This window comes from uncultured Aquimarina sp. (assembly GCF_947492405.1).
Lineage (GTDB): Bacteria > Bacteroidota > Bacteroidia > Flavobacteriales > Flavobacteriaceae > Aquimarina.
Genome location: NZ_CANLMP010000001.1, coordinates 576714 through 692056, shown reverse-complemented (window position 1 = coordinate 692056; position 115343 = coordinate 576714). Strand labels below are relative to the sequence as shown.

Here is a 115343-nt window from a genome sequence, read left to right as displayed (position 1 = left end):
GTAAAAAACAGAATGGTTAATCGAAAGATGATACCACATCTGTTGAAATAATCGTATTTTTATTTTTTAAGCCCTAATAGTTTAGTAAATAAACTGTTGGGGTTTCTTAATTGACTAATAAATATATCCTAAGACCATGTCAACCAAAGCTATATATTTAAAAAAAACACTACTATCACCTCTGTTTTTTGTATTCATTATTTTCCAAATTCTAGGTAATCAAAGTCAAGGAACCCTCCCTAATAAAAACGCTTCACAAAAACTAAATAATATAGACTCTCTATATATTTTAGAAAAACAATCTAAAATTACTTATGAGGAAATAGAACAACTCATTTACACTGAGATTAACAGAAAAAATTATCCTCGTGCCTTGTCCTATTCTAAAATGTATTTATATATAGGAAATAAAAAAAATGACGAAAAAATCCAATACAGTTCTAATTATTATTTAGCATATCTGTATTTTTTAATTGGGAGTACGGATGACGTAATATATGCAGTAAATAACGCATTGAAGTTTGTCGGAGAAGAAACACCGAACAATAAAGCTTTCAGGGTTATATTATTAAAAGGTTCTGCATATATGAGAAATAGTGATTATGAAAATGCTATTAACACTTATATAGAAGCAGACTCCTATCTAAGCAATTCTGAGGTTAGTGAGGAGAGACTCTCTTTAATATTAAACATTGCTCAATGCAAAATAAGAATCCAAAGATATACAGATGCATTAAATGACTTGAAATTTGTAAAGAAATCAATTGATAGTATTCCTGTCTTAAATAACATTAGCGAAATAAATAAAATAATGATGCCATTGTCAACTTATAATGCCATTGGTATTTGCTATAGAGAAATAGGAAATCTAGAAAAATCCCTAAGCATTCTAGAAAAAAACCTTGAAAGAGCAAAAAAATTAGAAAAAGAAAAACAGATGGCAATATGTTATCTTAATATTGGGAAGACTCTTCATAGAATGGAAAATTATATAGAGACCGAACAAAATTTAAGATTAGCGCGAAACCTATTCATAAAAAATGGATTACAAAAAGAAAATTTTGTCTTAACAAATTATTATTTAGCTGATTGCCTATTTAGAAATAAAAATTATAACGAATCTAATCAATATTTAGCGGAGAATATTACTTATTTAGAAGAAAATAAAAAAACTGAAAAAGCAGTAGAAATGATGGAACTTGCTATCAAAAATGCTGAAAAGAAAGGTGATAATGAAGCGATATTAATATACAGAAAACTTCTTACTGATATTCAAAAAGAATTATATCAAGATAGAAATAGAACCAAAGATTTATTATTTGATAAGGAGATTGTAGATTTAAAAGATGACAATGAAAAATTACAATTCAGTAATACGCGTAATAGGGCTTATATTCGATTTACTATTATTGGTGTCGCTTTGGTGAGTTTTTTATTGTTTTTATATGTTAAAAAACAGAAAACAAAAAATAAAATTTTGTTTAAAAGAATTTTAGAAGAATCTAAAAAATCATCACAAACAACTCAAAAACAAGAAAACAAAGAAGTTAAAAAACTAGAAATAAATGATGAAAAAGCTGATTATATTCTAAAACAATTGGAAGAATTAGAGAAATCTCTTTTCTATCTTAATAAGGATTGTACCCTTCATAGTACTGCTCAACTTCTCAAAACCAATACCACCTACTTATCTAAAATAATTAATGAATATAAGAACAAGTCTTTTAATAATTATCTTAATGATCTTAGAATATCCTATGCGATAAAACAACTTAACAAAGATCACAAATACAAATCTTACTCTGTCAAAGGAATTTCAGAAGATTTGGGTTATAAAAGTGTAAATACTTTTAACAATGCTTTCAAAAAGGTTACGAATTTAAGCCCTAGTTATTACTTAAAACAGATTAAGCAACAAGAACTTACGAATAATTAAGTACAACAAAAAAGTATCATTTTTATAAAATTGATTATATAGTTATGTTTAATTTCTATAAGAACATTTATTTTTAGCTTTTACAAATTTTCATTCAAATCTTATATTAAAATTATTATTTCTCCACTATGAAAAAAATATTCCAACTACTACTATTTCTACTATTTTATTCTGGTGCTATTTTCTCTTATCCATCTAATACTATTAAATCAACAATCTCTACTTTACAAGATGAAACTTTGTATATAGAAGTTATTATTGAAGATACAGAAATCAGTATGAGATATATTTCTCCATTTCCAGAGAATATTGATTTCCCATATCTTTACGTTAGGGTTATTACTCAAAACAATTCATCACAACTTAAGACTGGGTTAGAAGTTGATTTTGAAATGAACCCCATTGTGCCCTATACATCTGGAGGTTTAGATCCGATAGTCATCCCTCCGATAGGCCCAGGAAATAGGTTCATTAATGATTTCCCCGCTGTAATAATAAGTGAATATCTAGAACAAAACACTCGTTATGATTTAACAACAAGATTAATGGATACCAATCCTTCATCTGGATCAAACTCTAATGACCAGGAAATCCAAAGAATAATCACTTCATTTACAGTATCTAATCAAAATCTCAGTGAACTTTCCTTTAATAGAGTTGATGTTAACTATGCAGCTGATACATTGAATTTAAATTTAATTATAACCAATTCTGGAAAAAACATAGCTCCTGCTGCTCCGTGCGATATATTTTCTCCTAATTTTAATACCTCTGTTTATTTTTCTAGAGATAGTATTTTTGATCTTGAAACAGATGAAAAAGTTTATGGAAAAGAGACTTCACTTTTATTAACAGGAGAAACAGAGTCTATACCTTTTTTAATACAAGGGCCGCCACGAGGATATTCGTTTTCAGATGATTATGTTATCGCAGTTGTTGACGATCTTAATACAATTCATGAAAACGATGAAACAAACAACTTCTATCCTATTAAAGTATTACCAGAGCTACAAATCTCGGATATCAGAGTATATAAAACACCTGATAATAATGTAATCTTGTCTACTACTATTACCAATAAAGGCAACATTACATCAGAGTTATCAAAACTGGATTTCTATGTAGAAAAGCATCCAAGAAAATTTGTTGCTAGAGGAACTGTACCTGCTCTAAAACCTAATGAATCTTATAACGTAAATTCGTTAGTTACCTGGCAATATTTTTCCCTAGTATTACATGGTCGAGATTTAATTATCATTGCAGATGCGGATAATGACGTACAAGAAATTGACGAAACCAACAATGAAAAACGGTTTAGGATTCCTCGAAACTTAAACGATTCTGATCAAAATCCAACATTAGTTACGGTATCGCCAAATCCTTTTTCTGCATATGTAGAATTTAATTATCAGGTAAAATATAGAAATACAGATATTAAATTAAGTATCTATGATCAACGTGGTATTTTGAGGTTTCAAACCAATAAATTCCATAGCGAAACAGGTGATTTTAAATTTAAAATATATTCAAGTCAAATTAATGGAGGGGCAAATGGAATATATCATTATTCCTTTTTACTAGGAAGAAATAACACCTTGTATTACCCTTCTACGGGAACTATTATTAAACAATAACTTTATTTCAAATTATTCATCTTAAAACCTATACTTATATGAAAAATCGAATTTCAAATTTAAGTGACGCAAAAATTCTATCAAAAAAAGATCAAAAATCCATTAATGGAGGATTTTTTGATCGTCAACCATCATTATTCTAATGTCGTTCGGATAGCGATTGTCATTGTTCTACGTGTGGAGTCACAATTACTTTTAATGGACAAAATATTTTAGTTGGTATATGTGCTTATTAATTGGTTAAAAAAAACATTCTACCTGAAAAAACACCAAACTTATTATTGATAAGTTTGGTATTTTTATTTGCTCAAAAATTGATCTTACACCATAAAAAAACAGCATCTAAAACACATTCTAATTGCTTCAAGCTTTTATAGCATATTCGTAACACAAACCATTCTCAAAAAAACTCAAAATACAATCTATTTATAGTGTCAATTTTATAAAACTGACACTTCTTCCCTTTTGTTATCAGGCTTTTACTTATAGTTTTACAATTGTTTTCTGACCGGCAGAATCTTAAATCATTTTATTAAACAATCTTTTTTTAATTAGAATAATGACTTATTAAAAACTATCAAAAAGTCATTAGAAGTTTAAATTTTAATACAAATCAAACAATGAAAAAAATATTAATTTTATTATTTATCGCTATTACAACAATCTTCTTTTCCTGTGAACAAGAAAGTATTGAGAATTTGGATGAACAACTCATTGTAAAAGAAGAATTAGATACAGAAACTAATGCAAAATGGTTTGGATACTGTAATAGTTTTAAAGGCAGAGTTAGATTTCAATTTGTACTAAATCTAACAGAGGCTAATCCAGCTTCACGAACCGGAACTTTTATTTTAGATTACTGTCCAAATGGTGATGGATCTTGCTTTCAGGCAATGCAAAGAACCGTGCGTCACGATAAACCTTTCAGTTTTTACGTATTAGGTGCAGAATTTAGCGATCCTGATAAATTTAGAGTTCGAATACTCCCAAATAATGATGGCGATTTTTATACCAATTCTGTGTTTATGTTTCTTGGTCCGCAATATGGTATTGAAAGAAATTTAGGTGCCAGAAACATAGTTTCGGGGCAAGCGAACTTTAACAACCTAAGTTTTGATTTCCCTGCTCAATGTAATAATAACATAGGGAACACGAATTATTAAAATTCATAATTCATTATAAATACAAAAAATCATACTCATGAAAAAATGTTTTAATCTATGGTGTTTATTGCTAATGTTTTTTATAGTAATAAGTTGCCAACCTAAAGAAGATATCTTTATAGAAAATGAACAATCTATAGAAGAAATCACCGAACTAAACTCTGAAAAAAGTGGAGATGAATTTTCAATCGTATGCTCTATCCAAGGAATTCCTCCAGGTTTTGAACTTGTACAGTATTTAAATGTTAATGGATGTCCTAATTACAATTTATTTCCTGGCGGGTTTAATGCTGCGTTAGTTCAAAAAAATGGAACTCCAAAAATCTTTAGAGTTGGTGCTGGATGTGATGACAATTACTGTATTTGGATTGTTGGGGATAATTTTGAACCGAATGCTTATATAGATATTCGAACTACGACTGGCCAAAGTATTATTGGTACCTATAGAGGATCTGATAGACAAATAAACATATCTCCTAATGGAGATGATACGATGTCCATACGCTTACGATCGTCATTTGAAAGACAACAGTTTGCACAAAATGGTTTAAGAATATGGGTTGTAAATCCTGAAGCTAGAAAATGGGCTGATGGCAGAACCGTAAGAAGACCTAGAGATATTGTCGACATAGATGAGCCTCCTTGTGATCCTATTTGTCCATAAGTTTTATCGAAAAGAGCATACAAATTAAATTTATTTCTGAGGAGGTTGAGCTACAGGCAAAGTAGAAAACTGTAGCTCTTCTCCTGACTATTCCGTTATTAATTTGCTACTAATAAAATTAAAAATAGATCAAACATTATGAAAAAAGCACTTAACTTAGTATTCATTCTGACTATTATAATATTCTATTCGTGTAAAAAAGAACCTTTAGAAGAAGCATCCTTTTCAAAATTCGAAAACTCTAAACCCTACTTTTGAAGACAACGATCCTATTGATAAGCATTGTTAAACGCTAAATGCAACGTTCATCAAGAGCTTTTACGATTTAACACAAAGCAAGATAAAACCTAGAGTAACTGTCTATTTTGGAGGTTTTGGTCCTGATTATATTTAGGAGAATACATCATCAATGATAATCAGACAAGACAAATGAAAATTCCCAAAATTCATAGAGACGACTACCTTTTATCATTTAATAATCGTTTTAGATTTGAAATTGATAAAATCAGCTCTTATAGAAATCTGTTCGATAGAGATGAGATACGTATATAACAAATAACAAAACTAGCTATCTACTAGCTTATGAACAAGGAACTGTAGTTTTCCCTTATGAAAGTTTAAACATTACTTCTTGTCAATTATAAAAACACATCTCGGGCATTAATAATCTAATAACGAACATCATTACACTAAGGGGTTTATAAGAGAATAGTAGAGTCTTTTTAGTGGTTTGATATCATAAAATAATAATGGTTTATATACTAAAATAAAACTTATTTAGTTACATAATTAGAACTAATAAAAGCAAAACAATGAACAAACCATTTTTTAAAATTAAAGTATTAAGCATTGCTATAATGGCCTCACTATTTATAGTGAGTTGTAGCGACGATGATAGTAATAACAATGTATCTTCTGAGATTACTCAGGAAGATGTAATGAAAAGTTTAGAAGTAGAAGAAATTTCTAATTTTATCGATGATCTGACATTAGATAACATCTCAATGAACAGATCAAGTGCTGAAATTTCTTCAAAATTTAACAGACCCGGTTGTGCAGATTTTAGTGTTACTGATACAGGATATACACTTACTTTTACAGATTGCACCACTGAAGACGGTGAAACGATTAGTGGTTCTATGAATGTAGCTATAGTTATAGAAAATAACACTGTTTCTACGTCTATTACTTTTGATAATTTAACCTACGCAGGTAATTCCATTAATGGTAGTAAGAGTACATCGTACTCTCTAGATACAACTGATGGAGGAAGTTTTACGTACACAGTTACTTCTGATTTATCAATTACTTTAGCAGATGGAACTACTGCTTCAGAACAAGGAACTAAAACCTATACAATTACTGGTCTTGGTACTTCTGATGCAGCATATACTCTAAGTGGAAACTGGACCGTAACTCTAAATGCAGATACGTATTCATTATCAACTGATCCAGCTCTAGAAGGTACTCTAAGCTGTGGATATATTACTACTGGAACTTTAGTAATGACTAAGAATGCCTTAAGTGCTTCTATCAATTATGGAGATGGTACTTGTGATAATAAGGCAACAGTAACCTATCCTGATGGAACTACGGAAGAGATTGATCTATAGACATAAATCTGGAAATCTTAATAAAGCATCCGTAAAAGCATATTTTACGGATGTTTTTTTTACCTACAATTTTATTAAAAAAATGATAAAAACACAGAAAACAGATGTGGGGAATTTATTTTATTTAATTTAGAGATTATTGACATAATTATTTTGATATAATGTCAATGTGTAAATGGAAAAATAGTATCCTTTTTAATATACTTTAAAATTAAAAGGACAACAAGTTACTAATAACTTATTGATTGAAATGCAATATTTTTTGTCTTGTAATTATTAACCTTAAATATATATACAAATGAAAAAAAGCATTTTAAATTTAGAAGGAGTTTCGATCATTAACAAAACAGAACAACAGGAAATTAATGGAGGGTTCTCTCCAATATGTCCTATTTTTCAAGAATGTTTTTCCGATAATGACTGTCCTTGCGGTCCCTGTGGAGTGGTAATTAATGGTTTTGTTATTGATGATTTATGTGCTTTCTAATAAGAAAGTGAATACTTGTTTTACTAAGGAATCTTTTAAGGTTTAGCTAGTAAGATTCCTTAGTAAAACAATAATTTTCAGATCTATTTTCTTTTTGGAATAGTAATTAATTCGGTTTGTCTTTTATTTACATATTTAAAACCGTCTTTCCCCCAGAAACCTGCTTCTTCCAACATAATTCTAATATCCTTATTCCATTCTGGCAATGTTACTGTTGTATTCAATTCTATCGCATACACTGTGTTTTCATATAGTGGATAATCGCCATTAACAGGAACACCTCCTTGAGAATCCCACATACCTAAAGTTGTACCAGAAGAATGTCCATACAAGCCTAAAGGGTGTGTGTATATTGCTGGCTTTAATCCTTCTGCTCTGCCCTCTTCTAATGATTTTAATAAAATCTGATTTCCAGTTTTTCCGGTTTCAAAATTTGCAGTAAAAATATCCTGAACACGATTTCCGTCAGAAAAAGCCTTAGTAAGAAATTCTGGAGGAACCATTTCTTCATTATTAAGGATATATGCGTGCTGCTGACAATCTGTATTCAAACGTAAATATGTAATTCCGAAATCGCAATGAATTAAATCTCCTTTGCGAATAATCTTCTTATCTGGTCTATTGGAAAAGGAAGTGATATGGCTTTCTAATTTCTCCCCAGCTCTTTGAATATCTACTGTTGGGTGAAACCAGGTTTTCAACCCTAAATCGGTAACTTTCTGACGTAACCACCAAACGACATCGTCAGTAGTAGTAGTTCCTGGCTTAATAACCTTTGTACTAAATGCCTCTGCTATAATATCATGTGTAGTTTGAACCAATTCTTTATATAATTCCATTTCTTGTTCGGTTCTAGTCTCTATCCAGGCAATTGCCAATTTCTCTGCAGAAGTAACTCTAGACTGGTAATTCTCTGGAAGTTCTTTCATGAACTCTTCATAATCAGTTTTTACAATACCATCTACAATACCAAAATGTTTAGAATAATTAACAGCAATTTTTTTAGGATCTCTTTTTGTAATTATATCCATAAGTGCTTTCCATTGATCTGGTTGTTTCTCTTTATCCCAAGCAGAATCAATATTCTTACCTACATTATACCTTGCTACAGCTAAATGCTCGATAGTATTTTTTTCTTTATCCCTATAGAAAACAAGAATGGTTCTCCTTCTGGCATTAAGCCACTTGGCAGGAAGCATGGTTCTAAGAACCGGATCTTCATTATATTCCCTCGAAATCAATATCCACATATCGAAATCCGTTCGATCCATAAGCTGAGGTAACAGGTTATTAAACCTATCAGAAAGGATTTGATCAATTACATCAGCACGATCCCGTTCCGGAAGGATTTGCGCATTGGATATGCTTGTAATAATAAGTAAGGTAAGAACAAGTAATTTTTTCATTTGTGTGATTCATTAAGTTCGAATAAAAGTATCACAAAAAAGAGACACCTGCAATGCTTTGCTAATGTCTCTTTACTAATCAAACTCAACAAACTATATTATAATGTCTGATAACTATTCATTAATCTGACAAACTCTGCTCTATATCCCTGATTATCTACTGCTCTATTTTCTTCTGCCAAAGTGACGATATCTTTTATTTGGTCATTATTTATATATTTTGATTTTCTAATTTTCATTCCAAACCAAGCTACCGAAGCTGCAAAACTAAAATCCTTAGAAACTTTGTTTTCTCCTGTTTTTAGTATGTGTATCATTTCAATACTTTTACTTTCTTGTGGTCTTTTGTATCTAAATTTTACCGTTAGCAATTCATCTCCAAAATTTTTATTGATTTCAGAGTTAGTATATTTTAGATCTGGAATTTCGTTAATATAATCACTTCTAACACCTACAGGAATTACTTCGTACAAGGCAGTAACTGTATGCCCGCTACCTAATTCGCCAGCATCTTTTGTATCATCTACAAAATCTTCATCAGCCAATAACCTGTTTTCATATCCTATAAGGCGATATGCCTGTACTTTTGCCGGATTAAATTCTACCTGAATCTTAACATCTTTTGCTATTGTGTACAGTGTTCCTCCAAATTCTTTTCCTAATACTCTTTGTGCTTCCTGCATCGTGTCAATATATGCATGATTCCCATTACCTTTATCTGCCAAGGTTTCTAATTTGCTATCTTTATAATTATTCATACCAAAGCCTAGACAGGTTAGAAATACTCCAGATTTACGCTTTTCTTCTATCAACGTTTTCATATCCTTATCACTACTCATACCTACATTAAAATCACCATCGGTAGCAAGAATTACTCGGTTATTTCCGTTTTTTATAAAGTTTTTCTGAGCAATTTTATAAGCAAGTTCGATACCTGCTCCTCCAGCAGTAGAGCCTCCTGCATCGAGATTATCTAACGCCTGATTAATTTCATTTTTATTTATTCCAGAAGTAGGTTTTAATACCATTCCGGCAGCTCCTGCATAAACTACAATAGAAACCTTATCTTTTTCTCTTAATTGATTTACTAATAATTTAAAAGCTCTTTTTAACAATGGTAATTTATTAGCTTGATCCATAGAACCAGATACATCAAGCAGAAATACAAGATTGGACGCAGGAATTTCATCTTGCGGAATCTCCTTCCCTTTTAAACCAATTTTTACTAATTGACTTCCCTTGTTCCAAGGAGTTCTACCATATTCTGTGTGGATTGCAAAAGGATGATCTCCTTTTGGTTGTTTATAATCATACTCGAAATAGTTTATCATTTCTTCAATCTTTACCGCATCTGCAGGAATTTGTTGTCCATTATTAATCATTCTACGCACATTACTATAGGATGCTTTATCAACATCAATAGAGAATGTAGACAATGGAGAGGTCCGGACTTTTTCAAAACTATTTTCTACAATCTCTTCATAGGATTCATTGTTTTTTATTTCGTAGTTCCCCTTATGTGTAGTAATAATAATACATCCATGAATTGCTCTAGATCCATATAACGAAGTAGCTTTTTTATCTTTTAAAACTTTTACATCAGAAATCTTAGTAGGATCGATGTGCTGAATTTTTGCTATATCTTTTTTATTCACAGGAATACCATCTATAATGTATAATGGTTGTTGTGCTCCAGAAACGCTATTCGCTCCTCTGATTTTTACTGAACTATTAGAATTGGTATAGCCAACACCATTGCTTATAGCTAGTCCGGCTGCTTTTCCACTAAGTGCTTTATTTAATGATTTGTTTGATTTTTTACTTGCTCTCCTAGCTTTTCTTCTTTCTGATCTGGACATACTTATAGATTCACTAGAAACAGCAGAAACTACATAGCCTAATGATTTTTTAGCTTTTCTAGCACCATAAGCCGTTACTACAACTTCTTCTAATGTACCTGGCGCTATGCTCATTGTTACATTTATAACCGAATCATTTTTTTTAACCTTTATTTCTTCTGATTCATATCCTACATAAGAGAACGATAAAGTATCTCCAAGATTAACTTTTATGCTATAATTACCATCAAAATCTGTATTAGTTGTATTAGATGTTCTTTTAACAGTAACATTTACATATGGTAATGGGGTTCCGGTACCATCTTCTGTTACCATTCCTGTAATTGTAAGTTCTTGTGCATACGATATTCCAGTGATCAGGAATACGATCATAAAGTAGTGTAGTCGTTTCATCTGTTTATTTTTAAGTTGTTTTTAATCGTCAGATGGAATTCGCCAATAATTGTTATGAGTTGGTATCAACTTATAGTAATGGCTCATTTCATAATTGATAGTGTTTTAATTATGAAATAAAACTACTTCTATGAATACCCAATCACAATCGCTATTGAGGGAAGTGGGTATTTGATTTAGGGAAATTAGAAATTAAGTTATTATTCGAATAGTGTATGAAAATTCAAGATAGTTATCGAAGTTATGATATTACTCCTCATTATTATAAGCAAATCAAATTATCCAATAGACAATTTGATTTGCCATTTATTCTACCAAAGCTTTATGGACCTTGAGATTACGTTGCACATCCTTTTATAGTATCTTCAATTCCACTCCATATTTCACTTTTTGGTGCTAACACAGGTTTTTTTATAATCGTATAAGCAACACGCTCCTTAGTTGGATCAAAATCAAAACTTAGAACAACATCACCCACAATTGTACTTGTTTTTGCTGTCCCTTTATTAGCTCCTGGAGGAGCATAAATTGTTCCATGTTCTTTTAAACTAGTTTCTTTTACACATTCCCAAGTTGAAGTACTTACTCCATTAAAAGTTTTTGAATCAGACATAATTGATATGTTTTAGTTAATTATTCGTTCATAAAAAATCATACTAATACGTATTTTTATTCTTAAAAAAAGAACTGTAATTAGTTATGATTTACATTACAAGTTAAGTCGAATATTAGTCTTATGATTACGTATAAACACTTGTTTTATATGCTATAAACCCTGAATTTAACATTGATTACTTACCTTGCATGGGATCGATGTGAATTGTTTTGTGAGCCATTCTTTATATACTTTGTGTATGGAGAATAAAGCGGGGAAATCTGCAGTTGTTAATGAAGCCATGTATTGTCTTTTATCCTTGTCCGAAACAAATGTGTTTTTTTTATAGAAATACTTTAAGTTTTCTCCGTTTACCTTCTGAATTAAAGGCATTATGTCCGAAAAACTCATGACTTTAGTTTTCCATTCTTCGATAACATTTTCTGGAATTAAACAATATCCAAACAATATTTTTATTAATTCAGGTTGATCGTTTAATAATATAACCGTACTCATACCATTAAAATGCTTATAAGGCATTACAACCTTATCAATTTTCCATCCTTTTTTTATCATTTGATATGAAAAATCTACATCTTCAATACCTGCAAAGTAAAACTCGTCGTGCCCTCCTATCGTTTTATAATGATCCGCTGTCATTACTAATGGTGTTCCTTTTAAAAAATGAAAATCAAACATCTCATTATACATAACTTCCGTACTTACAGCCAAAGTATCTTTTTGAAGTTTACGTAGCATTACATCATGCCACTGATAATTAGTTATTAAACAATCATCATGAAATATGGCTATATACTTTCCGCTTGCTTTTTCTACACCGATATTGTACGCTTTTGATACACATCCTGTTTCGGATTCTATAATAGTAAAGTCTTCAAACAACTCTAAATTGACATTACTGCCGTTATATACAATAATGATTTCATAAGGAATAGTGGTATTATTGACAATAGAAGGAATTAAAAAATTGTATACAAATCTATCATTAAAAGTCAATAGGATAATACACGAAACTATAGGTTCATCGTTCTGTACATAGTATATATCTGGGCTATGGTCAGGAATATCTTGAATATAACATCCTGCCAGACAAAAACCATGCTCAGGGATTTTAGTAAATGAACGGATTTCTAACTTTTGCACTTCATTAGTCTTAGTGATTTTTAAATAAAAATCCTTTGTTCTATGATTTACATCTTTCTCATAAATAGGTTCTATAAATGTATATTCTATATGATTTGGTTTATCTATAGTGGCATTTATCATACTATTCTCTTTTGGATTTAATATTCTAGTTCATAAAAACATTCATATGTTCTATCATTATCATGTAGAATTTATTAGATTAAAACTATTTTACTTTTATTATTTATTTAATAGGAAAACAAAATTCGTTAAATAGATTGCTGTAATTAAACAAAACACTAAAGTCTAATAATACCATCATCCGGAATTTGATTTTGTGGAGCTCGTGCTCCCATAAAATTAAGTTCGCTTGTTGTTTTCTCTTTAGCATATGACTTTGTTCCTAAGGATCCTATGCTTCCGCTTACAAATCCTTTAATTACAGTATTCATTAATCCAGTATCTAGGTTTTTACCTTGTACAGCATTAGATCCTAATTGAATAGAAACTCCTATTCCTTCGGATTTAACAACACCTGCCGAGATTCTTTTAAAAAGATTTCCCCATCCTGCTTTATAATCTATTCCAGGAATAGCCCAGGATAAAGTAGAACTTAAAACACCTTTAACCAATACTTCATCAAGACCAGTGGTTAAGCTATTACCATGTGCTCCATTATTAATCAATGTGGACGAAACACCAGCGATTTCGGCTCCGGTAATTGCAAATCCAGCTTTTATACCTGCATTGGCTACTTTAGCTAACGTACTCACAGCTTGTCCTGCTTCTGCAGCAGCTTTAACTCCTGTTGCAGCTTCTGCAGCAATCGCTCCTGCTGCTCCAAAACCACCTGTTATTGCTCCCGCTACAAATCCAATAGCTGTATTTATTCCATATTCTTTCCAACTAAATTCATTGGTTATCAAACTTACCGCAGAATAAGATACTGCACTAACTCCTGATCCAATAAAACCACCTGCTAATGCAGCAAGACCAATACTTACTGGAGTTGATAAACCACCAGTAACGACTTCGAGTACACCTGCAACTGCATCAATAGCAACACCAATTAAAATTTCGAAAGCTCCTATGATAGCTCCTCCGATAGCAGAAAAGAAATTACCAATAGAAAAATTTCCTGATGGATCTATATAGACTACAGGACTATTGCCTGCATAGATATATGGGCTAAAAAATTGATTATAATTATCTACAACCCCAAAACGACCTATTCTACTAAAATAAAACCTTGCTTTGTAATTGTATATCCCTAACTCTAAATCATATTCCTGACTCGTATACAAATAAGGGAAGAAACCTTGCTCCGGTTCTGTTAATATTTCTACATTTCCATATATATCATAATCATAAGCAGCAGCCACATTTGCTTTATCATCTAGAATAACTCTTACAGAACCTAAATGATCTTTTAGTGTAGTAAATTCTTTATTATTTTTAATAAAAGATATAATCCCAATTGGACCGTACACTATATACAAACTATCCTCTTTATTTTGTTCTCTTGTTATTTGAACTAAAGGATTACCTGATAAACTTTTAACATATAATGTGGTTTTTTCGATCGTTGTTCCAGATATTTCTTGCTTCAGCACTCTATCATTAGAACTATTATAATAAAAATTGAAATCTACAGAACTAGCTAAATTTTCTATCTTAGAAGTCATCCTATTCCCTGCATCATACTTAAAAGAAAGATTTTGTGGTACATGTCCATCTGCTCCTGATGCAGTATAAAGATGTACGGATCCATTCTGATTATAGGAAAGATTGAATAAAGACTCATTAGTAACACTATTATCTACTTTCTGAAGACGATCTCCTTTATCAGGCTCTGATATGAACTTATATGTATTTGCATCTATAGCTATTGTATCAAAATTACCATTATTATCAAAATCATACAGTCTTATTTTAGGAGATACGTGATCACTTATTTCGTCTACTTTTTCTAAAGCATTAAGGCTATTATACCAATTAGTATATGTAGCTCCTGCTTTTACATCTTTTGGATATTGAAAAGCAATTTCGGCTGGTTGTCCGTTGAAATATTTTGGTCCGCTATTACTACTAGCATCTGTTTTTAATGTTTCTTTAAAAATTTGATCCGTATTATTTCCAACATCTTTCATAGCATCTAACCAAACAGGAGAATTATAACCATAATTTCTTGTCACAGGATTACTACCATTAGGGTACAAAATCTCTTGTTCCGGTTTCCCAGCAGGATTATATGTATATGAAGCAATCGTATTTTTAGATGTTGGAGAATTACTTATCCCTTCTATTTGTCCTATGCTATTATAGGCATAGTAAACACTATATGCCGTTTTACTTTTCTGTACCGGATAATCAATTCGCAGTATTCCTCCTAGATTGTTGTATTCGAAATTTGTTGTAAAATACTCGTCTTCAAATTCCAGTACTTTTTGACTTCTGGAGATCACATTTCCATATACATCATATAAGAAATTTTCTTCTACATCAGCAATTCCGTTGTCTGAATGATTATTTACTGTCTGTACTAGCTGGCCAATTTGAAAAGGACTATCTGTACCATTATAATCGTACAACGTCTTTAATCTCCACGTATTCAAATTAGCAGGATAGTCTGGGTTGTTATTTGCTTTATCTTGTAAATCATTGCGATTCCATATGCCTGTTACATAACCTGTTTCGATAATTCTACCAGAGCTATCATATTTGTAATATTGATAATTCCCTTCTTTTTTAGCTTCCTCATCTTGTCTAAATCGTAATCTATTAGCCCGATCGTAAATCAATTCAGTTGTGCCACTTGTATTAGATTTTGTAGTAATTAATTGACCGATAAAGTTATAAGTACTATAATTTATCCAGTTTTCGCTATTATTTTGTTCGATCATAGCATTTGGCGTATGCATTGCTATTGGATTACCTAATTCATCATAATACACTGCAGAGATAATCTCTTCACTAGCATCTTTTTGGCTTACTCTTCGAACCTCTTGTTGTCGTTTATTTGTTATCGAATAGGATTCATTTCCATTTTGATCGATAGTAGTTGTTTTGAAATACTCCCCAATAGGTAATCCTAATTCTCCTGTATTAGCTTCATACTTGAATTTTTGAGTATTTGTACCCAACTTATATGATACTCCTGGCATCGATTTTTCTACTATTCTATTTAATGGAGAGCGTTCATAATTGTATCCAAAATATGGATATCCCTTATCATCAGGATAAAAGTCAGAAACGAGTCCGCTTATAATTCCATTTTGTGGATTATACATTGCGAAATCATTGGAATATGCGAATATTTGATTCTTTTGATTCGCTTTTACGAATGCAGGTTTTGTATTAGCTATTATCAATCCTAGATTATTATAGATGTTCTCTACAACTGTCATTCTAGTATTATCTAATAGTTGTGATTGAATATCGTTACCCGTTGCATTAACAAAAGTTAACGTAGATAAATTATCAAATGAGGTTAATAAACTATGTATTCCTATTGTATTATTTGCGAATAATGATGCTTTACCTGAAATTTCTGTATCGCTTACATAATTAAATATAAGAGCCCCATCAGCGAAAAATAAAATACTATTTTTATTAACCAATAAAAACCATTGATTCTCTAAATTATTAACGCTCGTGCCATCAGATGAGGAGTCAACTGCATAATACCTATTATATTTTTCATCATATATCCCATTGTTTTCTTCATCAATTGCATTCACTTCTGGGTTTAAATGTAAACCTGATCTTAATAGTTTCGATTTTAAGATAGAAGTATTATTTGTTTTTTTTGAAGAAGCAGTTGTATTTATAGCAATTGTATTACTATTTTTTTGTTGTAAAATTTGATTATTCCCATCTAGTAATTGCCAATCACCTGCAGATGGATTCCATTTCACCGTATACTGATTTCCAATTTTTATTCCCAGAGATTCATTAATTGCTTCTAATGGAGATAGGTTTAACATAACTCCATAATTATTGGTCATTTCTTCTTTATATGTTAATGTACCTTCTGATGATGAATGAGTAAATTTCAGCATTGAATTTTCTACTTGCCAATCAGATTCATTATTTGGTGTCCAAAATTCTTTCCACTGATTTCCTTTTGTAAAAGAAAGTGCTGGACCTCCTCCAGCTGATAATACTTTAAGTTTATTGTTTGGGTCTATAGCTGCATATTTATTATAATTACCTATTCTAGAAAAATAATTTGTAGCCATTGAAGTTGTTTCATCAGAAAAACTAGTTGTAGCCATGACTCTCTGATAATTATCAAAAAACTTACTTCTTACCTCTCCATTAGAGCCTAAACTTTCATTTATCAAATTAACTTTTGTGTCTATTGAAACAGCAGAAAAAAGACTTTGTAATGGCGAAAATCGTAAACAATCTATTAGTATTGCGTTATCTGAATTATCATTTTGTGCTTTTATTGTTACTGTTATTAATTTAGAAGTCCCAGCTGGATTGTAATCTTTTAAATTTAATATACAATAAACATATTGCCAGGAACCTACTGTTTCTCCAAAGGGTAAGATTATATTTTTCCTTACAGGAGTACCATTAATACTAAAGGTTATAACCCAATTAGCTTCTCCTTTATTTTTATCGAAAGTATCTGGTAATTTCACATAACTAGAAAACACATAATCTTGTTCTTGATTCGTTGGAGTAAATTGTCGTTTAATTCCTGTTCCTTTAGCTATTTTTAAGGATGAAACACCTATTCTGGCATCAACAGTTTTATCTATAGTATTTGGAATTATAGATGCATTTGAATCAATTTCCCATCCATTTGATTCTTCATATGTTTCGAAACTATAAAAAGAAGCTTCTTCACCTTTTCTACTAGCTGTTATAAATTCTGCAACCTGAAATTGACCACTTTTATCATAAATATATGATGAACTCACACCATCGACATTCATCATTTCATCGACGGTATCGAATATACCTCTGGTAATAACTTCTTGTTTCTTTAACCAATCTGAATTACTATTCTTAAGAGAAAAATCAAAAACAGGGTTATTTTGCGAATTATCCAACCAATCATAATTTTGATAGGCTGACCATTTCCATTCATTAGTATCTGACCAATTTTTCCAGGTAACTACTTTAGAATTTATATATTTTTTAACGCCATCCTTTCCTGTTACAGCAACAGATTCTTGCACGATAGCATTAAGAAAGTGTTTTTGCTTCATGGCTGTTTCATATTCAGAAACCTGAATAGCATATTTTTTCTCACTTGTAATGGTTTTTTCTACGCCATTAGAATCAAAATAAGTAGTTACGCTATTCATGGGTAATCCTAGATCCTGATAATATGTTATGCTAGAAGTTTGACTAACACCATCTCTAACCGTAACCGATTTACTTAACCTAAAAAAAGCGCTGTATAGATATCTTTTTTGAACTACATCGTTGCTAAATATTTTCCAATAGTTGGTTTCTTTTGTAACCAAATTACCATCTTTATCATATTGTACTTTTTGTAGTAAAGCACCATTTAATAATTGATTATAATTATAAATCCAGTTGTTGTATGGGATTTCGTTTTGTGTTGCCACTCCGTTAGAGAAATAGCTGATTGTTATTCCATTTGTGGTTAATGATACATCAGGAATCTTAGTTCCTGTAAAAACAGTAACTTTTGGAAATTGTGCTAAACCAGAACGGCTATCATATGTAATTATAGACTGCGCTGATCGTGCGTAATCATACGATTGATAGTATTCTTCTTCTGAATCCGAACCATTAGAAATTTCAATATAAGATACTGGTTGTACTTGGACTATATCTGTTGCTTTTCTATCTACTACTTTATATAAAGCAATGGAAGTTGCTGTATCGAAATCTTGATCCGAAGGAAATGTTACAAAAGAATTAATCCCCGCTAATAAAGTTCCGGGTCTTACCGTTTCTTGATCTACCATTATTTTTTGACCACTACCTCCCGCAGTTAGCGGTAATTTTACAGGAGAACCGGGTACACTATTTAAAGGAGTAGCAAAATATGTTTGTGCATTATTATCTGTACTATCTTGATAAGCGATATACACTGATCCTCGATTCTGTACCGTTTCTGTAGCTCCTAAATTAGTAAGTTGTTGTTCTTGTTTGATCCATTGTCCATCTGTATTTTGATAAAAAATATCTTTACCGGCAGTCATGTAATTACCATTTATTGTAACATTTTTTCCCGTTGATGGCAAACTTTGTTCAATCCCCCAAGTACCATTGTTAGGGTTAAACTGGAAATATCGATTTGTATTTATTGTTCCTTGTTCTTTAGAGATTGTAGAGATATCTTGTCCTACTGCAAAACTTACAATCTCATCATTTTTGGTAATAAATGAAATTTGTTTCCAATTTACTGGATTATTACTATTTCCTAAACCACCAGTGTATCTATTTAAATAAGGATTATTTGCTACTAGAGCATCAGTTAATAATGTATTGAATAATTGAAATTGTGATTTTCCATTAACAATTGGTGACTTATAATTATTAAGTAATGGATTACCTGGACTTAATAAATTAAAGTTTTTATCCCATTGCAAAATTCTAAGTGTATAATCTACTTCTGTAGTTGTTTGATTGGTAATATATGTAGCAACACCAAAAGAGCTATTTAATGTAATATTAAATGCAAAATCCAAGCCTTCCGATGGATTTTGGTAAATAGTAACATTTGGTGTATTGTATAAAGCACTTTTACTCCATACATTATTGCCATTATAGTGAAACAATTGAAATTGTAATAACTTAGTATTACTATTGTAAAAAGTAGCTATATAATAATTATCTCTCGCATTAATTTTTATATCGGTAGCCTTTGCTACATCTGCTGGTGATGGTAAAAGAATCGAAATTCCTCCTTGTTGATTAGACGGAGAGATACTCCAAATTCTTTGTTTCCAATCCCATTGAAAAGCCGTTATTGGGTTGGTAGTTATTTCTTTACTAGCTACTATTACAAAATCTTTTCCAGATTCAATACTAACTTTTGATGTATCTGTTTTAAGTGGAAAATATTCAGGAACATTTGTTAAATTAAATACACCAAAATTTTCTGGATTACGTCGATATAAAAACAGTTGAAGTTGTTTTTTCGTTTTCTCGGTAAAATATATACCGATAAAATCTTTTTTAGTAATAACGCCTAACGTATCAATATCAAAGTCTACATTATCAAAATAATGGTTAGAAGGATCGTCGCTATTTAATTGAAAATCTATCCAATTACCTGACCAAGTATGAACCTTTACGATTAATTTTTTAGTCGTTTTATGATACCAAGTTACTACTGTATAATCTGATCCAAACCATACTCTTGGTGTTGCTCCTGCGATAGGACTGTCTAATTTAACGTTGCGAGCTGTATTTAATGCTTGATCTTTATACGTATAAACGGCTTTAGACCCTTGCGGATATAGGATGCTTTTTAATGCTCCGGGATATGTGTCCTGAACTTTGTCATAATAATCAAATTCAATTCCAGGGAGTGAACTTCCTGTAGGTTGTACTTGCCAAAAACCTTTTAAAACACGTTTCCACATCAATGGATATATTGTATTCTGACTACTGTTTCCCAAATTGATAAAATCATATTCAAACAAAATCGAAAATTGAAGGATATCTATATTGTTATAAACCTCTATATAATCTAGAAATCGTGTTTCGAATTGATCTTGATAAGCATTTGGTGTATCTTTTTGTGTATGTGAAGCTTTATATTCAATAATATTTTGACTCCCTATATTATTAGCTCCAAATTTTTCTCCATAGTGAAAAGAAATAGTTCTATTGAAACTATCGTGAATGGTTTTAATATAAGATGCTTGTGTATATTTTAATCCATTTTTATCTCCAACACTAACTTCGACATTATCATACGAGTATAGAATGGTTTCTCCCCAAGAGTTCCTGATTTCAGATAAATTCCAAGAACTAACATATTGTTCCTGACCACTTAATACTGATGTAGCTCCTAGCCAGTTTCCCCATGCTACACCATATTGCAATGTATTACGTCCACTATTCTTATCTCCATAAATATGAACTGTACCATCTTCTTTTATTATAGTCCATTTCTCATTCGTTTTATCATAACTAATATCCCAAAACTCAAAATTCCTTAACTGAAATAATAATATATCTGATGGTTTATTAGGAAGAATCCCATCCTGAATCAACTGGTTACCAGAACCATTATTTAATAAATAATATTCATTAGAAGATGTAGACCCACTTCCATTTTTATTTACTGAGATTTTATCAAAAGACATATCCCAACCCAATCCTAATATTCCGGTTGGATTAAGTAAATTCCAGTTTTTAACACTGTTTTGCACATTACTATTATACATAATACCAATGTTCACATCTAAATCTTTTCGACCAGGAAAAGAAGCAATGTTAATCGGAATGTTTGCTGTTCCGGTAAAAAGATTAACGCTATCTTTTATTTGTCCTACTGCATCATTACTAAACTGAAAAGTGGTTACTTGAGGTAAACCTTGTTCTTTACTATTTTTGTGTGAATTAAAACTCATGTTTACTTATTTTTTTGTTGGTTCTTATATGAATTTTTGACAGGCTTTGGTAACAAAATTATTTGTAACTGTTGCACTCTCATAAGTAAGAATTGTATGTATATAACCACTTGGTCTTCCCATTGGCATGCGAATAAATGGGCTTGATTCCCAACCGGATATGTCGTTATACTTTTCTTGTAAAAAAACACGACTCTTTTCTAACCAATTTGGGTCAATACTAATTCCTAGATATTTATTAGCTATATCTATTCCTAATAATGCTAAAGCCGTTTGTAGAGAGTTTGATGCTTCATTTTCTAATGCCCAACCTCCATCTGCTTTTCTAGAATTGATTAAAAAATCTACAGCTTTTCTGATCGTTTGTTTGTCTCCATTATTAGCACAAATAGCTCTTATACTCACGTATGTACCGTAGTTTTTTCCGTAGTACCAGGTGCTTTTCCAAGAATATTCCTCGTGACTATTATATATGAAGGAAAGTCCTTGTTTTATTTCTTTAGAAAATCTATCCTTATCATAAATACTTAATGCATATAATACATTAGCAACAACATCGATATCAGATCCTATTCCCCATGCTTTATTTACCCAAATGGTTTGTAACTGTTCCTCTAATGATTGATTTTCTTTAGGTATAATCCAGGATTCCCATCCATTATCTGTATTAGCTTGATCTCTGAATAAAACTTTTAACGGTTCTTCAAATAAGGATGTCGTTTCCTTTTTGTATCCGCTTCTACACAGTACCTGTATAATCTGCGCTAAATCATCTGCATCCGGTGGTAATTCTCTTAATTTAGGAAAATAAGCCCAGCCTCCTACCCCTTTCTCTCGTCTGGATTCAATAAGATAAGCAGCTTCAGAGGTAATAATGTTTCCTAGTTGATTGTTTAATATCGTATTTGCATCAATAAAAGTATCTAAAATTAGAGCTCTCTGAAAAATATCTCCTTCCTGAAACTCCTCTGTTACCTGAAAAACCTCTGGAGAAAAAGGCATCACATGTTTTGTATTTACAAATCCTTCATAATACTCATTAACCAAATGATTAAGTCCATTCAGAAACATATTCTCCCAAGTATTCTTTTCAATAGAAGAATTTATTTGTTGAATAATGAGGTTTTCGATTTTATCTTCTGTCTTATCTATTTTAAACATCCTTCTTCTCTTTAATTAAACTGACTTAATAGCTGAAACAACATTTCTTTACTAGGTGGTTTTTGAATATTAATCGATTCTAATAATTCATATTCAGATACATTAGGTTTACTAAATAATGGAGCAGATAAATAGTATGAATCATCTACTTTAAACATTTCTGCTACTTCTTTTTCTTCTGTAACTTTATAATGATGGTATCTCAATTCACTTTCTACAGGTCCTGCCAAACAAGCGGCAACAATTCTGGGATGTAAACTTTCATTAGATGGTGAAGCGTGAAATAAAGCAGGGTTTCCTATATATGCTTGACCAGCTTTCATAAACAGTGGTTTCCCAAAACGTTCTAATAAAGAATCTTGTATTGATGAATATGGGAACAATTGTCCTCCACACCTAGGGCTATCTAAAATTGTATGACTGCCCGGAATGACCTGCAAGGCACCATTTTCTTGATTCGTATCTACTAATGGAACCCATATTCCTAGAGGGTTGAAATTTCTTTCATCCAAAAATGAAGGGTCTTGATGAAGAGGTACTACTCCGTTCTTTTTATTCGGATATTTTATATTAAAATTTCCCCAGAAAAACTTAACATCAATGAATAATTCCTGTATTGCTCTCCGAAAAATTGTATTTATTATTGAAGACACAGCGAATCGATATTCAGGATTTTTGCTCATTATTGTAGAAGCAAATGCTGCTTCTCCCAAATCTCCATGAAGTGTTCTATAGGAATTTATTAATTCTTCGATTTCTGATGCATTTAAAAAATCAACAACAACAAAACCATTTTTAAGAAAAGATTTATTTAAAATATCATCTTTAAAAAGTACTCTGGTATTTTTCTTTTTTTCAAAAGAATCGTCACTTAATAATTTCTCTGTAATGCTCATGATTTTTTATTTTTAAATTCGCTTTAGGCAATCAAAACAAATATTAGATTAGGCTGTAGTTACACCATTGATAATAGCATCAATTTTGGCTTCATTTAGCGGTTCGAATTGACTATCTACCTCTTCTATCTTTTTTGCTTTGCTTTCATCTGGTCTACTAAAAAGTGGATTTTCTATATAATGATCCGCTTCTAATTCAAAAACTTCCATGGTTTTTCCTGGGTTTTTAAAATCTTGATAATAGCATCTCATTTGGCTTTCTTCTTCTGCCATCCAGGCTAAAGCCGCAACTCTTTCTTCATTACTCATATTTGATGGAGACCAATGAAAAACTTTGGAGTTACCGATATAAGCCTGTCCTGCTTTGATGTCTAATCTTTTGAAATATTTTTTTAGTAATAAAGGCACTAAATCACCGTATGGAAATCTAGGTAATGTGCTTCTAGGGTATTCATTAAGTAAATGACTTCTGTCTATTACTTCTAGTGCTCCATTAGTCTCATTAGTATCTATGAGTGGTACCCATATCGTGATCCCCTGGTATTTACTTTCATCCACATATGTAGGATCTTGATGCATCGAACAAAGACCTTTCTCTTGATTGGGCTGTTTGGAAGTAAATATTCCAAAAAACATCTTAAAGCGATCAAAATGTTTATTAACCGCATTACTAAATACCGAAGTAATCGTATTAGATACTTTTTTTCTATAATTAGCATCCATACTCATATTAGATGTAGAAAATCCCATTTGAGTAGGTTGACCATTCAGCTCTTTATATATTTCTTTTAACTGGGTTACTTCTTCTATGCTTAAAAAATCTATAACCACATAACCTTTATCTTCAAATTCTAATTGAAGTTTTGGATCTTTAAAAATCGTTCTCATAAAATGTTTTAATTAAATTGTCTTAAAGGCATCTTTTTAATTAGCAATCGGTATTCTTTCGATCGCAAGAAATTATTGCTTTTTACCAAAAATCGTTTGTATCCGATACACCCAGGATAACATGATTGCAAAAGGAACAGCTGGGAATACCCAATAATTATATATAGGCTTAGCTCCTAAGAAAAGAATGGGATATCCTTTGGCTTTGGGATAATCTTCAAAAAATAGTTTAATACTATCATCTACTTCCAAAGGAATTCTTTTCACAAAGTTGAAAGAAAGCAACACCACTAACTTTGATAAAATTTTACATTTCCCACAATACCCCTGATAGTAAATTAAAATTCTATTTCTAGGAATAATTACATCTTGTTTCATCTATAATTTTTTTATTATATTTTATTAGTTTTGATTAGAAAGTCTTAGGAGATATCGGTAATTATTTTAGTTCAATAATTTATTTTTTAAGTATAAATTTATTCTAACGTTACCTTTTCTATCAACCCCCATTCCGTAATAAGAAACAGCACACTGAGTATCAAGAACACTATCATCTACAGGAAATGGTTTTACATCATTTTTTAATGTTGTTTTATTTAGTAAAGCAATCCATTCTTTAGAGTTCAGTTTTACACAAGAATTACAACCACACACATCTATTTTTGCATCAAACATTTTAGAGGAAGCAATATGAAAACCTATGTTAAAAACAAGTCCAGAAAGCCTTATCGCCTTATCACCAACAACATCGTTTAAAAAAGTAGTAAACTTGTTTTCTTTTAGTAAAGGAATATCTAAATCCTTAAATGAAGTAGGCTTTGATAAACGGAAATAGATTTTTGCTCTTAAGTTTTTTAGATTACTTCCTTCTAAACCTATACTCATGATATCTGCAAAAGGCTTAACAGCACTTATAAAAGAATCCACTTCAGTATTATTTGGCATTAAATCAGTAAGCCAGTCTCTTAAGCGCTTCCACGAGGCATCATGTCCTCCTCTTCTTCCGTCTATGTAAACAGCCATTCCTGATCTATCAGGTGAAGCTCCTAACCAAAACACTCCATCTGGATAGTCCTGCAACACCTCTTGTTCTTTAGGTAAATGATATGCTAACATCTCTTCGCATACCTTCTTAATGTCACTTGATCCTGTTCTTTTATAAAGTTTCTGTAAAGCCAGATAACTATATTGATATCGTTCTTTGGGTGGACCTATTATACAAGAAGGATCACTTATAAACCGTCCGTGCAATCCACTATTAGAAGAACTAATACAATATTGAAGCGGGCTTCCGTCAGAATTTAATCCTGATCTACCTCCAAGCGTCCACTTAGTCTCATTTGGTAAGGCAAGTAATTCATCTCTAAGCTGCAACACCTGCTTAGCCGGAGCCAAGCTAAGTGTTGTAGCATAAGATGAAAGTTGCGTTACATTATTAATGATATTTTCTTTAGTATCATTCATAAACACGCGTTTTACTATACTGGTTGAGTAATGATGTTACTTGGAGTACCATTGCTTCCTGCTGCACCACTATTTCCTGCGGTACCACCACTAGCTGGTTTTCCTCCCGGAGAGCCTGCTTTTCCAGCAGAACCTCCTAAGCCATCAACTCCTCCAGATCCTCCTTTTGGCGTTGGCGTTGAAGTAAGAACGTTTCCTCCGTGGTACTGTACAATAACCTGACTTCCATTTCCTCCGTTTCCACCGTTTCCACCATTTCCACCGTTTCCACCATTCCCTGCATCTCCACCATTACTACCTGAACAGTCAGAACCAGCAGGACATCCTGAAGGTTTTCCTCCATCTCCACCATTTCCACCAGTTTGTCCAGCACCTCCATTTCCGCCGTTTCCGCCAGTTCCAGCAGCAGCAGAAACGGTAATTGTTCCTGTAAGTTCACCTATTGTTATTGTTGCCGAAGGACAAGCTGCGCCATCACCACCAGAGGATCCACTTCCTCCTGCGGCTCCATTACTTCCTGATGTCCCTGAACTGGATTTTGGACGACAAACTGAATCCCAATCACAGTTTGCATTTGTACCATTATTACCACTTGGTGCTGGATTCGATTGACTTTGGCCATTTGTACCTGCCGAACCATCGGCTCCCGATATGATTATATCTCCTGTTAAATTGCTCATTTTGAATATTTTTTAAATTATTTCTTTATCAATTTTTCGATTTTAATATCTGCAGTTGTTAAGACTTTTATTTGTCCTCCTGGTTCAATTGTAACTTGCCCAAAACTTACAGAAACAGGTCCACTACCAGAAATCACTAAAGGGTTAGCGGGAGTGACTAATACGTCTGGTGCTACAGCATAAACCGCCACTTTAGGTAAACTAGCAGATTTAGCTAAGCTTTTACTTTTAGCCGAAGTATCTATTTTAAAATCTTTCATATCATCAAGATTTTTAAATTCAGGTGTATGACTTGAATCTGGATGAGGAGGGTTTGAAAAAAACAACTTCCCATCGGTTGTTGAAATACCATTTGTGCTCATAATTTTGTTTTATTAATTATTAATTTTACGAAATAAAGCCACCCTTAATAGAAAAATATAGTGATCAATTATATTTGAATTTTCATTTATATTTTATGAATTGTTATCTTAATACTGGAAAAATTTACTGTGCGATAACTTATAAAAACGATGATGTTATTGATGTCGTTTTTTACTCATAAAAAACTTTAAGAATTGCCCCTGTTTTTATGTTTGGAATCGGGTATCCAAACTTGTTTTTATAGTACTACATTACAAAACTACAACTAACTAATTTTAAAAAAACCAGTATAAACACCTGTTTTACAAGTGGTTTACCCTAGGTTTGTTTAACAATGTATTTCCTCGCATTTAAGAACAATGATCCTTAGGTACTTATTTACATTAATCCCCAAAAAACTTCAATAAACGGGGAATAATACTATTTTTTATAATTGATTTATTAGGGAAATAAACAAACACCTCTTTGGAGTAGGATGTATAATTAACTTGATTATAAATGGAATCAATAAATTTCAATTTCATCTATACTATTTGATGTTTGAATAACTTACAATAACGTTTTTGGTTTTCGACCTCTGTCAGAATATAAATCGAGGGAATAATCCACTTTAAAACTGCATATATTTAGTCACAATTATATTTGTAGAAGAAATATTTGAATAGGATTTTTTCAAAAGTGTTATATATAATTAATAAAAAGGAATACATAAGTTTCTGAATGGATCAACGTACAAGTACTATTGTTATCATTCTGAACTATAAAATGATTAAAATTTAGCTAAGCAGAGTATGATTATTTAGCAATTCATCTTCTAACGGTTATACTCCAACTACAAATTCCAGAGTCTTAGTACGCTGAATTTTTCCATTATCTGTTTCTATAAACTGAGGGGTGAAATAAATTTTCTTAGGTATTTCGTATTTAGAAAGTGTTTTAACACTATGTATAGCTTCTTTTAAAGTACTATACATTAACTCATTATAATCATTTTCAATGATTAAGATTACTTTATCTCCTAATGTATCATCAGGAATACTTGTTATAAAAAAACGGTGTCCAATAAGCAGTTGTAATTTTGTTTCAATCTCTTCTGGAAACAATTTAATACCTCCACTATTAATTACATTATCATAGCGCCCTTTCCAGATAAATTTTTTATACGTTTTGAGTTCCACTACATCATTGGTAATAATAGTTTCTTCATTTAGCTGAGGAGCCTTAATTATTAGACAATTTCTATCATCTGTACTCAATGTAATATTGGGCAAAGCTCTGAAGTACTTGCCATCCTTTTTGTCTTTTTTCTTTGGGTTGATTCTTCTTGCAGCAATATGAGTTATCGTTTCTGTCATTCCATAGGTTTCAAAAATTTTAGTTTTGATTCCTTGAATGAGTTCTTTTAGATTTTCTGATACAGTTCCTCCTCCTACTATTAATTTCTTAAGTAGATGGAGTCTGTTGATTGAGTTATCAAGTTGTAATGGTACCATTGCACAAAAATCATATTGCTTATAGACGGTATCCAAAGGATTTGTTTTAGGCGGAACTAAATCTATTTTCCATCCTAATACCATTGCCCGTACCAACATCATTTTACCCGCAATATAGGTAGCTGGTAAGCACAATAACGCCGTTGTACCTTCATTTACTTTAAAAAAAGCACCTGTAGCTTTTGCACTATTAACCATATGCTGTTTGTAAATCTTTATCTTTTTAGGTTTTCCAGTAGAACCTGATGTCATTACAACAATATGATCTTTCTCATTTAACCAATCTAATAGAAAATTACCAACTTCTTGCTCATAAAACTCTCCTTCTTTGATAAAATTATACGCAATTCGTTGTAAACCTTCATTATCCAAAGACTGTTTGTTAATACAAAAATCTTTGTGCACTTTTGGGGTAGAAAATGTATCTTTTGTTTGCATATCCAAATTTCAATTTTCTAACATATCCATAGGTTATGCTTAAGTAAATTGTATATTATGAATTTGTTATCATTCTTCTGTCAGAAGTTCTGGTTCTATTTTTCCGAATAATTTATCTTTCCATCCTGACCATTTATATTTTTTAGTCAAAATGAATAAAAAAGCAGGAAATATAATTAACACCGGAAATAGAATTTCGAAATTCACCTCAGGTTCTGCTGTATATAATAATAACGAATCTGTTTGAAAAGCCGTCCAACTGGATGTAACTAACATTGCTGTTACCAGGTTATTGGCCGCATGAAATCCTAATGCCAATTCCAAACCTTCATCCATCAATGTCATAATTGCTAAGAAAAATCCTGTACCAATGTAATAAACCATAATAATGGGTCCTAACTTGCTTACTTCTGGGTTAGCAATATGCATTAATCCAAATGTCACAGAGGTAATTACAAAAGGGATCCATTTTGTTTTTGTAGCAATACCAAGTCCTTGCATTAAATATCCTCTAAAAAAATACTCTTCAAAACTGGTTTGTATAGGTACTAATATTATTGCCATTATAGCTAATATCAAAAATGGTTGCAGTTTAAAATTTAACTCATAATCATCTGGAGAAACGATATATCCTATATATGTGGTAATACCAATATATAATGACATTAATCCAAACATAAAGAACACTCGTTTCCAATCTATTTTTTTTCTAGAAGTAGTTAATGAAGTTATGCTTTGCTGATGTACTATTTTTACCCAAAAGAATAATGCTCCCAAAAAAACAACAAAAGGTGCTACGGCTATAAGAAAAAATAAGGGTTTCCCGAATGTTTCTATTTGATTTTGCATAACAGTTTCGGTATCCTGTCCCATTAATAAACTGACTAAGAAATTTAAGATCATTAAACCAAAAAATCCTAGTGGGGGAAATAAATATTTCCACATTCCAAGTTTTCCTTTTCTTCCTTGTTCTATATACATCTATAATTATTTTATTAATCTAAATATGACACAACCCAATTCATATAAGGTTGATATGTTAATGTTCCATTATCTACTGCTAATGGAGCTTCTATATTATTAGTATATAAACCTCCAGTTCCTAAACCTTGTGGCATTTTACTATTTAAGGTAAAAGTATATTGAGCAATTGCATTTAATCCAATATTACTTTCTAATGCACTTGTGATCCACCATCCTATTCCTAGCTCCTCAGCCAAATCAATCCATTCCTGAGTGCCTTTAAATCCACCTATTAAACTTGGTTTTAAAATTATATATTGAGGTTCTATTGTTAGTAGTAGTTTTTTCTTTTCTGTTACATTAAAAACCCCAATTAATTCTTCATCCAACGCTATTGGTAATGGAGTTTCTTTACATAAAGTCTTCATCTCTTCTAATTGTCCTTGCTTAATAGGCTGTTCGATACTATGAAGATGATACTTACTTAACTTTAATAATTTTTCTAGTGCTTTATCAGAGGAAAAAGCTCCGTTAGCATCTACTCTAAGTTCGATAACATCTTTAGAAAACTGAGACCTTATATAAGAAAGAAGTTCCAGTTCTGCCTGAAAATCGATAGCACCTATCTTCATTTTTATACAATCAAACCCTTGATTTAGCTTATCCTTGATTTGATCTTTCATGAACTCCTTCTCTCCCATCCATATTAATCCATTAATAGGAATAGTGTCTTTTCCCTCTGTAAATTTTGAAGGAAATAATAAAAACGGGGAGTCACTTTCTAAAGATTTAAAAGCAATTTCTACACCAAACTGAATACTAGGAAACTCTTTTAATTCTTCCCAAAGTTGATCAACTCCTAAATGAATATTATTACAAGTCCATTTCAATTTCTCCTCATAATCAGGTCTGTCATCAATACTTAAAGTTCTTAAAATCCCACATTCTCCAATACCTTGTTTTTCTTCAGAAGTAATAACAATAAACCAGGTTTCTTTTGTCTTTAGTACCCCACGAGAAGTACCACTTGGTCTTTTGAATTCTAAAATATGTCTATGATAGGTAGCGTTCATTATAGTTCTATGCTCTGGCCAATATCTAACAACATAAGATCCTTATCTCTAGCAAAAAACTTTCTTTTAGCTTCATCATGATCAATCTCTATGTATCCAAAAGTATCATAATGTACTCCCAATACTTTATCACACGCTACAAAATCACTTGCGATTATAGCATCATCAATGCCCATTGTAAAATTATCACCAATAGGAAATATGGCTAAATCCAATTTAGTAGATAAAGGAATTAACTTCATATCCATTGTTAATGCTGTATCACCAGCTACATAAATGTTTTTATATTCACCTTCGATCACGAATCCTCCAGGTTGACCTCCGTAACTACCATCAGGAAAACTACTGGTATGGATCGCATTCACATATTTTACTTTGCCAAAATCAAACTCCCAATTACCGCCATGATTCATAGGATGTACTTCTATTCCTTTTGCTTGATAATGCATTGCTATTTCATAATTAGAAACGATGGTGGCATTATTATTCTTTGCAATAGCTTCAGCATCTAACGTATGATCCTGATGTGCATGAGTTAACAGTACATAGTCTACTTTAAAATCATTGATATCTAACGTATCTTTAGTCAATGGATTACCTGAAATAAAAGGATCTATTAAAACTTTGATATCCTTAATTTCTAACAATAATGTATTATGCCCAAAAAATGTAATTTTCATTATATGAGGTTTTTGTTTTTATTAAATATAAATTCCGTTCTCCGCGGGATAAGTTTTACTAGTTTAAAGCTTGCTTTTCGAACTCTTTAAATAAATTATAATTGTATTAGATCCCGCTCTGCAGCGGGATAAGTTCCACTAATAGTTTTAAGTTCGCTTTACAAGCTCCTTAAAACTAAGTGTCACTAAATTAAAAAATCTGCCCTAAACTAAATAATATGGCAAGTAAAAATGTTGATAATGCCACTTTTTTCAACTCTGGATCTAAATCAACTGCATTTTTTGTCTTTACCACTTTATTTAGATGAATCAATAATGGGATAAACGCCAATAAAAAAAGTAGATTCGTATAATATTCATATGTAAAAAATGAGAAAACTAGCATTGATACCATAGCTGATGTTATCAAGAAATAGTGGTATTTTCTGGCTTTTATTAACCCCATTTTAACTACAATCGTATTTTTTTTAGCTTTTTTATCACTATCGTGATCTCTCATATTATTAAGATTCAACACTGCAGCGCTCAAAAAACCTATAGTGGTTGCGGGAAGAAAAACTAACCAATTTAAATTCTTAGTAAATAAAAAATAACATCCTACCACACTAACCAATCCAAAGAATATAAAAACAAACACATCACCTAGCCCTCGATATCCATAAGCAGAATTTCCCATAGTGTATTTAATTGCTGCAATAATAGCTGCCAACCCCAAGAAGAAAAAGAAAACGGAATACACAAAATATTCCTTACCTAAGGATACGTAGATTAGTAAAATTGCTAAAATCAATGTAATGATAGCTGTAATAACAATACCTCTGAACATTTCTTTTTTAGAAATTATTCCACTCTGCAATGCTCGTTGTGGTCCTACTCTATCTTCATTGTCTGTTCCTTTTACACCATCACCGTAATCATTAGCAAAATTGGATAGAATCTGTAATCCCAGGGTCGTTGCAATAGCTAACCAGAAAATCGATTTATCAAAAAAATTTGGTCCAGATAAACAAATTAAATAATCATTAGACTCTATAACTTTCAGAATGTCTTCATATATAAATCTAACTCCTATAGAAGATCCTACAATAATTCCAGATACAGATAAAGGTAAGGTTCGAAGTCGTGCAGCAGAGATCCAAGCTTTGAATTTGGTCATTCTAATTAAATTATTGTCAAAGGAACAGTATTTTAATTAAAAAAAAAATAAAAAATACTTCTGTGATTTTTTTAAATTAGCGTTATGCCAATTCATTTACCATTAGAATTTCCTTCTTTTAATATATACAGTACACCATTGCTAATTTTGGTGTTACAAGCTTTTTTATTTGCATTCCTTTTATTAGTGCGTTACTTTAAACAGAAATATGTTCCCGCCTTAATACTATCCATACTTATTTTTATTACTGGATATCATAGAACTACCTATACCATTGGTTTTATGGATTGGTATGATACCTATAGAAACACAAAGATTAATTATTGGCTTATTGCATTATCATTAGCTATTGGTCCTTTACTCTATTTTTATGTAAAATCAATAACAACATCTAATTTTAAGTTCAGAAAAAAGGATATTATACATTTTATTCCCGTTAGCTTATACATTGTCTATAAAATATGTATTCTTATTTATGATGCTTCTCAACCAGGATTCGATGAAACTCAAAATGGGTATCTAAAGGTTTTTCTAGATGAAAAATATGTAAGTCCACTAATAGGAATTATAGAAAATCTACAAATGTTATTATATCTAGCATTTACCATACAGCTATATTACATATACAGAAAGAAGATTCAGCAGTTTTTCTCTAACACCTACAGTCTAGAGTTAAATTGGATTAGAAACTTTCTTTTTATTTATTCTTTTCTATTTTTATATAGCATTTTTCAGGGAGTTATAGGCTCTGTGATTACAGATTTACATTGGACACAAAAATGGTGGTATCATTTTTTTACAGCCGTAGCTATTATCTACATTGGAATCAAAGGATATTTTACAGATACTAATAAGTTGAATAATCTAAATTTTTCGGTGACTATTAAAGAGAATACTGATACTCCACAGATTGAAATTAGTGAAGATATAATTAGAGTTAAAGAAAAAATTGAAGTGTTCATGGAAAAAGAAAAACCATTTCTTAATCCAGATTTAAATCTTACAGAACTTTCTAAAATGCTTAACATCCCTGCCTCGACCTTATCAGATACTATAAATTCGGGATTTGAGAAAAATTTCAATGATTTTATAAATTCATACAGAGTTGAAGCTGTACAAGTGATGTTACAAGAGGGAAAACAACAACAATTATCTCTCTTAGGAATCGCATATGAATGTGGTTTTAATAGTAAAGCAACCTTTAATAGAGTGTTCAAAAAATTAACAAACACATCTCCTTCACAATTTGTAGCATCCCAAAACAAAGCTTGATTCAGCATTTTTACGAATTTCACAATTCTACAAAGATGGATTTTTATCTTCATTTTTATAGATTAGCAGCTTAAACCAGTATTGAATATTGTTTCAATTCTTTTATCGTTACTTTATTATAGTTCTGAATAATGTTTTGAAACACAAAAACTAACACATGAAACATTTATTAACAACTATTTTTTTGGGACTTTTTAGTATCCTTATCTCCTGTAAGAGTGATACTAAAACAACTCCTTCAACAACCGAAACCGAAACATTAGAGACTTCCAAGCAAGTTACTACAGAAAATATGCCCTTTATTTGGGAAGGTGCAAACGTTTATTTTTTATTGGCTGACAGATTCAAAAATGGAGATACTACCAATGATGACGTTTTAGAAAGAAAAAAAGAAACCGGAGTGTTGCGAGGTTTTGAAGGAGGAGATATAAAAGGAATCATACAAAAAATTGAAGATGGGTATTTTACTAATCTTGGAATTAATGCGCTTTGGGTAAATCCATTAGTAGAGCAAATTCATGAAAGTGTTGATGAAGGAACGGGTAATACGTATGCATTCCATGGATATTGGGCAAAAGACTGGACTACTATAGATCCTAATTTTGGAACTTATGATGATCTTAAAAAATTAGTAGAGGTAGCTCATCAAAACGGTATACGAATTCTAATGGATGTGGTTATTAATCATACGGGACCTGTAACAGATAAAGATCCTGTTTGGTCAGATGATTGGGTACGTACCACTCCACAATGTACATATAAAGATTATGAAACTGCTGTTAAATGTACTTTAGTAAAAAATCTTCCTGATGTTAAAACGGAAAGTGATGAAGAAGTAAAACTTCCTGAAGCATTAAAAGCAAAATGGGAAAAAGAAGGTCGATTAGAAGCTGAAATGGATGAATTGGAAATCTTTTTTGCAAAAACAGGTCTTAAAAGATCTCCCAAAAACTATATCATTAAATGGTTAACTGATTATGTAAAAGAGTTAGGTATTGATGGATATCGCGTAGATACTGTAAAACATGTAGAAGAAGGTGTATGGGGCGTATTAGCTGAACAAGCAAAGGTTGCTTTTACAGAGTGGAAGAAAAATAATCCGGATAGGGTATTAGATAACAATGAATTTTATGTTCTTGGAGAATTATACGGATATGGAATTGATGGAAAGCGTTTTTATGATTTTGGAGATCGTAAGGTAGATTATTATGCTAACGGATTTGATAATCTTATTAATTTTCAGTTTAAATATGATGCAAGACAATTAAATTATGAAAAACTATATAGTAAATATAGTACCGCATTGCAGACTGGTTTAATTGGTAAAAGTGTTATGAATTACATCAGTTCTCATGATGATGGTGATCCTTTTGATAAAGAAAGAAAGAAAACCTATGAATCTGCAACAAAGCTTTTATTAACTCCTGGTATTTCTCAGGTATACTATGGAGATGAAACGGCAAGATCATTAATCATTGAAGGAGCACAAGGAGATGCTACACTAAGATCAAATATGAACTGGGAAGATTTGGAGACAGAAGAAACTAAATCACTATTATTACATTGGCAAAAATTAGGGAAATTCCGAAAAGATCATCCAGCCATTGGAGCTGGAAAACACAAAATGATTAGTGAAACTCCATATGTATTTTCAAGAACATATAAGAAAGAAGATGTTACTGATAGTGTCGTTGTAGGGTTAAACCTAAGAAAAGGAACAAAAACATTAAAAGTCAATGCTGTCTTTAAAGAGGGTACTGTTTTAACAGATGTGTATTCTGGAACAAATGTTACCGTAAAAGATGGCAGTGTGACAATAAAATCTGATAATGATATCGTACTATTAGAAGCTAAGAAATAGCCTATTAACATACTGTCTCACTTAAAATAGGACGGCTCAAATTATGATTTGAGCCGTCCTATTTTGTTTTGGGGCGCAGTATTCATAACTGATTCAGACATTTGAACTATCAAACAATCTAAAATCATATTAGTTATGAAAAATGTTATTAAAAAAATTATTGTTCCAATTACTATGGCGCATTGGTCTATAGATTTACTATTTGCGTTTCCTAGAATCATCTGTGGTTATTTTTTAGCTGTGAATTTTGGAGGAAGTAAATTCGGGGTTCCCTGGAGTCCAGAAGGAGCACCTGATTTAGCTTTCCTAGAAGTTGTAGAATGGTTCCCTAAAGATATTGCAGAATACGGAGGTATTTTTGCTATGTTCCCAGTATTCTTTGCCTGGATGGGTGCTGCTAGTGAAGCTATCGGAGGTGTATTCCTACTATTAGGTTTCAAAACAAGAATCGCTTCCTTTTTCATTATGTGCACGATGCTAGTTGCCATAATTTTCCAGAAATGGGATGGTGGGATATGGGGAATGCTACCTGCAATGGGATTCTTATGGATCGCTATCTACAATCTTGTCTTAGGATCAGGAAAATTCGGAATCGATTATGTGATTACTAAAAAGTGGTTCGGAGTAGCTTAATCACAATACTATCAAAAATTTAATCTAAAAATATAAAGTCATGAAAAAAGTCATAAACATATTATTATTATCGGTTAGTTTAACAACCTTGTCTCAAATAAAAGGAAATAAAGAAATCATCACCAAAACATTTGATGTTAATAATATCGAAAACGTAAAAATTAATTTTTATGCTCAAGTAATTATTGATCAATCTAAAGAAGAAAGCCTAACTATAACTACAGATGCTAACTTAATTGATTATATAGATAAGGAAGTTATAGATGGGACCTTACACCTGGATCAAAAAGAATGGATACAACCATCAGAAAATGCTAAAATAGTTATCGGTGCTCCTAATATTAGAAAAGTAGAAAGCGGAACACATGATACTACAAGAATTATTAATCTTGATAATAGTTACATTCAAGTTTTAGCACCAATCGGTAAAATTTTTATGGATGGAAAAACAAAAGAACTACGTATCGCAGGAGAGCTTGCTACTATCGATTCATCTAGCCTGATTGCAGAAAATGCTAGAGTAAACATATGGAGTCGTGGTTCTGCAAAAGTGTATGTTACTAATGAATTAGATACTAAATTAAGTAAAGAAGCCAAGCTCAAAATCATGAATACTCCAAAAAAAATAAAAGGAGATGCAAGAAAAACAGTCACGCATAGCAAAAAGAAAATCAAAAACAGCTTGGTGAAATATATAAAATTCAAAATCAAAAATAATTCATTAACCAGAAATCAATTCTTAGTTGTTGGTCCTAAACCCGATGGTTCGAAATTTAGCTATGGATTTCCGATGATGCCGCAAGCGGTTAGAAAGGAAAATTGGACCACTGGAACCAAGGTATATAAGGTAAGTACATTAGGAAAAAGAAAATTATTGATTACAATAAAAGAAGAAGATGAAAATAAGACTGTAGTATTATTTTAATTACGAAATACCCCAAGAAGAACTTACCTCCTGTATTCAAGGAGGTAAGTGTTGGGGAAAACAAAAAAAGTAAGGGAAAAATTGTAATTGGAATACCTGTCAAAGATAAAAAGGATTAAGGAATTTTGGTTACGGTTAAACCTCAAACTTTAGCTGGAATACAAGCATAAGTTAGTTTTTGAAGTAATAAACAACTAATGACCAGTATCTTACGGGGAAAATTCCTCAATCCGTTTGATAATATTTTTTTCTAATATTTTTTTTAACAATAAAAAGTAAATTTATTGTTTTAAAAGATTTCAAAGATTTAGATAAAGGGTTAAATTTGCCGTAATCATTTTTTAAAACAAACTAATTTTATAATCCTTGGAAAATAAAAAGGCGCTCAAATTAATTGACAAAATTCTGACTGATCTAGAAAAATCTGGAATCAATACAGATACTCTAATAGAGGATCTTAAATCTTTGAGATCTTATGCTTTAGAACAGCAAGTACCATTGGTGGTAAAAGTGTTAAGACTTACTTATGAACATATCGAAGAAAATGATAGTTTTCTTATCCCTATTCCAGATGATGAACCTATCGAAGAACAAGAAGAGGGCAATGAAGCACCAGTAGTGAATAATGAAGATGTAAATCCGGTAGAAAGCCTTATGTATCTTGTTTCCTTATTTAAGGATTTAAAAAATAAAATGAATGTTATGGATTTGGCAGATTATAGAGATGCCTTGAATGCATAGAATATATATAATACTATTTTTCTTCTATAGTATCTTAAAAACCTTGATCATTTTTCAGGGTTTTTTTAGTTTAAATACATAAAGTTAATTGTACACTACCCTCTTTATAACCAACGTTTTGGAACGTTTTATGTATACATTGTAATTATTATAACAACTTCTCGACAAATTTTATGATTTTATAAACGATAAAAAATCAATTATATATTATTTTTGTTGCCTTGTGGAAAAATTGTTATGAAAATGAATCCCCGATCTGTAAAAAAAACACGATTGCAATTATTGCATCAATACTATAGCTATACAGGTTTCTATAAATTTTTAGGAATCAGTTTAAAAAAAGCATTACCTCCTATCCTACTCTTTATAGCAGGTCTATTGATCGTAAACTATTTTGTTATTAATATCAATGATTTACTGATTTATGTAACAGAAAACTATTCAGACTATGTAGTTTTTAGTGTGTTTTTTGCTTCAGAATCTTTGTTGGGCCTTATTCCTCCAGAAATTTTCATTGCCTGGAGTGACAAAACAACTAGCCCTATCTTATATCTCTCTATACTTGCCCTATTGTCTTATTTAGGAGGAATTATCTCCTATTTCATAGGAAAATCAATTACCAAAATCCCCTCAGTTCACGAATATTTAGAGGTTAAAATGGCAAAACATATTAGGAATACTCGCAAATGGGGAGGGTTTTTAATTGTAGTAGGAGCATTACTTCCAATTCCTTTTTCTATTACCAGTATTGCCGCAGGAATGATAAAATATCCTTTTATTAGTTATTTACTTTTTGGACTGTTGCGTTTTGTAAGATTCTATTTGTATGCTGTTGCTATTTTTAGTTTAGTATAGAACTTATTAGAACAAAATAACCTGTAGGGTAATCATATATCTGAATTGATTTGTTTTTATGGAAAAACTAACTCGGTATTTTTATAAAGTTTTAGTTTCTAATGGCTTTTCAGAAACAATGGCAGAATACCTGAATGTGGTTATTGGTGTTTGCTTATTACTGGTAACATTATTTGTTCTAGATAAAATCATCCGAAAGGTAATCTTAAATCTTTTTAAAAGATATGCTTCAAAATCAAAGAATACTTTTGATGATTATTTAGTAAAAAACAGAACATTTGATTACTTATCGCACATCATACCATTATCCATAAGTATTTGGATAATACCTAAGCTTTTTATAGCTTTTCCCATTGCAGAAAACTATCTAGAAATCCTATTTGATATTTTTGTTATCGCATTAACCATTTGGATTGTAAGAAGCATCCTGAGAACACTCAGGGATTTTCTTAAATCCTTAGAATCTTTTAAGGATAAACCCATAGACAGTTATGTTCAGGTTTTTATGATTGTCGTATGGTCTATTGGAGCCATTTTTATTTTCTCATCGATTACAGGAAAATCAATATGGACATTTCTAACTGCTCTTGGTGCTATGTCTGCTGTTATTTTATTAATATTTAAAGACACTATACTAGGTTTTGTTGCTAGTATACGGGTAGCTGTAAATGATACTGTTAGGATTGGTGATTGGATTACCATGGATAAATATGGTGCCGATGGAGATGTTATAGAAATAAACCTATCCTCTGTTAAAGTTCAGAATTTTGATAAGACAATTACAACAATTCCTACATATCATTTAACTTCTCAATCCTTCAGAAATTGGCGTGGTATGATGGATTCTGGTGGACGTAGAATCAAAAGAGCTATTTTAATAAAAGCCTCTAGTATTAAATTCTTATCAGAAAATGATGTAGATCGTCTTAAAAAAGTAGAAATTATTAAAGAATATCTGAACGAAGCACAGGAAAAGATAAGTTCATATAATAAAGAACATCATATAAATAAAGAAGTTCTAATGAATGGTAATAACTTATCTAATATGGGTGTTTTTAGAAAATATGTAGAATCTTACCTAGAGAGTCATCCAAATATCAATAATGAGATGATGATTATGAGTCGCCAATTAGCGCCTACCTCTCAGGGAACACCTTTAGAAATTTATGCTTTTAGTAATGATAAAGTCTGGAAAAACTATGAAAAAATAGTTGCAGACATTTTTGATCATTTATTATCTGCTATCCCTTATTTTGATCTCGAAATATTTGAATTAGACTATCGTAATAAAAAATAGGTATTTATTAACGTTTGGATATATTCTGAGCCTTAAATTTGCATCCAATTTTAAACAAATAAAAAATATGATTACCAGTTTCAGATTTATTAGCTATCTCGAAGGAATTTCATACTTAGCTATCCTATTTGTTACGATGCCACTTAAGTACTTATTTGCATCTCCTGAGCCTAATAAGATAATTGGTATGGCACACGGTTTTTTATTTCTTGCTTATATTGTATTTGCTTTTTTAGTAAAACCAGAAAAAAGATGGGATAATAAGACATTGGTAATAGTACTGATATGCTCCATAATTCCTTTTGGAACTTTCTGGATGGATGGAAAGTATTTGAATAAAAAAGTAAGTGAGTAAAGGAGTGTGTGAGTCAGTGAGTATCCTTATATTATTCATAACACTCTAATAATATAATACTCACCTCTAAAATACTCAATAACTCATTGCCTACTCCGGATATTCAATCCTTAAATGGTAGATATTGGTTAACTTTCGTTTAAAGACCTTCTTGACTTGTTGGATTTCTTTAAATGTAATGTTTGCATTAAGAAATTGACCTTCGTCCATTTGTTTATTCACTATCTTCTCCACAAATGAATCAATTAAACTACTGGTTGGATTTTTCAAACTCTTGGAAGCGGCCTCTACACTATCACTCATCATCAAAATTGCAGTTTCTTTAGAAAAAGGTTTCGGTCCTGGATATTGAAAATCTTCCATGTTCACATTCTCATTAATTTCCTTGGCTTTCATATAAAAATAATAAACCGTACTGGTTCCGTGATGTGTTCTTATAAAATCAATTACACGATCTGGTAATTTGTTCTTTTTGGCGATCTCAATACCTCTTATAACGTGATTGATGATAATATTAGCACTTTCTTTAGGAGATAATACATCGTGTGCATTTCCTGATGCCGTTTGATTTTCAGTAAAATATGTGGGATTCGCCATTTTACCAATATCATGATATAAAGCTCCTACTCTAACCAACATTACATTTGCTCCTATTTCACTAGCTGCAGCTTCTGCAATATTGGCAACATTAAGAGAATGATGAAAGGTTCCTGGAGCTTTATCAGATAGTTCTCTTAATAAAGAAGAATTAGTATCACTAAGCTCCAAAAGAGAAACATCAGAGATGAGACCAAACATCTTTTCATAAGCATAAATCAATGGATGTACTATTAATGTAGCAAAACCACTTATAACGAATAACCCAATAGTTGTCCAATCAATATCACTAATACTTCCTTCATGAATTATATGAAAAGCAATATAAGCCAAAATGTAGATCCCAGTAATCTGTCCAACTGTAATGAATAAGTTTGCTCTTTTATAAGATTCAGAAATAGTTAGTATGGTAACAATACCAGCAATAATTTGTAAAAACGTATATTCATAACTATTCGGAACAACAAACCCTAAAATCATTACTGTTACTACGTGCGTAAATAATCCAAGTCGAGAATCAAAGAAAGCCTTTAAAATCAACGGTAAAATACATAACGGAACTATGTAAATATAATCTGACTTGTATTTAACCACCAATGTAGTGATTAAGACCATTAACAGAATATTAAATGCGATAAAAGTAACCTGAGTATTATTATCATAAATATCCCTTCTATACTTTCGTATGAAAAGCAATAACATTAACAAAGCTAGAGAAACTAGAATCCCATACCCAAAAACAATCCAATAAAAGTTCTTATCACTCCATACTTGTGACTCATATTCCGCTTTTAAAGATGTAAGTATTTGCAATCTGTTTCCTTCTACTACCTCTCCTTTTGCAATGATCCTACTTCCTTTAGAAACACTACCTCTAGTAGTAAGTACCTGAGCTAATTCATTTTCTAGTGTACTTTCAGTTAATTTTTGATTTAGAGATACGTTTGGTTTAATTAAATCATAAAATAAGGCTACAAAACCACTTTTAAATTTAACATATTCGCTTTTATCAATTCTAGAGTTGATAAGTGCGGTAACCGCATTAGGTGTCAATATTTGTCCAAAAGTGATAGCTTCTGCTTTATTACCTTTATTAAGAAAGATCTGTCTTTTACTCTCATAGGCATATGATTCTTGTAAAACACCATATCTATAAATATCATTAAGAAGTATCCTACCAAAAAGCTTTGCCTGTTTTCCTGAACTACTTTGATCTAAAGTTTCTAAATTACTTTTAAACGCAGCATTATAATTATCTTTTGCAGTATTTGATATAATAGTATCATACTCAAAATACGGTATGTTATTATCTTCGATACGTTTCTTCTCTGCGTCAATATCTTCCTGAGTTTTTGCAATAGCAAAATCAAACGGAGCATATAAGTTTTCATACTGCCAAGGCTTTCCTTTTGTAAACTCATACTTAAAAACCCCTCCTTTTGGGAATAAATATACTATGAGAATCAATGTACTAACAAAAAGAAACCCTTTATATAAAAAGGATTGATTTTTATAAAAATTATTTAAAAACTTTTTCACCAGAATATTCGTATAGATTACTCAAAAGTACTAAAAAATAAGTCAGTACAAAGAAGGTCAAAAAATAGCCCATCGTATAATTTAGGATTAGTAAATCCTATCAATAACTTAGCTATGTATATCCTTCAAAAATCCTTAAATTCGCAAAATAACAAACACACATATATTAAATTCGAATATAATGAGCAAAGACGTTGTAATAGTATCAGCAGCACGTACTCCAATAGGTAGTTTTTTAGGAAGTTTATCTACGGTTCCTGCTACACAATTAGGATCCATAGCAATAAAAGGTGCATTAGATAAAATTAATTTAGACCCTTCATTGGTTGAAGAAGTATTTATGGGTAATGTTGTACAAGCCGGAAACGGACAAGCACCAGCCCGACAAGCAGCTTTGGGAGCTGGTCTGAATGATTCGGTACCTTGTACTACAGTTAATAAGGTATGTGCCAGTGGTATGAAAGCTGTAATGCATGCAGCTCAGGCAATTGCACTAGGTGATGCTGATATTATAGTAGCTGGTGGAATGGAAAACATGAGTTTGATTCCTCATTATGTAAGACTTAGAGCTGGACATAAATTTGGCCCTCAAACACTAGAAGATGGTATGCAACGTGATGGTTTAGTAGATGTGTACGATCAAAATGCTATGGGAGTTTGTGCAGATTTGTGCGCAACAGAACATAATTTTAGCAGAGAAGATCAAGATGCTTTCGCTATTCAATCGTATAAACGCTCTGCAAAGGCCTGGTCAGAAGGTAAATTTGCTAATGAAGTTGTTCCCGTTCCAGTACCACAACGTCGTGGAGAACCTGTAATGGTTACAGAAGATGAAGAATATAGAAACGTAAAAATGGAGAAAATTCCCGCCTTGCGTCCCGCTTTTACAAAAGAAGGAACAGTCACAGCTGCGAATGCTTCCACCATTAATGATGGCGCAGGAGCTGTAGTAGTAATGAGTGCAGAAAAAGCAGCGGAGCTTGGATTAAAACCGTTGGTAAAAATTAAAAGTTATGCAGATGCAGCTCAGGAACCTAAGTGGTTTACAACAGCACCAGCAAAAGCATTACCAAAAGCTATCGATAAAGCAGGAATCAAATTAGAGGATGTAGATTTCTTTGAATTCAATGAAGCTTTCTCTGTAGTAGGATTGGCTAATATGAAAATACTTGGGTTGAATGACTCTAATACCAATGTTAATGGTGGAGCGGTATCTTTAGGACACCCATTAGGATGTTCTGGTGTTCGTATTTTAATTACATTGATGAATGTATTAGAACAAAATAATGCAAAAACCGGAGCAGCAGCTATTTGTAATGGTGGTGGTGGTGCTTCAGCAATGGTAATTGAGCGTCTATAATTAGCGTATCAAATATCATAGAAATTTATTAAATGTTTAATATCTAGTACCTATAAAGATTCATGCTATACGGTATTTGCAATCTTAGTATTGTCCCTTTACGTTTTGAACCAAGTGATCCTAGTGAAATGGTATCACAGGTTTTATATGGTGATCATTTTAAAATTTTAGAAAAACGAAAAAAATGGAGCCGAATCCGCTTAGCTTTTGATACCTATGAAGGTTGGATTGATAATAAACAGTATGTAGAGATTACAGAAGAAGAATATAAAGATTTTGATACAAAACCATTAGATGTAACTGCTGATTTAATTGATTTTGTAAGCTGTAGAGATAATCAGTTAATGCCAATTGCTTTAGGTTCGTCATTAGGAGCTTTAGATTTTTTTGAACATCAATATGATGGTAATAGAATTACAGAGCAACAACCAAAAGAAAAATTAGTAGAAACAGCATTTATGTTTCTGAATGCTCCTTATTTATGGGGCGGAAAAACAAATTTTGGTATCGATTGTAGTGGTTTTACCCAAATAGTTTATAAACTAAACGGATATAAATTATTGCGTGATGCTTCTTTACAGGCAACGCAAGGAGATCCTTTAAGTTTTATCGAAGAAAGCGAACCGGGTGATCTGGCATTTTTTGATAATGACGAAGGAGCAATTACCCATGTCGGTATTATTATGAAAGATAACTATATTATCCACGCGCATGGCAAAGTGCGTGTGGATCGTATAGATCATACCGGAATTTTTAATGCAGAACAACGCTTATACACTCATAAATTAAGAGTTATTAAGCGAATTGTATAACAGAACAAAAAAATATGGAATCTCAGGAATTAAAAATAGTAAGAGTTCTTCCTGAAGATAACCATAAACTTCTGGAGATTGGCCGTCAAACATTCTACGATGCTTTTGGTCCTCCGCATAATACACCAGAGAATATTCATTATTATCTAAGTCAGAAATTTACCTTAGAAAAAATTACAAACGAGATTCTAAATCCTGAATCTCAATTCTTCTTCGCTTTGTATAAAGATGAACTGGTTGGCTATTTAAAACTAAACTTTGGAACAGCGCAAACAGAAGTTATATCAGAAGACTCTATAGAAATTGAACGGATTTATGTAATAAACACTCATCAAGGTCAGGGTATTGGCCAGTATCTTTTGGATAAAACAGTAAAAATTGCCAAAGAAAAAGAAATAACCTTCATATGGTTAGGAGTTTGGGATAAAAATAAAAGAGCAATACAATTTTACGAGCGAATTGGATTTAAAACCTTTGGCAAGCACCCATTTATGTTAGGTTCTGATAAGCAAACAGATATCCTGATGAAGTTGATTCTATAAGCATTTTAAAATTTTAATATTTTTATAACATTTCGCTTTAATAATTATAATTAATTTTGAAACGATCATTTCAATAATATGCCAAAAGTAGAAACTTTTAATAGAGAACAAGTATTGCAAAATGCAACAGAAGTATTCCATAAAAAGGGATATAACGGAACCTCTATGCAAGATTTAGTAGATGCAACTGATCTAAATAGATCTAGTATTTACAATTCTTTTGGGAGCAAACTAGGCATATTTATGGAAGTACTTTCGCATTACCAATCTATTGCCAAAAAAAATATAGGAAAAGAAACAATACAAGCGCAAAATGCTTTAGAAACCATTAAATCAATTTTCGAAATGTATCTGAAAGATATTATTACAGATCCAAATAGAAAAGGTTGCTTGATCGTAAATTGTAAATCTGAAATGACCAATCAAGAACCTTTAATAAAATCTTTTATGGAACAAAATCAAGAGCAAATGTTAGCTGTCTTGGAAGATTTAGTTCATAATGGACAAATGGAAAAGGTTTTTAATGAAGATCAAACTGCAGGTCAGTATGCGCTGTATTTATATTCTGCAATACAAGGATTTCGTATGACAGGAATACTAAATAATAATGAGGATGAACTTAAGAACTTAATAAACACAGTACTAAAAGTACTATATTAATATTTTTTTAACCTATTTTGAAACGATTGTTTCAAATAAAATATAACATGATGAATAAATTAAAAAACAAAGTCGCAGTAATAACCGGAGCTAATAGCGGTATCGGTTTAGCAACCGCAAAATTATATCTTCAAGAAGGTGCCAAAGTAGTAATTTCTGGAAGACGTCAAGAAGCATTGGATGAAGTAGCTAAAGAACTAGAAGGTGATTTCATAACCGTCAAAGCTGATGTTGGTATCGCAGCTGATAACAAACATTTAATACAGGAAGCTACCAATAAATATGGGAAAATCGACATTCTTTTCTTAAACGCAGGAATTGCACCTCCTACTCCTACTACAGACATTACAGAAGAACATTACAATGAAATATTTGACATCAATGTTAAAGGTCCCATTATCGCTACAAAAGAAGCATTACCGCATATAAATGATGGTGGAACAATTCTTTTTACTAATTCTGTCGTACATCAAAAAGGTTTTGACGGATTAGGGATCTATTCTGCTTCCAAAGGAGCTTTACGTGCATATCAAAGAGTATTGACATCAGAAGTGAAATCCCGAGGAATTCGAGTAAATGCAATTGCACCTGGTCCTATTGACACACCAATCTATGGAAAAATGGGGCTTCCAGAAGATGTAGTAGAAGAAATGGGTAAAGGATTTGCACAACAGGTACCTCTTGGACGTTTTGGAACATCCGAAGAGATTGCTAAATCTGCTTTATTCCTAGCCTCTGAGGATGCATCTTATATTAACGGAGTTGAATTAGAAGTAGATGGTGGATTGAGTCAAATTTAGTGTTTTCATTTTTAGTAATTTACCCGAAAAGCACCGTGTTTTAATCATACTGTCACATTGAGCGGAGTCGAAATATATTAAGAGCCAACAATTATTATTTCTCGACTCCGCTCGAAATGACAGACAAACTGTCTTTATCAGACAGTTTTTTTACATAGCTACAGATTGAGCCAATATGTAATCTTTAAGACTATAGATCGAGTACGCACATCAAAAGCAAATCGATTCATCGGATCATCCACATCGCCGGTCAGGTAATTATCTGTATACACTAGAATCAAATCAGATACAGGTGCAAATCTCCATTGAATACGAGCATTGATGTTCGTATTATCATTTTGAGAATTATATTGTATAAAAACTGAGGTAAACAAACTTTTAGAAAAAGTATAGTCTATTCTTGGACTTATCAAATAGGTTTGTCTTGTTCCGTCCAAATGTGGTAAATCAAACACATTCACAGCATAGTTTAAAGAGAAAAAACCCTTAGGTTGAAAACGCATATTAAAACCGCCACTGGTACCGTAGCGCCAACCATTAAAGTATTCTCCAATGTATGGACTTACATTCCAACTGAACACTTTTCTTCTATCACTTCTATAATTTCCGGTAAAACTAACCCAAGAAAAGTCTTGATCAGCCGCCAATTCTACTGAATCAGTACCCGTGGGATCAAAAGGGTCGAATAAATATACATAACTATGATTCAGATTAAATCCAAAGTTTGATCTTTGAGTCAGCTCCCCACCCCATCCAACAGACAAAAAATGATCTGTTTTACCAAATCCGGGGCGCCAAAAAATATCTGCCTCTGCTCCATAACTATGATTATTCAAAAAATCATTCTGAGGATAATAACGTAATTCTGCATTAGGGCTTATTCTAAAGTAATTAGTTCTTGGCACGAATCCTACTTCTGCATTATAATCTTCATGAACATATTCGTGTTTCCAGAGTGCTCCAAACTTTCTAGTATTATAATTAACCGTTGTTCCTTGAGCAATTGCAATATCTGTATCAGGGGTAAAAGTTCCGTGAACAAAACTTTTACCAAACCAGGTGTTACTTCGTGTAGAATAATTATAATCAATACCAGCCATTCTGTTATACCGATTAATATCTAATGTATCTAAATTTTCATCAAAATTGACAGCCTGTTTATTGACGGCAATAATTCCGATATTAGACCGTATACCAATTTTACGCTGTACAACAGCTACTCCAAAGTTAGTTCCAGGTATCCCCTGTTTTTTACTGGATTCAGTTTGCATATTCAATAAACCTACTCTTGTCTTAGGATCTAATTTTCCGCTAATACGCAATCCGCCATAAATTCTATTCTGTACCAATTCTTCTGTAGTAACATCTTCTGATGCTCCAATACGTCTGGAAAAGAATGGATTGATATTAGAAAAACCAAATTGTCCAAAGAGATCGGCATTTTCTAAAAAGAATTGCCTCCTTTCTGGAAAAAAGATTTCAAAACGATCCAGGTTCGTGATTTGTTCATCCACTTCTACTTGTGAGAAATCAGGATTTACAGTTAAATCAAGATTCAATCCTGGTGTTAAAGCGATCTTAGCATCACCACCAACTTCAAAAATCTCATCTGTAGGAGTATTATCTTCATAATCTTTATTAATTCCTGATGAAACAAAAGGTATTAAAGAAATCGCACTACTTTTGGTCGTCAAATCTTCTTCCCAAATCATATCTGCAGTATACGCTAAAGTAAATACTACCTGATTACGAGGTGTTCCTGGATATGTACTAATTTCGTTAGACTGTGTATCGAATCGATAGCTAGTAAATCCCCACTTTTTTGAAGGTATCGGGTACCTAAATGTGCTAAAAGGGATCTCTAATTCAGCAGTATAATAACCATCATACTTCTTGGCTTTTCCTCTCCACTTATTATCCCACGAAGTAGAAAAGTCTTGAAACATATTTCCTCCATTACTAATGGTCCCCTCTCTTAGAACACCTTCTGGATTGATTCCAAAATAAAAAGCATTTGTTTCATCATCAAAAGTATCAAACAATAGCGTAATATTATCATTCCCACCGGCTCTATAGTCTCTGCGTAAAGATTCTACAACCCAATCATTTCCCTTTGCATAACATTTAATTCCTATATATAAATTCTTTTTATCCGTGCACATATAGATTTCTGTTTGTGCAGCAGCTGGCAGAGAATCATTAGGGAAATATTGAGCAAAATCCTTCGCAGGAGTTAATTTTGTCCAAACAGCTTCATCTAATTGACCATCAATGTTTATGGTTTCGTTAGTAGTTCCTACTACAAAAGATTTTTTTTCAGTATTTCCTGATTGGGCATAACTTTGACACCCCCAACCTATATAGAGTATAACGATCCAAAACCTCATATTGAAACTTTCGTATTAATTTTTGATTTTTGCTTATTTTAATATTGAATTCTCAAAAATAGAATACGAAAATTAACTTTATGTTAAAATTATTACAAACAAAACAAGTGGATACTTTGTAGATTATAAAATCAAATAAATTATTATAACTCTAAAATCTGTCGAATCATTTGATTGGTAAATCCCCATTCATTATCATACCAGATCATTACCTTGACTAAATCTCCGTCTACAACTCTTGTCATAGAAGCATCAACAGTAGCAGCATATGGATTCATCTGAATATCAGAAGAAACGATCGGTTCATAAGTAACATCTAATACCTTAAGATATCGATCTGTGTTCGCCTCTTTCTGAAGAATTTCATTAATTTCTTCTGCTGTAGTATTCCTTTGTGCAATGAATGTAACATCACTAATAGAACCTACAGGAACCGGTGTTCTAATCGCGATACCGTCAAACTTACCGTCAAACTGTGGTAATGCTTTAGTTGTGGCAACCGCAGCGCCCGTAGATGTAGGTGTAAGATTGATTGCTCCTGCTCTACCCATTCTTGGGTTTTTCTTAGAAGGTGCATCTACTAACGTTTGTGATGCTGTATAGGCGTGAATTGTATTAAGAATAGCTTTTTTAACTCCAATCGTTCTTCCTAATATCTCAACAACAGGACTAATATTATTAGTTGTACAACTTGCGCATGAAAATATAGCTGTCTTTCCGTCTTCAGTATTCACACCATGAACGACCGTTGGCGTATCCTTACTTTTTGTAGGACCAGAAATTACAACATTAGTTGCACCTGCTTTTATATGTTTTTCCGCATCTTCACTGTTGGTGAAAAAACCTGTACTTTCGATAACAATATCGATGCTATTTTCTTTCCACGGAAGCTGTTCGGGATCTCGTTGATTGAAATATAGTATTTTTTGCCCGTCTATATGCAAATGATCTTCGTGAACACGAACTTCTTTATCGTAAATACCATACACACTATCATATTTCAAAAGATACTGTGCATTTTCGATAGACATTAGGTCATTTACAGCTACTACTTGTAATCCTGGCGTTTCCATAATTACTTTAAGTGCGGCACGCCCTATTCTTCCAAATCCGTTAATTGCTATTCTTTTCATATTCTTATTTTTGTTGGTTTAAAAAGTGGTTAAAACTGTTATGTAATGGTCGTATCGAATGAATAAACATTACATTATTCTTCGATTAAAGAAACACCATTTAGATCCGTAGTTAGCACGTCACTCATATAATCAAAATAAGGACGTAATAACTCAAAATGATGGATTAATTTATCCAGAAAATCTGGTGCAAACACCTCTTTATCTGTAAACTTATGATCTACAAAAAATGATTTGTTTTTAATTAAATCGATCGCAGGGTGATCTTTACTAAATCCTTTGGGTGCAGTCTTAACCTGAAACTCTGTATTAAAACTACCAAAAGCATTTTTAAAATCCGAATTGGCAAGGATGTCTCTTATTTCTTGGTCATCCATTTCAAATTCTTTACGAATACGTAACAAATCTTTGGGTTCAGGACCAAAAAAACCACCAGCCATTAATGAATTTCCTGGCTCCAATCGTAAATAGTAACCGCCTCGACGTTGGGCTCCTGCCCTACTAAAGCTTACACTTCGATGTACATTATAGGGTGTTTTATCCTTGCTAAACCGAACATCACGATTGATACGAAAAACTTTTGTCTTCTCTATCTCATCGTGCTCACCAAGGCGTTCCGCAACAGCAGCATAGAAAACCTTCAATTCCTTTTCATTAGCTTGATAGCGTTTTTTATGTTCTTGCATCCAATCTCGGTGATTATTCTTTTTTAAATCTTTTAAAAATTCAAAAGCTGATTTTGGTATGGTACTCATATGTGAAATTTGATTTTTAAAATTACTAAATTCTAGACGCCTTGTTCAAGTTTAACGTAAATTTATGTATATATCGGAATTTTGAGTGCTAGTTGTTATAATTACCTAAAAAATGTAAGTATTTATAACGAATTAAGACTTCTCTATTTCTTTATTCTATATATTTACTAGACTTTTCAAAAAAAGGTACGATGACTAAAGTAAAAGATCAAATCATAGCTAAGATCAAGGAACAGAAAAAAAATCCCAATCTAAAGCTACAATTGAAAGAAAGAACCGAGTATTTTACCAATCTACTTTTCTATACCTTATTCGATTCAGATACTGAAGTAGAAGAGAATATTGATATTTTAGAACAAACTTTTGAAGAACTAGTTGATCTTGCCTGTTGGGAGACTGAAAAACCATGTAGTAAAATCTGGCAATCTTATCTGGAGAAATTACCAGAGGTTTTGCAAAAATTAAATAAAGATGCAGACTCTTTTATGAAAAGTGACCCTGCTGCTAATTCTATCGAAGAAGTGTATCTGGCATATCCCGGATTTTATGCAATTGCAATATATAGACTAAGTCACGAATTATTAAAATTTGGTTTACCATTAATCCCCAGATTAATGACAGAGTATTCTCATAGATTAACAGGTACGGATATAAATCCAGGTGCAGAAATTGGGGAATCTTTTTTTATTGATCACGCAACAGGAATTGTTATTGGTGAAACCGCAATTATAAAAAACAATGTAAAGATATATCAAGGTGTTACACTTGGAGGTCTATATGTAGATAGAAAACTTCGAAACGTAAAAAGACATCCAACGGTAGAAGACAATGTGACCATTTATGCTAATGCAACTATATTAGGTGGTACCACAGTTATTGGAGCCAATAGTACTGTTGGTGGTAATGCATGGATTACGTCTTCGGTGCCAGAAAACTCGATTATATCAAATACTTCAGAAATTAAGATCAAAAAAGTTGTTTAATGTCGCATAGCATTTTAGACCTTATAGGAAATACGCCTTTAGTAAAGGCTACTTCTATTATAAAGAACCCGAATATTACATTATATCTTAAGCTAGAAGGTCATAATCCTGGAGGAAGCGTTAAAGATCGTGCAGCATATAACATGATCAAATCTGCATTAGACCGTGGCGATATAGATCAAACTACTAAACTAATTGAAGCAACTAGCGGAAATACAGGTATTGCATTGGCTATGATTGCTGGAATCTTCAAATTAGATATAGAGCTGGTAATGCCAGAGAACTCTACTAAAGAACGTGTACAAACCATGCGTGCATATGGAGCAAAGGTTACATTAACTTCTGAAGACATTGGTATTGAAGGGGCTCGTGATTATGCTGAAGCGAAAGTGACTAATGAAGGCTATGTAATGCTTAATCAGTTTGCTAATGATGATAACTGGAAAGCACATTACAAAACCACCGGCCCTGAAATCTGGAAAGATACTGAGGGTAAAATTACTCACTTTGTATCTTCTATGGGAACAACAGGAACCATTATGGGAACCTCTACATATCTCAAAGAACAATCTCGAGAAGTACAAATAGTTGGTGTGCAACCTACAGATGAATCCAGAATTCCTGGAATCCGAAAATGGCCAAAAGAATATCTACCAAAAATATTTAATCCAGATAAAGTAGATCAAGTTATAGAAGTTAGTCAGGATGAAGCTACAGAAATGGCTAAAAGACTAGCAAAAGAAGAAGGTGTTTTTTCTGGAATGAGTAGTGGTGGTTCTGTCACTGCAGCCTTAAAATTAGCAGAAACCCTTGATACTGGAGTGCTGGTAGCCATTATTTGTGATCGTGGGGACAGATATTTAAGCTCTGATTTATTTTCGTAAATAAAAGTATATTTTAAAACCTATAGTTAACCGACCATAACCAATTATAAACCATAAGTATCAACATATGAAACGTATTTTCATGTACTTTTTTATCTTGTCTATCATCTCCTGTTCTAAAAAGAAACAAGTATACGCTAGTTATGAAGAGTATCCCGCACCTGTAGAGGCTAATCTATGGATTGACTATACAAAAGAAGCAACAACTTTTAAAATATGGTCTCCGGTTGCAGAAAAAATACAGCTTCATTTATATAAAGAAGGAAATGGTGGGGCTCCCATAGAAACCGAAGCACTAAAACAAGAAGAAAAAGGAATCTGGGCTTTACAGATTGATAGAGATTTACACGGTACTTACTATACCTATCAAACGATGATCGATGGTAAATGGTTGGAGGAGACTCCGGGTATTTATGCAAAAGCCACTGGAGTAAATGGTAAGAGAGCTATGATATTGGATTTTGAAACCACAAATCCTAATGGATGGGATCAAGATAAAGGCACTACTCTTAAATATCCAAATGAAGCTATTATCTATGAATTGCACATAAGAGATATGACAATACATCCAAAATCTGGATCCAGTAAGCCTGGTAAATATCTTGGATTGGTAGAAAAAGGTACTAAAAGTCTTGATAGCATAACAACAGGAATTGATCATTTAATAGAGTTGGGCATCACGCATGTACATCTTTTACCAACGTATGACCACTACTCTATTGACGAAACAAAATTAGATATACCGCAATTTAATTGGGGATATGATCCACAGAACTATAATGTGCCTGAAGGATCCTTTTCTTCGGATCCATATAAAGCCGAGGTAAGAATCAAAGAGTTTAAACAGATGGTTAAAACATTTCATGATAATGGAATCGGAGTCATTTTAGATGTGGTTTATAATCACACAGGAAGAACTGAGAATTCTAATTTTAATCTAGAAGTTCCTGGATATTATTATCGTCAATGGGAAGACGGTAAACCGTCAGACGCTTCTGCATGTGGAAACGAAACGGCTTCAGACCGAGCAATGATGCAGAAGTATATTGTAGAATCCGTAGCATATTGGGCTAAAGAATATCACCTGGATGGTTTTCGTTTTGATCTAATGGGAATTCATGATACTGAAACGATGAATGAAGTAGCTAAAAGGGTAAAGACTATAAACCCAAATATCTTTGTCTACGGTGAAGGATGGACCGCTGGCGATTCTCCACTACCAGAAGAAAGAAGGGCTCTAAAAAAGAATACTTTATCCATGCCACAGATTTCTGCTTTTAGTGATGACTTAAGAGATGGTTTAAAAGGTTCTGTTTTCAAAGAAGAAAGTACTGGTTTTGTAAGCGGAGCAAAAAATGTTTCGGCGTCGGTTAAAATGGGAATTGTGGGATCCATAAAACATCCACAAATTGATTATTCAAAGGTAAATTACTCAAAAGCACCTTGGGCAAATGAACCTTGGCAGTCGGTATCTTATGTTTCTTGTCATGATAATCATACTGTGTTCGATAAACTAAAAATCTCCAGAAAAGATGCAATGAAAGATGAGCTTATCGCGATGCAAAAACTAACAAATGCTATTGTAATGACCTCTCAGGGAGTGGCTTTTATACACGCCGGAGCAGAAATGTTACGTACTAAAAATGGAGAGCACAACTCCTATAATTTGCCAGATAGTATCAATCAGATCGATTGGAAATGGAAAAAAGAACATACTGATGTAGTTACATACTATAAAAACTTGATAACTCTTAGAAAAAAACATGCTGCATTCAGAATGACTAAAGCAGATGATGTGAGGGCAAACTTAGAGTTTAAAGAAGACGAAAATGGATTGATTAGTTACCAGATAAAGAATAATGCTAATGGTGATACTTGGAAGAACATTCTTGTGGTATATAATAGTAATCCAAAAGCTATAACTTATCAGCTAAATGAAACTTGGCAAGTAGCTGTTTTAGGAGATGATTTTGATCTTGAAGGAATAAAAAGCGTAAAAGGCAAAATAACGGTACCTCCAATATCGATGATGGTTTTATTTCAGGAATAGAATAATAACCCAGTTTTTTGACAATCATACAATCGAAGACAAATTGAAAATTTAACTTAAAGAATTTTCGTTTACAATCAACTATTCTAATTAATTACAAATGGTAATACTGTTAACTATATACTTCTGTTATACAATATTTTAGTAATGAATAAAAAACTACTATTTCTATTATTAGTAATTAATTTCAATTGTTTATCTCAAGAGGTTAATAAGCTACCAAATTCAAAAATTGGAATTAAAACTGTTTTATTTAACAATAATATTCTTGGAAATGAAAAAATGATGTATTCAACATTTAACCCGAAGAACTTGAAAAGTGTTGCAGTAGTAAAAGATCAAGAATGTAATAAGTGTAAAGGTAAATTTTCTCCTAATTTAACAGAATTCGGATTATTATTGGTTGAAATAGATCAAACAATAGAATCAAAAACACAATCTGAAATTAATCAGTTTTTCGGTTTTAGGAAAAATAATCCTATTTATTTAGATGGATATTTAATTGATAATAAAGATTATAAAATATCAACTTTAGCAATTGAGAAAATTGAGAAAATAAAACCTAATAATCAAAACAATTTGATAAATGAAGTTTTAAACATTTGGACGTTAACTAAAAGTGATAGAAAGCGCACTCACTCAGAAAAATGAAGTTAAATATCACGCTGTACAAAACGTTATACGCTTTGATAACAACTAAGTGATAAATCGAATGGTTATTGTATTTTTGGTAAGGTACAATGCTTGCAAAACGAAAAATATAGCAATCAATGCGCAAGAAAAATCAAAAAACAAGGTAACGTTTTGCTTTGCTTCAGCGCATATATTAAACGTTAACAGTAAACAAACTTAAAAAAATATAACCAGCTAAGAATTTAAATAATTTGAAGAAAGTATTAAAAATTAATTTGTGTATAGTATTATTCATTATTCTAAATTCGTTTCAAGAAGAAACAAATTATGTTCAAATAATAAATACTAAAAATGCCAAGAACTTATATTTAATTAAGGGTAACAAGAATTTATGTTTTGATGTTTCAAATAACAAAAATGATATTTTATTTCCTATTAATTTCAAACCTGAAACTATTATACTAACATTCAATAAAAAATGTATACGATTTGAAATACCTTACGATAATCAAGATGAAAATATTAAAAACATAATAATAAAAAAAATCAAAAACTCTAAGTCATATTTAATTAATGTAAATTATAGAAGGAAATATACAACAATGCAGTACGCAAATATTTTAGAACTAAGAAAAGAATGCTATTGTAAATAATAAAACAGCTGATAATATTATATATAAAATCAGAGCAAAGCTTAATGCTAGATCAAAAGGTCATTTCCTTTTACTGTGACGAGAGATTTTTATAAAAAATAAGAAAAAAATGCATATATAAATTAATCAGTTTAAGCTTACTTGTCTTGCTCCGATTCATATGTTTGGTGTTAGCCACAAGCAAAAACATCACTAATAGAAAAATGATTATTTAAAATCTGCGTATTATTTTAACTTTGAAAATAATGAAAATTAACAACTCTTATCTGAGTCTAAAATAACGTTATTATCTAAAAAAAGACTATAAGTCTATTTTTAAAAGTCAGTGACTCTTGGAAATATGACTATATAAGCTTAATTTTTTCATAACACCCTATGAGATACGGTTATTTTATATACTAAACGTTAACTAATAATAACTCAAAAACATGAAATCACTAATTTATATTTATCTCTTTAGTTTATTTCAAGTGAGTTGTTATGAACACAAAAAGAAAACTATTGAAATACAAACTCAAAAAGAAAATGTAATAGAATGTACCGAAAAAGGTTGTAGCGGAACATACACAGGGCCTGAGTTTATTAATGGTAAAGACATTGCGCATCAATTTTCTAATAAAATGAGTCAAGCTGTAGGAAATAAATTAAAAGAACTTTATCACGACAATAAGTACAAAAGAGTAGATTTTTCTTCAATTAAAATGACAACAGAAGGAATGGGAAGTGGAAAAGTAATTTATCACCTCCTTATTCCTTTCACTTCTGTAAATTCAAAATGTGAGGATATACATCCTTTGACCACGTCGGAGGTTGGAATCACACACCAGCATTAAACAAACGAAAAAAGGAGCTAGCATCAGTAACGATGAGAGGACATCATTTAGATATTAGTGAAATTAAAAAAACACCTGAAGGGTTGCAGGAATACTGGATTCAATGGAAAAACAAAAAAACTCAATCAGAATGCGAATAAAAAACCTATACAACAATTAAGTATGTTGGTTTAATCGAAAAGCAATTGTTTATTTAGTTTGTCGCTAAAATATTAAATTTGGCTTTGACATCAATTAAAACTAACGATCTTAAATGATTGCATCCAACCCCATTCTATTTACTATCATTTGTGTATTTGCCTTTCAATCTATTATTTTGAGCGGCTTAATTATCTTTAAACGTCCAATAAAATCGTCTAATATTTTTCTTTCGATACTGGTGTTTTTCTACGCTCTAATGGTAATAAATATAGTGATTGTTAATCTATTAAAAGACCAAGGCAGGCTTGATGTATTTCGATATATTCAAATGGAGATGTTATACGGTATAGGACCAGCACTTTATTTTTACACTAAATCCATTTCCTCCTCAAAATTTAAATTTACTAAATTTCATTTCCTCCACTTCTTACCATTGGTATTTGAATTTATTTTTTATAGAACTTCCATTTACAGAATTGGATCAGATGGTTTATACTTAAAAGAATTACCATCCTACTCTTATGTATATTTAACGCAACAATGGATTGGAATTCTTTCTATTTTAATATATAGCTTTATTTCATTGAGTATTTTAATCAAACACCAAAAACAACTCAAAGAATATTACTCAAAAATTGAACATCTTTCCCTTAGATGGTTACAAGCGCCTGTTATCATTTTTGCAAGTTATTTTATCTTGTGGAACATTTTGACAGAAATAGATAGATTTGCTTTTGACGGAAATCTTCGTGAACATTATTTTTTACCAAATTTTGTAATACTTTCTGTTGTTACCTGTTGGATTGGGTTTAAAGGATATATTCAAAAAGAACGTGACATAGTTCAATTACAACCTGTTCAAAAAAAATCTACGCATATTGAGATTGAAAAAGATGAAATATTCCTTTTAAAGATGAAACAGCTTATGGAAAACGAAAAGCCATATCTCAACCAAGAACTTAACCTGTCAACACTTGCTGAATTATTACAGATGAAACCCAAGGAATTGTCTTTAAAGATTAATCAAAATTGTAATCAGAATTTTTACGACATTGTTAATTTTTATCGTGTAAAAGCATTTAAAAGTAGACTAAAATCTTCAGAACGAGATAAAATGTCTTTACTTGGTCACGCCTATGAGTGCGGATTTAATTCTAAGTCCACTTTTAACCACGTGTTTAAAAAAACGATGCAACAAACTCCTAGTGAGTATCTTAAAAAGTTGAAAAATACGTCCAGTTAGAAGCATTCGGTCGATTAAACATTATATATCATATATGTTTGACGAAAAATATTTTTACAAATGAATAAAACAAAATTATTCAATAGCAATTATTGTACAGTCTTTCTATTATTCTTTATTGGTGTGATAAACATTCCAATTTCAGCACAACAGTTTTCAAAAGTGGAAATATTATCAGACTTGGAATACTTGAAAAAATCACTTGAAGACACACACTTCAACCTATATGCCTATACCAGTAAAAAGGAGTTTGAACAAAATTTTGAATCTATTAAAAATGAGGTTAAAAAAGATAGTTTTAGCCAATTAGAAGTAACAAAATTATTTCAGAAAGTAGTTTCTAAAGCCAATAATGGTCATACCAGAATTTCGTTTGTCCAACCTTACAAGATATATGTCAAGACAGGTGGAACAATTTTCCCTTTAGAAATAGCTATTGAAAACGGTAAAGCTTTGGTAAGAAAAAATTGGTCAATAAATAAAGATATCCAAATTGGCTCTGAGCTAAAACGTATAAATGGACTTCGCATTGAACAAGTTTTAGAAAAAATATATCCATTAGTCTCAGCAGAAAGAACATATTTTAAGAATGCTCAAATTGAATATTTGACGCTTCCAAGATATTATTGGCTTGCTTTTGGTGAACAAAAGAATTTTGAGATTGAAATATTTCAAAATGGAAAATCTAAAGTTATTAAACTCAATGCGATTAATGCTCTAGATGATTTTGAAATGAAACGTTACGACATCATAAATTATGAACGCATGATTAAATTTTACCCTAATGCAGTATATTTAAATCCAGGGCATTTTGGTGGAAAATTAGAACAATATAAACAATTTATTGATACTGCTTTTGTTCAAACAAAAGCTAAAAACTCTAAAAATCTAATCATTGATTTAAGGAACAATCCCGGTGGAGATGATGCTTTTAGTGATTATTTAGTATCTTTTATAGCCAATAAACCTTTTAAGTGGGCGTCAAGATTTCAACTTAAAACCAGTGCTCATTTAAAAGAAAATACTAGACATACTAAGGATACCACAAAAGCTTATTGGAAATCTATCTTAGAGCACGAAAATGGTGAGATTTATGACTATAATTTCAACTTTAATAAGCCACAAGCCAAAACAAAACTTTTTCGTGGAAAAGTCTATGTACTTGTAAATCGACAATCCTATTCACAATCCACAGTTACCGCTTCACAGATTCAAGATTACGGTTTTGGTACTATTGTAGGAGAAGAAACTGCTGAATTCCCTAATCTTTATGCGTCAGTATACAACTATAAATTGCCTAAAACAGCTATTATTGTGGAAGTTTCAAAAGGAAAAATAGAGCGTATCAGTGGCGTAGATAATGGTAAGGGCGTTATGCCAGATATTCAAATTAAAGATCATTTGTTGGACGATCAAGATGAAATTTTAGAAGGATTGCTAAAAAGGATACATTAAATTGTTATTAATGTTTTATTGATCAAGAGAATTCTATTCTAATATTGTTACATATTTTTAGTTGGTTTCCACATAAAACCTTGGACAACCGTTTTAATACACAAAACGTATTATAGCAAATTTTAATATCGTTTAGAACATTTTATATAAGGTAGTTGTTATAACCCCTTCTTGGTTTCTTAAAGTAATTGATGATAATTGTTTTTCTTCTTTTACTTTAAAATTAAATGGTGAAGCTAATAAGTTTAAACCACTTTGTTTTTTTAATCTAATTCCTTGCCCTGAAATAATTTCTTTATTGGGTTCAAACTCTCCTTCAGGTACGTGTTCTGTTAAAATAATATACCTGAAATCTGTTAATTTGTTCAATACCTGCTGTACTTCGGTATTGGATAAATGTTGTAATACTTGTCGCAATAATGCACAATCACCAGAGGGCAATGTATCTGTAGAAATATCCAAGCAATGAAATTCTAAATTTTCTTCTGTAAACTTCTCTTTATTATAGCTTATAAGATCAGATACAATATCAACCGCTATATACTTTTTAGTATGTTTTACCAATTCTTTTCCTACATTAAAATCTCCACAACCTAAATCGCATACAGTAATAGGTTTTTTTAAGGATTCAAAAAATGTTCTCAAAACATCAAGATAAGGATCTACGATCTCAGGAAGATGTGAACCTACTCCTGAATAAAAATCAGAATTATTACTACCCCAAAGATTCTTCTCATAAATCTGTTCCATCACATCTTTTGTCGGCCATGGCTTCTTAGTTCTTTTAATTATAATTTCTTCTTTTTTCATAAATACTTTAGTATACGATACAAACCAAAATCCATAGCTATAGTTGTTCAAATATAAGAGTAAAACAATAACCCATTTAATTTAAGAATAACTTGTGTAACATTTTTATTCTATTCTCTACATATACGAAGCATTACATAGAAAGAAAAAAACTGAATGAACAAAAGAATAATAGGAATAGACGTTGCAAGAGCCTTAGCTGTCTTCGGAATGATTATCGTAAATTTTAAGGTTGTCTTTGGTGCTAATGGACTTAGCTGGGTAAAATCAGCAGCAAGTATTTTTGATGGAAAAGCTGCAGCAACTTTTGTTGTTTTAGCCGGTATTGGACTCGCATTAATGACCAATTCTGCAATTCAAAAAAATGACCTAGCTAAATTAAAAACTGTTCTTATAAGAATAATGAAAAGAGCGCTATTTCTATTTATCGTTGGGATTTCTTATATCACAATTTGGCCTGCAGATATTCTACATTTCTATGGAGTTTATATGCTATTTGTCATGCTACTTTTGAATGCAAAAGAAAGTACAATCCTAGCTTCGGTAATTACTTTTATTATAGTGTTTCCAATACTACTAATATTTTGGAATTATGAAACAGGTTGGAACTTTGAAACACTTAATTATGAGCATTTTTGGAGTTTTAATGGATTCTTAAGAAATCTCTTTTTCAATGGGTTCCATCCGGTAATTCCTTGGACTGCCTTCATGTTATTTGGGTATTGGTTTGGTAAACAAAATTTACACGACAACAAATTTGTAAAAAAAATACTCTGGATAAGTCTAATCAGTTTTATCTTAATCCAACTTCTCTCTTATATTACAATTTTGTTTTTATCAGGAGGAAACCAAGAGTCTGTAAATGAATTAACTCAAATACTTGGAACAAACCCAATGCCTCCTTTACCGATGTATATGTTCAATGGTATTGCCGTTGCTTCATTCATAGTTTCTGCGTGCATCTTGATTTCTAAGCGTTTTGAAAATAATAAATTAGTTGATGCACTATATAAAACAGGGCAATTGGCATTGACTTTTTATGTAGCACATGTTATTATTGGAATGGGAATTATAGAAGTTATAAATTCTAACAAGATAGGAAACTACTCCATTGAATTTTCCGTAATCTATGCCTTAGGATTTAGCTTGTTATGTATACTATTTGCTGTCATTTGGAGGAAATACTTTAAATCTGGTCCATTGGAATGGGTTATGCGAAAGGTAACAGATTAACTAATAAACAAATAGAACTTCAGATAACCTTATATCTAAATTTCACGCCTTTTAAGATAAATCGTGATAGTATTCTTCATTAATCTAAATTTTAGTAACTTTCTTAGAATCAAAGTTAGTATCTAATAGTTTTTAGCTATAAGCAATTAAGAGAGAACAACAATTCATATAAATTAAATAAACCAAACGAATGAAATTAGGAGCATTTTCAATAAGTCTGAACGTTAAAGATATTAACGTATCAAAAGAATTTTATGAGAGCCTTGGATTCAATGTATTTGCTGGAGATATCGAAAGGAATTACCTGATAATGAAAAATGAAAACAACATAGTCGGGCTTTTTCAAGGAATGTTTGAAAACAATATTATGACTTTCAATCCTGGATGGGATACTGCAGCTAATAAACTTGAAAATTTTGATGATGTAAGAGAAATTCAGAAGCATTTGAAAAAGAAAGGCATAAAATTAGAACGAGAGACAGATGAAAACTCTAGCGGTCCAGGAAGTGTTGTAATAATTGATCCTGATGGAAACACGATTCTTTTGGATCAGCACGTTTAAAAAATTAAATAGTAAAAGTACACTATGAATATATTTTTGTTTTATTAGCTTTATAGAATAATCTAGTAAATCTAATTTAATGGAAAAGTCCAAATTGAAGGAAATCCCTGGTAAAACTTCATCATTACTACCTTGGGGAGATTTATTAGCTTTTTTCAAGGACTATCATACTTTTAAACGAAAAAAATTAGAAAAGTATGGAGAAATCTACAAGGTTAGGATCCTGAATAGAGAGATCTCTACACTTCATGATAAGGATTCAGCACGTTATACATTAGTAGAAAACGATAAGGATTTTAATAGCAAAGAAGCCTGGGATCTTATACTAAAAGACTTATTTCCAAATGGTTTGATGCTTATGGATGGTGATAAACATAAACATCATCGTTCCATTATTGCAGAAGCATTTAAGAAAAAACCTATGGAAGGATATTTAGATATGATGAAAAGTATTGTCCCTTCTCATATTTCAACCTGGAATGATCCTAATCCCAAAATGTTTCCATTACTAAAAGAATTTACCTTGGAAATTGCTCTAGAAGTTTTTTTTGGAATTAATAAAAGTCAACAATTTACTAAAATCAATAAAGCAATAACAGATATTGTTGATGCCAGCTCTGCCCTTCCTATTAAATTGCCATTTACTGCATACGGAAAAGGAATTAAAGCTAGGAAATATCTGATTACATTCTTTAAAGGTTTATTACCAGAAAGAAAAAACAACCCAAAAAAAGATCTTTTTAGCATACTTGTTAATGCCAAAAATGAAGATGGCGAATCATTGAATGATGAGCAAATCATTGATCATTTAATCTTTATTCTAATGGCGGCTCACGACACTACAGCCAGCACACAAACTAGTTTTTGTTATTTTCTGGCAAAACATCCGGATTGGCAACGTAAATTAAGAAAAGAGGCTCAAGGTTTTTATGAAGAATACGGTGATGATTTTACAGTAAAAGATCTAAGAAAACTGGAGCAATTTGGACTAGCTTTAAAGGAAACATTAAGACGTTTTCCTCCTTTGGTATCTATCGGCAGGATGTCTACAAAGGAATTTAATTACAAAGGATATAATATCCCAAAAGACACCCATGTATCAGTTGATATTGATCAAAACCATCACAACCCGGAAGTATGGTCCTGTCCTGCAGATTTTGACCCAGAACGTTTTTCTAAAGAAAGAAGCGAACATACTAAATGTCCTTATACATATACTCCTTTTGGAGCAGGAGCCCATTATTGTATTGGATTTGCTTTTGCAGAAATGCAAATAAAATATGTAATTAGTACGTTATTACTATCTCATGAATGGTCTGTAGATTCGGTATATAAAATGCCCGTAAAACCGGTTCCTCTGCAAGTTCCTGAAGATGGTCTACCTGTTCAAATGAATAAAATTAAAAGATAGTTCATAAGCTATATCCTTATGACTTAGTTTTTGATTTCATTTTTCCTTTCTTTGCATTTATGCCAGAACAACAACAAATTCTAAGTACGCTAAAAGAGTATTTCGGATACGACAGTTTTAGACCACTACAACAAGAGATTGTCAATTCGATATTTAATGGTAATGATAACATGGTCATTATGCCTACTGGTGGCGGAAAATCTATTTGTTACCAATTACCTGCATTATTACTTCCTGGTATTACCTTGGTAATTTCTCCATTAATTGCATTAATGAAAGATCAGGTAGATGGATTACGAGCCAGTGGCGTAGAAGCAGCTTTTGTGAATAGTAGTCAGAATGAAAATGAACAACAAGAAATTTATCAAAAGCTCCTGGATAAAGATCTTAAACTACTTTATGTCGCTCCTGAGAGTTTGAGTTTTTTGGATACTATACTCTCACAAATTACTATAAGTTTAATTGCTATTGACGAAGCACATTGTATATCGGCTTGGGGTCACGATTTTAGACCCGCGTATACTCAATTAGGTTACTTAAAAAACAGGTTTCCAGATACTCCGGTAATTGCATTAACTGCGACAGCAGATAAAGCAACTCGACAAGATATTTGTAAACAATTAAATATTCCTAATGCAAAGCAATTTTTAGCATCCTTTGATCGTAAAAATCTCAGTCTGGAAGTACGTCCAGGGAACAAGAGAGTAGAACAAATTATAGATTTCCTGGAAGACAAACCTAATGATGTTGGTATTATCTATTGTCTGAGCAGAAAAACAACAGAAATGTTGGCAGAAAAACTACAAAGTCAAGGATTTATTGCAGAGGCCTATCATGCGGGTGTAGATCATAAAAAAAGAGCTCAAGTACAAGAAGGTTTTATAAATGATACTGTACAAATTGTATGCGCTACTATTGCTTTTGGCATGGGAATCGATAAATCCAATGTACGTTGGGTGATTCATTATAATTTACCAAAAAACATCGAAGGGTATTACCAGGAGATTGGTCGTGCCGGTCGTGATGGATTACCTTCTGCTACACTACTATTTCACAGTTATGCTGATGTTGTACAATTACAAAAGTTCGCAACAACATCTGGTAATCAAGAAGTGCAGATGGCTAAGTTGGATAGAATGAAACAATATGCAGATTCTCTTAGTTGTCGTAGAAAAATATTACTAAGCTATTTTGGAGAACTAATTGAAAAAGATTGCGGTAATTGTGATGTCTGCAAAAATCCACCAAGCTTTATTGATGGAACTATTATCGCGCAAAAAGCATTATCTACAGTGGCACGAATTAAAGAAGAAGAACCTATAGGAACTGTAATTGACGTTCTTAGAGGAGCTCAGAATGCTACGGTTTTAGATAAAGGATATCAAAGCTTAAAAACGTATGGTATTGCTAATGATATTTCTTGGAGAGATTGGCAACAATATATAATACAGTTGATTAATCAGGGATATCTGGAAATTGCTTTTCATCTTAATAACAAACTTAAACTCACTTCCCTATCTAAAAAAGTATTATTTGAAGGTGAAAAAGTTAGTCTAGCCAATCTTGCAGAATTTGAAAAAATTAAAGAAACTGCTGCTCAACAGATTAAAAAAACAAAGTCAAATACATTATTCGATAAGTTGCGCGAACTTCGTTTAGAACTAGCTAAAGAAGCTGGTATTCCTGCATATCAGATTTTTAATGATGCCTCTTTAAAAGAAATGGAAAAGTCCAGACCGATGAGTGATGATGAATTCATGCAAATAAGCGGTGTAGGGAAATTAAAAATGCAAAACTACGGATATCAATTCATCAAGGCTATTATTGACTTCTCTGCTGAAAAGACTAAAAAGAAGAAAAAAACTAATAAAAACAAAGGCAATTCGTATAAAGAAACCTTGAATTTATATAATCAAGGATTATCAATTGAAGAAATCTCACAGGAAAGAAAACTAGCGCATTCTACTATTTTTTCTCATATCATGAAATTATACAATGATGGCGAAGACATTGATCTAAAACAATTCATAAGTAAGGAAGATATCATTTCTGTAAAAGAAGCAAAAGAAACGTTAGGTAATCCTGAAACTCTAAAGCCTTATTTTGAGCATTTCGAACAAGCAATGGATTATAATACTATAAAATTGGCATTAGCGGTTTTGGAAAATGACTCATTACAATAACCTGAGTTCGATTATTAATGTTTTAGACCTAAAAAACGTCAATTCGAGTCCTTTGACGAAGGAAAATTGTACTTCGACAAGCTCAGCAGAGCTATCGAGAATAGGTTTTTAAATCCAAAACGCTTGAATTTGTCATAGAAATCAAACTGACGCGCTTTGGAATAATCGAACTCAGGTTAAAAATTAATCATTAGCAACTTGGATCACTTTATAAAAAGGACCTTGATCACAGCCGTTCATACCATGATGTATCCCAGATTCAATAAGTAAAAAATTATGTTCTTTAGAAAACCATGCGTTGATAATACTTTGATATAACAGACAGTTCTCATTTAGATCTGTACCACCATTACAACAAAAACCATGTGCCCCAAGTCTTGGAAGATCTATTTTCTCACTTTTGAAAGTTTCTTTTTTTATTTCAAATGCAAGAAAAGTGTTCTTATCATCATCATACATATGATTATATGTTGGAATTCTTTTTAATGTTGTATAGTTACTACTTTTCAACAGCTTTAATACCTTATCATAAATCCCCTTTTGTTGCTCAGCTGTAAATTGAGTTGCTTCACTTCCAGGATATATGACAATTTCATTCAAAATTCTTCCGTTCTTAGTACTTATTTTTTGTAGCACCTCTTCAGTCTCAATACAACAAGAATACTCATTATATAATATTAAATAATGTGAGCGATCTTCGGAAATTGCAGGAAAATTATTCAACGCTAAGTTATCATCATAAAAATTCAAAGAAGGTCTTAAGGTTTCTTCCTGAGCAATTGAAAGTTGACCAATAGCTAACAAAAACAAAAGAAGTAGTGATTTATGTTTCATTAATAATAATAATAATAGTTTATGATAAACAGTTTTATCATAAGTATACTACAAACATCATAAAATCAACATCAAAATGATACCCCGAAAACAGTGAAATTACCCATGTTTTTGTAATATCTCATTGACTATCGTTTCAGAATCAGTAACAATAGTGCCTAATATTCCACCGAGCTTATAGTTATCAAATCCAACAAAAAACAAGCCTTTATGCTTACCTTTTCCAATAACATTTTCAGGAACACCATATCGATCCAGTAATCCATCTGTATTTTCTATAAACTGATCTACCTTAGCACGATATCCAGTAGCAAGGATTACTACATTTGCCTCAAATCTAGTCCCATCTTTTAGCTGCACCCCATTTTCATAAAATGAAGAGATATCTCCTATCACCTTGATTTTACCTGATTTTATTTGCTTTACCGTTCCTAAATCAATAACTGGTGTTTTTCCTGTTTGTTTTAGATGATTGATGGGATCTTTTCTAGAAATCGAAATCCCATATTTAGAAAGATCACCAATCACAATGCTTCTTACTTGCTTGCCAATCCATCTTCCTAACCCAAAAGGTAGTTTTTCTAATTTTCTGGCTGTAATCTGAACAGGTCTACCATTAATATCTCTCGGAACAATAAGTAATGAACTTCTTACAGAAATAGTTACATCAATATCTTGTTCGCTGAGATCTAGTGCCAATTCAGCACCTGTATTTCCCATACCCACTATAAGTACCTTCTTTCCTTTAAATGGCAATGAATTTTTATAGTTTCTACTATGAATAATTTCTCCTTTATAATATTCCTGATGCTTCCAAACAGGAGAAAAAGGAATTCTGTTCACTCCGGTAGCAACGATAACATTTTCTGAGTGATAGTTTTGCTTATTGGTGATCACAGTCCAATGATTATCTTCTTTTCTTATAGATTGGACTTCAACATTAAATTGAGGATTAATATCAAAATGCTTTGCATACTGCTCATAATATTCTGCTAGCATCGTTTTAGGAACATACCTGGGATATTCTTCTGGAAATTTTAAATAAGGTAAATGCGAAAGTTCTTTTACCGTATGTAATAATAAACGATCATAATGATTATGCCAACTCCAGGCTATTTTATCTGTTTGTTCAAATATTTCAAAAGAAATATTTTTTTTCCTAAAACGTCCCGCAACTGCCAATCCTGCCGGACCCGTTCCAATAATTAAATTTTTAACTTGCTTGGTATCCATATCCTACTTAGAAATAGAGCTTCCATATCTATTCAATATATTTTTCTTATTATTTACGGTAACAAAAGGATTATCTAGTGCTTTTTTAGCCAAATCAAGATATGAATTTTGATCATAAAGCAATCGGTACATATCACGAATGGTGATTCCATCCTTATGTATTTCTGCTGGCATCAAAATATCATCTGTTTTGACTTCTCCAGAAGTCAAAACTCTTAGATAAACTCCTGGTATCATTGCTTCGATAAATTGTTTTAAAATAGATTGTGTTCCAAAACGCACTCCTAGCTTATAACACGGTTGTCTTGGTTGTGAAACCTGAACTACAGCTTCTCCTAATTGATAGACGTCTCCAATTTTAATTAATCGTTCATCAAGTCCTAAAACTGTAAGGTTCTCACCAAACATGCCATAATCCCATTCTAAATCGGGATATTTTTCTTTCCAATAAGGATAATGTTCTGCTGCATATAAATAACAAGCTTTATCCACGCCTCCATGAACACGTCTGTCTATAACATGATCTCCTCTTACATCCTCTGTATCAAGAAATATCGGTTTGTTAACAGGATATTTATAAATACCTGTTTTTACTTCTTTTCCTCTCCACGAAATAGTTTGAGGTTCTCCTATATTGGTAGATACTACTTTCATGATATTTCATTTTTAAGTGTTACAGAATTTAAGATCAATCCAGAACCCGGAACGATATGCTCTAAAGTGATCTTTTCTGCATCCGGATCTAGTGTACGTTTAATAAAATCTATGTTAATTTTGCCTTTTCCTAGATCCAATAATGCTCCCATCATCAATCGAATTTGGTTTCTTTTAAACCCTTCTCCCTTTACTCTCAATAAGTAACTCTTTTCAGGAAAAAAACTAGCAGTATATAATGTATTCTTTACTATTTCACATTGTATAATTTCTCCTTGCACAATTGTATGTTCATTCGGTCTATGGCAATATGATCTAAAATTATGCTTTCCTTCAAATAATTTAGCGGCCATTATCATTAAATCAATATCTAGATCCTCCATTACATTATACATAAATGGAGCACTGAAAGGGTGAAATTTTTTACCATAAGAAAATAGATATATATATTCCTTAATCTTAGGATGCTGTATAATATTGAACCTCTCATCCGTTTCCTGTATACTGATAGCTCTTATATCTTGCGGTAAATTTTGGTTAAATAAATTAAAAAAAATCTTTAAATCTAATGGTGTATGATCCACAAATAATTCTACATAAGCTTCATTTGCAGAAACTTTTGCATCCGTACGGCCTGCAGCCAAAATCTTAAAATCTGTAGTGTCCAGTACATAATTTATAGTACGTTCTACCATTCGTTGTAAAGTATTCACTTTTGGCTGTTTTTGCCATCCATGATACCTAAACCCTAAATATTGTAGTTGAATAAGATAATAAAATCGTTTTCGAAACATATTCACTTTTATTTATAAGCATTCGAATATAGATAAATTATGTATTTCATCGATTATAAGATGTTTTTTAATAAGGAAATAATATAAAATCAACTATAGAAATTATTATATTTGAGTAAATCTAAATAATAATTTAAAAAATCAACTTAGTTATGGTTAAAGCAAAATATCAAGATGTTTTGGATTTAGGACAAGAATTAAATATCCAAAATGGTGACGTTTCTGAAGATAATGGAGTTCTTAAAGTAAAAGGAACAGCAAATACTCAATATGAAAAAAATCAACTTTGGGATAAAATAAAAGAAATCGGAGGAGAAGCTCCTGCTGATATCGTAGCTGACATTGATGTAGCGGATACCTCTGTATATCATAGACATACCGTGAAAAGCGGAGAGTCTTTAAGTAAAATAGCAAAACACTATTTTAAAGACCCTATGAAATATAAAGAGATTTTTGCTGCAAACACTCATATTCTTAAGAATCCTGATGTTATTCATCCAGATCAAGAATTAATTATCCCTAATCTATAAGATACATTTTAAAACATACTTTATAATAGAGGCTTTCCTAAACGTTATTGGATGGCCTCTTTTTTTGGCTAAATATTCCCTGAAAATTTTGAGTGATACGTTAACAAAAGAATAAAATTTCAGTGTTTACTTAAAAATACTGGTGAAAAACAATAAAATCCTTAACTTTGAGGTTTAACCGTAACACACCCCATCCAAATCTGTAAATAATTATGAAATCAATTTTATTTTCATTCTTCCTAATATTGGCAATATCTGGGTATGGGCAAGCTTTATCTAAAACCAATATTATTTTTGAATCCAAGAAAGCTGTAGTAATGAACGATGGTAAAGAGTATAAAATTTTAAAAGAAACACCTCTTTACGCAGTAACTGATACCTCTATTCCTTTAAGATATAATTTCGAAGACAAAACACTTATTCTTAATCGCGTATTATTAGTCAAAGAAAATGAAGAAAAAAAGGAACTAATAGAATGGATAAAAGGAAAAATGACTTTCTACGAACTTAGACCGTCTAAAGATTCTGAGTAAGTCTGCTTTTTCATCTTTATATTTAAGAAACTTATTACCAATACTTTATCTGAATTTTCTTTGTGCTTTTCATTAGATTTGTCTAAATTTTGTTCATTTATACAAGTATATTACATAACTAATCGCATCTATTTTACTGGTTTTCAGGGAACAAACTGTGTATTTTATCGAAAAAAGCATAAATAATTATGGTTTTATAACAATAAAACAACTTTAAAACCATAAATTGTAAGGTAAATACTACAAATAAATGTATCATGGTAAAAATTTTATTTTTATTTTTTTTACTGTTTTCCATTACTAATTATGGACAATGTTTATCTAAAATCCAAGTGATTTATGAAAGTGCAGGCCTTGTAGTTATGAATAATGGGAAAGAGTATCAAATTGTAATTCAAAAACCTCATAATAAGGTGAACGACCCTTCTATCACTAAATACAATAAAATTGGTGATATTACATTAACATTTAATAGATTGATTCTAATTAAAGGTAATAGTGAACTTACCGAATTAATAGAATGGAAAAAAGATAGTCATACATACTACGAAACTAGAGAAATACTTTCTATTAATCTAAAGAAAAAAATTACTCCCATTATTAAGACCATTAGTGCTAATTAGCTTTTTTTGGTAATTGCCTCGTTTGCTATGGTAAGTATTTGATCAAATTGTTCTACAAGCGTAAGATTAGAGTTATCAATTACTACAGCATCTTCAGCTTTACGAAGAGGAGAATCTTTTCTTGTGCTATCGATATGATCTCTATTAACTACATTTTTTAGAACATCTTCATACGTAACATTTTCTCCTCTTTCCAAAAGTTCGTTATATCTTCGCTCTGCTCTATCTTTTGCGGTTGCTGTCATAAATAATTTTAATTCTGCATTCGGAAAAACAACCGTTCCAATATCTCTTCCATCCATCACAATTCCCCTATCTTTACCCATTAATTGCTGCTGTTCTACCAATTTTTTTCGAACTATTGATATCGCTGCAATTGGGCTTACTTGCCTAGAAACTTCTAATGTTCTTATTTCCTTCTCTACATTTTCGTCATTAAGCATTACTTCGGCCAACCCTGTTTTAGAACTAACCTCAAACCTAATATTGATTAAAGGAAGACTCTTTTCTAATGCTTTCTTATCAATTTCCGATTCATTAATGAAATTATGTCTCATAGCATATAAAGTAACTGCGCGATACATAGCTCCAGTATCCACGTAAATATATCCTAATTCCTTTGCTAATTGTCTTGCTACTGTACTTTTTCCTGTGGAAGAGTGACCGTCTATTGCAATGATTATTTTTGTATTCACTATTGAAGATTTACATTTACACCAAAAGTACTAGAAGAAGCAGCAGAATTATAACGTGCATAAGAATAGGCAAATCTAAATTTACCCAGCTTTAAAGAAAATCCGCCGCTAAGTCCTGCAAATGATCGTTGATCTTCTATTCTTAATTCTTCAGATCTTCTGAAATTATATCCTAAGCGAATATTAAATCCACTTTCAGGAAAAAACTCCAGTCCAACTACAACGTGGCGCAGTGCATTATTAAAAAAGCTAGGATCATCAGCTTCCACATTCCCTTCTAAATCGGTAATATCACGTGCTGGATTTCGGAATGCTACATCCCATACCTGCAGGTTTTCTAGAGTTAAATTCCATCGTATAGGTACATTCTTTAATGTTTGGGCAAAGCCCATATCCACGGATAATGGTAAATCTTCTCTTGTATTCTCATACGTAGTAAATTGTGTTCCCAAGTTACGAACGGCTAATCCAAAATCAAATTTGGTATCGGGGTTATGATAGATCAGTCCTAGATCTAATGCTCCTCCTAAAGATGTGTATTGCTCTAACTTCGAAGAAATAAATTTTCCACTAGCTCCAACATGAAAATTCGAATTAGGTATAGCATACCCGTATCCAACGGATAAGGCTACTTCACCAGCACCAAAATCTCCAGTTTCATTTCCAAATTCATCAAAACCATCAAATTTCCCATAATTTATATAGGTAATACCAGCATGGAATACTCGTTTCTTTGCTCCAAAAGCCTTTGCATATGATACCGATCCATAATTAACATCAGCGATATAATTCACATAGTTTACAGCTAATTGATTATCCATTTCAATATTAATCGATGCTGGATTAAGCATCGCAGAAGTAGGATCCATATTATATCCAGTAACATATTTACCTCCAAGTGCCGCCTGTCTTGGAGACGAAACTAAATTCAAGAATTGATAGGTGTATCTCCCTCCTATTTGTGAATAAGTCAGAGCGGTAAAAAAAAGTAGTACCAGAAATATGTATTTACGCATCATTAGCAGCAAAAATAAAAGAAACTATCTGGAAAACGATAGTAAGTGATAAAAATTTTATGAGGCACTAAATAAAACCTAAAACACATCTAAAAATGATCCTAAAGAAAAATTATTCAAAGTTATTCCCTAACTACTCTTAAATCTAATTTCAAAATCAAACAACATGCAAAACATTGATTACAAGAGGATTAAAAAAAGTCTACAATATTATATGTTTATAAGAGTTATCATGAATTAGCAACCCAAATGTATGAATATGATCTTACTATTTGATATTTATACAACTCAAATCAATCTAACTTAACTAACAATCATGGGCTTTTTTGATTTTTTAACCGATAAAATAGCAGTAGATTTAGGAACAACTAACACACTAATAACACATAAAGGTAAAATAGCAATCGATGCTCCTTCGATTATTGCAGTTAACAGAATTAGCGGAAAAATAATTGCAGTTGGAAAAGAAGCTAGTTCTATGCGAGGCAAAATTCACAAGAACATTAAAACCTTTTACCCGCTAAGAAATGGAGTCATTGCTAATTTTGATTTATCCGAAAAGATGCTCAAAATCCTAATCAAAACACTATCCGATATAAGCAGTGCCATTTTTATTAAATCTTACAAAATGATCATAGCAATTCCTTGTGGAATTACTAAAGTAGAAATGCGAGCTGTTAGGGATTCTGCCAGGCGCCTTAATGCAAAAAAAGTATATTTAATTGCCGAACCAATGGCTGCTGCAATTGGAGCCGGAATTGATGTGCTACAACCTAAAGGTCATATGGTTATAGATATAGGAGGTGGTACCACAGAAATTGCAGTAATAACACTTGGTGGAATTATATCAGGCCAGTCTGTAAAAATAGCTGGAAATGTTTTTAATGATGATATCATTCAATATATAAGAGAAAATCACAATTTACATATTGGAGAAGGTACTGCTGAAGATATCAAAATCAAAATTGGTTCTGCGGTAGATATATTAGAATCACCACCAGAAAAAATACCCGTACAAGGTAGAGATATGCTAACAGGTAAGCCAAAACAAGTTTATATCACTCATAAAGAAATAGCAAAAAGTCTTGATAAATCAATTACTCAGATAGAAAACGCAGTACTGGATACTTTATCTGATATTCCACCTGAGATTTCTGCAGATATTTATAATACCGGTATTTTTTTAACAGGAGGTGGATCTATGTTGAGAGGTCTTGATAAAAGATTCTCTAGAACCACTGAATTGCCTGTATACAAAGGAGAAAACCCTTTAGAAGTTGTTGTAAAAGGAAGTGAGATGGTTCTAAAAAATCTTAATAGATATACCAACGTTTTAATAAAAAGCACATAACACAATTCGAGCATTGTATAATATTTTTTGATCAAAACTAGCACAAACAAACATATTTATAAAATTAAATATGTATATTTGATCCGTGAATAAAGAAAAAGTTTTAGAAATTAAGAAAGCATTAGCAAATTCCACTAGGTTAGATATACTTAAGTGGTTAAAAGATCCAGATTCTAATTTTCCACCCCATACTGAATTAGGTCATTTTGATTTTGGTGTATGTGGTCAATTAATTCAGGATAAATCTGGCTTATCGCAGCCTACTATCTCTCATTATTTAGCCACTATGCACAAAGCTGGTTTACTTATACCAACCAGACACGGAAAATGGACATACTTTAAAAGAAATGAAAAGATTATCCAAGAATATATTACAGAAATAAAAGATAATTTATAAAAAATTTAAAACAACATATTTATAAAATTAAATATATAATTATGAAGATTTTAGTTATAGGAGCAACAGGAACCATTGGAAAAGAAATTTACAATTCTCTTAAAAATAATCATGATGTCTATGGTGCACATAGAAAAAGTAACTCCTACCCTATTGATATTACAGATAAAAATTCAATAAAATCACTTTTTGAAAAGCTACCCAAACTAGATGCCGTAATTAATGCAGCAGGTACAGCATCATGGAAATCTCTTTCTGATCTCGAAGAAGAAGATTATTATCTAGGAATTAAAAGTAAATTAATGGGACAGGTAAACCTTGTTCATATAGCTAAAGATTATCTAAAAGAAAACGGTTCTATAACCTTAACAACTGGTATTCTTGCTGAGCATTATGAACCAAATGCAGTGGCACTTTCTTTGGTTAATGGTGCTATCCATAGTTTTATTAATGCAGCTTCCCAAGAATTAACTCGCGGTATTCGACTTAATACTGTCGCTCCCGGAGCAATAGCTGGTGATTTTCCTAAAGATCAGAAATTTGCAGGGTATTTACCTGTAGAAATAGAAGATGTTATGAAAATATACGAATACGTACTAACTAGCAAAAACACAGGTCAAATTCTAAAAATTTATTAAACCTATGAAAATTCCAATATACCAGATCGATGCATTTACTCAAAAACTCTTTGGAGGTAATCCGGCGGCTATCTGCCATTTACCTCATTGGTTAGATGATGAAACTTTATTGAATATTGCAATCGAAAATAATCTTGCAGAGACAGGCTATTTTGTAAAAAAAGACGACATCTATGAAATGAGATGGTTTATGCCATATGCAGAAATTGATTTATGTGGTCACGCGACTTTAGCTTCAGCTTATGTGATTTTTAATTATATCGATACTAAAATTAATGAAATAACTTTTTCTTCTAAAAGCGGTATTCTAAAAGCTAAAAAAGAAGATAACGGATCTATTACATTAGATTTTCCTTCGCGACCTCCGCAACCTATTGATATTCCAAAAGAAGTATTCGAAGCTTTCCAAGCTAAACCATTAAAAGCTTTTGCCGGAAGAGATCTTATTATTACTGTTGGTTCAGAAGAAGAAGTATTAGCAGAAGAACCTAAATTAGAGTTTCTGAAAGGACTCCCTTATTTGTGTACCATTATTACTGCTGAAGGTAAAAATTCGGATTTTGTATCCAGAGTATTCGATGCTAATCCCGAAATCCCTCTAGAAGATCCGGTTACAGGATCTGCGCATGCCGCACTTGTTCCTTTTTGGGCAAAAAAACTCGGCAAAACAAAACTGAAAGCTCATCAATTATCCAAACGAGGTGGAGAACTTGATTGTAAATTAGTGGGAGATCGAGTTTTTCTTAGTGGATACTCAGTTCCTTATTTAGTTGGTGAAATAGAAATCTAAAAAAGTAAATTATGAAAACAATTGGATTAATTGGAGGTATGAGTTGGGAATCCTCAGCCGTTTATTATGAATTGATAAACAAAAAGGTAAAAGAAGAATTAGGTGGTTTTCATTCTGCGAAATCTATTATGGTTTCTGTTGATTTTGCAGAAATTGAAATTTTGCAAAGAAAAGACGATTGGAATGGTTTAACTAAATATATGATTAAATCCGCAAAACAATTAGAAAACGCTGGTGCAGATCTGATACTTCTTTGTACAAATACAATGCACCTGTGTAGTGAAGAAATAATTAAAAACATAACGATTCCTTTTCTTCATATCGCCGATGCTACAGGAAAAATAATTCAATCCAAAGGATTACAAAAACTTGCACTTTTAGGTACTAAATTTACCATGGAAAAAGATTTTTACAGAATGATCCTTAAAAAATATGGAATTGATGTTATAATCCCTGATATCGATGATAGAGAACTTATACATAAGGTGATATATGAGGAGTTAGTTCTTGGAAATATTCAAAGTAATTCAAGAGAAGCATATAAGCATATCATAAAAGATCTTGAAAACAAAGGTGCTGAAGGGGTTATTCTTGGTTGTACAGAAATACCTTTATTAATAAAACAAAAAGATGTGGATATTCCAATATTCAACACTACCAATATTCATGCGGAAAGTGCTGTAGAAATGGCTTTAGAGAATTAATCAAAAACAAAAATTGTCAATCAAAATATACAATTCAAGAAAGTGACCCAATTTAGAAACAAACAGTGGATTTATACCAAGAGACCTGAAAAAGTAGTTAATCAAAGTCATTATACATTAGAGGAGAATGTAATCTCTATTTCAGAAGTAAAACCGGGAAAAGCCTTATTAAAGTCTGTATATTTTAGTATAGATCCATATATGCGTATCCAGCAATCTAAGCATAACACCTGGGAAGAGCCACATCCATTAGATACCGTTCAAGGTGGCGCCGTCGTCGCTCAAATAGTGGCAATTAATGATAATAGTTCCTCTTTAAAAAAAGGAGATTGGGTATTATCATATACTGGTTGGCAGGAATATGCTATTACAGAAATTAGTAATCTTCGTTTATTAGATCCTACTAAAATTTCAGTCACAACGGCTTTAGGTGTCTTAGGCATGCCTGCTCGAATTGCTTATTTTGGACTTCTTGAAGCTGGTTTGCCTAAAGAAGGAGAAACGGTAGTAGTCTCTGGAGCTTCTGGTGCCGTTGGGCAAATTGTAGCGCAAATTGCCCAAATAAAAGGCTGTAAAGTTATTGGTATTGCGGGATCAGATGAAAAAACAAAATTTCTCAAAGAAATAATAGGTGTAAGCGAAGTAATAAATTATAAGAAGCATTCATCAGCAAAAGAAATGTATCAAGAATTAAAGCGAATATCACCGGAAGGAATAGATATATACTATGATAATGTAGGCGGATATATTACGGATGCCGTTTTTGAACACATTAATATTAATGCCAGAATCATTATTTGTGGACAGATTTCTCAATACTCAGGTGGATTAGATACTCCTGAAATGGGACCAAGATTTCTACATAAAATCTTATATAAAAGAGCAACTATACAAGGTGTTCTTGCTAGAGATTACAATCAAAGAATGGACGAATTACTTTCCGAAATGACTCCTTGGGTACAAGATGGTTTGATTAAATATAAAGAAACCATTATCAAAGGATTCGATCAACTACCAGAGGCTTTAAATATGCTTTTTTTTGGAAAAAACATGGGTAAATTAATTGTAAAAATATAAGAAGTAATTACAAAAACATTTGATTGATTTTAGAACGTAATTTTCGACCATAGTCCTCTTGTAACCAATCTCTATAATTTTTGGTGCTTTTACTAATGCAATAAGAATAACGTCTAACTCTATATTCAATATCCTGATCTAATAGTTTGCTAAGAATTCGTGCGTCGAAAACATCTTCACTATTTTCCACACACATCTTAGCATGTTGTTCAATCGATTTTTCTAACACACTTTTACTACGTAAACCATATTTTTTGGTATTAGCATATTCCGTTTCGATATCAAAATCTATTTCAGTAGAATTACTAAATTGCTTTCTTACTTCTTCCGGCATTACGTATTTAAATTTACGTTCTATCTCATCATCACTAACCAAGCTTTCATAATAAAAATCAGGTGATCTAAAAATAGATTGCCAGTCTATTTCTCCATTCCAAAGTCCAAAACGCGCCGTGTTATTTCCCATATCAATAATAGAAAACTCTGGTTTTTTAGGAAGTATTCTGGATCCCCTACCAATCATTTGAAAATAAAGAGTCAAAGATTTCGTAGCTCGATTAAGAATTACCGTTTCTACAGTAGGTTCATCAAAACCAGTAGTCAAAATACTCACAGAAGTAAGAATTGCATTATCTGTATGCTTAAACCATTTTAGTATATCGGCTCTTTCTTGTTTACTATTCGTATTATCTAAGTGTCTTATTGGATATCCTGCTCTATGGAAAACATCATAGACTTGAATTGAAGTATTAATACCATTATTAAAAATTAATGTCTTTTGTCCCTTTGATCTTTCTTCATATGCTTTTAGCAACTTATCCTGCATCAACGCATTTGTATATAGATCTTCAGAAGATTTCACAGTATAATCCCCATTCATACCTATCTTAAGAGAACCAAGACCTACATCATATGTGTACGTCACTGGTTTAGCCAAAAACCCATTTCCAATAAGAGATGTAATAGTATCTCCAACAATCAACTCTCTATAGTTATCTTTCATTGGAAGCTTCATATTAGAACTAAGAGGTGTAGCCGTAACACCTAGAATAAAGCAAGTATCGAAAAAACGAAATAATTTTCGAAAAGAGTTATAATGTGCCTCATCAATAATGACCATTCCTACATTATCAATCTCTAATTGATCATCATTAAGTCTATTATTAAGTGTTTCTACCATAGCCACAAAACACATATACTCATGCTGATCTTCAAGCTTTTTTACATTACTGTTAATGATCTTATTTTTCACATTAAACTCAGTAAGCATTTTAGATGTTTGGTCACAAAGCTCGATACGATGCGTTAAGACTACGACTTTCTTCTTTGTGGTTTCTATATACCTTCTTACAATTTCTGAAAAGATAACCGTTTTCCCCCCACCAGTAGGTAGCTGATAAAGTAAATTATAGCTTTTAGGAAACTCTTGCAAACGCCCAAAGATCTTATCAATATCTCTAGCCTGATAATTATAAAGTACTTTCTGTTCCTTTTTTTCTATTTCAGTGGGTTCCACCCGCATTTGCTTTAGGTTAAAAAATAAGCTACAAAATTAAGCACTTTATAAACTTATATAAAAGAATTCGTAGAATATATTTCGTTTTAATTCAACAAATCTCTTCTAAAATGTTAATTATTCATAATATTTCTTACAACCATTTTTGTTCTTTTAATTTTAAATAAAAATTGATTATTCATTAATGACTAAGATTGATAAAGATCTAATACCTGTTCAAGCACTACTTGTTCCTAAATCAATTTTATATACAGGTAAAGTGTTAAACTGGATTTCTCCTTTTTTAGCTTCTAGATTTGGAGCCCGTTTATTTTTAACACCGTTTAAGTACAAAAGACCAGAACGGGAAAGAACTATGGCGATAGAAAGTCGTAAAGAAAAAGTAAAAATCAAGAATATAAATCGGGATGTAATTGTTTATAACTATGGAACCTCTAACAAAAAGGTTTTGTTAGTACATGGATGGTCAGGTAGTGGTACTCAACTTTCTAAGATTGCAGATCAATTATTGCAAAAAGGTTTTAGTACGGTAAGTTTTGACGCACCGGCTCACGGTGAAGCTCCGGGAAAGAGAAGTAATATGCCACATTTTATTGAAACCATACGCCAATTAGAAAAAACTCATGGACCATTCTATAGCGCTATTGGACATTCATTAGGAGGTATGTCTTTATTAAGAGCTACCAAATTCGGTTTCATGATTGAAAAATTGATAATAATCGGTACAGCAAACAGTGTAACCAAAATAACCAAAGAATTTGTTAGAAATCTACAGTTAAGCCAGAAAACCGGAAGATTAATGAAACGATACCTCGATGAACGTTATGGAGAAGACCTTGACAATTATTCTGGAGGGATTTCTGCAGAAGCAGTAAAAATACCAACCTTAGTTGTTCATGATAAAAATGACGTCGACGTAAATTATAAAGAGGCTATAGAGATTCATAAAAAATTAACGAAAGGAACATTATTATTAACTGAGAAATTAGGTCATAGAAAAATTCTTGGAGATCAGGAGGTAATTGGTAAAATAATTGAGTTTATTATATAATAAGAATTCTTATGTTATGGACTGTACTGATATACGACTATATACACATAAAACTATAATTTGAATAACATGAAAAAGATTCTAATATTATTCATCAGTATTTTAACGATAAGTTGTACTGGTAATGCTCAAAAAGAAACAAAAAAAGAAAAGAAAGAATATGCTGTTTCTAAGACAAACAAAGAATGGAAGGAAATCCTAACAAATGATCAGTATTATATCTTAAGACAAGCCGGCACAGAAAGACCTTTTTCTAGTCCTCTAAATAAAGTGTATGCTTCAGGAACTTTTCACTGCGCAGGATGTAATACACCGTTATACGAAAGTGAACATAAATTTGATAGTGGCACAGGTTGGCCTAGTTTTGATAGAGCTGTAAAAGGAAATGTATCTGTTGACACGGATTATAAGTTAGGTTACGCTAGAACTGAACTTGTATGTGGAACTTGTGGAGGGCATTTAGGACATGTTTTTAATGATGGACCAAGGGAAACTACCGGAAAAAGACATTGTATTAATGGCGATGCTTTAATTTTTGAACCAAAACAAACCAAGTAATGAGCAAATACCCTTTTGACAAAACAGAAGACCAATGGAGAAAAGAACTCTCTGAAGAACAATATAGAGTATTGAGACAAAAAGGAACCGAGCGTCCTTTTACCGGAGAATATAATATTCACTCAGAAGATGGAACCTATAAATGTATGGGATGTCATGTTCCACTGTTCGAAAGTACATCGAAATTTGACTCTGGATGTGGATGGCCTAGTTTTGATCAATCTATTGAAGGAAGCGTAGAATACATAAAAGACACAACTCATGGCATGATAAGAACAGAAATTCTATGCGCTAACTGTGGCAGTCACTTAGGGCATATTTTTGATGATGGACCTACAGAAACAGGGCAACGCTATTGTGTAAATTCGGTAAGTATTGATTTCGATAAAGCATAAATTTCATACTTTGGAACACTTATTGATAAGTATATTCAATATCAAAACAACAAATAATTACATATTATGAAAAAGATTTTCACACTTTTATTTTTATCATCCTTATTATTCACCTCGTGCGTCAATGACGATGATGCAGATTTTGACACTATAGGAACAACATTCGAATTTACTACAGACTTTAATCAATCTAATGATTTCTTGCATCGATTCTTTTTTAATGAAAACATTTTTGATTCTGATGTGGTACTGGTGTATAGATTAGAGAGTGTGAATAATGGGCTAGATGTTTGGGAACCTCTGCCAACTGCTACAATTTTTATTGATGATGGTAATGGTGGTGATATTACTGTTCTATACCGATTTAATTTTACATCAGGAGACGTAGATGTATTGTTAGAAAGTAACGCCTTTGATTTAGTTCCTACTAGCTTAACAAATAATCAAACATTTAGAGTCGTAGTTGTACCTGCTTCATTTGCAGAAAATACAGATATTGATTTATCAGATTTAAATGAAGTTCAATCTGCTTTAAATTTAGAATTTTAAGAATCCAATTATTAAAGAATATTTGTTTTTATTCTAAAAATAATAAATACTACAAAAAATTAACACTATCGTAATGATAGTGTTTTTTTATATAAATAATTAGTATAGATAATTGCAAAAATGGAATGGTTAAAACCTTTTTTGGTTAACCTAATTATCCGTAAATTCGTGTCTTCAAAAAATTCACATTTATGAGCGCATATGATATTATCGTATTAGGAAGTGGACCTGGTGGTTATGTAACTGCTATTAGAGCTTCTCAATTGGGGTTTAAAACTGCTATTATTGAAAAAGAAAGCCTTGGAGGTGTATGTTTAAATTGGGGATGTATACCCACAAAAGCACTATTAAAAAGTGCGCAGGTATTTGATTACCTTAAACATGCGTCTGATTATGGCTTAACTGTGGAAAAATTTGATAAAGATTTTGATGCAGTGGTAAAACGTAGTCGTGGCGTTGCAGAAGGAATGAGCAAAGGTGTTCAATTCTTAATGAAAAAAAATAAAATTGACGTAATCGAAGGTTTTGGTAAATTAAAATCTGGTAGTAAAGTTACTGTTACTGATAAAGATGGAAACGCTACTGATTATGATGCAAAGCATATCATTGTTGCTACAGGAGCTAGATCAAGAGAATTACCAAATCTACCACAAGATGGTAAAAAAGTAATCGGATATAGAGAAGCTATGACTTTAGATTCTCAACCTAAGAAAATGATCGTAGTAGGTTCTGGTGCAATTGGCGTAGAGTTTGCTCATTTTTATAACGCGATGGGAACAGAAGTTACTATAGTAGAATTTCTTCCTAACCTAGTGCCACTAGAAGATGAAGAAGTTTCTAAGCAATTTGAAAGAAGTTTCAAAAAAGCCGGAATCAAAGTAATGACCAATTCTTCTGTGGAAAGTGTCGATACTAGTGGTGATGGTGTAAAAGCAACTGTAAAAACTAAAAAAGGAGAAGAAATTCTTGAAGCTGATATTGTATTATCTGCTGTAGGAATTAAAACGAATATAGAAAACATAGGATTAGAAGAATTAGGAATTGCTACAGATAGAGATAAGATTGTGGTAAATGACTGGTATCAAACTAATATTCCTGGTGTTTATGCTATTGGTGATGTTGTATCTGGTCCTGCATTAGCACATGTTGCTTCTGCAGAGGGTATTACTTGCGTAGAAAAAATAGCCAATATGCACGTAGAAGCAATCGACTATGGTAATATTCCGGGATGTACATATGCTTCTCCAGAAATTGCAAGTGTAGGAATGACAGAAAAACAAGCTAAAGAAGCTGGTTATGAGCTTAAAGTTGGTAAATTTCCTTTCTCAGCCTCTGGTAAAGCAAGTGCTGCCGGAACTAAAGATGGTTTTGTAAAAGTAATTTTTGACGCTAAATATGGTGAATGGTTAGGGTGCCATATGATAGGAGCTGGAGTAACAGATATGATTGCGGAGGCCGTATTAGGTAGAAAATTAGAAACTACAGGTCATGAAGTACTAAAAGCTATACATCCTCATCCAACAATGAGTGAGGCCGTTATGGAAGCTGTAGCTGATGCTTACGATGAAGTGATTCATTTATAACAGATATTATATTTTCATAAAAAACACCTTACTAAAATTATTTAGTAAGGTGTTTTTTATTTTTATAATCATATTTTTTAATTCGAACTCATAGGAATCGAACCAATATTAAAAGATGGTACAGGCAGCCTTAATCCAAAATACCAGTATGGATCACCTGTAAACACGTTAATAGCCGCACCTGTCTGTACATAATCATGTAGTATTGATACTACCAAACCGGCCCCTAACTCGGGGACATCATCTCCATCAAAATCTGGAGCAGAAATATGAAGCCCAATTCCCCAATCAAAAATTCTATTATATGCTACGCTTCTTCTTCTTATTTTTTGATCCCACAATCCTTTTAGAATTAGGTTATAATAAGGAGCCATCTGAAATTGTGTTTTTACATTTGTCCTTGCCAAAGGGTCCGCAAAAATAACACCAACCGTACTTTCTATGTGAGGTAAGATTCTATACATATAAACCTCCCGGTTTTCCCTATAGATCAGTTTTTTCTTAGAGTTTATTTCAAACTTAAACGCAATGCGATCTCCACTACCTCGTATTCCGGTTGTAAATAAGTCTAGATCTGTTTGGGTTGGCATATTTGCTAAAGAGAGTTTAAAAACTTTATCACTAAACTTCAGTAAACTAAAGTCTATTGGAGTTCCTAAAATCAACGCTTCTATACTTTGAACGCTATTACTATCCGAAATTATTCTTACCCACTTTTCTAAATATACTTTCAAATCATTAACATACTTTTTTAAATTTTGAATATTTACAAGATTTTTTACTTGATCATACAGCGAAACCGCTTTATCCAAAAGTTGTTTTCCATCTTCTTTGGTTATAAAATTAATATCACTTTCTATTTGTGATACTACCTGAAAAAAAGATGTTTGGTCATTGATTTTTAAGTTTTCATAGAACGAAATTCTTTTTCTAATTTCTATTTCAAAATTCTCCAAATCACTTTTAAAACTGTTAAAATCTGTGATAAATTGATTTAGCTGAGGGTCTGATATCTGTTCAATGTCCTGTGTGATTTGACTAACAATACTCGTGAACTCCACCTTTAATGTTTGCTTAAGGTGTTCTATTTGAATATCAATGACGTCTCTCAACGCAGACAAACCATTATTTTTATTTTTATTCGCAAGCGCACTTAATTCTTCTAATTGTTTTTGCTGTTCTTCTGTAGGTAAAATTTGCCATCTTTCTACCTCATAAGGTTGTTTTGGCTTTATAGAGTCAAATCCCGGTAAATGTACGGAATCACTTTTATTATTCTTAGTATACAACCAAGCGCCAAATTGAATATACACACCCTCATTATTTGCGAAATTTTCTACTTGATTAGTTAACTGCTTTAACTCATTTTGAGCAGCGTTATATATATATTCCGGTCTAAAACTTTTTAATTCAACTCCATTATCTTCTAAACTTAAACCTAAATCGGTAATAGCTAATGCAACTTTCTGCATTTTATTTGCCCATTCTTTGTTTAACTGAGAATTTTCTTTAAACCGCCGATAATTATAAGTGTTTAATAATGTATTGAATGAATCCAGATTTTTTTCCCTAAGTCTCATTGCCTCAGAAAACATCTTAATTTTTTTATCAATATCATCGGGTAAACCAGCGCCGTTTTTTTCAATTTCAGAAACAATAGCAGAATAATCTAAATCAATCTGTAAAACACTATTGATATCGACAATCTTATTGTTGACAAAGTTTTCTTTAGGCTTTCCGTCTTTTAAATAGGTACCATCTCTGTCCTTTTCTAAAATAGAAAACACAGATTTTTGATCTTCACTTGACAATTGATCCTGCCCATAAGCTGTAATAGTTGATACGCAATAACAGCAAATAAGCATATAATAAATGTGGATTTTCTTTACAACACCCATATAGTTATTGATTTAAATTTTGGTCATAAGCCATCGCCAACATAATAGATTTTTCTATATAATACGTTGATCGATTATCATATTTTGACGCTAATACTACATTTCCAATATTATTAAAAACGTTAGAAATTGATAAAAGCACATAAGAGTCCATAGAATTCCAGTTTATTTCATCTAGTCGCGGACTAACTTTTAATCCTTTTAAAGTATTTAAAATAAAACTAATATCAGGAGCTTGTATTACTTTTAAGCCGTTATAAAAATGATCATCGGAATTTATAAAAGAAGAAATTTTTTGTACAGCTCCATCAGATTGTGTGGTATCACCTATTACTAATATAAGTGTCACCGGTTCATTTGCTAATGCATTATTAAATACAGTGTTAGCTACAGTAGCATCCGTTTTGGATAAAATAATAGGTTCTATCATAAGAGTATATTTTAGAATAAAGCTTGAGTACCTAAAAGTATACAAAAATATATCCTTATAAAAGGGGGAAAACACCTAATTCCAATAAGAAAAACACTATATCTACCTGAGTTAGTTCGGGATCAAATTACAATATTAAAAAGGTACCTCAAGGTTTGTCATTATCATAGAAACAAGCTTATATTTCCTATTAACAGCAATTAACAAAATAAAAATCCTAAATTCTTCTTACTACGAGATATGATCCAACGAACAATCCTTACCGCTACTTCAAGTTAAAATAAGTTTTTTTTATTTTTCTATAAAAAACTTTGAATCGCTAGCTCATAACTTTGTAATCCTAAACCAAGAATAACTCCTTTTGCATTTGGAGAAATATAAGATTGATGCCTAAACTCTTCTCTACCAAAAGTATTAGAAATATGTACTTCGATCACCGGAACAGTAACTGCTTTAATTGCATCACCAATACCGATAGAAGTATGTGTATAGGCTCCTGCATTCAAAATGACTCCATCATAAGTACCATCGGCTTCCTGGATTCTAGTAATCAATTCGCCTTCTATATTAGATTGAAAATAGCCTAGTTCCACATCTCTAAATTTCATTTGTAATTCTGAAAAAAAATCTTCAAAAGATTGGTTACCATATACACTAGGTTCTCTTTTACCTAAAAGGTTAAGGTTTGGTCCGTTTAATATTAAAAGTTTCATTTATTGTTCTCGTGAGATTCTTCGATTATTTTTTGTCTTAAACAAATACCCTATTGATAATTGAGCAACTGAATTTCTATTGGTTATATCAATAATACTTGTATCATTAATATTAGTTAAACCTAAATTATATCGTAGTTGAAAAAACAAACCACTTTCTAGCTTATAACCTGCTCCAAATGCCCAACTAACATCAAAATTATTAAAAGAATCAAAAAACGGGTCATTATCAGCTACATCATCATTTCCCACATTTGTCAATAAAGCAAATTGCGGACCTGTTTCAAGGCTAATACGTTCTGTTACATATGTTTTAGTTATAATAGGTAACGAAAAATAATTTAAACTAATTTTCTGCTCCTGACCTCCAACATCTACTTTGTAACCTTGCGCTGAATAGAGTAATTCTCCTTGTATATAAAACTTACTTGAAATAGGATATTCTACCACGGCTCCGAGATGTATTCTTATCCTTCCTTCAGTACCATCGGCATCACCTAAAATATTACTATAATTAATACCACCTTTAAATCCTGCTCTTGCATATAATGGATCTTCATCATCAAGCTTCTGAGCATTTACAGAAACAAAACTTAGGACCATCATAAGTATAAAAATATTTCTTTTCATCCTTTATTATAAGTTTATACTCAAAAGTAGCTTTATTTTTTTATACAACGTAAAAAGGAAACAAAAAACCTTTGCATAATATAAAGGTATAAATACTAATATGTGCAAACAAAACATGTTCTTTCCTATTCATAACTCATTTTACATTCATAAAAACATAATCATATTTTCTGATTATTAAGGCGTTATGTTCTACACGAATAGTTTATTTGAAATTTCTATAAAAAACCTAGTAACAAATATTCTATAATTGTTACTAACTGATATAATAAACCATAAACAAACAATTATCATGAAAAAATTAATGTTAACTGCAGTAGCAGTATTTAGCTTAGCTTTTGCTAATGCTCAGGATGGAGAAGGATTTGCTAAAGGAGATATTTTCATCTCAGGATCTTTTGGATACAACTCACAATCCACTGGTGATGCTAAGTCTAACTCATTTGAGATTACTCCTAGAGCAGGTTTCTTTGTATCGGATAATATCGTGGTAGGTGCCAGAATAAGTTATACGACTCAAAAACTAGAAATACCATTTACTGATGATACGAAAACAAACATTTTTACGGGTGGAGCATTTGGTAGGTATTATTTTACGCCATCTAGTAAGTTTTCTATTTTTGGTGAACTTGGGGCGAACTATCTTTCTATTAAAACAGAAATAGCAACAATTGATTCAACCACAGATGGATTTTTAATTGGTGGAGGACCTGGAGTAAGCTATTTCATTAGCGATAACTTTGCTTTAGAAGCTTTCTGGGGAGCAATTTCTTATTCTTCAACAAAACCAGATTTTGATGGAGCCGAATCTACTGATTTATTTTCTATCGGAGTGAATCTTGATGATATCAATCTTGGATTGGTATATAAATTCTAATAATATAATTATTATCTAATTTTAAATCCATTCGCAGTTTGCGGATGGATTTTCTTTTTTATATTAGGAAACATGAAATGGAGTCATGCGATAAAAGATTACGAACATTACTTACGAATCGAAAGAGGACTTTCTGATAATTCTATTATCAATTATAGTTTGGATATCCAAAGATTACTTAAATATCTAGAAGAAAATGATATTGAGACCACTCCTATTGCTATAGAAAAAGATATATTAAAACAATTCATTTATGAAACTGCAAAATTAGTCAATGCTAGATCTCAAGCTCGCATAATTTCTGGTTTAAAAAGTTTTTTCAATTATTTAATTTTTGAGGATTATAGAGAAACCAATCCCATGGAACTTATAGAAGCTCCTAAAATTGGTAGGAAGTTACCAGATACATTATCTTTAGAAGAAATAGATACTATCATTTCTCATGTAGATCTAAGTAAACCCGAAGGAGAAAGAAATAAAGCTATTATAGAAACGCTTTATGGATGCGGACTTCGAGTTAGTGAATTAATCGATTTAAAACTCTCTAATCTTTTTTTTGATGAAGGTTTCATTAGTGTAACAGGAAAAGGAGATAAACAAAGATTCGTTCCTATTGGCGAAATAACACAGAAATATATCAATATTTATAAGAACGAAATAAGAATTCATCTCGATATCAAGAAAGGTCACGAAGATACGTTGTTTTTAAATCGCAGAGGAAGACAACTTACAAGAGCTATGATTTTTACTATTGTAAAAAGGCTTGTTGAAAAAGCAGGCATTCATAAAAACATAAGTCCTCATACGTTCAGACATTCTTTTGCAACCCATTTATTGGAAAATGGAGCCGATCTGAGAGCTATACAATTGATGTTAGGACACGAAAGCATAACCACTACAGAAATATATATGCATCTTGACAGAAGTCACTTAACTGAAGTTATTAATACATTTCATCCAAGAAAATAATATGTATATAAATAGCTTAAGAAAAAAAATTACTTGTATTGTGTTCTTGAGTTGTTCTCTTCTATACTCACAACGATTTAGTGCTGATGGTGGTATTATGTTAAAAACGGAAATCACTTTAGGTAACCAAAATCAATGGTTAAAATTAGGTGTTTTTGGTTTTGGCACTCTTAATTATGGAGATATTTCTTTAGAAAGCGGAGTATCGTTTGCTTCTTATCAATTTCTAAAGCGACATACGGTAAAAACTAATGGATTAGGGTATTCATATGATTTTTTTGCATTAGCTGGACTTGGTAAAAACAGTAACTTATTGGGATCCTCTTTATCAAAAATGAACACTTCTATTATATTTAACCAAAAAGGCAAAGGAGGGTTTAATGGATTAGGCTTTGGGTTTAGTAAAGATTACCTTCCTAAATCATTAAAATCTTATGGACTAAAACGTGGAGCTTTATTAATGCGCTTTAGTAATGCTAATCATAACATTCATTTAGTTTTTCAGAACGATTTTAGCATCGGTTTGTTCAGTGGTGCAGGTACAGATTATGGAGTTACTGGTTCGTTAGATATAGGTTTTACAGCAATTACTAATCCACAAACGGTGTATAAATTGGGAATTGGAATTGACTTATTTACTGCTAGACCAGATTATAGTCGGTCTCCAAGAAATTCAATTAACTCCGATGATGGACGTAAAAACGTATGGTTTACATTACCTCCATTTAAAGAGCTTTTTTATGGTAATTTATATGCATATAGCACCTATCAAGAAAATGATGTTTCTATACATTCTAATGTAGGTATTAATAGTCAAAAAGCTGGTGCATACATACAGAATATACTACATGATGGATTAGGACTAAACCCTAGATTTCCTTGGCTTGTAGAAACTAAAGATGAAATCTATATAGAAGTAAGTGGAAGTACATTTTTTAAAGCCATTACAGATGATTAAAAGATGGTTAGTATATTGCATGTGTTTACTATTACTTTGTAGTAGTTGTAATACTTATACAACTTTTTATAGTAAAACTCACGTAGAAATTAATTCAGAAAAGTTCTCAAAAATTCATCGTTTAGACCTTAGTAATCAAAACCTTAATGAATTACCTAAGTCTATAACCAAGTTAAAAGACCTAAGAATGATTAATCTAAGTAATAACATGAACTTAGATATTGATAGTAGCCTTCGTAAGTTGGCTATTCATCAAAACTTAGAAGTTTTAATTTTAGATAGTCTAGACATTAAAACAATCCCTGAATCAATTAAACTATTTCCAAATCTAAAGCAGATTTCATTAATAAATAATCCAGGCTTTAATCTCTCTCAAATATTACAACAGATTTCTGAACTGCCTATTGAGTTTTTAAATCTAAAAAACAATAAGCTCACCAAGCTACCAGAGAATATAAAGGCTCTAAAGAATCTGAGAGACCTTAATTTGTCATATAACACAATCAAGGATGAAGAAAGTTATTCCTATTTAGGGGAATTACCCAAGTTATATTCTTTGTGGATTGATCACAATAAATTAAAAGAACTTCCTAATAGTACAGGCGAACTCAGTCAAATTAGGTTTTTATACATTGATCATAACGAATTGAAAGAGTTACCAGATCAATTTACCGAAATGAGAAAAGTATGGGTAATACATGCTGGATATAATCTTTTTTCAGAGCTTCCTCCAGAATTCACTAAAATGAAAGCGTTACTTATGGTTCATATAAACAATAATCAAATTCAGCACATCCCAAAGGTTTATGAAACGGACAAGTATGCATTAGCAGGATTAATTTTAGATAATAATCCTCTTCCCGAAACAGAAATACAAAGAGCTAAAAAGATTTTTAATGGATTTTTCTTACTATCTTTTAAACAAGAGCTCTATTAATAAAAAAACTCTCGAAAATTTCGAGAGTTTTTTTATTAATCATTTCATCTTAAAATAAGTTCTAATTTGGTCTTGTTGCTCTACCAGAAGGCACTCCCGTATCAGAAATCATTGTTACAGGATTTGCAGGACCTGTAGTTATTCCTGCAGTTGCGCTTAGCGGTTCAATAAAGAAAGGAGCAGGATCTCTATCTTCAAAAGGTTCTACTGTAATAAATACTCTTTTGCTCGTTACAGCAGCAGGAAATGTAATACCAGTTAAAGGAATTTGACTAGGAATAATAAGGAAATCTTCACCCGGAAAATTAGGTACTGTTCCACCAGAACCTCTAAAGAAATTAGCGTCATCAAGTGCATCCACGTCAGAAAATGTGCCTGTAGAAACAGTTACATTACCAAAATCAACCCAACCTTCATATTTCCAACCACTTGCTAATGGAGGAAGTGTTAATCCCGCAGAAGTTCCATTCATAAACCAAACACCAAACTCATCATTATCTGCTACATCATCCGTTGGTGTAGCAAGAAAGAATTGTCCGGCCGTACTAGAAAGATCTGCAACAACTGGTGCAAAATTAAGTGTTGCCGAATTAGATCCATTAAAATTACCCGTCAATATTTTAGCACTAGAAGGTACATTATCAGTATCACCTACTGGTTCTACAGTAAGAACAAATTCTGTGGCATCTGCAAGATCCGAGGCTAACACCGTAAGATTAACTGTTCCTGTAGGGTTTGTAAATTTACTTGTCGGTACTGCTTGTCCATCAACAATTAACCATCCTTGATATGTGGATCCTCCAGTTAAATTTTCTAAACCTATAGTTTCTAAAGCCAAGTTAGCAACTGGTGGTCCATCATCACTAGAACAGGAAACACCTAATAATCCCAAGGCAATTGTTGCAATCGCCATCATTTTTTTTGTCATCATTTTTTGCTTTTTAATTTATGAGATAAAATTATAAAAATCATCCATATGCATAACTATAAAAAGTAAACAAAATTGTACGCGAAAACCACTATTTTTTTAAGCAGAATCAGGCTTGAGGTTGCTGCTGCTCTGGTTTTTTGAACAATTCTATATATGATTTTCCTATATTAGAAACAATATCACTAGCTAGTAATCCCTGATAACCAGTTTCGTGAATTGCCAAATCACCTGAACTACCATGTAGATATACTCCAAAAACTGCTGCCTGTAATGGATCATATTCTTGAGAAATTAATCCAGTGATGATTCCTGTTAAGACATCGCCACTTCCTGCTGTTGCCATTCCTGGATTTCCAGAAGTATTCACATATATATCATCTTGATAAATAATTAAAGAATTCGCTCCTTTTACGACAACGATACAATCATGCTTTTTAGAAAACTTCTTTACCATATCAATTTTATCAAAATCATCTTTCCAAGCACCAATTAAACGCTTTAGTTCTCCTGGATGAGGAGTTAATACAGTATTTTTAGGTAAGTATTTTAACAATTCTGGTTCTTTAGCTAATATATTAATGCCATCAGCATCTATAACTAATTTAGTCTTGTTTTGATTCAAAAATTCACCAAAGGCTTCCACTGTTTTTTCATGAGTTCCAAGTCCAATACCTATTCCAATTACTGATGGATTGAAATCAACCGAAATATTAGAAATAAAATCATCTTGATCATCAGTAACTACCATAGCTTCGGGAACTGAAGTCTGTAGAATATCATATCCACATTCAGGAATATAAGTTGTTGTTAGACCAGCTCCAATTCGTAATGCTGATTTTGTAGCCAATACTACACTACCTATTTTTCCATAACTACCTCCAATAATTAAACAATGTCCATAATCTCCTTTATGAGCAAATTTGTGTCTCGGTCTATACAAAGAAAGTACTTCATTCTTGCTAATCAATTCCGCAAAACCAGGTGTCTGCGCAATAAAATCTCTATTCAAACCAATATCAATAACTTCGAGATCCTGAGAATATTGACCTGTTTCTGGCAAGAAAAATATCAATTTTGGTAATTGAAAAGTAACTGTTGTAGATGCATAAATAACTCCTTCGGGATCATCGGGAGCCTTATCTGCATATAAACCAGACGGTACATCAATGGATAATGTAAAACATCTGGAGGCATTAATATGTTTAATTAAATTAATTACCCAGGATACTAAAGGTCTATTTAATCCTATCCCAAAAATAGCATCGATCACCATATCCTGCTGTTTAATATCAGGTAAGTCTTCTTCAGATTTTAATTGTATAGGCCATTCTACTCCAATAGCTTTAAGGCGATCATAATTAGCCAAAAAATCCTCAGATCTCTTATCACTAAAGTTAACAATGTATGTTTTTACATGATATCCATGTTCAACTAACAATCGAGAAATGACAAGTCCATCTCCCCCATTGTTTCCAATACCGCAAAATACGTGGATTGGTATTGGCGCACCTTGTAATCGTTGATGCAATACATTGAATATTTGAGTAGCAGCTCTTTCCATCAATTCTAAAGAAGTGATTTTTTGAGATTGAATGGTAACTTCGTCTGCTTTTCGCATTTGAGTAGCGGAAAATATCTTCACAAGTTTAATTTTTAGTAATCATTTGATAATACGTTTTCAAAATACAACAACCCTTTTAGATTTATTTTTTTAAGAATGCTTTAACGAATCAACTCATAAATTAAAGGATCAATAAAAGTTTATGATTAGTAACGTTTTTATTTTGTTCAAAAGTAAAAAATTATACATTTGAACTTAAATATAAAGCAAACTAATGTTTAGTACGGTTTCAATCTCGGTTTTACTTTTCGCGTTAGAAACAACAGCGGCTTTCGCTTACACTTCTTTTACACGTACTACAACTACAATTATTACCCTTAGGGGTTAATCATTTATATATCACAAAAATTTAGTAAGTAGTTATTTTATGTAAAGAAACTACCGAAAAGCTATATCAAATACATCATTCTAAAAAAATATCATATGAACGTTCTAAAATTTGGAGGTTCTTCAGTTGCAAATGCAGCAACCATAGAAAAAGTTATAGAAATCATCGAAAAGCAGTCTAACAATAAATCGCTTTACGTGGTTGTTTCTGCTCTGGGTGGAGTAACGGATCTTTTAATACAAGCAGGAAAAGAAGCTTCTTCTAATAGCGAAAAATATAAAAACACCCTTGTTACTATAGAAAACAGACATCTGGAAGCCATAAAAGAATTAATTCCGGTGGTTTCTCAAAGTTCTATAATTAGTAAAGTAAAATCTGAATTAAATAAACTAGAATCCCTATGCGAAGGAGTATGTCTCTTAAGCGAGTTATCACCTAAAACAGAATCTGTAATCGCTAGTTTTGGTGAAATGTTATCTTCTTTCATAATCGCAGAAGCAGCAAAAGTAAAAGGCTTGGATATTGTCCTTAAAGATTCTAGAGATTACATCATTACTACAGATGCTGCAAAAGTAACTATTGATTATGAGGAGACTAATTTTAGAATCAAAAGATATGCACAGGATAATACGCATCAGATTAGTCTGTTTCCTGGTTTTGTAGCCAAAACATCAGAAGGAGAACCTACTACTTTAGGTAGAGGGGGTTCGGATTTTACTGCAGCAATTTTAGCTTCTGCCGTACAAGCTGATAAATTACAGATTTGGACAGATGTTAGTGGTATGTATACAGCAAACCCAAAATTGGTAAAACAAGCTAAGCCTGTTTCACATATTTCATATCAGGAAGCTATGGAATTGTCTCATTTTGGAGCCAAAGTTATCTACCCTCCCACTATTCATCCAATATTAGACAAAAACATTCCAATTGTAATAAAAAACACGTTCCAACCAGAAGATGCAGGAACATTAATTACAAGAGAAGTAACCAATAGACAAAAACCTGTTACTGGAATTAGTCATATTGATAATATCTCTGTAATATCATTAGAAGGAAGTGGAATGGTTGGTATTCCAGGGTTTTCTAAACGATTATTTGAAGCACTATTTTTAGAAAATATCAATGTTATTCTGATTACTCAAGCATCTTCTGAACACTCTATCTGTTTGGCAGTAGATGCAATAGATGCAGAAAGAGCTAAATTAGTTTTGGATACAGCATTCGAATTTGAAATTACCAAACATAAAGTAGATCCAGTAAAAATTGAAAACGAAGCAGCCATTGTAGCACTAGTTGGTGACAATATGTATCATCACCAAGGGTTAAGTGGAAAAATGTTTAGTACACTTGGTAAAAACAATGTAAATATCCGAGCAATTGCTCAAGGAGCTTCAGAAAAAAACATTTCTGTTGTTATTGAGAAAAAAGATATTAAAAAAGCATTAAATATATTACACGAACGCTTTTTTGAGGTAAAAACAAAACAATTAAACTTATTTGTAACGGGTGTTGGAAATGTTGGTAGTAAATTACTCTCCCAACTAGAACAACAAAAGAGTTATTTAAAAGATAAATTACGCCTTAAAATACGTGTAGTTGGAATTTCTAATTCCAGAACTATGATTTTTGATGAACAGGGTATTAAATTAGATTCTTGGAAAGACGGGTTAAGTGAAGGAGAAAAAGCGGATTCTGAAAAGTTTTTCAATACTGCTAAAGAAATGAATATTAGGAACTCTATATTTGTTGATAACACAGCTAACCCAGATATAGCAAAGGTTTACAAACATTATTTAGCAGAAAGCATGGCTGTGGTTACTTGCAATAAGATTGCTTGTGCAGATGAATATGTAAATTACTTAGAATTACAGGAACTTTCTAGAAAGTTCAGCGCTTCTTTTCTTTATGAAACAAATGTAGGAGCGGGATTACCAATCATTGATACACTAAACAATCTAATTGCTTCTGGAGATAATGTTCATAAAATCCAGGCAGTACTGTCCGGTAGTCTTAATTTTGTATTCAATAACTATAAAGAAGGAGTCAATTTTTATGATGTGGTTAAACAAGCACAAGAAGAAGGTTATACAGAACCAGATCCTAAGATAGATCTTAGTGGTGTAGACGTTGCCCGAAAGATTTTGATTTTAGCTCGTGAAAGTGGCAATATTATGGAATTAGAAGATATTGAAAAAGAAGCTTTTCTACCACAGCAAAGTCTTGATAATGATAATGTTGGTGATTTCTTCGAATCGCTGAAAGTCAATGAAGCTCATTTTGCACAAATTCTTGATGAAGCAAACAAAAAAGACTGTCGACTAAAATATGTCGCTCAATACGAAAATGGAAAAGCTAAAGTAGGGTTACAACATATTCCTGCAGATCATCCTTTTTATAACCTGGAAGGAAGTGATAATATCGTTCTTTTTTATACCGATCGATATCCTAAACAACCGCTAATCGTAAAAGGTGCTGGTGCTGGTGCAGAAGTAACTGCTTCAGGTATATTTGCAGATATCATTAGAATTGGTAAAAAGTAAAACTCAAAATTTAAAATGAAACATATAAAGATCTTTGCCCCTGCCACTGTAGCCAATCTTTCTTGTGGCTTTGATGTGCTTGGATGTTGTTTGGATACTGTGGGAGATGAAATGATTATTTCATTGACTTCAGAATCAGGAGTTAAAATTACTAAAATTGAGGGAGCAGATTTACCATTAGATACCAGGAAAAATGTAGCTGGTGTAGCTGTTGAAGCTTTGTTAGAAAATTATGATAAAGAAGTAGGTGTTGATATCGAAATTTATAAAAAAATTAAAGCTGGTAGTGGTATCGGAAGCAGTGCAGCAAGCAGTGCTGGTGCTGTTTGGGCTGTAAATCATCTATTAGACAACCCTTTTTCTCTTCATAAATTAGTTGAGTTCGCTATGGAAGGAGAAAAACTAGCAAGTGGAAATGCGCATGCAGATAATGTAGCTCCTGCCCTATTAGGTGGATTTACTTTAGTGCGAAGTTATGATCCATTAGATGTGATCAAATTACACACTCCGGATGATTTAGTTATGACCGTTATCCATCCACAAATTGAAGTAAAAACTTCGGATGCTCGATCTGTAATCAAACAAAATGTGACATTGAAACAAGCAATTCATCAATGGGGAAATGTTGGAGGATTGGTATCCGGGCTCTTTACAGAGGATTATGATCTTATTGGTCGTAGTTTAGAAGATGTTATTGTAGAACCTATGCGCTCTATTCTGATTCCTGAATTTAAAAATGTGAAAAACGCTGCTATTGCCCAAGGTGCTTTAGGGTGTGGAATTTCAGGATCTGGACCTTCAATTTTTGCATTGAGTAAAGGCATGGAGACAGCAAAAAACGTAGCAGAAGCAATTAGAAAAGTATATACTAAGACTGGGCTTGATTTTGATATTCACGTTTCTAAAATCAATAGTAAAGGAATAAAAATAATTGATTAATATGAAGGAAATTAAAAAAATAGCAACCGGTTCTCCTTGGGAAGATATTGTAGGATATTCGAGAGCTATAAAAATTGGTAGTACTATCGAAGTTTCCGGTACTACGGCTCCTGGAGCTAATGAATATGAACAAACTGTAGCTATTATTGAATCTGTAAAAAAAGTTTTAAATCAACTAGATGCTGATCTTAGTCATGTGATTCGTACCAGAATATATTGCACAGATATCTCAAAATGGGAAGAAATTGGTAAAGCTCACGGAGAATACTTTAAGGAAATAAAACCAGTAACCGCAATGGTAGAAGTTTCAAAATTAATAGATCCAAATATCCTGGTAGAAATAGAGTTTTCTGCTATAGTTCCAAAATAATAAATCAGAATACAAATGCAATACTATAGCTTACATAATAAAGCTCCTAAAGTTTCTTTTTCTGAAGCTGTCATCAAAGGTTTAGCTCCAGATAAAGGATTATATTTCCCAGAAAGTATAACTCCTCTTCCACAATCTTTCTTTGATAACATAGAAAATCTGGACAATGTAGAAATTGGTTTTCAGACGATTAAACAATTTGTCGGTGATGAGATTCCTGGGACTGAGTTAAGAGATATTCTTAGGGATGTATTAAGTTTTGATTTTCCTGTTATTGATATTACGGAAAATATTGGAACTCTAGAGCTTTTTCATGGACCTACAATGGCTTTTAAAGATGTTGGGGCTCGGTTTATGGCTCGATGTTTAGGTTATTTCAATCGAAACAATGATGATAAAGTTACTGTGCTTGTTGCTACTTCTGGAGATACTGGAGGTGCTGTCGCACAAGGCTTTTTAGGGGTAAGAGGTGTAGATGTTGTAATTCTATATCCTTCCGGAAAAGTTAGCGATATTCAGGAACGACAGCTTACCACACTAGGTCAAAACATTACTGCTCTAGAAATAGATGGCGTGTTCGATGATTGTCAGGATATGGTAAAAAAGGCTTTCCTAGATGAAAGTATTACGGATCATATGCAATTAACATCAGCTAACTCAATTAATATTGCCAGGTGGTTACCCCAATTATTTTATTTTGTTTTTGCTTATAAACAACTAAAAAGCAAAGGAAAAGAAATAGTTTTTTCAGTTCCTAGTGGTAATTTCGGTAATATTTGTGCTGGTATTGTAGCACAAAAATTAGGGCTGCCAGTAAAACATTTTGTAGCGGCTACTAATGTGAATGATACTGTTGTTCGATATATGAAAACATCGAATTATGATCCAAAACCGTCGAAAGCTACTATATCGAATGCTATGGATGTTGGTAATCCTAGTAATTTTATTAGAATTCAACAATTGTTTAATAATAAATTTGAATCTTTAAAGAATAATTTTTCTGCCTACAGTTTTGATGACGCTACTACCAGAGATGCTATGAAGGAAGTGTATAGTCAAAATAAATATATTACAGATCCTCACGGAGCCGTTGGATATTTAGGATTAAAAGAGTATGACCTAAAGGATAATGAATATGGTGTTTTTCTAGAAACTGCTCATCCGGTTAAGTTTTTGGATATTGTGGAAGAAACATTAGATACCAAAATCGCAATACCCCCACAAATTCAAAAAGTACTGAATAAACAAAAGGTAAGTATTAAAACAAATGATTATAAAAAATTAAAGGAGTTCTTATTGAAATAGAAGAACTCCTTTTTAAAAATGAATTTATACTATTTTATTTGGAAAGTGATTTCATCACTTTATAAACAATATCCGATGTTGAAGCTAAATATTTGAAGTTTACTGTTGTGTACTTATCCGCAGCTTGATGAACATATGGTGAATTATCTCCATTCATTAATTCTGCTGTAATGGTGATAGTTTCATATCCTAATGTAGAGAAAACCCTCGTTTCCGGAGTTGAAACTCTTCTCTTAAATACCGGAACGCCAGATTCCAAGCGATACGCAGATTCTAAACTAATATTAGAAGCCAACAACTCTATCGCTCTATCTTCATCATTATCCCATCCTACGTAATCCACTCTGTGCATAGAGTTTATGTTATATTTATCATCCTGTAATTTTTTAACAAACATTCTACAACCAATCATATTAGTTTCTTGTTGATCAAAAAATACAATCATAAAATTAATACTTCTATTCGCTAATTTGGTTAATTTCTCAGCAACATAAATAGTTAAGGCTATTCCGGTTGCATTATGAACCGCTCCAGGGCTACCTTCGGCTGTATCATAGTGAGCACCTAACACGATAAACTCATCACTTCCGTTAGTTGCAGGAATCTCTGCATAAACATTTGCTCCACTGTATTGATTTCCTTTTTTATCCTGTACGTTGTACGTATTACGTTTAGGTTTAAGACCCATTTCTTTGAGGGAATTAAATAAGTAATCTGCTGTGGTTTTACGTTCAGACTTACTGGCGCGACTTGACAACTTTTTTTTCCCTTTAATTGGGACATGTCCAGTAAGTTTGCCAACAATATCTTTCTGTACATTAATTATCTCAGCCTCAGTTTCATCATCTAACGATTGAGCCATTGAAATCTGAATGCAAAAAATAAAGAGTAGTAATGTTTTAAACTTATATAATTTCATTTTTAAATTTTTGTATTCGTATTTTTTCCTTCTTTCTTTTCACAAATTTATAAAAAACAATAAATAGTTTTACAATTAGTATTTTTAATGCTTAAAATAATTATTTTTCAATATGACTTTTTCAAAAACCATACCGTTTTTTATTATCATCTTACTGGTATGTATACATTGTAAAAAAGAAGATCCATCAATCAATCTTCTATCTGCTCCTGATAATTGGAGAAAAGAAACGATAAAATTTCCCTTATCATTCGCTCCATCTTTAAGTTATAAAGGTACTGAATATGTTCGATTTGCTCCAGGATGGGGTAAACAAGATTCTAAGGAATATTTTTCTTATGCTTTTCTTTGGTATCTTGATCAAGAGCCAAAATTGTCAACTACCACTTTAGAATCAGAATTAGAAATCTATTTTGACGGTTTAATAAAGGCTGTTTCGGAACCAAATTCTTCATCTTTAAATCATATTCCAAAAGCCAAAGCTTTTTTCGAAAAGATTGACGATCAATCCTACGCTGGTAAAGTATTAACCTATGATCCATTTACCACTAAAAAAGAAGTAAATCTTAATATAATAGTTACCTATATACCTTGTGAAAAAATTGATAAAGATTTAGTTGTTTTCAGAATCTCTCCACAACAAATTGATCATCCTGTATGGGAGAAATTAAATGAAGTAAAGCCTAACATAGACTGTAAGTAAGATTTTTATTTAGATAAAATTATTGCAAGTTTTACCTATTTTTTTAAGTATCGAAACACAAAATTTATTATTTTTCTTTTCTAAAACACATATTGCTCATGAACGCTTGTTTTCTTATGTACCCTTGGGAGGATATCGATCCAGAGAACGATACTAGTCTAACACTAATTCACGAATTTGCCAAACGAGGACATGGGGTTGCATTAGCAACACCTTCAAACCTTACCATCAGAGATAGTGTAACCTATTCTTTTTGTAAAGTTATTAATCGTCAGGAGAAAGTTTCTTCTTCTATGAAATCATTTTATATGAAGACAACGTTTAGAGATGAGATGTTACCTTTAGCAGGGTTTGATGTCATTGTTTTACGCAGTAATCCGCCACTAGACATGATTATGCTTAATTTTCTGGATTCCATTAAAGATGATGTTTTTATTATGAATGATATTGATGGAATCAGAAGATCAAACAATAAACTCTACACGGCAGCATTTGATGATATTGATACGCATTTCATTCCAAGAACACATGTTACTAAAAATAAAGATTATCTGATCAAAATGATCAAAGAATCTAGTAATGATAAAATGATTCTTAAACCTCTTAATGGTTTTGGTGGGTCTGGTGTTATTTTAATTGAAAAAAGAGCAATGACTAGCATCCGTTCTCTATTAGATTTTTATATTGATAATAAAGATGGGACTACTAATTATGTTATCCTTCAGGATTATATAGAAGGAGCTGATCAAGGTGATGTTCGTATTCTTATTTTAAATGGAAAACCGATTGGTGCTATGCGTCGAGTTCCAGGAGAGGATGATCATAGATCTAATGTTACTGCAGGTGGTTCTGTAGTTAAACATTCGTTGACAAAACAAGAAAAAGAATTATGTCGTTTAATAGGTCCTAAGCTTGTTAAAGATGGATTGTATTTTGTGGGTATTGACGTTATAAACGGTATGCTGGTAGAAGTAAATGTGATGAGTCCTGGCGGAATTACTTATATCAATAAAAAGTATAAAATACGATTACAAGAAAAAGTCGTCGATTTCATTGAAGATAAGGTCGTACAAAGAGTTAACAGGTTTGATAGAAAAGCCAAACTTAGAAAAACCGTGGATGATGCTTAAGCTTTCTGTTAAAGATATGCTGGCTAAAATACAGGCTGAACAGCCTTTTGATGCTGTTGCCGAGGACTACTCTTTTACACTTAAGATAGATTCTTATTCTCATTATATTTGTGCCGCCGTTCACGATGGACATCAATTTAGAAAAGAACTTTGGGATAACTGTCTGCATACAGAATATGAGCGATGGTATGAAGAAGACCCAGCGACAAAACAGATGGTGCGAAGTCATCCTATCGTGATTGCTGGTTGTGATTCAAGATTTGAATATGATCTTAATAGAGATCCGGAAAATGCAATTTATGAAGATGCCTGGGGAAAACAATTATGGAAAAAACCTTTAAAACCAGATACAAAAGAGCGTTCATTACAAAAACATTATAATTTTTATAGTATTGTCAATGCATTAGTTTCTAAAATAGAATCGAAATATGGTGCTGCCATTGTATATGATATGCATTCCTATAACTGGAGGCGTTGGGATCGCGAAGTACCGGTTGTGAATCTTGGTACTTCTAATATTGACAATGAACGTTTTGATTTATTTGCAACTTCTTGGAGTAATTCATTATCCGAAATTAAACTACCAAATGATATAAAAACTACTGCGGCTATTAACGATACTTTTCAAGGAAATGGTTATTTTCTAAAATATATTACCAAAAATTTTCGCAATACCCTAGTCCTTGCGACTGAATTCTCTAAAATTTATTGTCATGAACTAGAGTATGTGATGTATCCAGAAGTTGTGTATAGGATTGAGCAAGAACTAATATTGAGAATACCAGAACATGCCAAGTCATTTTATCATCGCTTTATTGATGTAAAGTAGTGTTTCTGAAATGTTAATCTATTATTTTTGTATCCAATTAAAAAAACAATATGATCGAAGGTGTTGTAGATACATACTCAGATTTATTCGAAATTGATCAAAATCTTGATAGACTTGTTAAGAACATTGAACTTCTTAATTACTTAAATCCACTGAATATTGAGCAGGAAAAAAAGAGTTTTTTTGCTTGTAAATATCGTTTTAATCCAAAATTTAACTATCGGAAAATAAAATTCGAACCTTATAAATTACAACGATTATTTTTTAGTCAACGGTTAGAGCGAATTGAAGATGAAGAAATCAGAAAATTATATCAAGATATCATTTACGAATACTCTGGATTGATTCAGTGTATCGAAACGATTGGTAGTGGTAAGAACTTTTATTACAATTCCTTAAAAGTTTTCGGTACTCCAAAAGAAAGAGATGTAGAAAATGCCCGATTTATTCTTCATTTTGAAGACGAAAACCCAAAAGAAGAATTTACAAAAAAACACACAGCTACGGATGCTGAAGCGTATTTTAGAAATTTCGCAGAGCGCTATGATTTTGACTTTACAATCAAAAAATCAACCAATATATCTGCGGCCGCTATGGTTCTGAATGCTTCAGAAACACTTGTTTTAAAAAAGAATAATAAGTTTAGTGATAATGACTTAATGGTACTTGCTAACCATGAGATTGGTGTGCATATGGTTACTACTTTTAATGGAAAAAGTCAACCTCTGAAAATTTTTTCTAATGGCTTTGTTAATAACACAGAAACTCAGGAAGGGCTTGCTGTATTTAGTGAATATATGTCAGGCTGTTTAACGCTAAAACGAATGAAGGAATTAGCTTATCGTGTTATTGCAGCAGATAGTCTGATTAAAGGATATGATTTTAAGGATACTTTTGATTTATTATATAGCCAGTATAAACTGGATAAAGAAACGGCTTGGCAAATAACGCTAAGAGTACATCGTGGTGGTGGTTTTACTAAAGATTACCTCTATCTAACGGGACTTAAAAAAATCTATGACTATTATTATTCTAATCAAGATATGAATACATTGTTAACTGGTAAGGTAACCTTGGAAAATAAAAACGTTATTGATCGATTACAACAATTAGGATTATCCAAAAAGAGTGTTCATATGACAGACTCTTTTGCAAAAAATATGAATACAAATAAAAAGTTGGATTTTATTCTCAGCAACTTAAAATAGTTTTAGGCAGCTTTCTAAAAAAAGACAATTCTATTATCACTTAAAATAATATATAATGCAAAAGGTATTCTTACTATTATTAATGTTAATTTATATATCGGGTTGTACTTCTGAAAAAAAGGATAAGAAAACAAAAATTCAAACCGAAAATAAAGTTGTTATAAAAGACACTATTAATAAATCTCAAATAGAAGATACAATTATCAATACGGAAGTGATTGAAAATAAAAAAGCTGAAGATTCTATTTTAGATTCGACAACAAGAAAAAAAGTTGAGAAAGAAATCAAAGATAAAACACCTGTAAAAGAAGAAACAACAGAAACGATTGTACCAACGGTAATAAAAAAAATTAGACCTGATCATTCCGGTTGGAATCTATTGACTAAAAAACATGTTTCTGCATCTGGAAAAGTAAATTATAATGGTTTTAAATCAGATATTTCTAAAGTAGAGTTTTACCTAAAACAATTAGAGCAAACTTCACCTCAAAAAGATTGGACTAAAAACGAAAAACTATCATATTGGTTTAACCTCTATAACGCTTCGACCATTCATTTGGTTGCCACTGCCTATCCTCTAAAGAGTATTAAGGATATTAATAATGGAAAACCTTGGGATAAGAAATTTATAAAATCTGGACATAGGACATACTCCTTAAATGAAATAGAAAATACCATTGTTCGTCCAAATTTTAATGAACCAAGATTACACGTGGCTTTTAATTGTGCAGCAGTATCCTGTCCTAAGTTGTTAAATGAAGCCTTCACTCCTACTAAACTTAATAATCAATTAGATAAATTATCTAAAACCTGGATCAATGATTCTACTAAAAATAAGATTACTGAAAATACTATAGAAATCAGTAAAATATTTGAATGGTATAATGTAGATTTTAAGAAAGGTATTATTACTTTTATTAATAAATATTCAGACACGAAAACCAATGAATCTTCAGAAATTCAGTATTTAGAATATAACTGGGATCTTAATGATTAATATATGAAGTATCCTGTAACGTAAACAATCCTTTCAGGTTATTTTATAACTACCTAAAAGGATTGTTTTTATATGGTTATTTACTATTCTAAATTATGGTATTAGTAAATAAGGGTTATTAATAGAAGGTGCTATGTTTTGATCTACTAATACCTGATAAAAAATCATAGCTGCCTCAGCCCTCGTTACAGGTGATTGAGCTCTAAACTTATCCTTATCTGGATAATTCGTAACATATCTATTTGCAATAGCATGTTTCACTTTTTCTATCGCCCAACTTGAAATTGAACTTTGATCTGAAAACAAACGTAAATGATTATTATTTCCTCCTGAGAGCCTCTTTCCAGATGCGATTGCAACTACTAATTGTTCTTTTGTAAGTCTTCCATTAGGATTAAATAAAGTATTAGAAATTCCACTCATATAACCTCCTCTATAAGTTTTAGAGATAGCATCATAAGCCCAATGTCTATTAGGACTAGCTGGCACGTCTGCAAAATTTCTTGCATCACGTATTGGTTCTGGGTTAATAACTTTTGCAACCAACGCTGCAAATTGAGCTCTATTTAATATTCCATCTGGATCAAAACTTGTACCGTTACCAACAATATAACCATTCTGCCACATAAATTTAATTTCATTAAACGCCCAATGATCGCATGAAACATCATTTGGAAGGTTACCACTAGTATTACAATTATTTCCGCCTGAATACATAGCTTTTACAGTGTTTATATCTCCTTGTGATAATACACCAGTAGCATAACCTGATGTAAATGGTTGTCCATTAGTCTTTTTAACATTATAATCTCCTCTATATTCAGTAGAAGGATACAACATTACACTATTAAAATCAAGACTAGGAGTGTGATAATCTAAAATTGGATTGGCAGTGAATTTTTCATAAGCACTATCGTTTATATAATCACTATGTATAATTATATAATCATCTCTATCGACTCTTTGTTGTTCATGCAGTAGTCCAAGTGTGTGACCTAGCTCATGTAAGTACACTCCTTGATGTGCTTGATCGGATATTTTAAATTTTTTAGGAAAAGGTGAATTGTACCCTACGACAGAACTATTACTACTGCCCCACAATATTTCAATATATTCTCTACGTGGAGTTGATGAATCTACTTCTACAAAACTCACTCCTGTTGCTGTTGTCCAGGTGCTCATAGCATCCTCCAACATCTTCTTCATATCATAATTTTTAAATGGATGTGGTCTAACTTTAGCATCTTCGTCTTTAAATTGTTGAGAAATCATATATTTTACAACACCATTAGGCCATAGTCCTACACCTGCGGAACTATAGGATTTATTATCATTTTCCTGGTCAGGAGTAACAATCATATCTCCACCAATCATGTATTGACCATCCGTTAATTCTTCTGCTCGTATCATGGCTCCCAAGTATTTTATTAATGATGTTTCCTTGGAACTCTCTATACCTGTTTCTTTGTAATTTTCAGTAGAAATATCTTCCTTTTCACAGGAAACAAATAACATTACCGAAAAAATAAAACTTACTACTGTAAATGTTTTTGAATAAAACCTCATAACTTATTGTAATTTAAATATTTGGATTTTTATTATTTAGCGGTGCAAATGTAGGTGTGATCTAAAGTGAAAGCTTTCTGAAAATTGATACCATTTTACAAAAATTGACATTAACTTTTATTAACATAAAATATCCCTTTTAAATAGATTACAAAAAAAACAGCCTTTTTATCAAAAGGCTGTTTTCATAACGGTTAAAAGTACATTATTAACAATTATTACTATAAACGCTTTGCCAGAATCTAATTTGCGATTGAATATTATACATTTCAGGAGAACTTGGAGATAAATTAGATGCGAGAAGAAATAATCTATCTAATCTGTTTACTAGGGATAAACAATATGCATTATTTTGCCTAATCGCTCCTCCATCAATATGAATACATTCTTCTTTAGTAAGTTTTCTTGCATTTATCATTACTAGTGTTGTGTTTCTGAGTTTGTTTTTCATAATATATTATTTAATGATTAAAATCTGCATCGTATAAATTAGGTTTATCATATTACAAAAATTGTTCTTTATTCTTTTGTAAAATTAGGGAAGAATCGTAATTAACGCTTTCTTAAAAATGTGTAATCTTTATAAAAATTGATTTTAAGTATTAGATTAACCATAAATAAAGATGTATATCCTATAAAAATTAAATTGATTAATATAATAATTCATCTTTTCTTATAAGTTCGTCTATAATTTTCTGCATTCATACCTACATTTTTTTGAAAAGTTACACTAAAATTAGAATGACTTTGGAAACCCAGATCATAAGCAATAGTGGAAATTGGCAGATCAGTTTCTGTAAGGAGTGATTTTGCTTTACTGATCTTTTGTGCTAGTATGTATTGGTAAGGAGTAGATCCTATATAGGTTTTAAAATTTCTAATAAAATGGTGATGTTGCCAATCTGTCATTTCGGCTAGTTCCTTTACTACCAGTTTTTTATCCAAATTATTAGCAATATAATCTGTAACTTTTCTAAGCTTAAAAGGAACATCACTTACCGGGGTTTCAGAGTTACGAACTGGATCCAATTTTCTATGCTTATGATTGGAAAAAGCTATTTCTATAGTAGAAATAATGGTTTCTGGTTTAAATGGTTTTATAATATATCCCATAGGTCTAGTTTTCTTAACCTCATCAAGTGTCAGTCTATCTGACAAAGAAGTAATAAAAATATATGGTATAGTATCTTTTTTTAATAGATAATTGGCTACATAAGTACCTTGCTTCTCTCCTCTTAAATTGATGTCTATAAGTACCATGTCTGGAGATAATAATTCTATCTGCTCCAGAGCTTCATCAACAGTGATACAAGTTGCTACTGGATTCCAATTATTATTTTTAAGAATACGAGCCAGATCAGCAGCTATGATTAACTCATCTTCAACAATTAGTATTTTTTTAGACATAATTGGTTATGCTTTTAAGGGTTCGAATAAAATTTTAATCGACGTTCCATTATTTTGACTTACAATCATTTCCCCGTTTACTTGTCTAACTAATAATTCTACTAGCTTAAGACCATATGATGATGATTCTTTATTTGTGTCTTTTTTCGAAATCCCAATACCATCATCTTCTATAAGAATGGCTATTTTTTCTAATTCCTTATATACCTTAATTGCTAATACTCCTGTTTTCTTTCCACCAAACGCATACTTAAATGAATTGTGAACCAATTCATTAACAATAATCCCCAAAGGTATCGCTGTATCAATATGAAAATAGAATTCTTCTGCATCAATACTGTATTTTATTTTTTGATCATTAAAGTCAAAAGAATCATACCCCGCTTTCACTAACTTTAATAAGTATTTATGAAAATCTATTTGTTCTATCTTATCGTTAGAATAAAGAATCTGATGCACCAGAGCCATGGACGTAATCCTGCTTTGACTTCTTGCCACAAAAGCTTCTATTTTTTTATCATTAAGCCTATCTGCTTGTAAATTTAAGATACTTGTAACCAATTGTAAATTGTTCTTTACTCTATGATGTACCTCTTTTAGTAATACTTCTTTTTCTCCTAGTGCCTTCTGTAATTGAGCACTTTTATCTATTAGAATCTGATTCTTCTCCTCTATTTCTTCATTCTTAATCGATAATAATTTATTATTACGTTTCTTCACTCTATATTGAAAAAATATGCTTCCAATAGCAATGACTGACATTGCCAAAATTGCCCATAAAATATAGTTTTGATATCTCTGACGTGTAATTTGTAATTCTTTAATTTTATTTTCACTATTCAGGGAAGTAATTTCTTTTTCTTTTTCCGAAGTTTCGAATTTAACTTGTAATTCTTTAATTTCATCTCTGCTTTTCGCCTTTTCTAAACTATCTAATATTTTTATTGATTTTTTGTGATTTATTAAAGAAGATAGATAATCCCCTCTAATTGAGTCTATTCTGGATAATAATTTGTAAAGACCTGGTTTCTCTTCGATAATCTTTTTCTCACTTGATAATACTAAAGCACTATCGATTATCATCTTAGATTTTTCATAATCTCCTTTATTAAGATAGTTCTTAGATAAACTCTGTAATGTGGCTATGTATCGTTTATCGTCCGAAACTTTTTCATATATTTTTAAAGCCGTTTTGTTGTACACAATAGCGGTAGGATAATCTTTTTTTTCAAGTACAGAAATAACACCTAAATTGTTATATATATCAGCTTTTATATAATCCAGATGTAATTTATTTGCGTATACTAAAGCTTTATTCAAAAATTTAGTTGCTTCTTTAGTTTTATTTAATTCTAGATAACAGCCGCCTAGATTATATAAATTGGTGCAAATAAGTCCTTCGTTTCCAATCTCTCTGCTATATTTAAGTGATTTCTTTACATAATCTATAACTTTTTCTTTTTCACTTGTGTGCCAAGAAAGGACAGCTATATTATTATATATATTAGCTAATGCAAAAACATCATTAAGCTTCTCATATATTTCTAAAGCTTTTACATAATGCTTGATTGCAGAATCAAAATCCCCTTTTTCTGCATTAAACATTCCCAAATTAGAATAAAAACTAGCTATTGATTCTTGATCATTTAATTTAGGCAAAATCAATTTTGCTTTATCAAAATAATAAGTTGCAGAATCGTGTTTTCTTAATACTACTGAATACGCAGCTATATCAGTATAACAATCAAAAATAAAATTTTCATCTTCTAATTCATTTGCTAGATTTAATCTTTTAATGTTCATTTTTTTTATGCTATCCATCGCATATTTCTGAACAAAAAATAAATGTTTCTGTGTTAATACCTCATAAATTTTTCTGATGTTAGGAACTCCACGTTTTAATTTAGATAAAGATTTATCAATATAAATATTTGCAGAATCATTTTGGAGTTTATTATAGGAATCTGTTAAACTTATAAATATTGATAAACTATCAATCTGTTTAGATTTCAAAAGAGTTTTTAGACTATCAATACGTTCTCTTACCGTTTTACCCTGTTGACCATATGCAGTACTATGAAAAAAAAGCACTAGTAAAATTATTACCAATAGTTTTAAAAAAAGTGGCTTTCTATCCATAGAAATTAGAGATGATCTTGTATTATAATACTAGTTTAAAATACAATAAAAATATAAGATCTACAGGTTTATTAATATCTAATAATGTCATGCTGTTTATCTCAATTTAAAAACAAATCTAATCAGAACATTAAAATCTTATTTTATGAAAAGTGACTTGATTTTACAAAAATTGACTTTTTCAATACCTAACATAAAATGATTTCAATCGAAATCAAGAGCTTTTAAAGCTTTTTACTAGTTATAATGATAAGGATTACCATTCTTGGACCAGCTTAGTATTGTACTATCTTTTACTTTCATAAGATTAGCTGGTACATCCTGATAGTAAGGATTACCTTTATCAAACCCTCTGGAGATAAATTGAACTTTTCCACTACTCATAATATTGATCATACTATAGCCAAAAAAGGCTGCTTTTCCGTCACTTCCGCCATTTCCTGCTATAATCTGATAGGTACCTGTTCCATTTGGTTGCATACGTTGATAATCGTGAACATGAGCGGATAACATTGCTACAACACCATTTTTTTGAAGTTCCGTCCAAAGCACTGGACCTTCAGGAAATCCTTTATGCCCAGTTTCTGGTTTACCGTCTACATAATATGGTTTATGACCTAGTACAAAAATATGATCTATATCGGGATTCTGTTTGTATTGCGTAATCTGATCAATAATCCATTGTGTAGGTATTAAGCCTTCAAAACCATAAAGTTGCCCCTTTGTTGGCGGGTTATAAGTATCTGTATTCATAACTACAAATCCTATATTATTACGTTCAAAAGAAAAAGTCATCTGATTTATTAGACTATCTTTTCCGATAATTTGATTACGATCAGCTGGGATATAAGGTTTCATATATTTCATCCAAACAGGAGTTGAACCTATTAAAGGATATTCTTTATCATCTTTGGTATTATAAAACAACATTTCATGATTTCCTGGAACAGCAACGAGCTCTATTCCAGAATCACTAATAGTACTAAAAGCTTTATTCTCATATAATTCTACCCAAGCTTTCAGTTGCTTGTCTAAATTAATCGTATCTGATTCTGCAAGTACCAAATCACCCAAAAAGAAAAACAAAGACGGTTTCTGTTTTAGACTCGTTACATCATCAAATATTCTTTTTAATACCGAAAGATTAGCGGTAGAGGCGTTCGTAGCATTATCATTATGCCAATCTCCATATTGGACTCTATTGCAACCTACAAAAGAAAAACTGAATAATACAGAATCTTTGACTACTTCAATATTTTCATCAGTGATTATTTTTCTATTATTTTGCTTATTACAACTACTGAAAGTAATAATAACAGTTAGTAATGCTGTAACAACGAAGATTTTAGTGTTAATCATCTTATTAAGGTTTTAAGTAGCATAAAACTAATAAGATTAGATGGTTTATTTACACGTAAAAACACGTGAATTCTTGTAATAAAACTATATCACTTCTCCGGCAGTCTTTACCTTTTTACCCGCTATATTGCCTAAACCATCATAACTGGCGTATTTGTATAAGTCGTGTAATGTAGGATAATTAAACACTGTAGAAATAAGGTGATCCAATGTTTTGTTCTCTTGTACTAATTGCATCCCAAAGTGGATCAATTCTGTGGCAAAATGTCCCATAATGTGAACACCTTTTATGACTTTAGATTTTTTATCAAAAATTAATTTTAAATATCCATTATCATTATCTCCCATAATTTTTCCTCTGGCAGTATCCCTAAAATAGCTATATCCTACTCCATAATCAATATTACTAGCTTTAGCTTGCTCTTCTGTAATACCAACCATTGAGACTTCAGGAACTGTATAAATACCATATGGAAAAACATCAGCCATAGATTCTAAATCTGCAGTATCAAACATATTGGTCACTGCCAGGCGTCCTTGTTCCATACTGGTACTAGCTAAAGCAGGAAAACCAATTACATCGCCAACAGCATAAATATTAGGAATATTGGTTTGAAACTTATCATTTACTAGGACAGTTTCTCGTTTTCCTGTTTCTAATCCAATGCCTTCACAATTCAATCCTTTAATATTACCACTTCTCCCCGCGGCAAATAAGAACATTTCTACATTGAGGTATTCTCCTGACCTTAATTTTAATCTTAATGGTTGCATTTCATCATCAGAAATCTCGAATTCTACAACAGAATTATTAAATAAGATTTTGATTTCGTTTTTCCGCATCTGTTCTACAAGGGCTTCCGATATTTCTGAATCCAGAAAGCCTAATATCTTATCGTGATCATTGACAATAAAAGTCTTAACCCCCATGGCTCCAAAAATAGTAGCATATTCACAACCGATAACTCCAGCTCCTAATACACAAATAGATTTTGGAAAACGTTTGATATTCAAAATAGAATCAGAATCTAGTACTCGTTTGTCATCAAATGGAATATTTTCTGGATGATAAGGGTAGGAACCTGTAGCTATCAGGATAAATTTCCCTTCGATAATTTGCTCTAGTTCGCCGGATATTTTGATATGTGTAGCATCTATAAAACTAGCAAAACCTTCAAAAACCTCTATTCCGTGTTTCTTAAGATTATGTGCCACCGTTTTATGCATATGATTGGTCACAATATTTTTACGATATAAAAAATCATGTACTCCAGTTTCTCTTCCTATTTGTTTATCTACACCAAATATTCCTTTCTGATATATTCCTGATAGATATAAAGCAGTTTCTTTTAGTGTTTTGGATGGTAATGTACCTGTCTGTACTCCTGCTCCACCATATCTACGTTCTTTTTCTATGATAGCTACTTTATAACCAAAATATGCCGCTTTTGCTGCTGCTTTTTCACCGGCAGGACCTGAGCCAATGACAATTAGATCAAATTTCTTTTTCATTTATTATTATTTGGTAATCATATGTGTTATTTCATCCCAAGAGGATGTTTTCTTTTCTAAGTAATTTTCGCATCTTTCAAAAAAGATTTCTACAGCTCGATCTTTTGGATTTTCTCTATACAATTCTGAAAATATTACTGCTGCTTCTCGAATCTTTTTACTTTCTATAAATTTTATTCCTTTATTATATGTTTTAAGATAGCCCAATTTTTCTTTCTCTCCAGGCCCTAAAAATTCATACACTGATAATGTTTTGGTTTTTCCTTTTACCTTAACGGTGTCCAAAAATCTATAGTGAAATGATTTTTTATTTTTAATTTTTGACAAAGTATGTTCTGTCCCTATTACCTTGGCATCATAATATTTAGTAAGGCCTTCTACTCGTGAAGCTGTATTTACGGCATCAGAAATTACCGTCGTTTCTAACCTATGATCATGACCAATGGTTCCCAGAATTAGCTTACCTGTGTGAATCCCTGTTCCTATCTGTATTGGAAGAGCTATATTTTTCTGAAGTCGTTGATTATATTCTTCAATAAAGTCTTCAAACTCAAAAACGGTTTGTATCGCTGAATCAGGATTATCAGGGAACAATGCCATTACCGAATCTCCAATAAATTTATCTATAAAACCTCCATTTCGCTGTATGATAGGGACAATACCGCTTAGGTATTCATTAAGGAAGTCAAAGTTTTCCTGTGGACTTAATAATTCTGATATTTTAGTAAACTCTCTAATATCTGAAAATACTACCGTCATTTCTCGTTCTACCTGATCCCCTAATTGTACTTCTTCGATACTCTCTCTACCTAAGTTTTGAAGAAATTCTTCTGGTACAAAACGACTATTCGCTTCACTCAAACGAAGTAATCTTTTATTGGCTGTTGCTAATTCTTCTGTACGTTCATCCACTTTTTGCTTAAAAAACTTTAGTCGAGAAATAACTTCGTCTTTAAGGAAGGAAAAATTACGAGTAAGACTTCCTATTTCATCGTCTGTACGTATCAATGGATGTTCTGTTTCTAAGGTAAAGTTACTATCTACAAATCGTGTAATATGTTTTGTGAGCTCCGTGAGCGGTTGGGTAATCTTTCTAGAGATCAACGCGCTAATCCATATACTTACGATTAATAATAGAAAAGCAATCACACCAAAATAAATAGTAAGCTGCTTAAACTCCGCTTTTGCCCATTCCTCGGTAAACAATACGAGGTTGCTAAAATCTTCTTCACAAATGGTTATCTTCTGATCTAGTTTTTGTTTTAAACCAGAATTGTCCCGTATTCCAATACGTTGATCAAGTTTTACTAATTGAATAAACTTATTACGATATCCATCCAAATAATATAAAATTGTCTTTTTTCGGGCATTAGATATTCTTCTATTATTTACAGTTTGTTTCCGTAGTTTAGTAACTAGATCATTAAGTTTAGTTACATAAACAGATTCGTTACGCATTATATAATCCTTCTCATATCTTCTTAGAAAAAGAATATCCTCTGTAGCGATCTCATCAATTTGTTCCAACCAATGAGCATCTTTTCTCATAGAACCTTCTAGATTGAAATTTTTATAGCCTCTTGCCTGAATTTGTTCGATAAGCTCTAGAAAAACCGCATCAATTTCTGCGATATCAGATTTTATAAATTCTATACCTCCTACTAATGCTGATTCTTCTTCAAAATGAACTTGCATCAGATAGGATCTTGTACTATCTAATAAGGTAAGGTACTGATCTAAATATTGATTATCTCCGGTCTTAAAGAATTGAGGATCTCTGCTCGCATGACTAAAAAAATCTTGCTGCGCTTTTGCACTTTTTAAAAGCATCACATAAGATTTCTCAATAGCTTCAGTTCTTTTTAGTACGGTTTCTCGTTTCTGAAGATAGGTAATAGAAAGCATGATAATCACAAAGCTAAAGCTGATGAAAACCAGAAACCAAAATAACAATCGATGACGGAAAGTACGAAACATCTGATAGTATTAAACTTTGATATATAACTAATGCACATTAGTGCATATCCATCTCATAATAGAGTAAGTAGCTCACAATTTGGTTCAAAACTATTGTTACTACAATATACTTAAGTTTACGCTCTTTTTGTATGTTTTTGCCTACAATTATTAAAACTTTATGTAAACAATTAGGTTATAATCACCTGAATCGATATCTTTTAGGTATGATCTTTAGCTGGATTCTCATAGCGCATTGGATAGGAGATTTTGCATTTCAAACCTCTAAAATGGCTCTGGGAAAAAGTGAAGAAATAAAATGG

At 31.8% G+C, this 115343-nt stretch carries 101 protein-coding genes (1 of these 101 only partly in view); 58 read left to right on the top strand and 43 right to left on the bottom strand.

The annotated features are described in order from the left end of the window. Nucleotides 1-136: 136 nt before the first annotated feature. From Q0829_RS03065 to Q0829_RS03040, 6 genes are all read left to right on the top strand, one after another. Nucleotides 137-1936, top strand: a complete 1800-nt coding sequence (locus Q0829_RS03065; protein WP_298539795.1) for an AraC family transcriptional regulator — start codon at nt 137-139, stop codon at nt 1934-1936. A gap of 128 nt (nt 1937-2064) precedes the next feature. Next, nucleotides 2065-3570 carry a CARDB domain-containing protein gene (locus Q0829_RS03060; protein WP_298539793.1) on the top strand — a complete coding sequence of 502 codons (1506 nt, stop codon included), beginning with the start codon at nt 2065-2067 and terminating at the stop codon, nt 3568-3570. Nucleotides 3571-4190: 620 nt separating this feature from the next. Then, nucleotides 4191-4733 carry a hypothetical protein gene (locus Q0829_RS03055; protein ID WP_298539790.1) on the top strand — a complete coding sequence of 181 codons (543 nt, stop codon included), beginning with the start codon at nt 4191-4193 and terminating at the stop codon, nt 4731-4733. A gap of 37 nt (nt 4734-4770) precedes the next feature. Further along, nucleotides 4771-5397, top strand: coding sequence for a hypothetical protein (locus Q0829_RS03050; protein WP_298539788.1), 627 nt, complete (start codon nt 4771-4773; stop codon nt 5395-5397). Nucleotides 5398-6209: 812 nt separating this feature from the next. Next, nucleotides 6210-7010, top strand: coding sequence for a hypothetical protein (locus Q0829_RS03045; RefSeq protein ID WP_298539785.1), 801 nt, complete (start codon nt 6210-6212; stop codon nt 7008-7010). A 298-nt stretch (nt 7011-7308) separates the two neighbouring features. After that, nucleotides 7309-7497, top strand: coding sequence for a hypothetical protein (locus Q0829_RS03040; protein WP_298539783.1), 189 nt, complete (start codon nt 7309-7311; stop codon nt 7495-7497). Nucleotides 7498-7580: 83 nt separating this feature from the next. Here Q0829_RS03040 and Q0829_RS03035 read toward each other — a convergent pair whose 3' ends face one another. The 17 genes from Q0829_RS03035 to menA all read right to left on the bottom strand — a co-directional run bounded on the left by Q0829_RS03035 (nt 7581) and on the right by menA (nt 32730). Then, complete coding sequence (locus tag Q0829_RS03035) at nt 7581-8903, bottom strand: M24 family metallopeptidase (protein WP_298539781.1); 1323 nt, start codon at nt 8901-8903, stop codon at nt 7581-7583. A 98-nt stretch (nt 8904-9001) separates the two neighbouring features. Then, nucleotides 9002-11155, bottom strand: coding sequence for a von Willebrand factor type A domain-containing protein (locus tag Q0829_RS03030; protein ID WP_298539779.1), 2154 nt, complete (start codon nt 11153-11155; stop codon nt 9002-9004). Between the two features lie 337 nt (nt 11156-11492). Then, the gene (locus tag Q0829_RS03025; RefSeq protein ID WP_298539777.1) at nt 11493-11768 is read right to left on the bottom strand and encodes a hypothetical protein; all 276 of its coding nucleotides are present in this window, start codon (nt 11766-11768) and stop codon (nt 11493-11495) included. Nucleotides 11769-11936: 168 nt separating this feature from the next. Continuing rightward, a complete protein-coding gene (locus Q0829_RS03020; RefSeq protein WP_298539774.1) occupies nt 11937-13037 on the bottom strand; it encodes a glycosyltransferase in 1101 nt (366 codons plus the stop codon). Between the two features lie 158 nt (nt 13038-13195). Continuing rightward, on the bottom strand, nt 13196-21475 hold the full coding sequence (locus Q0829_RS03015; protein WP_298539771.1) for an RHS repeat-associated core domain-containing protein: 8280 nt from the start codon (nt 21473-21475) through the stop codon (nt 13196-13198). A gap of 24 nt (nt 21476-21499) precedes the next feature. Beyond that, on the bottom strand, nt 21500-22636 hold the full coding sequence (locus Q0829_RS03010; protein ID WP_298539769.1) for a prenyltransferase/squalene oxidase repeat-containing protein: 1137 nt from the start codon (nt 22634-22636) through the stop codon (nt 21500-21502). An 11-nt stretch (nt 22637-22647) separates the two neighbouring features. Beyond that, a complete protein-coding gene (locus Q0829_RS03005) occupies nt 22648-23532 on the bottom strand; it encodes a phytanoyl-CoA dioxygenase family protein (RefSeq protein ID WP_298539766.1) in 885 nt (294 codons plus the stop codon). 48 nt (nt 23533-23580) lie between these two features. Further along, nucleotides 23581-24420: a phytanoyl-CoA dioxygenase family protein gene (locus tag Q0829_RS03000; protein ID WP_298539764.1), complete on the bottom strand. Its 840-nt coding sequence runs from the start codon at nt 24418-24420 to the stop codon at nt 23581-23583. A 72-nt stretch (nt 24421-24492) separates the two neighbouring features. Next, nucleotides 24493-24798 (bottom strand): hypothetical protein, encoded by a 306-nt coding sequence (locus tag Q0829_RS02995; protein WP_298539762.1) that lies wholly within the window; start codon nt 24796-24798, stop codon nt 24493-24495. 66 nt (nt 24799-24864) lie between these two features. Then, nucleotides 24865-25884: a hypothetical protein gene (locus Q0829_RS02990; protein ID WP_298539761.1), complete on the bottom strand. Its 1020-nt coding sequence runs from the start codon at nt 25882-25884 to the stop codon at nt 24865-24867. Between the two features lie 14 nt (nt 25885-25898). After that, complete coding sequence (locus Q0829_RS02985; protein WP_298539758.1) at nt 25899-26564, bottom strand: hypothetical protein; 666 nt, start codon at nt 26562-26564, stop codon at nt 25899-25901. Between the two features lie 17 nt (nt 26565-26581). Further along, entirely contained in the window at nt 26582-26926 is a 345-nt protein-coding gene (locus Q0829_RS02980) for a hypothetical protein (RefSeq protein WP_298539756.1), read from the bottom strand. Between the two features lie 822 nt (nt 26927-27748). Next, on the bottom strand, nt 27749-28858 hold the full coding sequence (locus Q0829_RS02975; protein ID WP_298539754.1) for an AMP-binding protein: 1110 nt from the start codon (nt 28856-28858) through the stop codon (nt 27749-27751). A 69-nt stretch (nt 28859-28927) separates the two neighbouring features. Further along, nucleotides 28928-29839: a CPBP family intramembrane glutamic endopeptidase gene (locus Q0829_RS02970; RefSeq protein ID WP_298539752.1), complete on the bottom strand. Its 912-nt coding sequence runs from the start codon at nt 29837-29839 to the stop codon at nt 28928-28930. Between the two features lie 14 nt (nt 29840-29853). Next, a complete protein-coding gene (locus Q0829_RS02965; RefSeq protein WP_298539750.1) occupies nt 29854-30894 on the bottom strand; it encodes an o-succinylbenzoate synthase in 1041 nt (346 codons plus the stop codon). After that, on the bottom strand, nt 30894-31574 hold the full coding sequence (locus Q0829_RS02960; RefSeq protein ID WP_298539748.1) for a metal-dependent hydrolase: 681 nt from the start codon (nt 31572-31574) through the stop codon (nt 30894-30896). The genes Q0829_RS02965 and Q0829_RS02960 overlap by 1 nt, the downstream gene beginning before the upstream one ends. A 190-nt stretch (nt 31575-31764) precedes the next feature. After that, nucleotides 31765-32730, bottom strand: coding sequence for a 1,4-dihydroxy-2-naphthoate octaprenyltransferase (gene menA, locus Q0829_RS02955; protein ID WP_298539746.1), 966 nt, complete (start codon nt 32728-32730; stop codon nt 31765-31767). 84 nt (nt 32731-32814) lie between these two features. Here menA and Q0829_RS02950 point away from each other — a divergent pair, with 84 nt between their 5' ends. The 8 genes from Q0829_RS02950 (at nt 32815) to Q0829_RS02915 (ending at nt 40669) form a co-directional block, all read left to right on the top strand. Beyond that, nucleotides 32815-34002: a helix-turn-helix domain-containing protein gene (locus Q0829_RS02950; protein WP_298539744.1), complete on the top strand. Its 1188-nt coding sequence runs from the start codon at nt 32815-32817 to the stop codon at nt 34000-34002. Nucleotides 34003-34159: 157 nt separating this feature from the next. Further along, nucleotides 34160-35863: an alpha-amylase family glycosyl hydrolase gene (locus Q0829_RS02945; RefSeq protein ID WP_298539742.1), complete on the top strand. Its 1704-nt coding sequence runs from the start codon at nt 34160-34162 to the stop codon at nt 35861-35863. A 135-nt stretch (nt 35864-35998) separates the two neighbouring features. Continuing rightward, complete coding sequence (locus tag Q0829_RS02940; protein WP_298539740.1) at nt 35999-36496, top strand: DoxX family protein; 498 nt, start codon at nt 35999-36001, stop codon at nt 36494-36496. A 40-nt stretch (nt 36497-36536) separates the two neighbouring features. Further along, entirely contained in the window at nt 36537-37421 is an 885-nt protein-coding gene (locus Q0829_RS02935; RefSeq protein WP_298539738.1) for a DUF2807 domain-containing protein, read from the top strand. 366 nt (nt 37422-37787) lie between these two features. Further along, nucleotides 37788-38162: a hypothetical protein gene (locus Q0829_RS02930; protein ID WP_298539736.1), complete on the top strand. Its 375-nt coding sequence runs from the start codon at nt 37788-37790 to the stop codon at nt 38160-38162. 237 nt (nt 38163-38399) lie between these two features. After that, on the top strand, nt 38400-39017 hold the full coding sequence (locus tag Q0829_RS02925) for a VTT domain-containing protein (RefSeq protein ID WP_298539735.1): 618 nt from the start codon (nt 38400-38402) through the stop codon (nt 39015-39017). A gap of 58 nt (nt 39018-39075) precedes the next feature. Then, on the top strand, nt 39076-40314 hold the full coding sequence (locus tag Q0829_RS02920) for a mechanosensitive ion channel domain-containing protein (protein WP_298539733.1): 1239 nt from the start codon (nt 39076-39078) through the stop codon (nt 40312-40314). Between the two features lie 67 nt (nt 40315-40381). Beyond that, nucleotides 40382-40669: a DUF3817 domain-containing protein gene (locus Q0829_RS02915; RefSeq protein ID WP_298539730.1), complete on the top strand. Its 288-nt coding sequence runs from the start codon at nt 40382-40384 to the stop codon at nt 40667-40669. A 90-nt stretch (nt 40670-40759) separates the two neighbouring features. On the opposite strand, the gene Q0829_RS02910 is transcribed toward Q0829_RS02915, so the two are convergent. After that, nucleotides 40760-42805, bottom strand: a complete 2046-nt coding sequence (locus tag Q0829_RS02910; RefSeq protein WP_298539727.1) for an HDIG domain-containing metalloprotein — start codon at nt 42803-42805, stop codon at nt 40760-40762. A gap of 181 nt (nt 42806-42986) precedes the next feature. On the opposite strand from Q0829_RS02910, the gene Q0829_RS02905 reads away from it, so the two are divergent. The 5 genes from Q0829_RS02905 to Q0829_RS02885 all read left to right on the top strand — a co-directional run bounded on the left by Q0829_RS02905 (nt 42987) and on the right by Q0829_RS02885 (nt 46979). Further along, nucleotides 42987-44165 (top strand): acetyl-CoA C-acyltransferase, encoded by a 1179-nt coding sequence (locus Q0829_RS02905; protein ID WP_298539724.1) that lies wholly within the window; start codon nt 42987-42989, stop codon nt 44163-44165. A gap of 62 nt (nt 44166-44227) precedes the next feature. Continuing rightward, nucleotides 44228-44977, top strand: coding sequence for a C40 family peptidase (locus Q0829_RS02900; protein WP_298539721.1), 750 nt, complete (start codon nt 44228-44230; stop codon nt 44975-44977). A gap of 14 nt (nt 44978-44991) precedes the next feature. Next, a complete protein-coding gene (locus Q0829_RS02895) occupies nt 44992-45519 on the top strand; it encodes a GNAT family N-acetyltransferase (RefSeq protein WP_298539718.1) in 528 nt (175 codons plus the stop codon). 78 nt (nt 45520-45597) lie between these two features. Further along, nucleotides 45598-46179, top strand: a complete 582-nt coding sequence (locus Q0829_RS02890) for a TetR/AcrR family transcriptional regulator (RefSeq protein WP_298539715.1) — start codon at nt 45598-45600, stop codon at nt 46177-46179. 50 nt (nt 46180-46229) lie between these two features. Then, a complete protein-coding gene (locus Q0829_RS02885; RefSeq protein ID WP_298539712.1) occupies nt 46230-46979 on the top strand; it encodes a glucose 1-dehydrogenase in 750 nt (249 codons plus the stop codon). Between the two features lie 158 nt (nt 46980-47137). Here Q0829_RS02885 and Q0829_RS02880 read toward each other — a convergent pair whose 3' ends face one another. From Q0829_RS02880 to Q0829_RS02870, 3 genes are all read right to left on the bottom strand, one after another. Beyond that, on the bottom strand, nt 47138-49366 hold the full coding sequence (locus Q0829_RS02880) for a DUF5916 domain-containing protein (protein ID WP_298539710.1): 2229 nt from the start codon (nt 49364-49366) through the stop codon (nt 47138-47140). 143 nt (nt 49367-49509) lie between these two features. Further along, nucleotides 49510-50499, bottom strand: a complete 990-nt coding sequence (gap, locus tag Q0829_RS02875; protein ID WP_298539708.1) for a type I glyceraldehyde-3-phosphate dehydrogenase — start codon at nt 50497-50499, stop codon at nt 49510-49512. Between the two features lie 74 nt (nt 50500-50573). Then, nucleotides 50574-51254, bottom strand: a complete 681-nt coding sequence (locus tag Q0829_RS02870) for a DUF2461 domain-containing protein (RefSeq protein ID WP_298539707.1) — start codon at nt 51252-51254, stop codon at nt 50574-50576. Between the two features lie 191 nt (nt 51255-51445). Here Q0829_RS02870 and epsC point away from each other — a divergent pair, with 191 nt between their 5' ends. The 7 genes from epsC (at nt 51446) to Q0829_RS02835 (ending at nt 60129) form a co-directional block, all read left to right on the top strand. After that, entirely contained in the window at nt 51446-52237 is a 792-nt protein-coding gene (gene epsC, locus Q0829_RS02865) for a serine O-acetyltransferase EpsC (RefSeq protein ID WP_298539705.1), read from the top strand. Next, nucleotides 52237-53121: a cysteine synthase CysM gene (gene cysM / locus Q0829_RS02860; RefSeq protein ID WP_298539703.1), complete on the top strand. Its 885-nt coding sequence runs from the start codon at nt 52237-52239 to the stop codon at nt 53119-53121. Before epsC ends, cysM begins: the two co-directional genes overlap by 1 nt. Nucleotides 53122-53188: 67 nt before the next feature. Further along, nucleotides 53189-55171 (top strand): type I pullulanase, encoded by a 1983-nt coding sequence (gene pulA, locus Q0829_RS02855; protein ID WP_298539701.1) that lies wholly within the window; start codon nt 53189-53191, stop codon nt 55169-55171. Nucleotides 55172-55318: 147 nt separating this feature from the next. Beyond that, entirely contained in the window at nt 55319-55822 is a 504-nt protein-coding gene (locus Q0829_RS02850; RefSeq protein WP_298539699.1) for a hypothetical protein, read from the top strand. 1063 nt (nt 55823-56885) lie between these two features. Then, nucleotides 56886-57290 carry a hypothetical protein gene (locus tag Q0829_RS02845; RefSeq protein WP_298539696.1) on the top strand — a complete coding sequence of 135 codons (405 nt, stop codon included), beginning with the start codon at nt 56886-56888 and terminating at the stop codon, nt 57288-57290. Nucleotides 57291-57543: 253 nt separating this feature from the next. After that, complete coding sequence (locus Q0829_RS02840) at nt 57544-58674, top strand: AraC family transcriptional regulator (protein ID WP_298539694.1); 1131 nt, start codon at nt 57544-57546, stop codon at nt 58672-58674. Between the two features lie 60 nt (nt 58675-58734). Next, nucleotides 58735-60129: a S41 family peptidase gene (locus tag Q0829_RS02835; RefSeq protein WP_298539692.1), complete on the top strand. Its 1395-nt coding sequence runs from the start codon at nt 58735-58737 to the stop codon at nt 60127-60129. 132 nt (nt 60130-60261) lie between these two features. Here the strand turns inward: Q0829_RS02835 and Q0829_RS02830 are convergent, their stop codons facing one another. Continuing rightward, the gene (locus Q0829_RS02830; protein ID WP_298539690.1) at nt 60262-60939 is read right to left on the bottom strand and encodes a class I SAM-dependent methyltransferase; all 678 of its coding nucleotides are present in this window, start codon (nt 60937-60939) and stop codon (nt 60262-60264) included. A gap of 156 nt (nt 60940-61095) precedes the next feature. On the opposite strand from Q0829_RS02830, the gene Q0829_RS02825 reads away from it, so the two are divergent. From Q0829_RS02825 to recQ, 4 genes are all read left to right on the top strand, one after another. Then, nucleotides 61096-62172 carry a DUF418 domain-containing protein gene (locus Q0829_RS02825; protein ID WP_298539687.1) on the top strand — a complete coding sequence of 359 codons (1077 nt, stop codon included), beginning with the start codon at nt 61096-61098 and terminating at the stop codon, nt 62170-62172. Nucleotides 62173-62362: 190 nt separating this feature from the next. Beyond that, nucleotides 62363-62734: a VOC family protein gene (locus Q0829_RS02820; protein ID WP_298539685.1), complete on the top strand. Its 372-nt coding sequence runs from the start codon at nt 62363-62365 to the stop codon at nt 62732-62734. A 79-nt stretch (nt 62735-62813) separates the two neighbouring features. After that, a complete protein-coding gene (locus Q0829_RS02815; protein WP_298539683.1) occupies nt 62814-64145 on the top strand; it encodes a cytochrome P450 in 1332 nt (443 codons plus the stop codon). 59 nt (nt 64146-64204) lie between these two features. Further along, entirely contained in the window at nt 64205-66328 is a 2124-nt protein-coding gene (gene recQ, locus Q0829_RS02810; protein ID WP_298539681.1) for a DNA helicase RecQ, read from the top strand. 183 nt (nt 66329-66511) lie between these two features. On the opposite strand, the gene Q0829_RS02805 is transcribed toward recQ, so the two are convergent. From Q0829_RS02805 to Q0829_RS02790, 4 genes are all read right to left on the bottom strand, one after another. Further along, on the bottom strand, nt 66512-67162 hold the full coding sequence (locus Q0829_RS02805; RefSeq protein ID WP_298539679.1) for a hypothetical protein: 651 nt from the start codon (nt 67160-67162) through the stop codon (nt 66512-66514). A gap of 99 nt (nt 67163-67261) precedes the next feature. Continuing rightward, nucleotides 67262-68395 (bottom strand): NAD(P)/FAD-dependent oxidoreductase, encoded by a 1134-nt coding sequence (locus Q0829_RS02800; RefSeq protein WP_298539677.1) that lies wholly within the window; start codon nt 68393-68395, stop codon nt 67262-67264. A gap of 3 nt (nt 68396-68398) precedes the next feature. Beyond that, nucleotides 68399-69049 carry an MOSC domain-containing protein gene (locus Q0829_RS02795; protein ID WP_298539676.1) on the bottom strand — a complete coding sequence of 217 codons (651 nt, stop codon included), beginning with the start codon at nt 69047-69049 and terminating at the stop codon, nt 68399-68401. Further along, complete coding sequence (locus Q0829_RS02790) at nt 69046-69843, bottom strand: tRNA pseudouridine(38-40) synthase TruA (RefSeq protein WP_298539674.1); 798 nt, start codon at nt 69841-69843, stop codon at nt 69046-69048. The genes Q0829_RS02795 and Q0829_RS02790 overlap by 4 nt, the downstream gene beginning before the upstream one ends. Nucleotides 69844-69995: 152 nt before the next feature. On the opposite strand from Q0829_RS02790, the gene Q0829_RS02785 reads away from it, so the two are divergent. The 3 genes from Q0829_RS02785 to Q0829_RS02775 all read left to right on the top strand — a co-directional run bounded on the left by Q0829_RS02785 (nt 69996) and on the right by Q0829_RS02775 (nt 71529). Beyond that, a complete protein-coding gene (locus Q0829_RS02785; protein ID WP_118455706.1) occupies nt 69996-70373 on the top strand; it encodes a LysM peptidoglycan-binding domain-containing protein in 378 nt (125 codons plus the stop codon). 212 nt (nt 70374-70585) lie between these two features. Further along, nucleotides 70586-70906, top strand: coding sequence for a hypothetical protein (locus tag Q0829_RS02780; protein WP_298539671.1), 321 nt, complete (start codon nt 70586-70588; stop codon nt 70904-70906). A 257-nt stretch (nt 70907-71163) separates the two neighbouring features. Beyond that, nucleotides 71164-71529 (top strand): hypothetical protein, encoded by a 366-nt coding sequence (locus Q0829_RS02775; RefSeq protein WP_298539669.1) that lies wholly within the window; start codon nt 71164-71166, stop codon nt 71527-71529. Here the strand turns inward: Q0829_RS02775 and cmk are convergent. Both cmk and porQ read right to left on the bottom strand, forming a co-directional pair. Next, nucleotides 71526-72224 carry a (d)CMP kinase gene (cmk, locus tag Q0829_RS02770; protein WP_298539666.1) on the bottom strand — a complete coding sequence of 233 codons (699 nt, stop codon included), beginning with the start codon at nt 72222-72224 and terminating at the stop codon, nt 71526-71528. The genes Q0829_RS02775 and cmk overlap by 4 nt on opposite strands. Next, complete coding sequence (porQ, locus tag Q0829_RS02765) at nt 72224-73240, bottom strand: type IX secretion system protein PorQ (RefSeq protein WP_298539664.1); 1017 nt, start codon at nt 73238-73240, stop codon at nt 72224-72226. The genes cmk and porQ overlap by 1 nt, the downstream gene beginning before the upstream one ends. 316 nt (nt 73241-73556) lie before the next feature. Here porQ and Q0829_RS02760 point away from each other — a divergent pair, with 316 nt between their 5' ends. From Q0829_RS02760 to Q0829_RS02735, 6 genes are all read left to right on the top strand, one after another. Next, complete coding sequence (locus Q0829_RS02760; RefSeq protein WP_298539662.1) at nt 73557-74591, top strand: rod shape-determining protein; 1035 nt, start codon at nt 73557-73559, stop codon at nt 74589-74591. Nucleotides 74592-74676: 85 nt separating this feature from the next. Beyond that, nucleotides 74677-74988 carry a helix-turn-helix transcriptional regulator gene (locus tag Q0829_RS02755; RefSeq protein ID WP_298539659.1) on the top strand — a complete coding sequence of 104 codons (312 nt, stop codon included), beginning with the start codon at nt 74677-74679 and terminating at the stop codon, nt 74986-74988. Between the two features lie 41 nt (nt 74989-75029). Then, on the top strand, nt 75030-75626 hold the full coding sequence (locus tag Q0829_RS02750) for a short chain dehydrogenase (protein ID WP_298539656.1): 597 nt from the start codon (nt 75030-75032) through the stop codon (nt 75624-75626). Nucleotides 75627-75630: 4 nt separating this feature from the next. Beyond that, nucleotides 75631-76416 carry a PhzF family phenazine biosynthesis protein gene (locus Q0829_RS02745; protein WP_298539654.1) on the top strand — a complete coding sequence of 262 codons (786 nt, stop codon included), beginning with the start codon at nt 75631-75633 and terminating at the stop codon, nt 76414-76416. An 11-nt stretch (nt 76417-76427) separates the two neighbouring features. Next, nucleotides 76428-77120 (top strand): aspartate/glutamate racemase family protein, encoded by a 693-nt coding sequence (locus tag Q0829_RS02740; RefSeq protein ID WP_298539652.1) that lies wholly within the window; start codon nt 76428-76430, stop codon nt 77118-77120. A 42-nt stretch (nt 77121-77162) separates the two neighbouring features. Continuing rightward, on the top strand, nt 77163-78197 hold the full coding sequence (locus tag Q0829_RS02735; RefSeq protein ID WP_298539650.1) for an NADP-dependent oxidoreductase: 1035 nt from the start codon (nt 77163-77165) through the stop codon (nt 78195-78197). Nucleotides 78198-78204: 7 nt separating this feature from the next. On the opposite strand, the gene Q0829_RS02730 is transcribed toward Q0829_RS02735, so the two are convergent. Continuing rightward, nucleotides 78205-79719: a DEAD/DEAH box helicase family protein gene (locus Q0829_RS02730; protein ID WP_298539648.1), complete on the bottom strand. Its 1515-nt coding sequence runs from the start codon at nt 79717-79719 to the stop codon at nt 78205-78207. Nucleotides 79720-79897: 178 nt separating this feature from the next. Here Q0829_RS02730 and Q0829_RS02725 point away from each other — a divergent pair, with 178 nt between their 5' ends. The 5 genes from Q0829_RS02725 to lpdA all read left to right on the top strand — a co-directional run bounded on the left by Q0829_RS02725 (nt 79898) and on the right by lpdA (nt 83849). Further along, nucleotides 79898-80764 (top strand): alpha/beta fold hydrolase, encoded by an 867-nt coding sequence (locus Q0829_RS02725; protein ID WP_298539646.1) that lies wholly within the window; start codon nt 79898-79900, stop codon nt 80762-80764. A gap of 69 nt (nt 80765-80833) precedes the next feature. Continuing rightward, nucleotides 80834-81322 (top strand): peptide-methionine (R)-S-oxide reductase MsrB, encoded by a 489-nt coding sequence (gene msrB / locus Q0829_RS02720; protein ID WP_298539644.1) that lies wholly within the window; start codon nt 80834-80836, stop codon nt 81320-81322. Further along, nucleotides 81322-81717: a peptide-methionine (R)-S-oxide reductase MsrB gene (msrB, locus tag Q0829_RS02715; protein ID WP_298539642.1), complete on the top strand. Its 396-nt coding sequence runs from the start codon at nt 81322-81324 to the stop codon at nt 81715-81717. The genes msrB (Q0829_RS02720) and msrB (Q0829_RS02715) overlap by 1 nt, the downstream gene beginning before the upstream one ends. Nucleotides 81718-81783: 66 nt before the next feature. Beyond that, nucleotides 81784-82266, top strand: a complete 483-nt coding sequence (locus Q0829_RS02710) for a hypothetical protein (protein WP_298539641.1) — start codon at nt 81784-81786, stop codon at nt 82264-82266. A 191-nt stretch (nt 82267-82457) separates the two neighbouring features. Next, on the top strand, nt 82458-83849 hold the full coding sequence (lpdA, locus tag Q0829_RS02705) for a dihydrolipoyl dehydrogenase (protein WP_298539639.1): 1392 nt from the start codon (nt 82458-82460) through the stop codon (nt 83847-83849). A gap of 77 nt (nt 83850-83926) precedes the next feature. Here lpdA and Q0829_RS02700 read toward each other — a convergent pair whose 3' ends face one another. The 4 genes from Q0829_RS02700 to Q0829_RS02685 all read right to left on the bottom strand — a co-directional run bounded on the left by Q0829_RS02700 (nt 83927) and on the right by Q0829_RS02685 (nt 87520). Next, nucleotides 83927-85747 (bottom strand): hypothetical protein, encoded by a 1821-nt coding sequence (locus Q0829_RS02700; protein WP_298539636.1) that lies wholly within the window; start codon nt 85745-85747, stop codon nt 83927-83929. 4 nt (nt 85748-85751) lie between these two features. After that, nucleotides 85752-86177 (bottom strand): hypothetical protein, encoded by a 426-nt coding sequence (locus Q0829_RS02695; RefSeq protein ID WP_298539633.1) that lies wholly within the window; start codon nt 86175-86177, stop codon nt 85752-85754. Nucleotides 86178-86476: 299 nt separating this feature from the next. Beyond that, on the bottom strand, nt 86477-86890 hold the full coding sequence (gene aroQ / locus Q0829_RS02690; protein ID WP_298539631.1) for a type II 3-dehydroquinate dehydratase: 414 nt from the start codon (nt 86888-86890) through the stop codon (nt 86477-86479). Next, nucleotides 86891-87520, bottom strand: coding sequence for a porin family protein (locus Q0829_RS02685; RefSeq protein WP_298539629.1), 630 nt, complete (start codon nt 87518-87520; stop codon nt 86891-86893). Nucleotides 87521-87812: 292 nt separating this feature from the next. Between Q0829_RS02685 and Q0829_RS02680 the strand changes: the two genes are divergently transcribed. The 4 genes from Q0829_RS02680 (at nt 87813) to Q0829_RS02665 (ending at nt 91261) form a co-directional block, all read left to right on the top strand. Further along, the gene (locus Q0829_RS02680) at nt 87813-88397 is read left to right on the top strand and encodes an outer membrane beta-barrel protein (RefSeq protein WP_298539628.1); all 585 of its coding nucleotides are present in this window, start codon (nt 87813-87815) and stop codon (nt 88395-88397) included. 72 nt (nt 88398-88469) lie between these two features. Further along, complete coding sequence (gene xerD / locus Q0829_RS02675; protein WP_298539626.1) at nt 88470-89366, top strand: site-specific tyrosine recombinase XerD; 897 nt, start codon at nt 88470-88472, stop codon at nt 89364-89366. 40 nt (nt 89367-89406) lie between these two features. Next, the gene (locus tag Q0829_RS02670; protein WP_298539624.1) at nt 89407-90324 is read left to right on the top strand and encodes a hypothetical protein; all 918 of its coding nucleotides are present in this window, start codon (nt 89407-89409) and stop codon (nt 90322-90324) included. Further along, nucleotides 90317-91261, top strand: coding sequence for a hypothetical protein (locus tag Q0829_RS02665; RefSeq protein WP_298539622.1), 945 nt, complete (start codon nt 90317-90319; stop codon nt 91259-91261). The genes Q0829_RS02670 and Q0829_RS02665 overlap by 8 nt, the downstream gene beginning before the upstream one ends. Nucleotides 91262-91322: 61 nt before the next feature. Here Q0829_RS02665 and Q0829_RS02660 read toward each other — a convergent pair whose 3' ends face one another. Continuing rightward, the gene (locus Q0829_RS02660; RefSeq protein ID WP_298539619.1) at nt 91323-92192 is read right to left on the bottom strand and encodes an anti-sigma factor; all 870 of its coding nucleotides are present in this window, start codon (nt 92190-92192) and stop codon (nt 91323-91325) included. 106 nt (nt 92193-92298) lie between these two features. Further along, the gene (locus Q0829_RS02655) at nt 92299-93834 is read right to left on the bottom strand and encodes an NAD(P)H-hydrate dehydratase (RefSeq protein ID WP_298539617.1); all 1536 of its coding nucleotides are present in this window, start codon (nt 93832-93834) and stop codon (nt 92299-92301) included. A 402-nt stretch (nt 93835-94236) separates the two neighbouring features. Here Q0829_RS02655 and thrA point away from each other — a divergent pair, with 402 nt between their 5' ends. The 4 genes from thrA to thrC are packed head-to-tail and all read left to right on the top strand — an operon-like array spanning nt 94237 to nt 99295. Then, the gene (gene thrA / locus Q0829_RS02650) at nt 94237-96681 is read left to right on the top strand and encodes a bifunctional aspartate kinase/homoserine dehydrogenase I (RefSeq protein WP_298539615.1); all 2445 of its coding nucleotides are present in this window, start codon (nt 94237-94239) and stop codon (nt 96679-96681) included. A gap of 15 nt (nt 96682-96696) precedes the next feature. Then, a complete protein-coding gene (locus tag Q0829_RS02645; protein ID WP_298539612.1) occupies nt 96697-97620 on the top strand; it encodes a homoserine kinase in 924 nt (307 codons plus the stop codon). Between the two features lies 1 nt (nt 97621). Next, nucleotides 97622-97990 carry a RidA family protein gene (locus Q0829_RS02640; RefSeq protein WP_298319360.1) on the top strand — a complete coding sequence of 123 codons (369 nt, stop codon included), beginning with the start codon at nt 97622-97624 and terminating at the stop codon, nt 97988-97990. 15 nt (nt 97991-98005) lie between these two features. Beyond that, on the top strand, nt 98006-99295 hold the full coding sequence (gene thrC / locus Q0829_RS02635) for a threonine synthase (protein WP_298539610.1): 1290 nt from the start codon (nt 98006-98008) through the stop codon (nt 99293-99295). Between the two features lie 34 nt (nt 99296-99329). On the opposite strand, the gene Q0829_RS02630 is transcribed toward thrC, so the two are convergent. Further along, complete coding sequence (locus Q0829_RS02630) at nt 99330-100214, bottom strand: M28 family peptidase (RefSeq protein WP_298539608.1); 885 nt, start codon at nt 100212-100214, stop codon at nt 99330-99332. A gap of 112 nt (nt 100215-100326) precedes the next feature. On the opposite strand from Q0829_RS02630, the gene Q0829_RS02625 reads away from it, so the two are divergent. The 5 genes from Q0829_RS02625 to Q0829_RS02605 all read left to right on the top strand — a co-directional run bounded on the left by Q0829_RS02625 (nt 100327) and on the right by Q0829_RS02605 (nt 105081). Then, the gene (locus Q0829_RS02625) at nt 100327-100917 is read left to right on the top strand and encodes a hypothetical protein (RefSeq protein ID WP_298539605.1); all 591 of its coding nucleotides are present in this window, start codon (nt 100327-100329) and stop codon (nt 100915-100917) included. A 98-nt stretch (nt 100918-101015) separates the two neighbouring features. Continuing rightward, a complete protein-coding gene (gshB, locus tag Q0829_RS02620) occupies nt 101016-102047 on the top strand; it encodes a glutathione synthase (protein WP_298539602.1) in 1032 nt (343 codons plus the stop codon). Beyond that, nucleotides 102040-102876, top strand: a complete 837-nt coding sequence (locus tag Q0829_RS02615) for an N-formylglutamate amidohydrolase (RefSeq protein WP_298539599.1) — start codon at nt 102040-102042, stop codon at nt 102874-102876. The genes gshB and Q0829_RS02615 overlap by 8 nt, the downstream gene beginning before the upstream one ends. A gap of 50 nt (nt 102877-102926) precedes the next feature. Beyond that, on the top strand, nt 102927-104084 hold the full coding sequence (locus Q0829_RS02610; protein WP_298539596.1) for a flavohemoglobin expression-modulating QEGLA motif protein: 1158 nt from the start codon (nt 102927-102929) through the stop codon (nt 104082-104084). A gap of 55 nt (nt 104085-104139) precedes the next feature. Further along, nucleotides 104140-105081, top strand: a complete 942-nt coding sequence (locus tag Q0829_RS02605) for a DUF547 domain-containing protein (RefSeq protein ID WP_298539593.1) — start codon at nt 104140-104142, stop codon at nt 105079-105081. 93 nt (nt 105082-105174) lie between these two features. Here the strand turns inward: Q0829_RS02605 and Q0829_RS02600 are convergent, their stop codons facing one another. The 7 genes from Q0829_RS02600 to Q0829_RS02570 all read right to left on the bottom strand — a co-directional run bounded on the left by Q0829_RS02600 (nt 105175) and on the right by Q0829_RS02570 (nt 115041). Further along, nucleotides 105175-106647 carry a M12 family metallopeptidase gene (locus Q0829_RS02600; protein WP_298539590.1) on the bottom strand — a complete coding sequence of 491 codons (1473 nt, stop codon included), beginning with the start codon at nt 106645-106647 and terminating at the stop codon, nt 105175-105177. Nucleotides 106648-106855: 208 nt separating this feature from the next. Further along, complete coding sequence (locus Q0829_RS02595) at nt 106856-107098, bottom strand: hypothetical protein (protein WP_298539588.1); 243 nt, start codon at nt 107096-107098, stop codon at nt 106856-106858. 212 nt (nt 107099-107310) lie between these two features. Then, nucleotides 107311-108054 carry a response regulator transcription factor gene (locus Q0829_RS02590; protein WP_298539586.1) on the bottom strand — a complete coding sequence of 248 codons (744 nt, stop codon included), beginning with the start codon at nt 108052-108054 and terminating at the stop codon, nt 107311-107313. Nucleotides 108055-108060: 6 nt separating this feature from the next. Continuing rightward, nucleotides 108061-110193: a histidine kinase dimerization/phosphoacceptor domain -containing protein gene (locus Q0829_RS02585; RefSeq protein WP_298539583.1), complete on the bottom strand. Its 2133-nt coding sequence runs from the start codon at nt 110191-110193 to the stop codon at nt 108061-108063. Between the two features lie 237 nt (nt 110194-110430). Next, on the bottom strand, nt 110431-111552 hold the full coding sequence (locus Q0829_RS02580; RefSeq protein WP_298539581.1) for a metallophosphoesterase: 1122 nt from the start codon (nt 111550-111552) through the stop codon (nt 110431-110433). A gap of 84 nt (nt 111553-111636) precedes the next feature. Beyond that, nucleotides 111637-113064 (bottom strand): Si-specific NAD(P)(+) transhydrogenase, encoded by a 1428-nt coding sequence (sthA, locus tag Q0829_RS02575; RefSeq protein WP_298539578.1) that lies wholly within the window; start codon nt 113062-113064, stop codon nt 111637-111639. A gap of 6 nt (nt 113065-113070) precedes the next feature. After that, on the bottom strand, nt 113071-115041 hold the full coding sequence (locus tag Q0829_RS02570) for an adenylate/guanylate cyclase domain-containing protein (protein ID WP_298539576.1): 1971 nt from the start codon (nt 115039-115041) through the stop codon (nt 113071-113073). A gap of 131 nt (nt 115042-115172) precedes the next feature. On the opposite strand from Q0829_RS02570, the gene Q0829_RS02565 reads away from it, so the two are divergent. Continuing rightward, on the top strand, nt 115173-115343 hold the 5' end (the start) of the coding sequence (locus tag Q0829_RS02565) for a DUF3307 domain-containing protein (RefSeq protein WP_298539574.1). Its footprint extends 258 nt past the window's final position; 171 of the gene's 429 nt are visible here — the first part of the coding sequence; the start codon lies at nt 115173-115175; the stop codon falls past the right edge of the window.

Excerpts from the sequence above, each read along its gene's own strand:
- Q0829_RS02885 (WP_298539712.1), top strand. The coding sequence starts at position 46,230 with ATGAATAAATTAAAAAACAAAGTCGCAGTAATAACCGGAGCTAATAGC.
- Q0829_RS02645 (WP_298539612.1), top strand. The coding sequence starts at position 96,697 with ATGAAACATATAAAGATCTTTGCCCCTGCCACTGTAGCCAATCTTTCT.
- Q0829_RS02890 (WP_298539715.1), top strand. The coding sequence starts at position 45,598 with ATGCCAAAAGTAGAAACTTTTAATAGAGAACAAGTATTGCAAAATGCA.
- Q0829_RS02835 (WP_298539692.1), top strand. The coding sequence starts at position 58,735 with ATGAATAAAACAAAATTATTCAATAGCAATTATTGTACAGTCTTTCTA.
- Q0829_RS02665 (WP_298539622.1), top strand. The coding sequence starts at position 90,317 with ATGATTAAAAGATGGTTAGTATATTGCATGTGTTTACTATTACTTTGT.
- Q0829_RS02975 (WP_298539754.1), bottom strand. The coding sequence starts at position 28,858 with ATGCAAACAAAAGATACATTTTCTACCCCAAAAGTGCACAAAGATTTT.
- Q0829_RS02925 (WP_298539735.1), top strand. The coding sequence starts at position 38,400 with ATGAAAATGAATCCCCGATCTGTAAAAAAAACACGATTGCAATTATTG.
- thrA (WP_298539615.1), top strand. The coding sequence starts at position 94,237 with ATGAACGTTCTAAAATTTGGAGGTTCTTCAGTTGCAAATGCAGCAACC.
- Q0829_RS03020 (WP_298539774.1), bottom strand. The coding sequence starts at position 13,037 with ATGATAAATGCCACTATAGATAAACCAAATCATATAGAATATACATTT.
- Q0829_RS02820 (WP_298539685.1), top strand. The coding sequence starts at position 62,363 with ATGAAATTAGGAGCATTTTCAATAAGTCTGAACGTTAAAGATATTAAC.
- Q0829_RS02960 (WP_298539748.1), bottom strand. The coding sequence starts at position 31,574 with ATGAAAATTACATTTTTTGGGCATAATACATTATTGTTAGAAATTAAG.
- Q0829_RS02605 (WP_298539593.1), top strand. The coding sequence starts at position 104,140 with ATGCAAAAGGTATTCTTACTATTATTAATGTTAATTTATATATCGGGT.
- Q0829_RS02595 (WP_298539588.1), bottom strand. The coding sequence starts at position 107,098 with ATGAAAAACAAACTCAGAAACACAACACTAGTAATGATAAATGCAAGA.
- Q0829_RS02775 (WP_298539669.1), top strand. The coding sequence starts at position 71,164 with ATGGTAAAAATTTTATTTTTATTTTTTTTACTGTTTTCCATTACTAAT.
- Q0829_RS02625 (WP_298539605.1), top strand. The coding sequence starts at position 100,327 with ATGACTTTTTCAAAAACCATACCGTTTTTTATTATCATCTTACTGGTA.
- Q0829_RS02840 (WP_298539694.1), top strand. The coding sequence starts at position 57,544 with ATGATTGCATCCAACCCCATTCTATTTACTATCATTTGTGTATTTGCC.
- msrB (WP_298539644.1), top strand. The coding sequence starts at position 80,834 with ATGAAAAAGATTCTAATATTATTCATCAGTATTTTAACGATAAGTTGT.
- Q0829_RS02640 (WP_298319360.1), top strand. The coding sequence starts at position 97,622 with ATGAAGGAAATTAAAAAAATAGCAACCGGTTCTCCTTGGGAAGATATT.
- Q0829_RS02845 (WP_298539696.1), top strand. The coding sequence starts at position 56,886 with ATGAAATCACTAATTTATATTTATCTCTTTAGTTTATTTCAAGTGAGT.
- Q0829_RS02850 (WP_298539699.1), top strand. The coding sequence starts at position 55,319 with ATGAATAAAAAACTACTATTTCTATTATTAGTAATTAATTTCAATTGT.
- Q0829_RS02980 (WP_298539756.1), bottom strand. The coding sequence starts at position 26,926 with ATGAGCACAAATGGTATTTCAACAACCGATGGGAAGTTGTTTTTTTCA.
- Q0829_RS02695 (WP_298539633.1), bottom strand. The coding sequence starts at position 86,177 with ATGATAGAACCTATTATTTTATCCAAAACGGATGCTACTGTAGCTAAC.
- Q0829_RS03025 (WP_298539777.1), bottom strand. The coding sequence starts at position 11,768 with ATGTCTGATTCAAAAACTTTTAATGGAGTAAGTACTTCAACTTGGGAA.
- Q0829_RS03035 (WP_298539781.1), bottom strand. The coding sequence starts at position 8,903 with ATGAAAAAATTACTTGTTCTTACCTTACTTATTATTACAAGCATATCC.
- xerD (WP_298539626.1), top strand. The coding sequence starts at position 88,470 with ATGAAATGGAGTCATGCGATAAAAGATTACGAACATTACTTACGAATC.
- Q0829_RS02815 (WP_298539683.1), top strand. The coding sequence starts at position 62,814 with ATGGAAAAGTCCAAATTGAAGGAAATCCCTGGTAAAACTTCATCATTA.
- Q0829_RS02780 (WP_298539671.1), top strand. The coding sequence starts at position 70,586 with ATGAAATCAATTTTATTTTCATTCTTCCTAATATTGGCAATATCTGGG.
- Q0829_RS02970 (WP_298539752.1), bottom strand. The coding sequence starts at position 29,839 with ATGTATATAGAACAAGGAAGAAAAGGAAAACTTGGAATGTGGAAATAT.
- Q0829_RS02745 (WP_298539654.1), top strand. The coding sequence starts at position 75,631 with ATGAAAATTCCAATATACCAGATCGATGCATTTACTCAAAAACTCTTT.
- Q0829_RS02795 (WP_298539676.1), bottom strand. The coding sequence starts at position 69,049 with ATGAAAGTAGTATCTACCAATATAGGAGAACCTCAAACTATTTCGTGG.
- Q0829_RS03040 (WP_298539783.1), top strand. The coding sequence starts at position 7,309 with ATGAAAAAAAGCATTTTAAATTTAGAAGGAGTTTCGATCATTAACAAA.
- Q0829_RS02895 (WP_298539718.1), top strand. The coding sequence starts at position 44,992 with ATGGAATCTCAGGAATTAAAAATAGTAAGAGTTCTTCCTGAAGATAAC.
- Q0829_RS02825 (WP_298539687.1), top strand. The coding sequence starts at position 61,096 with ATGAACAAAAGAATAATAGGAATAGACGTTGCAAGAGCCTTAGCTGTC.
- Q0829_RS02725 (WP_298539646.1), top strand. The coding sequence starts at position 79,898 with ATGACTAAGATTGATAAAGATCTAATACCTGTTCAAGCACTACTTGTT.
- Q0829_RS02950 (WP_298539744.1), top strand. The coding sequence starts at position 32,815 with ATGCCAATTCATTTACCATTAGAATTTCCTTCTTTTAATATATACAGT.
- Q0829_RS02990 (WP_298539761.1), bottom strand. The coding sequence starts at position 25,884 with ATGAATGATACTAAAGAAAATATCATTAATAATGTAACGCAACTTTCA.
- Q0829_RS02590 (WP_298539586.1), bottom strand. The coding sequence starts at position 108,054 with ATGTCTAAAAAAATACTAATTGTTGAAGATGAGTTAATCATAGCTGCT.
- gap (WP_298539708.1), bottom strand. The coding sequence starts at position 50,499 with ATGAAAAGAATAGCAATTAACGGATTTGGAAGAATAGGGCGTGCCGCA.
- Q0829_RS02830 (WP_298539690.1), bottom strand. The coding sequence starts at position 60,939 with ATGAAAAAAGAAGAAATTATAATTAAAAGAACTAAGAAGCCATGGCCG.
- Q0829_RS03000 (WP_298539764.1), bottom strand. The coding sequence starts at position 24,420 with ATGAGAACGATTTTTAAAGATCCAAAACTTCAATTAGAATTTGAAGAT.
- recQ (WP_298539681.1), top strand. The coding sequence starts at position 64,205 with ATGCCAGAACAACAACAAATTCTAAGTACGCTAAAAGAGTATTTCGGA.
- Q0829_RS03030 (WP_298539779.1), bottom strand. The coding sequence starts at position 11,155 with ATGAAACGACTACACTACTTTATGATCGTATTCCTGATCACTGGAATA.
- Q0829_RS02630 (WP_298539608.1), bottom strand. The coding sequence starts at position 100,214 with ATGAAATTATATAAGTTTAAAACATTACTACTCTTTATTTTTTGCATT.
- Q0829_RS03045 (WP_298539785.1), top strand. The coding sequence starts at position 6,210 with ATGAACAAACCATTTTTTAAAATTAAAGTATTAAGCATTGCTATAATG.
- Q0829_RS03055 (WP_298539790.1), top strand. The coding sequence starts at position 4,191 with ATGAAAAAAATATTAATTTTATTATTTATCGCTATTACAACAATCTTC.
- menA (WP_298539746.1), bottom strand. The coding sequence starts at position 32,730 with ATGACCAAATTCAAAGCTTGGATCTCTGCTGCACGACTTCGAACCTTA.
- Q0829_RS02800 (WP_298539677.1), bottom strand. The coding sequence starts at position 68,395 with ATGGATACCAAGCAAGTTAAAAATTTAATTATTGGAACGGGTCCGGCA.
- cysM (WP_298539703.1), top strand. The coding sequence starts at position 52,237 with ATGTCGCATAGCATTTTAGACCTTATAGGAAATACGCCTTTAGTAAAG.
- thrC (WP_298539610.1), top strand. The coding sequence starts at position 98,006 with ATGCAATACTATAGCTTACATAATAAAGCTCCTAAAGTTTCTTTTTCT.
- Q0829_RS03010 (WP_298539769.1), bottom strand. The coding sequence starts at position 22,636 with ATGTTTAAAATAGATAAGACAGAAGATAAAATCGAAAACCTCATTATT.
- Q0829_RS03065 (WP_298539795.1), top strand. The coding sequence starts at position 137 with ATGTCAACCAAAGCTATATATTTAAAAAAAACACTACTATCACCTCTG.
- Q0829_RS02740 (WP_298539652.1), top strand. The coding sequence starts at position 76,428 with ATGAAAACAATTGGATTAATTGGAGGTATGAGTTGGGAATCCTCAGCC.
- Q0829_RS02760 (WP_298539662.1), top strand. The coding sequence starts at position 73,557 with ATGGGCTTTTTTGATTTTTTAACCGATAAAATAGCAGTAGATTTAGGA.
- Q0829_RS02935 (WP_298539738.1), top strand. The coding sequence starts at position 36,537 with ATGAAAAAAGTCATAAACATATTATTATTATCGGTTAGTTTAACAACC.
- Q0829_RS02945 (WP_298539742.1), top strand. The coding sequence starts at position 34,160 with ATGAAACATTTATTAACAACTATTTTTTTGGGACTTTTTAGTATCCTT.
- Q0829_RS02880 (WP_298539710.1), bottom strand. The coding sequence starts at position 49,366 with ATGAGGTTTTGGATCGTTATACTCTATATAGGTTGGGGGTGTCAAAGT.
- porQ (WP_298539664.1), bottom strand. The coding sequence starts at position 73,240 with ATGCGTAAATACATATTTCTGGTACTACTTTTTTTTACCGCTCTGACT.
- Q0829_RS02790 (WP_298539674.1), bottom strand. The coding sequence starts at position 69,843 with ATGTTTCGAAAACGATTTTATTATCTTATTCAACTACAATATTTAGGG.
- Q0829_RS02710 (WP_298539641.1), top strand. The coding sequence starts at position 81,784 with ATGAAAAAGATTTTCACACTTTTATTTTTATCATCCTTATTATTCACC.
- sthA (WP_298539578.1), bottom strand. The coding sequence starts at position 113,064 with ATGAAAAAGAAATTTGATCTAATTGTCATTGGCTCAGGTCCTGCCGGT.
- Q0829_RS03015 (WP_298539771.1), bottom strand. The coding sequence starts at position 21,475 with ATGAGTTTTAATTCACACAAAAATAGTAAAGAACAAGGTTTACCTCAA.
- pulA (WP_298539701.1), top strand. The coding sequence starts at position 53,189 with ATGAAACGTATTTTCATGTACTTTTTTATCTTGTCTATCATCTCCTGT.
- Q0829_RS03005 (WP_298539766.1), bottom strand. The coding sequence starts at position 23,532 with ATGAGCATTACAGAGAAATTATTAAGTGACGATTCTTTTGAAAAAAAG.
- Q0829_RS02900 (WP_298539721.1), top strand. The coding sequence starts at position 44,228 with ATGCTATACGGTATTTGCAATCTTAGTATTGTCCCTTTACGTTTTGAA.
- Q0829_RS02660 (WP_298539619.1), bottom strand. The coding sequence starts at position 92,192 with ATGATGACAAAAAAAATGATGGCGATTGCAACAATTGCCTTGGGATTA.
- Q0829_RS02805 (WP_298539679.1), bottom strand. The coding sequence starts at position 67,162 with ATGAAACATAAATCACTACTTCTTTTGTTTTTGTTAGCTATTGGTCAA.
- lpdA (WP_298539639.1), top strand. The coding sequence starts at position 82,458 with ATGAGCGCATATGATATTATCGTATTAGGAAGTGGACCTGGTGGTTAT.
- msrB (WP_298539642.1), top strand. The coding sequence starts at position 81,322 with ATGAGCAAATACCCTTTTGACAAAACAGAAGACCAATGGAGAAAAGAA.
- Q0829_RS02685 (WP_298539629.1), bottom strand. The coding sequence starts at position 87,520 with ATGAAAAGAAATATTTTTATACTTATGATGGTCCTAAGTTTTGTTTCT.
- Q0829_RS02700 (WP_298539636.1), bottom strand. The coding sequence starts at position 85,747 with ATGGGTGTTGTAAAGAAAATCCACATTTATTATATGCTTATTTGCTGT.
- Q0829_RS02785 (WP_118455706.1), top strand. The coding sequence starts at position 69,996 with ATGGTTAAAGCAAAATATCAAGATGTTTTGGATTTAGGACAAGAATTA.
- Q0829_RS02580 (WP_298539581.1), bottom strand. The coding sequence starts at position 111,552 with ATGATTAACACTAAAATCTTCGTTGTTACAGCATTACTAACTGTTATT.
- Q0829_RS02915 (WP_298539730.1), top strand. The coding sequence starts at position 40,382 with ATGATTACCAGTTTCAGATTTATTAGCTATCTCGAAGGAATTTCATAC.
- epsC (WP_298539705.1), top strand. The coding sequence starts at position 51,446 with ATGACTAAAGTAAAAGATCAAATCATAGCTAAGATCAAGGAACAGAAA.
- Q0829_RS02965 (WP_298539750.1), bottom strand. The coding sequence starts at position 30,894 with ATGAACGCTACCTATCATAGACATATTTTAGAATTCAAAAGACCAAGT.
- Q0829_RS02920 (WP_298539733.1), top strand. The coding sequence starts at position 39,076 with ATGGAAAAACTAACTCGGTATTTTTATAAAGTTTTAGTTTCTAATGGC.
- aroQ (WP_298539631.1), bottom strand. The coding sequence starts at position 86,890 with ATGAAACTTTTAATATTAAACGGACCAAACCTTAACCTTTTAGGTAAA.
- Q0829_RS02940 (WP_298539740.1), top strand. The coding sequence starts at position 35,999 with ATGAAAAATGTTATTAAAAAAATTATTGTTCCAATTACTATGGCGCAT.
- Q0829_RS02995 (WP_298539762.1), bottom strand. The coding sequence starts at position 24,798 with ATGAAACAAGATGTAATTATTCCTAGAAATAGAATTTTAATTTACTAT.
- Q0829_RS02870 (WP_298539707.1), bottom strand. The coding sequence starts at position 51,254 with ATGAGTACCATACCAAAATCAGCTTTTGAATTTTTAAAAGATTTAAAA.
- Q0829_RS02680 (WP_298539628.1), top strand. The coding sequence starts at position 87,813 with ATGAAAAAATTAATGTTAACTGCAGTAGCAGTATTTAGCTTAGCTTTT.
- Q0829_RS02570 (WP_298539576.1), bottom strand. The coding sequence starts at position 115,041 with ATGTTTCGTACTTTCCGTCATCGATTGTTATTTTGGTTTCTGGTTTTC.
- Q0829_RS02610 (WP_298539596.1), top strand. The coding sequence starts at position 102,927 with ATGATCGAAGGTGTTGTAGATACATACTCAGATTTATTCGAAATTGAT.
- Q0829_RS02750 (WP_298539656.1), top strand. The coding sequence starts at position 75,030 with ATGAAGATTTTAGTTATAGGAGCAACAGGAACCATTGGAAAAGAAATT.
- Q0829_RS03060 (WP_298539793.1), top strand. The coding sequence starts at position 2,065 with ATGAAAAAAATATTCCAACTACTACTATTTCTACTATTTTATTCTGGT.
- Q0829_RS02600 (WP_298539590.1), bottom strand. The coding sequence starts at position 106,647 with ATGAGGTTTTATTCAAAAACATTTACAGTAGTAAGTTTTATTTTTTCG.
- Q0829_RS02730 (WP_298539648.1), bottom strand. The coding sequence starts at position 79,719 with ATGCGGGTGGAACCCACTGAAATAGAAAAAAAGGAACAGAAAGTACTT.
- Q0829_RS03050 (WP_298539788.1), top strand. The coding sequence starts at position 4,771 with ATGAAAAAATGTTTTAATCTATGGTGTTTATTGCTAATGTTTTTTATA.
- Q0829_RS02985 (WP_298539758.1), bottom strand. The coding sequence starts at position 26,564 with ATGAGCAATTTAACAGGAGATATAATCATATCGGGAGCCGATGGTTCG.
- Q0829_RS02585 (WP_298539583.1), bottom strand. The coding sequence starts at position 110,193 with ATGGATAGAAAGCCACTTTTTTTAAAACTATTGGTAATAATTTTACTA.
- Q0829_RS02905 (WP_298539724.1), top strand. The coding sequence starts at position 42,987 with ATGAGCAAAGACGTTGTAATAGTATCAGCAGCACGTACTCCAATAGGT.
- gshB (WP_298539602.1), top strand. The coding sequence starts at position 101,016 with ATGAACGCTTGTTTTCTTATGTACCCTTGGGAGGATATCGATCCAGAG.
- Q0829_RS02615 (WP_298539599.1), top strand. The coding sequence starts at position 102,040 with ATGCTTAAGCTTTCTGTTAAAGATATGCTGGCTAAAATACAGGCTGAA.